The organism is Rhodococcus mengyinensis (assembly GCF_048381435.1).
In the GTDB taxonomy this organism is placed as follows: Bacteria; Actinomycetota; Actinomycetes; order Mycobacteriales; family Mycobacteriaceae; genus Rhodococcus_F; species Rhodococcus_F opacus_D.
This window is the reverse complement of sequence record NZ_JBLWIT010000127.1, coordinates 1-111,567: the sequence shown is the minus strand read 5'-3', so window position 1 is coordinate 111,567 and position 111,567 is coordinate 1. Positions and strand designations below refer to the sequence as shown.

The 111,567-nt window shown below is 67.5% G+C and carries 114 protein-coding genes and 4 tRNA genes (1 of these 118 only partly in view); 32 read left to right on the top strand and 86 right to left on the bottom strand.

Translation table 11 applies throughout. The features are described from left to right. Positions 1-442, bottom strand: partial view of a helix-turn-helix transcriptional regulator gene (locus tag ACNJ7E_RS29820; RefSeq protein ID WP_280779938.1) — the 5' portion only. 395 nt of this gene lie to the left of the window's left edge; 442 of the gene's 837 nt are visible here — the first part of the coding sequence; the start codon lies at positions 440-442; its stop codon lies beyond the left edge, outside the window. A gap of 134 nt (positions 443-576) precedes the next feature. Here ACNJ7E_RS29820 and ACNJ7E_RS29815 point away from each other — a divergent pair, with 134 nt between their 5' ends. After that, the gene (locus ACNJ7E_RS29815) at positions 577-1,590 is read left to right on the top strand and encodes an aldo/keto reductase (protein ID WP_280779937.1); all 1,014 of its coding nucleotides are present in this window, start codon (positions 577-579) and stop codon (positions 1,588-1,590) included. A gap of 9 nt (positions 1,591-1,599) precedes the next feature. Continuing rightward, positions 1,600-2,112, top strand: a complete 513-nt coding sequence (locus ACNJ7E_RS29810) for a SixA phosphatase family protein (protein ID WP_280779936.1) — start codon at positions 1,600-1,602, stop codon at positions 2,110-2,112. Between the two features lie 5 nt (positions 2,113-2,117). On the opposite strand, the gene ACNJ7E_RS29805 is transcribed toward ACNJ7E_RS29810, so the two are convergent. Beyond that, entirely contained in the window at positions 2,118-2,318 is a 201-nt protein-coding gene (locus tag ACNJ7E_RS29805) for a hypothetical protein (RefSeq protein ID WP_005258232.1), read from the bottom strand. A gap of 117 nt (positions 2,319-2,435) precedes the next feature. Here ACNJ7E_RS29805 and ACNJ7E_RS29800 point away from each other — a divergent pair, with 117 nt between their 5' ends. Continuing rightward, entirely contained in the window at positions 2,436-2,996 is a 561-nt protein-coding gene (locus tag ACNJ7E_RS29800; protein WP_418341640.1) for a TetR/AcrR family transcriptional regulator, read from the top strand. Here the strand turns inward: ACNJ7E_RS29800 and ACNJ7E_RS29795 are convergent. From ACNJ7E_RS29795 to rpoB, 3 genes are all read right to left on the bottom strand, one after another. Next, positions 2,993-4,225 carry a M23 family metallopeptidase gene (locus ACNJ7E_RS29795; RefSeq protein ID WP_418341639.1) on the bottom strand — a complete coding sequence of 411 codons (1,233 nt, stop codon included), beginning with the start codon at positions 4,223-4,225 and terminating at the stop codon, positions 2,993-2,995. The two genes, ACNJ7E_RS29800 and ACNJ7E_RS29795, sit on opposite strands and share 4 nt — an antisense overlap. Positions 4,226-4,371: 146 nt before the next feature. Then, positions 4,372-8,328, bottom strand: coding sequence for a DNA-directed RNA polymerase subunit beta' (locus ACNJ7E_RS29790; RefSeq protein WP_280779933.1), 3,957 nt, complete (start codon positions 8,326-8,328; stop codon positions 4,372-4,374). A 118-nt stretch (positions 8,329-8,446) separates the two neighbouring features. Beyond that, positions 8,447-11,953, bottom strand: a complete 3,507-nt coding sequence (gene rpoB / locus ACNJ7E_RS29785) for a DNA-directed RNA polymerase subunit beta (protein ID WP_011594854.1) — start codon at positions 11,951-11,953, stop codon at positions 8,447-8,449. Positions 11,954-12,362: 409 nt separating this feature from the next. Here rpoB and ACNJ7E_RS29780 point away from each other — a divergent pair, with 409 nt between their 5' ends. Further along, positions 12,363-14,525, top strand: a complete 2,163-nt coding sequence (locus ACNJ7E_RS29780) for an MMPL family transporter (RefSeq protein WP_418341638.1) — start codon at positions 12,363-12,365, stop codon at positions 14,523-14,525. Between the two features lie 108 nt (positions 14,526-14,633). Here the strand turns inward: ACNJ7E_RS29780 and ACNJ7E_RS29775 are convergent, their stop codons facing one another. The 13 genes from ACNJ7E_RS29775 to rplJ form a co-directional block, all read right to left on the bottom strand. Continuing rightward, complete coding sequence (locus ACNJ7E_RS29775) at positions 14,634-15,479, bottom strand: hypothetical protein (RefSeq protein ID WP_418341637.1); 846 nt, start codon at positions 15,477-15,479, stop codon at positions 14,634-14,636. Positions 15,480-15,558: 79 nt separating this feature from the next. After that, complete coding sequence (locus tag ACNJ7E_RS29770) at positions 15,559-16,155, bottom strand: hypothetical protein (RefSeq protein WP_007298072.1); 597 nt, start codon at positions 16,153-16,155, stop codon at positions 15,559-15,561. Between the two features lie 134 nt (positions 16,156-16,289). Further along, entirely contained in the window at positions 16,290-17,537 is a 1,248-nt protein-coding gene (locus ACNJ7E_RS29765; RefSeq protein WP_418341636.1) for an MCE family protein, read from the bottom strand. Next, the gene (locus tag ACNJ7E_RS29760) at positions 17,534-18,835 is read right to left on the bottom strand and encodes an MCE family protein (RefSeq protein WP_418341635.1); all 1,302 of its coding nucleotides are present in this window, start codon (positions 18,833-18,835) and stop codon (positions 17,534-17,536) included. Before ACNJ7E_RS29760 ends, ACNJ7E_RS29765 begins: the two co-directional genes overlap by 4 nt. Then, positions 18,832-20,088, bottom strand: coding sequence for an MCE family protein (locus ACNJ7E_RS29755; protein WP_280779927.1), 1,257 nt, complete (start codon positions 20,086-20,088; stop codon positions 18,832-18,834). Before ACNJ7E_RS29755 ends, ACNJ7E_RS29760 begins: the two co-directional genes overlap by 4 nt. Next, the gene (locus ACNJ7E_RS29750; RefSeq protein WP_005564073.1) at positions 20,088-21,083 is read right to left on the bottom strand and encodes an MCE family protein; all 996 of its coding nucleotides are present in this window, start codon (positions 21,081-21,083) and stop codon (positions 20,088-20,090) included. Before ACNJ7E_RS29750 ends, ACNJ7E_RS29755 begins: the two co-directional genes overlap by 1 nt. Next, positions 21,080-22,159, bottom strand: coding sequence for an MCE family protein (locus tag ACNJ7E_RS29745; protein ID WP_164060599.1), 1,080 nt, complete (start codon positions 22,157-22,159; stop codon positions 21,080-21,082). The genes ACNJ7E_RS29750 and ACNJ7E_RS29745 overlap by 4 nt, the downstream gene beginning before the upstream one ends. Further along, complete coding sequence (locus tag ACNJ7E_RS29740; RefSeq protein ID WP_418341634.1) at positions 22,156-23,514, bottom strand: MCE family protein; 1,359 nt, start codon at positions 23,512-23,514, stop codon at positions 22,156-22,158. Before ACNJ7E_RS29740 ends, ACNJ7E_RS29745 begins: the two co-directional genes overlap by 4 nt. Beyond that, positions 23,511-24,371: an MlaE family ABC transporter permease gene (locus tag ACNJ7E_RS29735; RefSeq protein WP_025433123.1), complete on the bottom strand. Its 861-nt coding sequence runs from the start codon at positions 24,369-24,371 to the stop codon at positions 23,511-23,513. The genes ACNJ7E_RS29740 and ACNJ7E_RS29735 overlap by 4 nt, the downstream gene beginning before the upstream one ends. A gap of 4 nt (positions 24,372-24,375) precedes the next feature. Continuing rightward, positions 24,376-25,170 (bottom strand): MlaE family ABC transporter permease, encoded by a 795-nt coding sequence (locus ACNJ7E_RS29730; RefSeq protein WP_005252107.1) that lies wholly within the window; start codon positions 25,168-25,170, stop codon positions 24,376-24,378. Positions 25,171-25,179: 9 nt separating this feature from the next. Beyond that, positions 25,180-26,274, bottom strand: coding sequence for an ABC transporter ATP-binding protein (locus tag ACNJ7E_RS29725; RefSeq protein ID WP_005258257.1), 1,095 nt, complete (start codon positions 26,272-26,274; stop codon positions 25,180-25,182). Positions 26,275-26,577: 303 nt separating this feature from the next. Further along, positions 26,578-26,964, bottom strand: coding sequence for a 50S ribosomal protein L7/L12 (rplL, locus tag ACNJ7E_RS29720; protein WP_005252104.1), 387 nt, complete (start codon positions 26,962-26,964; stop codon positions 26,578-26,580). 78 nt (positions 26,965-27,042) lie between these two features. Further along, positions 27,043-27,603 (bottom strand): 50S ribosomal protein L10, encoded by a 561-nt coding sequence (gene rplJ, locus ACNJ7E_RS29715; protein WP_005252102.1) that lies wholly within the window; start codon positions 27,601-27,603, stop codon positions 27,043-27,045. 460 nt (positions 27,604-28,063) lie between these two features. Here rplJ and ACNJ7E_RS29710 point away from each other — a divergent pair, with 460 nt between their 5' ends. Then, positions 28,064-29,683, top strand: a complete 1,620-nt coding sequence (locus ACNJ7E_RS29710; RefSeq protein ID WP_418341633.1) for an MFS transporter — start codon at positions 28,064-28,066, stop codon at positions 29,681-29,683. 64 nt (positions 29,684-29,747) lie between these two features. Here ACNJ7E_RS29710 and rplA read toward each other — a convergent pair whose 3' ends face one another. The 11 genes from rplA to ACNJ7E_RS29655 all read right to left on the bottom strand — a co-directional run bounded on the left by rplA (position 29,748) and on the right by ACNJ7E_RS29655 (position 34,568). After that, the gene (gene rplA / locus ACNJ7E_RS29705; RefSeq protein ID WP_005252097.1) at positions 29,748-30,464 is read right to left on the bottom strand and encodes a 50S ribosomal protein L1; all 717 of its coding nucleotides are present in this window, start codon (positions 30,462-30,464) and stop codon (positions 29,748-29,750) included. A 157-nt stretch (positions 30,465-30,621) separates the two neighbouring features. Next, complete coding sequence (rplK, locus tag ACNJ7E_RS29700) at positions 30,622-31,056, bottom strand: 50S ribosomal protein L11 (protein WP_005252095.1); 435 nt, start codon at positions 31,054-31,056, stop codon at positions 30,622-30,624. A gap of 59 nt (positions 31,057-31,115) precedes the next feature. After that, complete coding sequence (nusG, locus tag ACNJ7E_RS29695; protein ID WP_283352876.1) at positions 31,116-31,985, bottom strand: transcription termination/antitermination protein NusG; 870 nt, start codon at positions 31,983-31,985, stop codon at positions 31,116-31,118. A gap of 58 nt (positions 31,986-32,043) precedes the next feature. Further along, positions 32,044-32,496: a preprotein translocase subunit SecE gene (gene secE, locus ACNJ7E_RS29690; RefSeq protein ID WP_157951354.1), complete on the bottom strand. Its 453-nt coding sequence runs from the start codon at positions 32,494-32,496 to the stop codon at positions 32,044-32,046. 31 nt (positions 32,497-32,527) lie between these two features. Then, positions 32,528-32,600: transfer RNA gene (locus ACNJ7E_RS29685), tRNA-Trp, on the bottom strand. 184 nt (positions 32,601-32,784) lie between these two features. After that, positions 32,785-33,210 carry a (3R)-hydroxyacyl-ACP dehydratase subunit HadB gene (hadB, locus tag ACNJ7E_RS29680; RefSeq protein WP_317570101.1) on the bottom strand — a complete coding sequence of 142 codons (426 nt, stop codon included), beginning with the start codon at positions 33,208-33,210 and terminating at the stop codon, positions 32,785-32,787. Then, on the bottom strand, positions 33,197-33,760 hold the full coding sequence (hadA, locus tag ACNJ7E_RS29675; RefSeq protein ID WP_009474668.1) for a (3R)-hydroxyacyl-ACP dehydratase subunit HadA: 564 nt from the start codon (positions 33,758-33,760) through the stop codon (positions 33,197-33,199). The genes hadB and hadA overlap by 14 nt, the downstream gene beginning before the upstream one ends. 89 nt (positions 33,761-33,849) lie before the next feature. After that, positions 33,850-34,017, bottom strand: coding sequence for a 50S ribosomal protein L33 (gene rpmG / locus ACNJ7E_RS29670; protein ID WP_005252089.1), 168 nt, complete (start codon positions 34,015-34,017; stop codon positions 33,850-33,852). Positions 34,018-34,078: 61 nt separating this feature from the next. Then, positions 34,079-34,151: transfer RNA gene (locus ACNJ7E_RS29665), tRNA-Met, on the bottom strand. 45 nt (positions 34,152-34,196) lie between these two features. Beyond that, positions 34,197-34,269 (bottom strand) — tRNA-Thr (locus tag ACNJ7E_RS29660). 216 nt (positions 34,270-34,485) lie between these two features. Next, positions 34,486-34,568, bottom strand: a tRNA-Tyr gene (locus ACNJ7E_RS29655). 199 nt (positions 34,569-34,767) lie between these two features. Between ACNJ7E_RS29655 and ACNJ7E_RS29650 the strand changes: the two genes are divergently transcribed. After that, positions 34,768-35,259 carry a YajQ family cyclic di-GMP-binding protein gene (locus ACNJ7E_RS29650; RefSeq protein ID WP_007298080.1) on the top strand — a complete coding sequence of 164 codons (492 nt, stop codon included), beginning with the start codon at positions 34,768-34,770 and terminating at the stop codon, positions 35,257-35,259. Between the two features lie 70 nt (positions 35,260-35,329). Here the strand turns inward: ACNJ7E_RS29650 and htpX are convergent, their stop codons facing one another. Further along, positions 35,330-36,190: a zinc metalloprotease HtpX gene (gene htpX, locus ACNJ7E_RS29645; RefSeq protein ID WP_005252087.1), complete on the bottom strand. Its 861-nt coding sequence runs from the start codon at positions 36,188-36,190 to the stop codon at positions 35,330-35,332. A gap of 144 nt (positions 36,191-36,334) precedes the next feature. Then, complete coding sequence (locus tag ACNJ7E_RS29640; RefSeq protein ID WP_016882791.1) at positions 36,335-37,390, bottom strand: polyprenyl synthetase family protein; 1,056 nt, start codon at positions 37,388-37,390, stop codon at positions 36,335-36,337. Between the two features lie 129 nt (positions 37,391-37,519). Here ACNJ7E_RS29640 and ACNJ7E_RS29635 point away from each other — a divergent pair, with 129 nt between their 5' ends. Beyond that, positions 37,520-38,782, top strand: a complete 1,263-nt coding sequence (locus tag ACNJ7E_RS29635) for a geranylgeranyl reductase family protein (RefSeq protein ID WP_418341632.1) — start codon at positions 37,520-37,522, stop codon at positions 38,780-38,782. Positions 38,783-38,785: 3 nt separating this feature from the next. On the opposite strand, the gene ACNJ7E_RS29630 is transcribed toward ACNJ7E_RS29635, so the two are convergent. The 5 genes from ACNJ7E_RS29630 to menD form a co-directional block, all read right to left on the bottom strand. Beyond that, on the bottom strand, positions 38,786-39,484 hold the full coding sequence (locus ACNJ7E_RS29630; protein ID WP_005252082.1) for a demethylmenaquinone methyltransferase: 699 nt from the start codon (positions 39,482-39,484) through the stop codon (positions 38,786-38,788). A gap of 62 nt (positions 39,485-39,546) precedes the next feature. After that, positions 39,547-40,923 (bottom strand): NAD-dependent succinate-semialdehyde dehydrogenase, encoded by a 1,377-nt coding sequence (locus ACNJ7E_RS29625; protein ID WP_105415903.1) that lies wholly within the window; start codon positions 40,921-40,923, stop codon positions 39,547-39,549. A gap of 55 nt (positions 40,924-40,978) precedes the next feature. Next, a complete protein-coding gene (locus tag ACNJ7E_RS29620) occupies positions 40,979-42,124 on the bottom strand; it encodes a glycosyltransferase family 4 protein (RefSeq protein ID WP_418341631.1) in 1,146 nt (381 codons plus the stop codon). A gap of 72 nt (positions 42,125-42,196) precedes the next feature. Then, positions 42,197-42,637: a DUF3592 domain-containing protein gene (locus tag ACNJ7E_RS29615; RefSeq protein ID WP_317570105.1), complete on the bottom strand. Its 441-nt coding sequence runs from the start codon at positions 42,635-42,637 to the stop codon at positions 42,197-42,199. Next, positions 42,634-44,259: a 2-succinyl-5-enolpyruvyl-6-hydroxy-3-cyclohexene-1-carboxylic-acid synthase gene (gene menD, locus ACNJ7E_RS29610; RefSeq protein ID WP_280779919.1), complete on the bottom strand. Its 1,626-nt coding sequence runs from the start codon at positions 44,257-44,259 to the stop codon at positions 42,634-42,636. The genes ACNJ7E_RS29615 and menD overlap by 4 nt, the downstream gene beginning before the upstream one ends. A 93-nt stretch (positions 44,260-44,352) precedes the next feature. Here menD and ACNJ7E_RS29605 point away from each other — a divergent pair, with 93 nt between their 5' ends. Continuing rightward, complete coding sequence (locus ACNJ7E_RS29605; protein WP_280779918.1) at positions 44,353-44,949, top strand: flavin reductase family protein; 597 nt, start codon at positions 44,353-44,355, stop codon at positions 44,947-44,949. Positions 44,950-45,010: 61 nt separating this feature from the next. Beyond that, positions 45,011-45,838, top strand: a complete 828-nt coding sequence (locus tag ACNJ7E_RS29600; protein ID WP_283352872.1) for a siderophore-interacting protein — start codon at positions 45,011-45,013, stop codon at positions 45,836-45,838. A 54-nt stretch (positions 45,839-45,892) separates the two neighbouring features. Here the strand turns inward: ACNJ7E_RS29600 and ACNJ7E_RS29595 are convergent, their stop codons facing one another. The 3 genes from ACNJ7E_RS29595 to ACNJ7E_RS29585 are packed head-to-tail and all read right to left on the bottom strand — an operon-like array spanning position 45,893 to position 48,044. After that, positions 45,893-46,339: a DUF6918 family protein gene (locus tag ACNJ7E_RS29595; RefSeq protein ID WP_283331045.1), complete on the bottom strand. Its 447-nt coding sequence runs from the start codon at positions 46,337-46,339 to the stop codon at positions 45,893-45,895. Between the two features lie 45 nt (positions 46,340-46,384). Then, positions 46,385-47,386 (bottom strand): o-succinylbenzoate synthase, encoded by a 1,002-nt coding sequence (locus ACNJ7E_RS29590; RefSeq protein ID WP_418341630.1) that lies wholly within the window; start codon positions 47,384-47,386, stop codon positions 46,385-46,387. 4 nt (positions 47,387-47,390) lie between these two features. Beyond that, positions 47,391-48,044, bottom strand: a complete 654-nt coding sequence (locus ACNJ7E_RS29585) for a PaaI family thioesterase (protein ID WP_005258299.1) — start codon at positions 48,042-48,044, stop codon at positions 47,391-47,393. Positions 48,045-48,117: 73 nt separating this feature from the next. Between ACNJ7E_RS29585 and ACNJ7E_RS29580 the strand changes: the two genes are divergently transcribed. Continuing rightward, entirely contained in the window at positions 48,118-49,011 is an 894-nt protein-coding gene (locus ACNJ7E_RS29580; protein WP_005252069.1) for a 1,4-dihydroxy-2-naphthoyl-CoA synthase, read from the top strand. A 4-nt stretch (positions 49,012-49,015) separates the two neighbouring features. Here ACNJ7E_RS29580 and ACNJ7E_RS29575 read toward each other — a convergent pair whose 3' ends face one another. Continuing rightward, positions 49,016-51,343, bottom strand: a complete 2,328-nt coding sequence (locus tag ACNJ7E_RS29575) for an arylsulfatase (RefSeq protein WP_418341629.1) — start codon at positions 51,341-51,343, stop codon at positions 49,016-49,018. Between the two features lie 153 nt (positions 51,344-51,496). On the opposite strand from ACNJ7E_RS29575, the gene ACNJ7E_RS29570 reads away from it, so the two are divergent. The 7 genes from ACNJ7E_RS29570 to menE all read left to right on the top strand — a co-directional run bounded on the left by ACNJ7E_RS29570 (position 51,497) and on the right by menE (position 55,753). After that, positions 51,497-51,946: a hypothetical protein gene (locus ACNJ7E_RS29570; RefSeq protein ID WP_037233459.1), complete on the top strand. Its 450-nt coding sequence runs from the start codon at positions 51,497-51,499 to the stop codon at positions 51,944-51,946. Positions 51,947-51,949: 3 nt separating this feature from the next. Beyond that, positions 51,950-52,345, top strand: coding sequence for a VOC family protein (locus ACNJ7E_RS29565; protein ID WP_005258305.1), 396 nt, complete (start codon positions 51,950-51,952; stop codon positions 52,343-52,345). A gap of 79 nt (positions 52,346-52,424) precedes the next feature. Beyond that, positions 52,425-53,633, top strand: coding sequence for an inorganic phosphate transporter (locus tag ACNJ7E_RS29560; RefSeq protein WP_280779913.1), 1,209 nt, complete (start codon positions 52,425-52,427; stop codon positions 53,631-53,633). Positions 53,634-53,643: 10 nt separating this feature from the next. Beyond that, entirely contained in the window at positions 53,644-53,910 is a 267-nt protein-coding gene (locus ACNJ7E_RS29555) for a hypothetical protein (protein ID WP_280779912.1), read from the top strand. A gap of 45 nt (positions 53,911-53,955) precedes the next feature. Continuing rightward, complete coding sequence (locus tag ACNJ7E_RS29550; RefSeq protein ID WP_105415925.1) at positions 53,956-54,309, top strand: DUF3349 domain-containing protein; 354 nt, start codon at positions 53,956-53,958, stop codon at positions 54,307-54,309. Between the two features lie 2 nt (positions 54,310-54,311). Beyond that, positions 54,312-54,611 (top strand): DUF3349 domain-containing protein, encoded by a 300-nt coding sequence (locus ACNJ7E_RS29545; protein ID WP_009474690.1) that lies wholly within the window; start codon positions 54,312-54,314, stop codon positions 54,609-54,611. Next, positions 54,608-55,753, top strand: a complete 1,146-nt coding sequence (menE, locus tag ACNJ7E_RS29540; protein ID WP_418341628.1) for an o-succinylbenzoate--CoA ligase — start codon at positions 54,608-54,610, stop codon at positions 55,751-55,753. The genes ACNJ7E_RS29545 and menE overlap by 4 nt, the downstream gene beginning before the upstream one ends. A 90-nt stretch (positions 55,754-55,843) precedes the next feature. On the opposite strand, the gene ACNJ7E_RS29535 is transcribed toward menE, so the two are convergent. After that, the gene (locus ACNJ7E_RS29535; protein ID WP_418341627.1) at positions 55,844-56,758 is read right to left on the bottom strand and encodes a hypothetical protein; all 915 of its coding nucleotides are present in this window, start codon (positions 56,756-56,758) and stop codon (positions 55,844-55,846) included. A 235-nt stretch (positions 56,759-56,993) separates the two neighbouring features. On the opposite strand from ACNJ7E_RS29535, the gene ACNJ7E_RS29530 reads away from it, so the two are divergent. Further along, positions 56,994-57,980 (top strand): ATP-binding cassette domain-containing protein, encoded by a 987-nt coding sequence (locus ACNJ7E_RS29530; protein ID WP_418341626.1) that lies wholly within the window; start codon positions 56,994-56,996, stop codon positions 57,978-57,980. Then, a complete protein-coding gene (locus ACNJ7E_RS29525; protein WP_280779908.1) occupies positions 57,977-58,807 on the top strand; it encodes an ABC transporter permease in 831 nt (276 codons plus the stop codon). The genes ACNJ7E_RS29530 and ACNJ7E_RS29525 overlap by 4 nt, the downstream gene beginning before the upstream one ends. Positions 58,808-58,860: 53 nt before the next feature. Here the strand turns inward: ACNJ7E_RS29525 and tatA are convergent, their stop codons facing one another. The 3 genes from tatA to ACNJ7E_RS29510 are packed head-to-tail and all read right to left on the bottom strand — an operon-like array spanning position 58,861 to position 61,312. After that, positions 58,861-59,028: a Sec-independent protein translocase subunit TatA gene (gene tatA, locus ACNJ7E_RS29520; protein ID WP_418341625.1), complete on the bottom strand. Its 168-nt coding sequence runs from the start codon at positions 59,026-59,028 to the stop codon at positions 58,861-58,863. After that, positions 59,028-59,702, bottom strand: coding sequence for a Rid family hydrolase (locus ACNJ7E_RS29515; protein ID WP_164065572.1), 675 nt, complete (start codon positions 59,700-59,702; stop codon positions 59,028-59,030). The genes tatA and ACNJ7E_RS29515 overlap by 1 nt, the downstream gene beginning before the upstream one ends. Positions 59,703-59,731: 29 nt before the next feature. Next, positions 59,732-61,312 (bottom strand): flavin monoamine oxidase family protein, encoded by a 1,581-nt coding sequence (locus ACNJ7E_RS29510; protein ID WP_009474696.1) that lies wholly within the window; start codon positions 61,310-61,312, stop codon positions 59,732-59,734. A gap of 226 nt (positions 61,313-61,538) precedes the next feature. On the opposite strand from ACNJ7E_RS29510, the gene ACNJ7E_RS29505 reads away from it, so the two are divergent. Then, on the top strand, positions 61,539-63,053 hold the full coding sequence (locus ACNJ7E_RS29505) for an APC family permease (protein ID WP_280779906.1): 1,515 nt from the start codon (positions 61,539-61,541) through the stop codon (positions 63,051-63,053). Beyond that, positions 63,053-63,796 carry an IclR family transcriptional regulator gene (locus ACNJ7E_RS29500; protein WP_280779905.1) on the top strand — a complete coding sequence of 248 codons (744 nt, stop codon included), beginning with the start codon at positions 63,053-63,055 and terminating at the stop codon, positions 63,794-63,796. Before ACNJ7E_RS29505 ends, ACNJ7E_RS29500 begins: the two co-directional genes overlap by 1 nt. Before the next feature lie 9 nt (positions 63,797-63,805). On the opposite strand, the gene ACNJ7E_RS29495 is transcribed toward ACNJ7E_RS29500, so the two are convergent. Further along, on the bottom strand, positions 63,806-67,057 hold the full coding sequence (locus tag ACNJ7E_RS29495; RefSeq protein WP_418341624.1) for an AfsR/SARP family transcriptional regulator: 3,252 nt from the start codon (positions 67,055-67,057) through the stop codon (positions 63,806-63,808). 76 nt (positions 67,058-67,133) lie between these two features. Between ACNJ7E_RS29495 and ACNJ7E_RS29490 the strand changes: the two genes are divergently transcribed. Continuing rightward, on the top strand, positions 67,134-68,003 hold the full coding sequence (locus tag ACNJ7E_RS29490) for a 1,4-dihydroxy-2-naphthoate polyprenyltransferase (protein ID WP_280779903.1): 870 nt from the start codon (positions 67,134-67,136) through the stop codon (positions 68,001-68,003). Positions 68,004-68,015: 12 nt separating this feature from the next. On the opposite strand, the gene ACNJ7E_RS29485 is transcribed toward ACNJ7E_RS29490, so the two are convergent. The 4 genes from ACNJ7E_RS29485 to ACNJ7E_RS29470 all read right to left on the bottom strand — a co-directional run bounded on the left by ACNJ7E_RS29485 (position 68,016) and on the right by ACNJ7E_RS29470 (position 70,061). Continuing rightward, positions 68,016-68,396, bottom strand: coding sequence for a phage holin family protein (locus tag ACNJ7E_RS29485; protein WP_009474702.1), 381 nt, complete (start codon positions 68,394-68,396; stop codon positions 68,016-68,018). 60 nt (positions 68,397-68,456) lie between these two features. After that, positions 68,457-69,023: a Clp protease N-terminal domain-containing protein gene (locus ACNJ7E_RS29480; protein ID WP_005252029.1), complete on the bottom strand. Its 567-nt coding sequence runs from the start codon at positions 69,021-69,023 to the stop codon at positions 68,457-68,459. Positions 69,024-69,029: 6 nt separating this feature from the next. After that, positions 69,030-69,245, bottom strand: a complete 216-nt coding sequence (locus ACNJ7E_RS29475; RefSeq protein WP_005258323.1) for a hypothetical protein — start codon at positions 69,243-69,245, stop codon at positions 69,030-69,032. 63 nt (positions 69,246-69,308) lie between these two features. Further along, a complete protein-coding gene (locus tag ACNJ7E_RS29470; protein WP_280779902.1) occupies positions 69,309-70,061 on the bottom strand; it encodes a lysophospholipid acyltransferase family protein in 753 nt (250 codons plus the stop codon). A 127-nt stretch (positions 70,062-70,188) separates the two neighbouring features. Here ACNJ7E_RS29470 and ACNJ7E_RS29465 point away from each other — a divergent pair, with 127 nt between their 5' ends. Continuing rightward, positions 70,189-70,734 (top strand): GNAT family N-acetyltransferase, encoded by a 546-nt coding sequence (locus ACNJ7E_RS29465; RefSeq protein ID WP_105415944.1) that lies wholly within the window; start codon positions 70,189-70,191, stop codon positions 70,732-70,734. On the opposite strand, the gene cds1 is transcribed toward ACNJ7E_RS29465, so the two are convergent. Further along, positions 70,722-71,831, bottom strand: coding sequence for an L-cysteine desulfhydrase Cds1 (cds1, locus tag ACNJ7E_RS29460; RefSeq protein WP_280779901.1), 1,110 nt, complete (start codon positions 71,829-71,831; stop codon positions 70,722-70,724). The genes ACNJ7E_RS29465 and cds1 overlap by 13 nt on opposite strands. Beyond that, positions 71,828-72,205, bottom strand: coding sequence for a DUF4229 domain-containing protein (locus tag ACNJ7E_RS29455; RefSeq protein ID WP_009474707.1), 378 nt, complete (start codon positions 72,203-72,205; stop codon positions 71,828-71,830). The genes cds1 and ACNJ7E_RS29455 overlap by 4 nt, the downstream gene beginning before the upstream one ends. A 187-nt stretch (positions 72,206-72,392) precedes the next feature. On the opposite strand from ACNJ7E_RS29455, the gene ACNJ7E_RS29450 reads away from it, so the two are divergent. Together ACNJ7E_RS29450 and ACNJ7E_RS29445 are read left to right on the top strand one after the other, a co-directional pair. Beyond that, entirely contained in the window at positions 72,393-72,620 is a 228-nt protein-coding gene (locus ACNJ7E_RS29450; protein WP_005252019.1) for a BldC family transcriptional regulator, read from the top strand. A 178-nt stretch (positions 72,621-72,798) separates the two neighbouring features. Continuing rightward, a complete protein-coding gene (locus ACNJ7E_RS29445; RefSeq protein WP_009474708.1) occupies positions 72,799-73,002 on the top strand; it encodes a hypothetical protein in 204 nt (67 codons plus the stop codon). 47 nt (positions 73,003-73,049) lie between these two features. Here the strand turns inward: ACNJ7E_RS29445 and ACNJ7E_RS29440 are convergent, their stop codons facing one another. From ACNJ7E_RS29440 to hppD, 10 genes are all read right to left on the bottom strand, one after another. Then, positions 73,050-74,372, bottom strand: a complete 1,323-nt coding sequence (locus ACNJ7E_RS29440; protein WP_418341623.1) for a MinD/ParA family ATP-binding protein — start codon at positions 74,370-74,372, stop codon at positions 73,050-73,052. Between the two features lie 94 nt (positions 74,373-74,466). After that, on the bottom strand, positions 74,467-75,444 hold the full coding sequence (gene ccsB / locus ACNJ7E_RS29435; protein ID WP_418341622.1) for a c-type cytochrome biogenesis protein CcsB: 978 nt from the start codon (positions 75,442-75,444) through the stop codon (positions 74,467-74,469). After that, complete coding sequence (resB, locus tag ACNJ7E_RS29430; RefSeq protein WP_418341621.1) at positions 75,441-77,105, bottom strand: cytochrome c biogenesis protein ResB; 1,665 nt, start codon at positions 77,103-77,105, stop codon at positions 75,441-75,443. Before resB ends, ccsB begins: the two co-directional genes overlap by 4 nt. Further along, positions 77,102-77,932, bottom strand: a complete 831-nt coding sequence (locus tag ACNJ7E_RS29425) for a cytochrome c biogenesis CcdA family protein (protein WP_037233399.1) — start codon at positions 77,930-77,932, stop codon at positions 77,102-77,104. Before ACNJ7E_RS29425 ends, resB begins: the two co-directional genes overlap by 4 nt. Continuing rightward, a complete protein-coding gene (locus tag ACNJ7E_RS29420; protein ID WP_280779897.1) occupies positions 77,929-78,528 on the bottom strand; it encodes a TlpA disulfide reductase family protein in 600 nt (199 codons plus the stop codon). Before ACNJ7E_RS29420 ends, ACNJ7E_RS29425 begins: the two co-directional genes overlap by 4 nt. Then, entirely contained in the window at positions 78,525-79,184 is a 660-nt protein-coding gene (locus ACNJ7E_RS29415) for a histidine phosphatase family protein (RefSeq protein WP_005566498.1), read from the bottom strand. The genes ACNJ7E_RS29420 and ACNJ7E_RS29415 overlap by 4 nt, the downstream gene beginning before the upstream one ends. A gap of 79 nt (positions 79,185-79,263) precedes the next feature. Then, a complete protein-coding gene (gene hemL, locus ACNJ7E_RS29410) occupies positions 79,264-80,589 on the bottom strand; it encodes a glutamate-1-semialdehyde 2,1-aminomutase (RefSeq protein ID WP_280779896.1) in 1,326 nt (441 codons plus the stop codon). A gap of 61 nt (positions 80,590-80,650) precedes the next feature. Next, entirely contained in the window at positions 80,651-81,163 is a 513-nt protein-coding gene (locus ACNJ7E_RS29405; RefSeq protein WP_280779895.1) for a VOC family protein, read from the bottom strand. After that, positions 81,160-81,924 carry an SDR family NAD(P)-dependent oxidoreductase gene (locus tag ACNJ7E_RS29400; RefSeq protein WP_280779894.1) on the bottom strand — a complete coding sequence of 255 codons (765 nt, stop codon included), beginning with the start codon at positions 81,922-81,924 and terminating at the stop codon, positions 81,160-81,162. The genes ACNJ7E_RS29405 and ACNJ7E_RS29400 overlap by 4 nt, the downstream gene beginning before the upstream one ends. 33 nt (positions 81,925-81,957) lie before the next feature. Continuing rightward, entirely contained in the window at positions 81,958-83,166 is a 1,209-nt protein-coding gene (gene hppD, locus ACNJ7E_RS29395) for a 4-hydroxyphenylpyruvate dioxygenase (protein WP_280779893.1), read from the bottom strand. 115 nt (positions 83,167-83,281) lie between these two features. Here hppD and ACNJ7E_RS29390 point away from each other — a divergent pair, with 115 nt between their 5' ends. After that, positions 83,282-83,797 (top strand): Lrp/AsnC family transcriptional regulator, encoded by a 516-nt coding sequence (locus ACNJ7E_RS29390; RefSeq protein WP_283331021.1) that lies wholly within the window; start codon positions 83,282-83,284, stop codon positions 83,795-83,797. Here ACNJ7E_RS29390 and ACNJ7E_RS29385 read toward each other — a convergent pair. After that, positions 83,757-84,215 (bottom strand): MarR family winged helix-turn-helix transcriptional regulator, encoded by a 459-nt coding sequence (locus ACNJ7E_RS29385; RefSeq protein WP_280779891.1) that lies wholly within the window; start codon positions 84,213-84,215, stop codon positions 83,757-83,759. The two genes, ACNJ7E_RS29390 and ACNJ7E_RS29385, sit on opposite strands and share 41 nt — an antisense overlap. A gap of 74 nt (positions 84,216-84,289) precedes the next feature. On the opposite strand from ACNJ7E_RS29385, the gene ACNJ7E_RS29380 reads away from it, so the two are divergent. Both ACNJ7E_RS29380 and ACNJ7E_RS29375 read left to right on the top strand, forming a co-directional pair. Continuing rightward, positions 84,290-85,144: an alpha/beta fold hydrolase gene (locus ACNJ7E_RS29380; protein ID WP_418341620.1), complete on the top strand. Its 855-nt coding sequence runs from the start codon at positions 84,290-84,292 to the stop codon at positions 85,142-85,144. A 16-nt stretch (positions 85,145-85,160) separates the two neighbouring features. Next, on the top strand, positions 85,161-85,664 hold the full coding sequence (locus tag ACNJ7E_RS29375) for a DUF427 domain-containing protein (RefSeq protein ID WP_418341619.1): 504 nt from the start codon (positions 85,161-85,163) through the stop codon (positions 85,662-85,664). A 5-nt stretch (positions 85,665-85,669) separates the two neighbouring features. Here the strand turns inward: ACNJ7E_RS29375 and ACNJ7E_RS29370 are convergent, their stop codons facing one another. Next, complete coding sequence (locus tag ACNJ7E_RS29370) at positions 85,670-86,002, bottom strand: DUF3099 domain-containing protein (RefSeq protein WP_283331018.1); 333 nt, start codon at positions 86,000-86,002, stop codon at positions 85,670-85,672. 155 nt (positions 86,003-86,157) lie between these two features. Here ACNJ7E_RS29370 and ACNJ7E_RS29365 point away from each other — a divergent pair, with 155 nt between their 5' ends. Beyond that, positions 86,158-88,104, top strand: a complete 1,947-nt coding sequence (locus ACNJ7E_RS29365; RefSeq protein ID WP_280779887.1) for an acyl-CoA dehydrogenase family protein — start codon at positions 86,158-86,160, stop codon at positions 88,102-88,104. Here the strand turns inward: ACNJ7E_RS29365 and ACNJ7E_RS29360 are convergent. The 9 genes from ACNJ7E_RS29360 to ACNJ7E_RS29320 all read right to left on the bottom strand — a co-directional run bounded on the left by ACNJ7E_RS29360 (position 88,036) and on the right by ACNJ7E_RS29320 (position 96,087). Continuing rightward, positions 88,036-88,371: a hypothetical protein gene (locus tag ACNJ7E_RS29360; protein ID WP_105415976.1), complete on the bottom strand. Its 336-nt coding sequence runs from the start codon at positions 88,369-88,371 to the stop codon at positions 88,036-88,038. The two genes, ACNJ7E_RS29365 and ACNJ7E_RS29360, sit on opposite strands and share 69 nt — an antisense overlap. Then, positions 88,368-88,850, bottom strand: coding sequence for a hypothetical protein (locus ACNJ7E_RS29355; RefSeq protein WP_271213146.1), 483 nt, complete (start codon positions 88,848-88,850; stop codon positions 88,368-88,370). Before ACNJ7E_RS29355 ends, ACNJ7E_RS29360 begins: the two co-directional genes overlap by 4 nt. 255 nt (positions 88,851-89,105) lie before the next feature. Further along, positions 89,106-89,711: a hypothetical protein gene (locus ACNJ7E_RS29350; protein WP_418341618.1), complete on the bottom strand. Its 606-nt coding sequence runs from the start codon at positions 89,709-89,711 to the stop codon at positions 89,106-89,108. Between the two features lie 28 nt (positions 89,712-89,739). Continuing rightward, positions 89,740-90,714 (bottom strand): porphobilinogen synthase, encoded by a 975-nt coding sequence (gene hemB, locus ACNJ7E_RS29345; RefSeq protein ID WP_280780021.1) that lies wholly within the window; start codon positions 90,712-90,714, stop codon positions 89,740-89,742. Positions 90,715-90,792: 78 nt separating this feature from the next. Then, positions 90,793-92,358 carry a bifunctional uroporphyrinogen-III C-methyltransferase/uroporphyrinogen-III synthase gene (locus tag ACNJ7E_RS29340; RefSeq protein WP_005251986.1) on the bottom strand — a complete coding sequence of 522 codons (1,566 nt, stop codon included), beginning with the start codon at positions 92,356-92,358 and terminating at the stop codon, positions 90,793-90,795. 75 nt (positions 92,359-92,433) lie between these two features. Further along, positions 92,434-93,399: a hydroxymethylbilane synthase gene (hemC, locus tag ACNJ7E_RS29335; RefSeq protein WP_280779884.1), complete on the bottom strand. Its 966-nt coding sequence runs from the start codon at positions 93,397-93,399 to the stop codon at positions 92,434-92,436. Next, positions 93,396-94,835: a glutamyl-tRNA reductase gene (locus ACNJ7E_RS29330; protein ID WP_016882766.1), complete on the bottom strand. Its 1,440-nt coding sequence runs from the start codon at positions 94,833-94,835 to the stop codon at positions 93,396-93,398. Before ACNJ7E_RS29330 ends, hemC begins: the two co-directional genes overlap by 4 nt. Further along, positions 94,832-95,686, bottom strand: coding sequence for a redox-sensing transcriptional repressor Rex (locus ACNJ7E_RS29325; protein ID WP_029539322.1), 855 nt, complete (start codon positions 95,684-95,686; stop codon positions 94,832-94,834). The genes ACNJ7E_RS29330 and ACNJ7E_RS29325 overlap by 4 nt, the downstream gene beginning before the upstream one ends. A gap of 140 nt (positions 95,687-95,826) precedes the next feature. Further along, on the bottom strand, positions 95,827-96,087 hold the full coding sequence (locus ACNJ7E_RS29320; RefSeq protein WP_009474734.1) for a glutaredoxin family protein: 261 nt from the start codon (positions 96,085-96,087) through the stop codon (positions 95,827-95,829). 179 nt (positions 96,088-96,266) lie between these two features. On the opposite strand from ACNJ7E_RS29320, the gene ACNJ7E_RS29315 reads away from it, so the two are divergent. After that, positions 96,267-97,253 (top strand): HAD family hydrolase, encoded by a 987-nt coding sequence (locus ACNJ7E_RS29315; RefSeq protein WP_283352852.1) that lies wholly within the window; start codon positions 96,267-96,269, stop codon positions 97,251-97,253. A 15-nt stretch (positions 97,254-97,268) separates the two neighbouring features. On the opposite strand, the gene ACNJ7E_RS29310 is transcribed toward ACNJ7E_RS29315, so the two are convergent. From ACNJ7E_RS29310 to ACNJ7E_RS29265, 10 genes are all read right to left on the bottom strand, one after another. Further along, positions 97,269-98,288, bottom strand: a complete 1,020-nt coding sequence (locus ACNJ7E_RS29310) for a lysophospholipid acyltransferase family protein (RefSeq protein ID WP_016882763.1) — start codon at positions 98,286-98,288, stop codon at positions 97,269-97,271. After that, positions 98,285-99,328: an NAD-dependent epimerase/dehydratase family protein gene (locus ACNJ7E_RS29305; RefSeq protein WP_009474737.1), complete on the bottom strand. Its 1,044-nt coding sequence runs from the start codon at positions 99,326-99,328 to the stop codon at positions 98,285-98,287. Before ACNJ7E_RS29305 ends, ACNJ7E_RS29310 begins: the two co-directional genes overlap by 4 nt. Before the next feature lie 198 nt (positions 99,329-99,526). Next, positions 99,527-99,628 carry a 30S ribosomal protein bS22 gene (locus ACNJ7E_RS29300; RefSeq protein ID WP_003402602.1) on the bottom strand — a complete coding sequence of 34 codons (102 nt, stop codon included), beginning with the start codon at positions 99,626-99,628 and terminating at the stop codon, positions 99,527-99,529. A gap of 220 nt (positions 99,629-99,848) precedes the next feature. Continuing rightward, the gene (locus ACNJ7E_RS29295; protein WP_005258384.1) at positions 99,849-100,085 is read right to left on the bottom strand and encodes a helix-turn-helix domain-containing protein; all 237 of its coding nucleotides are present in this window, start codon (positions 100,083-100,085) and stop codon (positions 99,849-99,851) included. 125 nt (positions 100,086-100,210) lie between these two features. After that, the gene (gene proC / locus ACNJ7E_RS29290; protein ID WP_418341617.1) at positions 100,211-101,026 is read right to left on the bottom strand and encodes a pyrroline-5-carboxylate reductase; all 816 of its coding nucleotides are present in this window, start codon (positions 101,024-101,026) and stop codon (positions 100,211-100,213) included. Positions 101,027-101,062: 36 nt separating this feature from the next. Beyond that, on the bottom strand, positions 101,063-101,905 hold the full coding sequence (locus ACNJ7E_RS29285; protein WP_418341616.1) for a thioesterase family protein: 843 nt from the start codon (positions 101,903-101,905) through the stop codon (positions 101,063-101,065). Then, complete coding sequence (locus tag ACNJ7E_RS29280; protein ID WP_418341615.1) at positions 101,902-102,537, bottom strand: MerR family transcriptional regulator; 636 nt, start codon at positions 102,535-102,537, stop codon at positions 101,902-101,904. Before ACNJ7E_RS29280 ends, ACNJ7E_RS29285 begins: the two co-directional genes overlap by 4 nt. Positions 102,538-102,644: 107 nt before the next feature. Continuing rightward, entirely contained in the window at positions 102,645-103,586 is a 942-nt protein-coding gene (locus ACNJ7E_RS29275; protein ID WP_011594910.1) for a sugar phosphate isomerase/epimerase family protein, read from the bottom strand. Positions 103,587-103,593: 7 nt separating this feature from the next. Further along, positions 103,594-104,823, bottom strand: coding sequence for a hypothetical protein (locus tag ACNJ7E_RS29270; protein ID WP_418341614.1), 1,230 nt, complete (start codon positions 104,821-104,823; stop codon positions 103,594-103,596). Then, positions 104,820-105,773: a Ppx/GppA family phosphatase gene (locus ACNJ7E_RS29265; protein WP_105415996.1), complete on the bottom strand. Its 954-nt coding sequence runs from the start codon at positions 105,771-105,773 to the stop codon at positions 104,820-104,822. The genes ACNJ7E_RS29270 and ACNJ7E_RS29265 overlap by 4 nt, the downstream gene beginning before the upstream one ends. Positions 105,774-105,839: 66 nt before the next feature. On the opposite strand from ACNJ7E_RS29265, the gene ACNJ7E_RS29260 reads away from it, so the two are divergent. Together ACNJ7E_RS29260 and ACNJ7E_RS29255 are read left to right on the top strand one after the other, a co-directional pair. Next, the gene (locus tag ACNJ7E_RS29260; RefSeq protein ID WP_418341613.1) at positions 105,840-106,625 is read left to right on the top strand and encodes a DUF3109 family protein; all 786 of its coding nucleotides are present in this window, start codon (positions 105,840-105,842) and stop codon (positions 106,623-106,625) included. A 69-nt stretch (positions 106,626-106,694) separates the two neighbouring features. Further along, positions 106,695-107,030 (top strand): hypothetical protein, encoded by a 336-nt coding sequence (locus ACNJ7E_RS29255; protein WP_317570141.1) that lies wholly within the window; start codon positions 106,695-106,697, stop codon positions 107,028-107,030. A gap of 86 nt (positions 107,031-107,116) precedes the next feature. Here the strand turns inward: ACNJ7E_RS29255 and ACNJ7E_RS29250 are convergent, their stop codons facing one another. From ACNJ7E_RS29250 to ACNJ7E_RS29235, 4 genes are all read right to left on the bottom strand, one after another. Next, positions 107,117-107,806, bottom strand: a complete 690-nt coding sequence (locus ACNJ7E_RS29250) for a response regulator transcription factor (RefSeq protein WP_005251956.1) — start codon at positions 107,804-107,806, stop codon at positions 107,117-107,119. Further along, complete coding sequence (locus ACNJ7E_RS29245; protein WP_280779878.1) at positions 107,803-108,996, bottom strand: sensor histidine kinase; 1,194 nt, start codon at positions 108,994-108,996, stop codon at positions 107,803-107,805. Before ACNJ7E_RS29245 ends, ACNJ7E_RS29250 begins: the two co-directional genes overlap by 4 nt. A gap of 149 nt (positions 108,997-109,145) precedes the next feature. After that, positions 109,146-109,901, bottom strand: a complete 756-nt coding sequence (locus ACNJ7E_RS29240) for a phosphoglyceromutase (protein WP_280779877.1) — start codon at positions 109,899-109,901, stop codon at positions 109,146-109,148. Between the two features lie 43 nt (positions 109,902-109,944). After that, positions 109,945-111,537: an AMP-binding protein gene (locus tag ACNJ7E_RS29235; protein WP_418341676.1), complete on the bottom strand. Its 1,593-nt coding sequence runs from the start codon at positions 111,535-111,537 to the stop codon at positions 109,945-109,947. Positions 111,538-111,567 lie beyond the last annotated feature (30 nt).

The window sequence follows — 111,567 nt, the reverse complement described above, 5'->3', positions numbered from 1 at the left end:
CGAGACCCGAATACCGGGTCGCGTCGCCGAACAGGATCACGTGCATGCGATTCTGGACCAGCACCTCCCCGAGGTCCGAGATGACGCAGCCCGGGGTGTCGTCGAGCTTGTCGAGCAGGTGCAGCAGTCCCGGTCCGACGTGTTTGTTGCCCGCGGCCCGCATCGGCGGCACCTGACCCGACAACAGGTAGAGATGGTCTCGCTGATCGTCGGTCAGCCGCAACGCCCGCGCGATCGACGCCAGGACCTGCGTCGACGGATGCGGGCCGCGGGCCTGCTCGAGTCGGGTGTAGTAATCCGTCGACATTCCCGCGAGCATCGCCACCTCGTCGCGCCGGAGCCCCGGCGTCCGCCGGCGTACACCCGGTGGCAGTCCGACGTCGGCCGGAACCAGCTGTTCCCTGCGACGGCGGAGGAAGTCGGCCAACTCGGAGCGGTTCATGCATCAACTGTGCCGGACCCACCGGGACGCTGCCAGGGATCGCCGGTCCCCCGATGAACGGTCTCTGGTTGCCGCTCCCGGCGACGGCGACGCTGGTGTCAGTCCGGAACAGACACCGACAATCGGAGCAGAACATGATCAGCACCACCGCACTCGGAACCACCGGTCCCACCGTCAGCCGGCTCGGCCTCGGCGCCATGGGCATGTCCGGGATGTACGGCAGGACGGACGACGTGGAGTCCATCGCCACCATCCACGCGGCGCTCGAAGCCGGGATCGATCTCGTCGACACCGGGGACTTCTACGGATCGGGCCACAACGAGTCCCTGATCGGCAAGGCCCTCGCCGGCCGTCGACGGGAGGACGTGACCCTCAGCGTCAAGTTCGGCGGACTGCGCGGCCCCGGCGGCACGTGGGCCGGAGTGGACACGCGACCCGAGTCGATCCGGAACTTCCTCGCCTACTCGCTGCAGCGTCTCGGCGTCGACTACATCGACATCTACCGCCCCGCCCGTCTCGACCCCGACGTGCCGATCGAGGACACCGTCGGAACGATCGGCGAACTCGTCGAGGCAGGCTACGTGCGCCACATCGGCCTGTCCGAGGTGGGCCCCGAGACCCTGCGCCGCGCGGCGGCCGTGCACCCGATCGTGGACCTGCAGATCGAGTACTCGCTCATCTCGCGGGGTATCGAGGCCGAGATCCTTCCGCTCTGCCGGGAACTCGGGATCGGCGTGACGGCCTACGGCGTACTTTCCCGGGGTCTGCTCAGCGACTCGCTGCGCACCGATCAGACCCTCGCGGCCGACGACTTCCGCGCACACAGCCCCCGGTTCCAGGGCGACAACCTCCGGCAGAACCTCACCCTCGTCGACTCGCTCGCCGCCGTGGCCGCGCAGCACGGGGTGAGCGTCGCGCAGCTGGCGATCGCGTGGGTTCTCGCCCAGGGCGACGACATCGTGCCCGTCGTCGGAGCGCGCACCGTCGCCCGGCTCGAGGAGACGCTCGGCGCACTCGACGTCCACCTCGACGCCGGTGACCTCGCCGCCATCGCCGCAGCGGTTCCCGACACCGCAGTCGCCGGGGACCGCTACGCGCCCGCGCAGATGGCCCAACTCGACAGTGAACGCGCCGGCGTGGGGCGCTAGCGTCTAGCCATGGCCTCGCACAGCTCCTCGCGGAATCGCACCCTGATCCTGATGCGCCACGGCAAGTCGGCGTACCCGGAGGGGGTCGCGGATCACGAACGGCCGCTGGCGCCGCGCGGACGGAAGCAGGCGGGTCTGGCCGGTGAGTGGCTGCGGTCCACGCAGCCGCCGATCGACGCCGTGCTGTGTTCGACTGCTCGCCGCACCCGGGAAACGCTGGAGGCGACCCGGGTCGGCGCTCCCGCCCGGTTCGCCGACGAGTTGTACGGCGCGTACCCGTCCGAGGTGCTCATGGAGATCGTGCGGGTCGAGCCGTCGGTGCGCACGCTGCTCGTGGTCGGACATGTTCCCGGCATGCCGTCGACGGCACTGGATCTGGCGGGCAACCCCGACACCGGGGAAGCCGACCTGATGCGGGAGAAGTTCCCGACGTCCGCGCTCGCGGTCCTCACGGTGCCGTGCGACTGGGACGAACTCACGTCGAGTGCGGCGTCACTCGCCGCGTTCCACGTCCCGCGGTAGGGGCCTCAGAACAGCTTCCGGCCGACGACGGCGACGACACCCAGAATCAGGACCAGCACGAGGGCCGACCAGAATCCGAACAGCCACCAGACCACCCCGAAGACGACCAGTGCCGGTGCCACGGTGATGAGTGCGATCGTGGGGCTTTCCCGCAGCACTTCGAGTGCCGACTCCGTCTTGACGCGATCGATCTTCTTCTCGGACATCTCGTCTCCGTTCAGCGAACCACGCATATCGGACAGGTGTGGTCGAGGATAGTCTTCACGGGACGAGAACCAGCTCGAGCGAGGGCAGACCAGCGGCGAGGGAGATGGGAAACCGCAGTGACCACCCGACAGGAGAAGGCCGCCCAGACGCGCCGGGACTTACTCGACGCAGCCAGAGTGGTCTTCGAACGCAAGGGTTACCTGAACGCCACCATCACCGACATCACGACCGAGGCCGGCAAGGCGGCGGGTTCGTTCTACAACCATTTCGATGGCAAGGAAGCGCTGCTCCTCGCGCTCGCGGACGACATCGGCGACGACGCGGATGCACTCGTCACCACCTCCCCCGACGATCTGCGGAACCTCGGTCCGCATCTCGCCGTGTTCTGGCAACTGCAGTCGCGGCATCGCACCGTGATGTCCGCGCTCCGCGACGCAGCCCTCGTCGATCCCGAGTTCGCGCAGCGGATGCACGACTTCGGGATCGAGCAGATGAAGCCGTGGGCCGAACTCCTCACGACACTCTCCGCGGACGGCGCACACCTCCCTGCGAGCCCCGACGTCAGTGCCCAGTTGCTCGCCGCGGTGGCGACCGTCTTCGTCGGCCTGTGGGACGGCGACGACGATGCGGGCATCGCCGCACTCACCCGGTTCGTCGAGCGCGGGCTCCTCGGCTAACTGCCCGGGAACGTCACGACGTCGAGGTACAGCGGCATCTCGTCGGTGCGCGATCCGGTCTGCGTTCCCGCCTCGTCGACCACCGGGGCGCCGGCGGTCGCAGCGGCTTCGAGACTCTCCCCCGTCACCCGCCCGTCGAGGTCGAAGTTCTCGAACTCGAACGGAATGCCGTTCGACGCCAGGTAGTTCGGCCCGTCCATCAGATGGAAGTGCAGATGCGGTGCGTCGGTGTTACCGCTGTTGCCCAGCAACCCGAGCTGGTCGCCCGCCCGCAGGTCCTGGCCGACGCTGATGTCGTCCACGCTGCCGGGCTGCAGGTGCGCGTAGAACGCGTACCGCCCGTTCCCGATGTCCTGGACGACGTGGTTTCCGCCGTACTGGTCGAGGGGCAGTCCCTGCGGACTGGCACCCGGAACCTGTTCGGACAGGTCGCCCACGACGGCGATCACCTTGCCGTCCGACACCGCACGGACCGGTGCGCCGTAGTACTCGTAGCTCGACAGCTGAGTCTTGTCGCCGACGTAGATGCGTCCCTGCTCGTCGAGTTGGACGAAGTCGATCGCGAAGCGCTCGGCCGTGAGCATCCGCCCGTTGATCGGCAGCACGGCCGCGCGGTGGGACGTGACCGTGCAGCAGCCGGTGCCGTCGAGCCACCGCGGACCGTCGAGGGGAGCGCGGATCCGGACGGCGTCGCGGGTGTCGACTTCGGTGTCCGCCACGTTCTCGGCGAGCTGCGACGGCACGAGTGACGTCGCCTGCGGAAAGTTGACGTTCACGACGTGGCCGAGACTGGTGGGCACGTCGTCGGGACTGTTCAGTGTCGCGTCGATCCACACCAGCCCCTGCTGTCCGGGGGCGAGGACGGTGCCGGTCTTCGGGCCTCCGCCGAGTGCCTGGGACCAGGGCGTCAGCGCATCGCCGCTCAAATCCACCAGTGTGCGGCCGTCGCCCTTCACCTGCAGCGACGTGATCGTCGCCGGCTGCGAACCGGTGTTCGTCAGCCGCAGTTCGTAGACCAGGTGCACGCGACCGTCGCTGCCCGTCACCGGGATCGGCGCGGCCACCACATCCGCGACCACCGGCGTGAGCACCGCGGGACCGGCGGACGCGGCAGGCGCCGCCGACGACGTCGCCTCGCTCTGCTGGGTGTCCGAGGCCGTGCAGGAGGTCGCGGCCCCCACGACGACGGCGAGTAGGAGCGCGATGGCGAACCTCGACCGGGCCATCATCCGACGCTAGCAACGGCGAACACCCGGCGACAAGGCATGGAAACAGATGAAGGCCCCACCCCCGAAGAGAGAGGGGTGGGGCCTTCGTCCTTGGTGAGTGCCCGGCGAGTCCTGGGACTCGTCAACCGCTCACGGGCGCGGAGCGCCTACCGGTAATCGTTGCTGAAACCGTAATCGTCCAGCGGCACCGCGGCACCGGTGTTCTGGCCGAAGCCGTCCGGGCTGTAGTACTGGTCGTCGTAGGACGGAACCGCGTACGCAGCAGCGCGAGCTTCTTCGGTCGGCTGAACCTGGATGTTGCGGTAACGGTTGATACCGGTACCGGCGGGGATCAGCTTTCCGATGATCACGTTTTCCTTCAGACCGATCAGCTTGTCCGAGCGGCAGTTGATCGCCGCATCGGTCAGCACGCGAGTGGTCTCCTGGAACGACGCCGCGGACAGCCACGAGTCGGTCGCCAGCGATGCCTTGGTGATACCCATCAGCACCGGACGTCCGGCTGCCGGCTCGCCACCCTCGGCGACGACACGGCGGTTGGCCGCTTCGAAGTCCGCACGCTCGGTCAGCGAACCGGGCAGGAACTCCGTGGCGCCCGAGTCGATGATCGTCACGCGACGCAGCATCTGGCGCACGATGACCTCGATGTGCTTGTCGTGGATCGACACACCCTGGCTCCGGTACACCTCCTGGACCTCGTTGACGAGGTGGATCTGCACCTGACGGGGGCCCATGACACGCAGCACCTCGTGCGGATCGGCAGCACCTTCCATGAGCTGCTGACCGACCTCGACGTGGTCACCGTCGGCCAGAAGGCGTTCGGTGCCGTCGTCGTGCTTGAAGACACGCAGACGCTGACGCTTCGAGAGCTTGTCGTAGACAACCTCTTCGCCACCGTCGTCCGGGACGATGGTGATCTTGTAGAAGCGGTCGCCGTCCTCGAGCTGCACGCGGCCACTGACGTCGGCGATCGGGGCCTTGCCCTTGGGGACGCGGGCCTCGAACAGCTCCTGAACACGCGGCAGACCACCGGTGATGTCGTCTCCGGCGACACCACCCTGGTGGAACGTACGCATGGTCAGCTGGGTACCGGGCTCACCGATGGACTGTGCGGCGACGATACCGACGGCCTCACCGATGTCGACGAGCTTGCCGGTGGCCATGGAGCGGCCGTAGCAAGTGGCGCAGACGCCGGTGCCGGTAGTGCAGGTGAGCACCGACCGGACCTTGACCTGCGTGATGCCTGCTTCGAGCAGCGCGTCGATCGCCGGGTCGCCCAGGTCGTGTCCACGCTCGACGATGACGTTGCCGTTCTCGTCGACCGCGTCGGCGGCCAGGGTGCGGGCGTACGTGCTCGTCTCCACGTGAGCGTCGCGGATCAGCGTGCCGTCGGCCTGCTTCTCGGCGATCGTGGTGACGATGCCGCGCTCGGTTCCACAGTCGACCTCGCGGACGATGACGTCCTGCGAGACGTCCACCAGACGACGGGTCAGGTAACCCGAGTCGGCGGTGCGGAGCGCGGTATCGGCCAGACCCTTACGGGCACCGTGCGTGTTGATGAAGTACTCGAGAACGGTCAGGCCTTCCTTGAAGGAAGACTTGATCGGACGCGGGATGAACTCACCCTTCGGGTTGGTCACCAGACCCTTCATCCCGGCGAGCGACCGAACCTGAGTCATGTTGCCGGCGGCGCCGGACTTCACGATCATCGGGATCGGGTTGTCGTCGGGGAAGTGGGCCTCCATGGCCTTACCGACCTCGTCGGTGGCCTCGGACCAGATCTTGACCAGGGCGCTGTTGCGCTCGGTCTTGTTCAGAGCACCACGCTGGTACTTCTTCTCGATCTGGTCGGCCTGAGCCTCGAAGGACTCCATGATCTGAGCCTTCTCCGGCGGCACGAGGACGTCGGAGATCGAGACCGTGACACCCGAACGCGTGGCCCAGTAGAAACCGGCGTCCTTCAGCTTGTCGACGGTCTGCGCGACCACGATCATGGGGTAGCGCTCGGCGAGATCGTTGATGATTGTCGCCTGACGCTTCTTCGGCATCTGCTCGTTGACGAACGGGTAGTCCGCGGGCAGCAGCTCGTTGAAGAGCACGCGACCCAGCGTCGTCTCCGCGGTCCAGCCGTCACCGTAGTTCCAGCCTTCGGGGAACAGCTCCGACTCGATGTCGCGGGGCGGGCGCTGCTGCGTGAGCCGCACCTTGATCTTCGCCTGCACGACGAGCGCGCCACGATCGACGGCCATCTGAGCCTCGGCAGGCGAGGAGTACACGCCCTGCTCCGCCTCTTCGCTGGTCGACGCTTCGAGCTCGCCGATCGCACCCTCGTCCAACCGGGTCAGGTGGTACAGACCGGTGACCATGTCCAGACGGGGCATGGCGAGCGGTCGACCCGACGCGGGCGACAGGATGTTGTTCGACGACAGCATCAGGATGCGAGCCTCGGCCTGCGCCTCCGCGGACAGCGGAAGGTGCACGGCCATCTGGTCACCGTCGAAGTCGGCGTTGAAGGCCTCACACACCAGCGGGTGGAGCTGAATGGCCTTACCTTCGACCAGCTGCGGCTCGAAGGCCTGGATGCCCAGGCGGTGCAGCGTCGGTGCACGGTTCAGCAGCACCGGGTGCTCGGCGATGACCTCTTCGAGGACGTCCCACACCTGTGCGCGCTGACGTTCCACCATGCGCTTGGCGGACTTGATGTTCTGCGCGTGGTTCAGGTCGACCAGACGCTTCATCACGAACGGCTTGAACAGCTCGAGAGCCATCAGCTTCGGCAGACCGCACTGATGCAGCTTGAGCTGCGGGCCGACGACGATGACGGAACGACCCGAGTAGTCGACGCGCTTACCGAGCAGGTTCTGACGGAAACGACCCTGCTTGCCCTTGAGCAGGTCGCTCAGGGACTTCAGCGGACGGTTACCGGGACCCGTGACGGGACGGCCACGACGGCCGTTGTCGAACAGCGCGTCCACGGACTCCTGCAGCATCCGCTTCTCGTTGTTGACGATGATCTCGGGGGCACCGAGGTCGATCAGTCGCTTGAGGCGGTTGTTGCGGTTGATCACGCGGCGGTACAGGTCGTTCAGGTCGGAGGTGGCGAAGCGGCCACCGTCGAGCTGAACCATCGGGCGCAGCTCCGGCGGGATCACCGGGACGGCGTTCAGAACCATGCCCATGGGCGAGTTCTGGTTGACCTGGAAGGCTGCGACGACCTTGAGACGCTTCAGTGCGCGGAGCTTCTTCTGCCCCTTGCCGCTGCGGATGGTCTCGCGGAGGTTCTCGGCCTCGGCGTCGATGTCGAAGCTCTCCATGAGCTTCTGGATCGACTCGGCACCCATGGCGCCCGTGAAGTACTCGCCGTAGCGGTCGACGAGCTCGCGGTACAGCAGTTCGTCGACGATGAGCTGCTTGACACTCAACTTGGTGAACGTGGTCCAGATCTCGTCGAGACGATCCAGCTCGCGCTGCGCGCGGTCACGGAGCTGACGCATTTCGCGCTCGCCGCCGTCCTTGACCTTGCGGCGGACGTCGGACTTGGCGCCCTCCGCCTCCAGCTCGGCGATGTCGGCTTCGAGCTTCTGAGCGCGGGCCTCGAGGTCGGCGTCACGCTGATCCGCGACGGACTTCTTCTCGACCTGCATCTCGGCTTCGAGAGTGGACAGCTCGTTGTGACGCAGTTCCTCGTCGACACCGACGATGACGTACGCGGCGAAGTAGATGATCTTCTCGAGATCCTTCGGCGCCAGGTCGAGCAGGTAGCCGAGACGGCTGGGCACGCCCTTGAAGTACCAGATGTGCGTGACCGGGGCGGCCAGTTCGATGTGGCCCATACGCTCACGCCGAACCTTGGCGCGGGTCACCTCGACGCCGCAGCGCTCACAAATGATGCCCTTGAAGCGGACACGCTTGTACTTACCGCAGTAGCACTCCCAGTCCCGGGTGGGGCCGAAGATCTTCTCGCAGAAGAGGCCGTCCTTCTCGGGCTTGAGGGTGCGGTAGTTGATGGTCTCCGGCTTCTTGACCTCGCCGTAGGACCAATTGCGGATGTCCTCTGCACTGGCGAGGCCAATGCGGAGTTCATCGAAGAAGTTGACGTCGAGCACGTAACTTCCTTTCCCCAGAGGGATTGTGGATCAACGGTCACCCGCCGATACCTGACTGCCAATTCAAATGTGAACTACGCCCCCGGATCCTGATTTCTCAGGACCCGGGGACCGAAACCTAGTTCGCGAGGTCGTCGACCGTCGCCGCTTCGTTCCGGGACAAGTTGATGCCCAGGTTCGCTGCGGCCCGCTCCAGGTCCTCGTCGTCGCCGTCCGCCATCGCGATGGCCGCGCCGTCCGAGGACAGCACCTCCACGTTGAGGCAGAGCGACTGGAGCTCCTTCAGGAGCACCTTGAACGACTCGGGGATGCCCGGCTCGGGGATGTTCTCGCCCTTGACGATGGCCTCGTACACCTTGACTCGACCCACCACGTCGTCCGACTTGATGGTGAGCAGCTCCTGCAGCGTGTATGCCGCGCCGTAGGCCTGCATCGCCCAGCACTCCATCTCACCGAAGCGCTGGCCACCGAACTGGGCCTTACCGCCGAGCGGCTGCTGGGTGATCATCGAGTACGGACCGGTCGAACGAGCGTGGATCTTGTCGTCGACCAGGTGGTGCAGCTTGATGATGTACATGTAGCCGACCGAGACCGGGTACGGGAACGGCTCGCCGGAACGGCCGTCGAACAACGTGGCCTTTCCGTCGGACGCGACCATGACCTCGCCGTCGCGGTTCGGCAGCGTCGAACCGAGGAGACCGGTGAGCTCGTCTTCCTTGGCGCCGTCGAACACCGGGGTAGCGATGTTGGAGTCGGCAGGTGCAGACAGCATCTCCTCCGGCAGCTGCTCCGCCCAATCGGGACGGGAGCCGTCGCCGGCGATCTGAACGTTCCAGCCGGTCTTGCCGATCCACCCGAGGTGGGTCTCCAAGATCTGACCGATGTTCATACGACGCGGAACACCGTGGGTGTTCAGAATGATGTCGACCGGAGTGCCGTCGGGCAGGAACGGCATGTCCTCCTGCGGGAGAATCTTGCCGATGACGCCCTTGTTGCCGTGGCGGCCGGCGAGCTTGTCGCCGTCCTGGATCTTGCGCTTCTGTGCCACGTAGACGCGGACCAGCTCGTTGACACCGGGGGGCAGATCGTCGTCGTCGTCGCGCGAGAACACGCGAATGCCGATGACCTTGCCGGTCTCACCGTGGGGAACCTTCAGCGACGTGTCGCGAACCTCGCGGGCCTTCTCACCGAAGATGGCGCGCAGCAGGCGCTCCTCGGGGGTCAGCTCGGTCTCGCCCTTCGGCGTGACCTTTCCGACCAGCACGTCACCGTCACGAACCTCGGCACCGATACGGATGATGCCGCGCTCGTCGAGGTCGGCGAGGACCTCGTCGGAGACGTTCGGGATGTCGCGAGTGATCTCCTCGGCACCGAGCTTGGTGTCGCGGGCATCGATCTCGTGCTCCTCGATGTGGATCGAGGTCAGGACGTCCTCTTCCACGAGGCGCTGCGACAGAATGATCGCGTCCTCGTAGTTGTGGCCTTCCCACGGCATGATCGCGACGAGCAGGTTCTTGCCGAGCGCCATCTCACCGTTCTCGGTGCAGGGGCCGTCGGCGAGGACCTGTCCGAACTCGACACGCTGTCCCTCGTCCACGATCGGACGCTGGTTGGCGCAGGTGCCCTGGTTCGAACGCGCGAACTTGCGCATCCGGTAGGTCTTGCGGCTGCCATCGTCGGCCATGACCGTGACGTAGTCGGCGGAGACCTCTTCCACGACACCCGTCTTCTCGGTGACGATGACGTCGCCCGCGTCGACGGCGGCACGCAGTTCCATGCCGGTACCGACCAGCGGAGCCTCGCTGCGAACGAGGGGCACCGCCTGACGCTGCATGTTCGCACCCATCAGGGCACGGTTGGCGTCGTCGTGCTCGAGGAACGGAATCATCGCGGTCGCGACGGACACCATCTGTCGCGGCGAGACGTCCATGTAGTCGATCTCGGCGGACGAGACGAACTCGACCTCGCCACCCTTACGACGGACCAGAATGCGATCGTCCGTGAAGTGACCGTTGGCGTCGAGGGCCGAGTTGGCCTGGGCGACGACGTGGCGGTCCTCTTCGTCCGCGGTCAGGTAGTCGACCTGGTCGGTGACCTGACCGTTTTCGACCTTGCGGTACGGCGTCTCGATGAAGCCGAACGGGTTGACCCGTGCGTACACCGACAGCGAACCGATCAGACCGATGTTCGGACCCTCAGGGGTCTCGATCGGGCACATGCGGCCGTAGTGCGACGGGTGAACGTCTCGCACCTCGAGGCCGGCGCGTTCACGGGACAGACCACCGGGGCCGAGGGCGGACAGACGACGCTTGTGCGTCAGCCCCGACAGCGGGTTGTTCTGGTCCATGAACTGCGACAGCTGGGAGGTTCCGAAGAACTCCTTGATCGCAGCCACGACGGGCCGGATGTTGATCAGCGTCTGCGGCGTGATCGCCTCGACGTCCTGGGTGGTCATGCGCTCACGAACCACTCGCTCCATGCGGGACAGGCCCACGCGGATCTGGTTCTGGATGAGCTCACCGACCGTGCGCAGACGACGGTTACCGAAGTGGTCGATGTCGTCGACCTCGACGGGCACCGCACTGCCGCCGGGGGCGGTCATCTCGGTGTCACCGGCGTGCAGGCGCACCAGGTACTCGATGGTGGCGACGATGTCTTCCTCGGTGAGGGTCGACGCGACGATCGGCTGTCCGAGGTTCAGGCCCAGCTTCTTGTTGATCTTGTAGCGACCCACGCGAGCCAAGTCGTAGCGCTTGTCCTTGAAGAACAGGTTCTCCAGGAGCGTCTGCGCGCTCTCCTTGGTCGGCGGCTCGCCCGGACGCAGCTTGCGGTAGATGTCGAGCAGCGCCTCGTCGGTGCCGGCGGTGTTGTCCTTCTCGAGCGTCGCCATGAGGATCTCCGAGAAGCCGAAGCGCTCGGTGATCTGCTCGGTGGTCCAGCCGAGGGCCTTCAGCAGCACGGTGACGGGCTGGCGGCGCTTGCGGTCGATGCGGACGCCGACCGTGTCACGCTTGTCCACGTCGAACTCGAGCCATGCACCACGGCCCGGGATGACCTTGACGCTGTGCAGGTCCTTCTCGGTGCCCTTGTCGACGGAGTGGTCGAAGTAGACGCCGGGGGAACGCACCAGCTGCGAGACCACGACACGCTCGGTGCCGTTGATGATGAACGTGCCCTTGTCGGTCATCATCGGGAAGTCGCCCATGAAGACCGTCTGGCTCTTGATCTCACCGGTGTTGTTGTTGATGAACTCCGCGGTCACGAACAACGGCGCCGCGTAGGTCATGTCTTTGTCTTTGCACTCGTCCGTCGAGGCCTTCACCTCGTCGAAACGCGGGTCCGAGAAGGACAGAGACATCGAGCCCGAGAAATCCTCGATCGGAGAAAGCTCCGCGAGAATGTCCTCGAGACCTCCGGAGATTGCGCTGTCGCCACGAGCGGCGGCGCGTTCGCGCCAGCTCTGCGCACCGATCAACCACTCGAACGAATCGGTTTGTACATCAAGAAGCCCGGGAACTTCGAGGGGTTCGCGAATCTTTGCGAACGAAACCCTCTTCGGGGCTCCGGGGATTCCGGAAACTGCCTTGGTCTGGCTAGAGACTGCCAAGATGCGTCCTTCCAGCACCTCACGCGGGCCGCTCTTGCTGTTGCGACCGCCGCTGTATCTGCTTCGAATTTCGCTGGTCACAACCCGAACGAAACTCGTCACAGTTGCTGAAGAGTGAATCACTTCGCAGCGGTGCGGACGAGGGGTGGACAGGAGGCAGCCAGCGCAACGTCCAAAAGTACACCCAAACTCAGTAGATGTCGAGTCGGGCACCCGAAACAGCACCCAGCCGGGCGCTTGGCCACGCGTCACTGCGCATGTTCACGCATCAGAGTGACGCGTGATCATCGCGGCGTCAAGAGTTAGGGGGCGTGTCGCGTCGTTTCGCGAGGCCCGGGACAGTTCACGCCGCCCCTTCCCAGCCGCTGACGGGCGGTGAACAATATGCGCACGCGATCGCCGTCGATTTCTCGAGGGAAGCAGAGCCGTGACGCGCTGGAGTTCGTTCGTCGTCGCCCGTCCGAAGCTGGTCCTGGCCGCCACGGTGCTGCTGGTGCTGCTCGGTGGGGCGTGGGGATCGGGCGTGTTCGACCGGCTGAGCCTCGGCGGGTACACCGATCCGGGCAGCGAATCCGCGGCCGTGGAGCGCCTGATCGAGGGGACGTTCGGACGGCAGACCCCCGATCTGGCGGTCACCTACCACGCACGTCCGGGTGCGACGATCGAGGATCTCGGTCCCGAGGTGGCCGCCCACCTCGCGCAAATCGACCCCGGAGTGCTCGCCAACACTCCCCTGTCGTACTGGTCGGCGCCGCCACAGGCGAAGGAGTTCCTGCGGTCCACCGACGGCACCGAGGGACTGGTGGTGCTGTCGCTGAGCGGCGACGAGAACACTCGTATCGCGGCGTACCACGATCTCGAACCCCTGCTGGTCATCGACGGCACGGACGCGGAGTTCAGCGGCTTCAGTGCGGCAGCCAACGCCTTCAACGAGGTGTCCGAAAGTGATCTGCTGCGAGCCGAGGCGGTGTCGTTCCCGCTTCTGCTGCTCCTTCTGCTCGTCATCTTCGGCGGCCTCGTCGGCGCAGCCGTCCCGCTGTGCGTCGGCGGTCTCGCGATCCTCGGCGCCCTCGGCGCCCTGCGCGTGATCTCGTACTTCACCGAGGTCAGCGCATTCTCTGTGAACATCGCGAGCCTCGTCGGGCTCGGCATGTCCATCGATTACGGATTGTTCGTCGTGACCCGGTTCCGCGAGGAGCTGCGGTCCGGCTCCCGCACCGACGACGCCGTCCGCCGGACGCTCGCCACGGCCGGCCGGACCGTGGGGTTCTCCGCCCTCCTCCTCGTGTGCGGTTTCGTGGGCATGCTCGTGTTTCCCCAGGCCATCGTCCGGTCGTTCGCCTACGGCGGGATGGCAGCCATCGGGATCGCCGCCGTGCTGTCGCTGTCGGCGCTGCCCGCGGCACTCGCTCTGCTCGGGCCGCGCATCAACTCGCTGACGTGGCGACCGGGAGTGGTCGAACGCGGCGAAGACCGGGCGCACCGGTTCTGGGGCGGCGTCGCCGCCCGCGTCATGCGGCGGCCCGTCCCGATCGCGACGGCCATCGTCGCGGGGCTGCTCGTGCTCGCCGCGCCCCTCACAGGCGCATCACTGGGTGATCTCGACCACACCGGACTGCCCGCGGCTCACCCGCTCCGGCTCGCCGTCCAGGATCTCGCCACCGACTTTCCACTCGCCAACAACGGGGCGACGCTGGTCCTGCAGGGCAGCGACGGCAAGGCCCCGCCGCCGGCCGCCACGGCGGAGTTCTTCCGGGCGACGGCCGCGGTCGACGGCGTCCAGCGGGTGGTCCCGGTCGGCGCCACCGACACGTTCGTCGCCATCCGGGCCATCTTCGGCGACGCCGACCGCACGACGGGGGCCATGGCGACGGCCGCCGCACTGCGCGACCTCCCGCCCCCGGAAGGCACCGAGAAGATGCTGGGCGGGCTGAACGCCCTGACCGCCGACGGACTGGACGCGATGGCCGCGGGACTGCCGTGGATGATCGGGATCATGGTGGGCGTCACCTTCGTGCTGATGCTGCTGGCGTTCCGGTCCGTGGTGCTGCCCCTGAAGGCGATCGCGATGGCCACTCTGAGCCTCGCCGCCTCGTTCGGCGTGCTCACGTGGATCTTCGAGGACGGTCACGGGGCCGAATTTCTGGGCGTGACGCCGGGACCGCTGCCCGCGACGATGGTCGTCCTCATCATCGCGGTGGTGTTCGGGCTCTCCACCGACTACGAGATCTTCCTGATGTCGCGAATGGTCGAGGCCCACGACAAGGGGGCATCGACCGAAGAGGCCGTGCGGATCGGCACGGCACATACGGGGCGCATCGTGACGGCGGCCGCCGCGCTGCTGATCGTCGTCACCGGCGCGTTCACGCTCTCGGAACTGACGATGATGCGATTCATCGGGCTCGGCATGATCGTCGCGCTGCTCATCGACGCCACCGTCATCCGCATGATGCTGGTGCCCGCCCTGGTGAAGCTGATGGGTGAGGCCAACTGGTGGGCGCCGGGATTCCTGGCACGGAAAACACCTACCCCCGGTTCACCGGAGCATCCGAAACCGACACCGCAGCAACAGATTCCCATCCAATCGTGAAGACGATCGGATGCGAATCGGTTTACTCTGCCGGAGAGGGCAATTCAGCACTCACCCGTCCGGAGCGCACGGATCCCGTTCCAGCTCAAATCTTTCCGGGCGGCAGGATCAGCCCTCGCTGTCGGAGATGTCGGACAGCACCCACTTGCCGTCGATCTTCTCCATCTTGATCGACAGCGGGGTCGCAGCACTGCCCTGAGCCACGGCGTCACCGGTGGCGCTGACGTTCATGTGCGCGAGCAGTTCGGCCCGGTCGCCGTCGAGCATCGTGACCCCGATGTCGGTGACGGAGGCCTGGGTGGCCGTCTTGGTCTGAATGGCGGCCTCTTTGGTGGTGCCGGCGGTCGAGTCGAATTCGTCACGCTTGGCGTCGTTGAGGTAGCCGCGCGCCTTCTCGAAGTCCTGATCGATGCTCTCATAGCTGTACGTGTACAGCGTCTCGATCGCCTCCGTTCCCGCCTTGGTCACCTCGGCGGTACCGCCTTCGTCGACCCAGGCGGTGTTCGTGATGTCTGCGCCGGGCTTGAAAGCCGCGACCACCGCGAAGACCCCGAGCACCACCGCCACGGCTCCGAGGATCCCGACGAGCTTCCAGGTGATCCGACTGGACCCGCTGTCGGCCGCCGCGGTCTCGGCGGCGGGGGCCTGCTGCTTGCTGATGCGCGGTTGAAGGTTGGCAACCTTCGCCTTTCCCGCGGACGCGGCCTTCGCCGTCGACACCGGCTTGGCCAACGACACAGTCGTGTCCGTGCCGGAGGTCTTCGCCGTCTCGGTTTCGGCCTTCGCCACCGGTTCCGTCTTCTTCGCCGGTTCCGGCTTCGTCACCGGCTCCGTATCAGCGACCGGGGTTTCCGGTCGGGGCGGCTTCGGCGTCGACTGACGGGTCCCCGCCACGCGCGGACGCCTGCCCTTTGCAGCGCTGTCCGGCACGTTGTTTCGGCGCTTGGGGGGCATAGTTCACCACTTTCTCATTGCACGACGAGCTGTCGTCGACGTGGACACCGCAGCGACATGCCGCCGCGGCACATCAGGACTACTGACCGCCGCTGTCGCCTTCGGGGGCCTGTTCGGCCGGCGCCTGCTCGGCGGGAGCCGGTTCGGTGGGGGCCGGGGCGGGAGCCGCGCCGTCGGCGGGCACCGGTCCGCTCTCGAGCGGAATACGCCCGCCCACCGGTTCGACCGACGAGGCCTTCCAGACCCCGTCCACGTCCTGGACGTCCATCCGCATCGTCACCTTGGCCTTGTCGAAGCGGTCGGGCCACGTGGTGGTGACTGCCACGACGACCAGTGCCTTCGCGGTGCCGTCGTCGGTGTTCAGTTCCGTGAGTGTGCCCTGGATCAGCTCGGCCTTGCTCGCCGCACCGGATTGACGCATCTGGTCGGTGAACCCGTCCATCGTCGCCTGGAGGTCCTGGTTCATCTTGTCGCCCGTGATCGACGACTTCATGTTCTCGAAGGATCCGTCGAGGTCTTTCGAATCGACCGAGTTGAGGTTGATCGCGGCCTGCTGGGCGCCTGTCAACGCGGAATCGCGCGCGTCGGCGATCGGCTTGTCCACGAAGAGAGCGCGCGCCCACCCGAAGCCAAACCATCCGGCTGCGACAACCGCGATCACCACCAGTGCGGTCACCGCAGCAAACGAGGCCTTCAGAGTTCTGTCCTTCCCCGGAGCCGGTTGTCCCGACTCCGGGGGCGTGGTAATTCGCGTCACACCAATACCCTACTGATTGTTTTCTTCTACTCGCCCTCGGCCGGAACCGAATACTACTTGGGAGTAACCCCGAGGAGCGGTGCGAGCTGCGTTGCGATGGGATTCAAGTTGAGAGTGTCAGGCATGACCTTCGGCTTGAAATCCCACGGCTGGATCGTGTCCGGATCGGCGAACACGATGCGGTCTGCACTTCGCACACCCGTCACGCTTCCCTGGGGAGCGTCGCAGTTGGCCTTCGTGTTGTACGGGAAGTCCTGCTGGGTGTCGTCGAAGTTCGGGTCCTGCCGCTTCATCTCGGCCAGGATCTCCTGTGTCCCTTCGTAACCGAGTGTGCACGACGGCGGATTGTTGGTTTCCAGGACGATGCCCTGATGCACCGTGCCGTCGCCGGGGGCCACGGTCGACGCGGACGCCGCGATAGCAGGCAGGAACATCAGGATCGGCCGCAGCGCGATCGCCTGCGGAGCCAGCTTGTCGCCGACCGCGGCGAGGTTCGTCAGGTCGGTGGTGAGACTCGGACCGATCTGGTTCACCAGCAGACCGACCTCGTCGCTCGCCGGAATTCCCTTGTCGATGACCGCGCGGAGATCGGGGTCGCTGGTCCGCAGCTGCGCCGCAACCGCGTCGAGATCCGAACTGAACTGGACGATCGCGGAGGACTGATCGGACTGCGTCGCCAGCACCGTCTGGCTGTCCCGGATGAGGGCCAGCGTCTGCGGGAGAACGTCGAGTCCGTCCTTCGTCAGCGTCGACAGAGAGTCCGCGAGCGTCTGCAGATCTTCGCCCTTGCCGTTGAATGCCGTTCCCAGCTGGGTGACGACCGTGCGCAGCGAGTCGACCGGAACCGACCGGACCAGACCGTCGGTGGCCATCAGCACCTGCTCGACCGGAACAGGTGTCGACGTGTCGGCCTCGGTGATCACCGAGCCCTGTTCGAGGAACGGCCCCTGGTCGCTGTCGGGCTGAAGGTCGACGTACTGCTCACCGATCGCGGATCGGTTGGCGACGACGGCCTTGGCCGACGCCGGGATGTCGGGCCCACCCGAGGAGATCTTCAACTCGACGTTGATTCCGTCCGCGGTCAGGGACAGGTCGCCGACACGGCCGACGGGAACTCCGCGGTACGTGACCTCGGCGTTGGTGAAGATGCCGCCGGAGTCCTTGAACTGCGCGTTCACGTCGTACTCACCGAACCCGAGCAGATTGTCGAGGCGGACGTACTTGGCGCCGACGTAAACCAGCCCGAGCATCGCCACGATGGCGAACGCAACGAGCTGGATCCTGACCAGTCGTGACCTCACTGTCCACCCCCTATTCCGAACTGCTCCAGCAGTCCCCCGAGCGGGTTCTGCGGCGGCGGCGCTGCACCGTCCGTCGTGCCGTTCCCTGCGCCACCGTTGCCTGCCGCAGGCGCGGTGCCGGGGAGACCCGGGATCCGCAGGCCCGTCGGGGCGGGGATGATCGGCGGAATCGGCAGCAGCGACACCGTCGGCCATCCCGGCTTGGGCCCGTTGCCGTTGTAGTACGGGTTCGAGGGATCGACGATCGGCTTGGGCTCACCGAACTTCGGCGGCACGTACACCGGGTCGCCCTGACCGACGCCGAGTGCGCTGAGCGCATCGCCGATCTGCAGGTCGACCGTGAGGAACAGGTTGACCGATCCGCCGAGCGCGATCTTCTCGACACCGTCCGGGAACGGGACGGTCGGGATGAACGCGAGCGAGTTGGGCAGGTCGTCGCCGGACTCGGCGAGCGCCTTCAGCGTCGGCCGCAGCGCGAGGAGGTCCGCGATCAGATCGTTCTTCGACCGGTTGATCACGTCCGTGCCGACGGTGCCGAGCCGGTCCAGTTGCGTGAGCATCTGGGTGAGCTGCGGTCGCTGCTCGTTGAGCACTTCGGCGGCGATCGGGAGCTGGTCGAGGATCAGCCCGATCTTCTCGTTCTGTTCGTTCACCCGCGTGGTCAGGGTGTCGAGGCCGTCCAGGGCGCGGGTGATGTCGTCGCGCTGCTGGTTGAGACCGTCGATGAGCGTGTTCGCCTGCTCGAGAAGTCCCCGGACACGATCCTCACGCCCGTCGAGTGCGGTGGTCAGTTCGTGCACGATCGGCTGCAGCTGGCCGACGCCGCCGCCGTTGAGCAGCAGCGACAGCGCGCCGAGTACCTGCTCGATCTCCGTGGCGTGCCGGGTGCGATCGAGCGAGATCGTGTCGCCGTCCTCGAGCCGCGCGGGATCCTTGTCTTCCGGCGGTTCGGACAGCTGGACGAACTTCTCGCCGAGCAGGTTGGTCTGCTCGATGGCGGCGACCGCGTTGGCCGCGAGATCGACGGACGAGTCGAGGACGACCTCCACATCGGCTGTCCAGCCGTCCGGGGCCACCTTGATCGATTCGACCCGGCCCACCGGAACACCGTCGACCTTGACAGCGGACTGCGGGACGAGGTCGAGGACGTCGTCGAACTGGATCGTCAGGTGCATCGGGTGGTCACCGACATCCGGGCCGCCCGGCAGCGGAACTCCGTAGATTCCCTCCGACGAGCAGGACGTCACTGCGATGGCGACGGCGCACGCACCGGCGCCGAGGATTACCGACCGCTTCATTCGCCCTCACCACCCGTTGCGCCTTCGAATCGCGGCGACACGACACCCGGCACCGTGCCGGGCGTGACCGTCCGCTGAATGTTGTCCGCACTCATGATCCCGAACGGAAGCACGAGCGACGGCGTCTTCGCCGATTGCGTGATCTGCGACGTGATGTTGGCGCAGTTGTCGATCAGCGGCTGCATCTGACGCCCGAGTTGCTCGAAGCGCGGATCGCCGGGTACCAGCTTGCCGAGGTCGATCAACTTGCACGCGACGCCGGCCGGGTCCTGCAGATCCGGGAACGCCAGGCGCGAGGCCAGGTTGCCGGACTCCGCGTCGTAGGAGTTAGCCAGGTTGCTGATCGCCAGCGGAAGCAGGGTCAGCGAATTGACCAGCGACTCGCGGTTGTCCGCGAGGGTCTGCGTCACCGGAACCAGATCGTCCACGTTCTCGGCGAGGATCTCCCGGTTGTCGGCCACGAACTTCGAGACGTCACCCAGGGCGATCGCCAGCTGGTTCAGGGCGGCACCGAGGTTCTCCCGCTCCCCCGCAAGGAATCCGGACAGGTCGGACAGCTGGGAGTTGAAGTCGCGGACCTGCTGATCGTTGGCCGCCAGCGCACCCACGAACACCTGGAGGTTCTTGACAGTGTCGAACAGATCGCCGCGGCTCTCGTTGAGCGTGCGGGCGGCGTCGGACAGCTGATTGATGCTCTGCCCCAGCGCCTCTCCGTTGCCGTCGAGGTTGGCCGCGCCGGTCTCGACGAACTGTGACAGCGCGCCTTCCTTGTTCGCCCCGTCCGGGCCGAGAGCGGTGGACAGCTTCTCGATGCTCGCGTACAGCTCGTCCACCTCGACGGGGGTGGCAGTGCGGTCACGCGAGATGACGGCGCCGCTCTGCATCGTGTCGCCGCCCGTGTAGGCAGGCGCGAGCTGGATGTAGCGGTCGGACACCACGGACGGCGTGACCTGGGCTGCCTTGGCGTCGGCGGGGATGTCGACGCCACGGTCGACGCGCAGGTCGACCTTCACCTGGTCGCCCTGCGGTTCGACACCGTCGACGGATCCGACCTTCACACCGAGGATCCGCACGTCGGAACCCTCGTAGATGCCCACCGACTTGTCGAAGTACGCGGTGATCTGCGTGGTGCCTGCGCGGGTGAACAACCACCACAGGGCCCCGGCGATCACCAGCGCGACGATGACGATTCCTGCGATGAGGGCGACCCCGCCGCGTCCGCCGCGTTCGGCTCCGTTCTCGACGTCTGCCATCAGTTACCCCCCAACGTGCGGACGGGATCGCGCGGACCGGGAATGTCGGGCAGACCCGGCGGCAGGAGGTTCACCACGACCTGGTCGAACCAGCGACCGTTACCGACCACGTTCGTGTACAGGCGGACGAACGGCTCGTACAGTTTCATCGCCTTGTCCAGGTTCTCGTTATTGGCCTTGAGGATCTCGACGACACCGTCGAGCTGTTCGAGTGCGGGACCGATGGCGGCCTCGTTGTCGCGCACGAGTCCGGTCAGCTGCTGCGACAGCCGCTGAGTTCCGGTGAGCAGCTGAGAGATCGACTGCTGACGGCTGTTGAGCTCACCGAGCAGCAGACCGGCGTCGCTGATCAACCGGTTGAATTCGGCATTGCGGTCGGCGAGGACCTTGGTGGTCTTGCCCGTCGCGTCGAACAACTTCTGCAGTTCCTGATCGCGGCTGGCGATGGTCTGCGACAGCCTGCTCACACCGTCCAGGGAGGCTCGGATCTCCGTGGGAGTTCCCTCGAACGCCTGCGACAGCGTCACCATGCTCTGTGCGAGCTGATCGGAGTCGATGTCACCCACCGTCTGTGCGGCGGCCGAGAACGCCTCGATCACGTCGTACGGAGACGTGGTGCGGTCCAACGGGATCACGTCGCTCGGATTCAGCGTGTCCGAGCCACGGGGGTCGAGGGCCAGGTACTTCTGACCCAGGATCGTCTTGATCTGGATGGACGCCGACGTCTCGTTGCCGACCCACGCGTCCGACACCTTGAAGGCGACGTCCACATGGTCGCCGTCGAGTTCGACGGACGTGACCTTGCCGACCTTGACACCGGCGATCCGGACCTCGTTGGAGGGCTTGAGCCCTGCCGCCTCGGTGAATTCGGCGTGATAGGTCGATCCGGCGCCGATGAACGGCAGCGAATCGAGGAAAAAAGCCGACAGGGTGGCCAACAGCACCACGAGAATACCGAGGGCACCAGCCACTGCCGGGCTGCGACGTCTGCTCATCGTGTCTGCAACTCCTGTAGGCCGTCCTGCGTGCACCGTTTCGCCGAGTTCGTATAGAGCGGCTGGTTGACGGTGGGCAAGCCCGTGGGCAGGTTCAGTTGGGGCGCGGTACCTGGTCCTGCGACGATGTCGACTCCACAGAGGTAGAACTGGAACCAGGATCCGTAACTGGCTGCCCGGCCGAGCTTCTCGAGCTTCACCGGAAGCGTCTGGAGAACGCTGTTGACCGTGTCGGAGTTACGGTTCAACGTCGTCGCCAGCGTGTTCAGCGACGTGATGGATTCCTGGATGGACGGTCGGGTGGGTTCGAGCAGGTCGGCGGTCGCGTCGGTGAGTCCCGCGAGGGACGTCACCGCAGAACCGACGGTTCCCCGCTCGTTCGCCAGGCCCGTGACGAGTTGCTGGGTGTTGACGATCAGCGAATCGAGTTGATCGTCACGCTGATTCACCGTGGCCAGCACGTCGTTGAGGTTGTTGATCACCGCACCGATCACCCGATCCTTGTCGGCGACCGTGTTGGTGAGGCTTGCCGTGTTCTTGACCAGTTCCGTGATGGTTCCCGACTCACCCTGGAACACCTGGATGATCTGGTACGACAACTTGTTCACGTCGTCGGCGCTGAGGGTCTGGAACAGCGGACGGAACCCGTCGAACAGCGTGGTGAGGTTGACGGCAGGCTTAGTCCGCTCCATCGGAATGGTGTCGCCGCCGCTCATCTTCATTCCCTGCTGCCCCTCGCCCTGTTCGAGCGCGATGTAGCGCTGCCCCACGAGGTTCCGGAAGCGGATGGTCGCGGTCGTGCTGGCGGGCAGCCAGTCCCGTTCCGACACCGTGAACTGGACCTCTGCCTCGCGGTCGTCGTGGATCGCGATCTTCTCGACCTGGCCCACGCGCACACCGGCGATGCGGACCTCGTCGCCCTCGTTGAGCGAGGTGACGTCCGAGAAGATCGCGTTGAACTTGGTGCCACCGCCGCCACCGAGGTTGGCGATGGTGGCGGCCAGCAGACCGGTCGCGAGGATGGTGACCACGGCGAACACGATCAGCTTGACCAATGGTGCGGCCAGGCCCCTCACTTGAAGCTCACCTCAGTCCCCCTCATGGTCGGCGCGCCGACGAGTGTCGTCCAACTCGGCACGTCCTCCGGCGCCATGCCCCCGGCCTCGCCGTAGACGACGTCCAACGTGTCCTGCTCCATCTTCGAACCCGCGTAACTCGCGGGTGTGACCTCGGCTCCGTAGCCCGGGACCTGATCGGGGACGCCGGCGGGCGCCGGGAGGAAGTCGATGGTCGACGGGCCGGGATTCCGCGAGGGCACCTGGTAGGCACCGTCGTTGTAGGACGACCCGCCCGGGTACTGCGGGAACTTTCCACCCGGAGCGGTGACGTTGTCATAGCAAGCCGGTCCGCGGTTGTCGAGCAGTCGCGGCTCGTCCTGGTTGGGCACGTAGCGACCCTTCGGATTGACGAACTGCACGCTGGCACGCACGCCCGGGTACGGATCGTCCGGTGCCAGCAGTTCACGGGCGACGGGAGCGGACTTGGCGAAGCCCGCGAACGTGCAGCCGAAGCTCGGCGAGTAACGGCCGAGGATCTGCAGTGCCTCACGCGAATCGGCGGCGATACTGACGATCGATTCGGCGTTGGTCTGCAGGAGATCCGCGGTGCTGGACGCGGTTCCGGTCAGCGACGCAAGCAACGTGGAGATCTCGCCCTGCTTCTCCACCACGGTATTTCCGGTGGTACGCAGGTTGTCGAGGGCGTTGACCAGGTCGGGTGCCGCCTCGGAGTACGTCTGCGAGAAATCTGCCAGACCGCGCAGATCCTCCTGGATGGCAGGAAGTTCAGTGTTCAGCCCGCCGAAGATCTCCTCGAGACGGTCGAGCGTCAGGCCGAGTTCGGCGCCGCGGCCGCTCAGTCCCTGGGACAGCGCGCCGAGCGTATTCGCCAGGTCCTGCGGCGGAATCGCCTGCAGCAGCGGCAGCAGACCGTCGAGAACCTCGCCGACCTCGACGGCGTTGCCGCTCTTGTCCTGACGCAGCGTGTCGCCGGCCTGGATCGGCGGAGCCATGTCGCCCTCGGGAACGATCAGCGACACATAGCGCTCACCGAACAGCGTCTTGGGCAGCAACCGCGCCGTCGTGTTGGACGGAATCAGCTGCGCCTTGTCGGGCTGGATCGCGAGAGCCAGGGTGACCTCGCCCTCCTGGGAGGATGCCGAGCGCACCTCGCCGACGATGAGGCCACGGACCTTCACGTCAGCGTTGGGCGGCAGGGCATTTCCGGCGGTATCGGTGAGGAGGTCGATCTTGACGACCTTGGTGAACGTCTTGTTGAACATGCCGATGGTGAAGACCAGGAACAACGCGAGGACAAGGAAGAACACCAGCCCCAGCACCCGTCGACCCACAACAGATGTCGTGTTGCTCATCCGGCCACCCTCACTGTGGTCGTCGTGCCCCAGATGGCGAGGCTCAGGAAGAAGTCGAGAACGGCGATGGTGACGATCGCGGTGCGGACCGCCCGACCCACGGCCACACCGACACCGGCGGGACCACCGGAGGCGTGATAGCCGTAGTAGCAATGGATCAGGATCAGCACGAACGCGAAGATCAGCACTTTCGCGAACGAATAGAGGACGTCCTGCGGTGGCAGGAACAAATTGAAGTAGTGGTCGTACGAGCCGGTCGACTGGCCGTTGAACACGGTACTGATGATGCGGGACGCGAGGTAGGCCGCGAGCAGACCGACGATGTACAGCGGGATGACAGCGACGAATCCCGCGATCATGCGGGTGGTGACGAGGAACGGCACACTCGGCACCGCCATGACCTCCAGCGCGTCGATCTCCTCCGAGATCCGCATGGCGCCGAGCTGCGCGGTGAAACCGCAACCGACGGTGGCCGAGAGCGCGAGTGCCGCAACGATCGGCGCGATCTCACGGGTATTGACGTAGGCCGACAGGAAGCCGGTGAGCACCGAGCTGCCCAGCTGTTCGAGCGCGGCGAATCCCTGCAGTCCGACGACGACGCCGGTGAAGCCGGACATCATCGCGATGACGCCGATGGTGCCGCCGATGACGGCGAGCGCGCCGCTGCCGAACGTGACCTCGGCGAGCAGCCGGAGCACTTCCTTGCGGTAGTGCACGAGAGTGTGGGGCGACCAGGCGATTGCCCTGGCGTAGAACGACATCTGCTCGCCGGCCCGGTCGAGCACGTTGAGCGGCGCACGACCGACTCGGCGTGCCGCCATCAGAGTCCGGTCACCACGTCCCTTGGCGATTGTCATGGGGTCACGATCCCTTCGCCGGAACGATCTGGAGGTACACCATGGTCAGGATCAGGTTCGCGAAGAACAGCAGCAGGAACGTGATCACCACCGACTGGTTCACCGCGTCACCGACGCCCTTGGGTCCACCCTTCGGATGGAGCCCCTTGTACGCGGCGATGACACCGGCGATGACACCGAAGACGGCCGCCTTGAGCTCGCCGACCCAGATGTCGGGAAGCTGGGCGAAGGCCGAGAACGATGCCAGGTACGCACCGGGATTACCCCCTTGGAGGATGACGTTGAAGAAGTACCCGCCGGCGATACCGACCACGGACACGAGGCCGTTCAGCAGGATCGCGACGAGAACCATGGCAAGCACCCGAGGCACGACGAGTCGCTGAATCGGGTTGATACCGAGAACTTCCATGGCGTCGATCTCTTCGCGGATCGTCCGCGCACCGAGATCCGCCGTGACGGCCGAGCCCGCAGCCCCGGCCACCAGTAGTGCCGTCACCAGCGGGGAACCCTGCTGGATGACGGCGAGCACGCTGGCCGCTCCCGTGAACGACTCTGCACCGAGCTGCTTGATGAGCGATCCGGTCTGCAGTGACACCACTGCGCCGAACGGAATCGCGACCATTGCCGTCGGCAGGATCGTGACGCTGGCGATGAACCAGGCCTGTTCGATGAACTCGCGGAACTGGAACGGCCGCTTGAACGTGTTTCGTGCAACGTCGACAAAGAGCTCGACGATGTTTCCGGCCTGTGTCAGCGCACCGTTGACCGGCCGCAAGACCGAGCTGCGGGTAACCCCCATCCGATATGCCTACCCTTGCCCGTGAGTGGTGTTTTCGTATCCTTCGCCCCGGTATGCGGGGATGACCTGAGTGTCTTCCTGGCTGTATGCGTAGTCGTAGCCGCCGCCGCCGTTTCCGCCGGAAGTCTCGTCGAGGCTTTCCTGGATGGCGATCTGGGCATTCTCCGGCAGGGTGTGCATGATGTGCCGGACACGTTCCTGCCGGCGCGCGACAGCCTGCCGGAACGGCATCCCCGGCGTCGCCTTCATCTGCGGGACGATGCCCTCGACGTCGTCGACACCACCCGCGTGGTGACCGGCGTCGACCATCGCCTGCTCCTGCGCCATGGTGGCCTCGTCCTTCTCCTCGGACATGCCGATCGGACCGATCATGGTGCCGTTGAGGAACTGCTTGACCACCGGCTCCTCACTGGTGAGCAGCACCTCCCGCGGACCGAACATCACCAGATGTCGACGGAACAGCATGCCGATGTTGTCCGGCACCGTCCGCGCGAGATTGATGTTGTGCGAGACGATCAGGATCGTCGCGTCGATCTCGGCGTTGATGTCGATCAACGTCTGGGAGATGTAGGTGGTGCGCACCGGGTCCAGGCCGGAGTCCGGCTCGTCGACGAGGATGATCTGCGGGTCCAGCACCAGGGCGCGGGCCAAGCCCGCACGCTTGCGCATACCACCGGAGATCTCACCGGGCAGCTTGTCCTCGGCCCCGAGCAGGCCGACGAGCTCCATCTTCTCCATGACGATCTTGCGGATCTCGGACTCGGACTTCTTGGTGTGCTCGCGCAGCGGGAACGCCACGTTGTCGAACAGGTTCATCGAGCCGAACAGGGCGCCGTCCTGGAACAGCACACCGAACAGCTTGCGGATCTCGTAGAGCTCCTTGCTGGAGCACTCGAGAATGTTGGTGCCGTCGATCACGATCGAGCCCTGCTCCGGGCGGAGCAAACCGATCAGCGACTTCAAAAACACCGACTTACCCGTACCCGACGGCCCGAGCAACGCACTGACCTCACCGGCGGGAAGGGTCAACGTGACGTCCTGCCAGATCCTCTGCGAGCCGAACGACTTGGTCAGTCCCTCGACGGATACCTCGACTCCCACCATTACCTCCGCGACCGTTCGATGCACTCACCCCGTGTGGGTTGGGTCACTCTATCGCATCGACGTGTTACCTGTGACAAGGGATGCTACTCATGAGTAAGGAAGCATGCCAACAGCGGGTCCCACTATGCAAAACAACGCGTCTGAACTGGGATAACGGTAGCGAAATTTCTGGTCGCGCGTCCAGCTTTCGGCCAGGAATCTCGACACTCCGAAGACGTCCGCGGACACAAAAAGAGGGTCACTCCCCACGGATGGGGAGTGACCCTCTTCGTCTGCTCGGTGAGCAGCGCGGGAGAGACCGTCTTACTTGACGGTGATCTTCGCGCCGGCAGCCTCGAGCTTTTCCTTGGCGGCGTCGGCCGCGTCCTTGGCAACCTTCTCCAGGATCGCCTTCGGAGCACCCTCGACGAGGTCCTTGGCTTCCTTCAGGCCGAGGCCGGAAACGACCTCACGGACGACCTTGATGACCTGGATCTTCTTGTCGCCGGCCGACTCGAGGACGACGTCGAACTCGTCCTGCTCCTCAGCAGCCTCGGCAGCAGCCGGTGCTCCGCCTGCAGCGGCAACGGCGACCGGGGCAGCGGCGGTGACCTCGAAGGTCTCCTCGAATGCCTTCACGAACTCCGAGAGCTCGAGGAGGGTGAGCTCCTTGAACTGGTCCAACAACTCTTCGGTGCTGAGCTTCGCCATTGTGGCGGTCCTTCCTGTAAGTCCCATGTCGCTGATCCGCGACCGGGCGGGGTTATAGCAGTGATGCGCGGGTGCGGATCAGCTTTCGGCTGCAGCCTCGGCGGGAGCTTCGGCAGCTCCGCCTTCTGCGGCCTTCTTTTCCTGCAGCGCAGCAGCCAGTCGGGCCACCTGCGAAGCAGGAGCGTTGAACAGGCCTGCGGCCTTTGCCAAGTTGCCCTTCATCGCGCCGGCAAGCTTGGCCAACAGGATCTCGCGGGACTCGAGGTCCGCGATCTTGTTGACCTCGTCCACGGACAGCGCAGCGCCGTCCATGTAGCCGCCCTTGATGATGAGCGCCTTGTTGTCCTTAGCGAAGTTCTTCAGAGCCTTCGCAGCATCGACGGGCTCGCCCTTGATGAATGCAATGGCGGTCGGACCGACGAAAAGGTCATCAAGGCCCTCGACGCCCGCTTCAGCAGCGGCACGCTTGACCAGGGTGTTCTTGGCGACGGAGTAGGTGGCACCTTCTCCGAGAGCGCGTCGCAGTGTCGTGATGTTGCCCACCGTCAGACCACGGTATTCCGTGATCACAGCAGCGGTCGAACCCTTGAACTGCTCGGTGATCTCCGCAACCGCGGAAACCTTCTCAGGCTTTGCCATACTTCGCCTCCTCTCATGACAGTCGTTATCCCACTTCGGAACCGCTGCGCACCGCCGGAATCCCGGAGCACACAATCCACGACATGCAAAACGCCCCGGTGCAGGGCACACGGGGCGTGAAAGGAAACGACACGGTCAGGGCGCGAGCCCACAACCGATACGCATCCCCCTACCTCGTCCTCCTGCGTGGGCCGCCGGACATTCCCGGACTTTCAATCACACCCTTGCGGGAGTGATCACCAACGGTCTTGGGTAGAACATGATTTGGGGTGAAGTTCAAATACTGCATTGAACTCCGCAAGACAGATTACGGCATGGCCTGCACAACCGCCAAATCGCGGCGGGACTCCACCCATCGCAGTGACCGGCGTCACTCGGCATGCGGTGTGTGGTCCATCAGACTGAAGCAGCGTCCATTTACCTGTTACGCAACGTTACATATATGAGCTAGCTTTTCCTCATGACAATCCTCGAAGCCCGGGCCGTCGTGACCGGATCCCGGACACGACGCTTCCTCGCGCTCGCCGTGATCTGCCTGGCCGAACTGCTGGTCGTCCTCGACAACACCATCGTCAACGTCGCTCTCCCGTCGATCGGTGTCGAACTCCGCACCAGTGTCAGCGGCTTGCAGTGGGTCGTCGACGCCTACACGCTGACGTTCGCGGGCCTACTGCTGGCGTTCGGCAACCTCGGCGACCGCTACGGTCGTCGACGCGTCATGGTCATCGGTCTGATCGGCGTCGCCGTCATGTCGATCGCCGGCGCCAATGCCGAGAGTCTGGGGCAGGTCATCGCGGCCCGCGCGGCGATGGGTGTCTTCGCGGCCGCAGTCTTCCCCGCGACCCTCGCCCTCGTCATCAACATCTTCACCGACGTGCGGGAACGGGCGCTGGCCATCGCCGCCTGGACCGCGATGGCCGGATTCGCGATCGCCATCGGGCCGATGGCCGGCGGGTGGCTGCTCGAGCATTTCAGCTGGCACTCCGTCTTCTGGATCAACGTGCCGATCGCGGTGGTCGCGGCAGCAGCGACGCTGCTCCTGGTGCCGGAGTCACGCGCCTCCGTCATCGGACGCATGGACCTCGTCGGAATCGCCGCCTCGATCACCGGAATCACCGTCCTCGTGTGGGCCATCATCGAGGCCCCTCACCACGGGTGGACGTCGTTCGTCACCGTCGGCGCCGTCGCCGTCTCGATCGCTGTCCTGGTCGGATTCATCCGCTGGGAGCTGCGCACCGAGCACCCGGTCCTCGACCTGCGGCTGTTCCGCAACCGCAGGTTCTCCCTGCCCGCCCTCGCGATCGCCATCGGGTACTTCTCGATGTTCGGCTTCCTGTTCCTCATCACGCAGTACTTCCAGGGAGTCCGGGAGTACACGCCGTTCGAGTTCGGTGTCGCGTCGCTGCCGTTCGCGGTGTCGGTCGCGGTCGGCGCCCCCGTCGCCACACTTCTGGCGCAGCGGATCGGGACGACCCCGGTCATCGTGTTCGGCCTCCTCCTCACCGGTGTCGGGCTGTACCTCGGCGGTCAGGTGGCCGTCGACAGCAGCTACCTGACGGATGTCCTTCCGTCGATGGTGTCGATGGCGCTCGGCTTGGCCATCGTGCAGGGGCCCGCCACCGAGTCGATCATGGCATCGCTGCCCCTCGACGAGGCGGGAGCAGGCTCGGCTGTGAACGACACGACGAGGGAAATCGGCGGAACGCTCGGTGTCGCCGTGCTCGGATCGATTGTCGCGTCGTACTACGCGACGACGATGAGTCCGCTGCTCGACCGGATTCCGGCCGCATTGATGAACGACGACGAGAAGGGCTTCGCGCGCGCGACGGTCCTGAGTGTGCTCGAGATCCGGAAACGGGAGATCCCGCCGTTCCTCGAACAGCAGCGTGAGAATCTCATCCTCACCATGAAGACGACGGTGCTGCAGGGGTCGCACACTGCGTCGCTCGTCGCGGCGGGCGCCGTGGTGGTCTGCGCGGTCGTCGTCGCGATCTTCATGCCCTGGGCGCCGGCACGCACAGATTCCGTGATGCTGGCGTGGCGGAAGAAGTCCGAATCGGAAACCGGCGACGAAGACTGACCCCGGAAAGCAGTTCGGCCGGTACGGAAGATTTCCGTACCGGCCGAACTGTGTGAAGCGTGACTTACGCGTCGGCATCCTCGAGAAGGTTGCGGGTGCGGTTCGGGTCCACCGGGATGCCCGGGCCGGTGGTGGTCGAAACGGTGACCTTCTTGACGTAGCGGCCCTTCGCGGAGGACGGCTTCGCACGCAGGATCTCGTCCAGCGCGGCGCCGTAGTTCTCCACCAGCTTGGCGTCGTCGAACGATGCCTTGCCGATCACGAAGTGCAGGTTGGCCTGCTTGTCGACGCGGAAGTTGATCTTTCCGCCCTTGATGTCCGCAACAGCCTTCGTGACGTCAGCCGTCACGGTGCCGGTCTTCGGGTTCGGCATCAGGCCACGCGGTCCGAGGACGCGGGCGATGCGGCCGACCTTGGCCATCTGATCGGGAGTCGCGATGGCGGCGTCGAAATCGAGCCATCCACCCTGGATCCGCTCGATGAGGTCCTCGGCACCGACGGCGTCGGCTCCAGCTGCCTCGGCCTCGGCGGCCTTCTCTCCGACTGCGAACACGATGACGCGGGCGGTCTTACCGGTGCCGTGCGGCAGGTTGACCGTGCCGCGGACCATCTGGTCCGCCTTGCGGGGGTCGACGCCCAGACGGACGGCAACCTCGACGGTCGCGTCCATCTTGCTCGACGACGTCTCCTTCGCCAGCTTCGCAGCCTGCAGCGGGCTGTACAGCTTGTCGAAGTCGATCTTCTCAGCGGCGGCGAGATACGCCTTGCTGCGCTTTGCCATTTCTTCTGTCCTAACTTCTCACCGCAGTGTGTGTCTTGTCTGCGATGGTGAATGGTTCAGTAGTGGTCTGGGCCTGGCCGGCCCTCCCACGCTTTCTTCGACGGCGGTGCCGTCAGTCGATCTTCGACGGCGGTGCCGCCGATCGATCAGGGCTGACTCAGCCGTCGACCGTGATACCCATCGAGCGTGCGGTGCCGGCGATGATCTTCGCGGCCTGCTCGATGTCGTTCGCGTTGAGGTCTTCCTGCTTGGTCTTCGCGATCTCGCGCACCTGATCCATGGTCACGGAAGCGACCTTGGTCTTGTGCGGCTCGCCGGAGCCCTTCTGCACGCCTGCAGCCTTGAGCAGCAGCTTGGCAGCCGGAGGGGTCTTCAGCTTGAAATCGAAGGTCCGGTCTTCGTAGACCGAGATCTCGACCGGCACCACGTTGCCGCGCTGGGACTCAGTCGCCGCGTTGTAGGCCTTGCAGAATTCCATGATGTTCACGCCGTGCTGACCAAGCGCGGGACCCACGGGCGGTGCAGGGTTAGCCTGACCGGCCTGGATCTGAAGCTTGATGAGCCCTGCGAGCTTCTTCTTCTTGGGGGGCATCTCGATTTCCTAATTCTTGCTGGGTGTGTTTCTTGCTACTGCAGTGCAAGTATGTGGCGCTAGATCTTCGCGACCTGCGTGAAGGACAACTCGACCGGGGTCTCGCGACCGAAGATCGAGACCAGGACCTTGAGCTTCTGCTGCTCGGCGTTGACCTCGCTGATGCTGGCGGGCAGCGTGGCGAACGGGCCGTCCATGACGGTGACCGACTCGCCGACCTCGAAGTCGACCTCGATGAGCGGCTTTGCGAAGCTTTCTCCGCCGGTCTCGCCGGCCGAGACGGTTGCCGCGGCGGCCTGCTTCTTCTGCTCCTGCTGCGGGAGCAGGAACTTGATGACCTCGTTGAGGGTCAGCGGGGACGGGCGCGACGTCGCACCGACGAATCCGGTGACGCCGGGCGTGTTGCGCACAGCTCCCCAGGACTCGTCGTTGAGATCCATGCGGACCAGGATGTAGCCGGGCAGAACCTTGCGGTTGACCTGCTTGCGCTGACCGTTCTTGATCTCGGTGACCTCTTCGGTGGGAACTTCCACCTGGAAGATGTAATCGCCGACGTCGAGGTTCTGGACACGGGTCTCGAGGTTGGCCTTGACCTTGTTCTCGTAACCCGCGTAGGAGTGGATGACGTACCAGTCACCGGGTGCGCGACGCAGAGCGGCCTTGAGTTCCGCAACGGGATCCTCGGGCTCTTCGGCCGTCACAGCCTCGTCGGCGGGCGCAGCCTCGTCGGCGGTCACAGCCTCTTCTTCGGCGGTCACCTCGTCCTCGACGATCTCGTCGGCCGGGGCGTCCTCTGCACCGTCGTCACCGACGATTTCCGCGGCTTCGGTGCCCTCGTCGGCAGCCTCGACATCCACTTCGGCTGCCGCCTCGGCAGAAACACGCTCTTCGGCCAAAGCCTCATTCGTGTCGTTCTCGGGGGTGCTCACTGGGGCACTCGCTTCCTCTCGTCACTCACATACTTCGGATCCACCGGGGCGGATTCCGTCAACCGAACAACCAGGTGACGCCCTTGATGACCACCAGATCCAACACGCCGATGAACGTCACCATGAACACCACGAAGACCAGGACGACACTGGTGTAGGTGATCATCTGCTTGCGATTGGGCCAGATGACCTTGCGCAGCTCGGCGATGACCTCGCGGAGGAACCGGCGCAGGCGCTTGAAAATGTTTTCCTTGCGCGGCTTGTCGGCGCGATCCTTCTTCGCCGGCTTGACCTTGGTGGTCGTGTCCGACTTCGAGAGTTCCGGTGACTTCACGGAACTCGCGGCGACCTCGGTACCTGCCTGCGAACGACGGCCCTGGCGCTTACCGCTGGGCTTTCCCGAGGGAGTGGCGGAACGCGTGGTGGTGGCGTCGGCCGCGGTGTCGTCGGCACCGTCCGGGCGCGTCGACCCTGAAGTGTCGCCGTCGCGCTTGGCGCGCTCCTCGCTCACGTCGTTCCTCTCAGTCGCTGGCATCCGGGGGCAGGGGCGACAGGACTTGAACCTGCAACCTGCGGTTTTGGAGACCGCTGCTCTGCCAGTTGAGCTACGCCCCTTTGGTCGGGAGACCTGGTCCGAAACTAGCCTCGGACCAATTCTTGACCGACCTCTCTGTGATTACATGACACGCGCGCCACCCTTGCCGGCCATACAGCACCGTAGGGCAGCGCGCAGCGCTGAGTAATCCCAGAAATCTCAGTGTACTTCAAAGCCCCGGAACAAACCCAATCCACCCGGCTGTCAGGCCAGACGGACCGTTGCGGTGGCGCGACCGAAGATCTTCTTTCCCTCGGCACGCGCCACGATCGCGACTACTGCTGTCTTGCTTTCTTCGTCGAGCGATTTCACCTTACCGGTGTACTCGACCTGCGCGGCCTCGTCCTCACGGACGTAGACCGAGCTCGTGAAACGAACGTTGTATTCCTTGACCGCACCCGGATCGCCGAGCCACGACGTGACGAAGCCGCCGCCGAGACCCATGGTGAGCATTCCGTGCGCGATCACGTTGTCCAGACCGGCGAGCTTGACGACCTCGTCGCTCCAGTGGATCGGGTTGGGATCGCCGGACACGCCCGCGTAGTTGACCAGGTCGCCACGCGTGAGCTTCACGATGCGCTCGGGGAGTTCTTCACCCACCGAGACGTCCTCGAACTTACGAAGCGCCATGCATGATCACGTCCTTGACTGCGTGAGCGATGTTCTCGTCGACCTCGCCACCGGTGCGCGCGACGAGCGTCGTCCACGTGGTCTGGACCAGTTCGTCGTACTGATCGGTGACGATGTTCTTGGTGACGATGATGTCGCTGCCGCCCATCTGACGGAACGACTCCAGGTACACGTCACAGACCAGGCGGTCGCCGACCTTGATCGGCTTGTGGAACTCGAGCCGCTGATCGGTCTGGAGAATCTGGCTCGGGTCGTAGCCCGTGACGATCTCCTTGAAGAGACGTCCCTGGGCGATGATGCCGACGAGCGAGATGAACGTCAGAGGAGCGAGGAGACCGTCGTAGCCGAGGCCCTTCGCGGCTTCCTCGTCGTGGTGAGCGGGGTGCCAGTCCTGCACGGCACGCGCATACTCGCGCACCTTCTCGCGTCCGACCTCGTAGAAATCGTCGACGCGGTAGTGGTGCCCGACCATTGCCAGTGCGTGCGCGGCAGGATCAGCAGGAACAGCCTCGGGCACGTATGCCTCTGTCTCTGTCACAGTGTCAGTCACGCGAAAGAACCTCTTCTACCCTTGACGTCAGCGCGTGAGGGCAGCCTAGAGGACTCCCTTCGCGAACGCAGTCCTAGTTCCGGACCGTGTTACTTGGACTCGCGATGCGACTGGTGAGTTCCGCAGTTCGGGCAGAACTTCTTGATCTCCAGCCGATCGGGGTCGTTGCGCCGATTCTTCTTGGTGATGTAGTTGCGGTGCTTGCATACCTCGCAGGCCAAAGTGATCTTGGGCCGAACGTCAGTCGAGGAGGCCACGGGATGCCTTCTTTCGGGTGAATCTGATTACGAACAATCAGGGTGGATCATGCATATTGTGTAGCGGTGACCGGACTTGAACCGGCGACGCAACGATTATGAGTCGTTTGCTCTACCAACTGAGCTACACCGCCTCGGTGTCGAGTGTCGCGCACTAGGCGCTCCACTTCAATCCAGCGAGCCCCCTAACGGAATCGAACCGTTGACCTTTTCCTTACCATGGAAACGCTCTGCCGACTGAGCTAAGGGGGCGTGCTTCGCTCGCACATCGCTGCGCGCTGAAGCCTTGACGAGATTACACAGAGTTCGCGTCCAGAACCAAATTGCCTGGTCAGCGGCTTTCGTATGTCGCTACACCCGGCAGTTCGGGTCGGCAGCCCGCACAGAGCGGGGTGCCGGCCGGACAACCGGTCCCTGCCACGAACGACAGAACCCCGGTGAGCTGGTCGCTCACCGGGGTTCTCTGTGTGGCAGATGTAGGATTCGAACCTACGTAGGCATAAGCCGACGGATTTACAGTCCGCTCCCATTGGCCGCTCGGGCAATCTGCCGGGGTTGCACGAGGAGCGCGAAATCTGTGCGAAATCGCTCTCCGCTGCGGAAAGAAGAATACAACGAACGGCCCCCCGTTTTGCAAACCGGGTGGATACGGGCGGTTGCGAACCGATAGCGTCGAATCTGCTCGTCGGCATTCGGCGGGCCCCCGGCCGGGTCGCGGCGGGGAGAACTAGACGAAACCGGGAGTGTGAAGTGGCTGATTCGTCCTTCGATGTGGTGAGCAAGGTGGAGCGTCAAGAGGTGGACAACGCCCTGCATCAGGCCGGCAAGGAGCTGTCGACCCGGTTCGACTTCCGGAACACGGGAGCATCGATCGAATGGTCCGGCGAGGAAACCATCACCCTGACGGCCGACACCGAGGAGCGACTGCTCGCCGCCCTGGACGTCTTCAAGGAGAAACTGATCCGGCGTGACATCTCCCTGAAGGCGTTCGACGCGGGCGAGCCGGCGCAGTCCGGAAAGATCTACAAGCTGTCGGGCAGCCTCGTCCAGGGCATCACCACGGAGAACGCCAAGAAGATCACCAAGAAGATCCGCGACGAGGGCCCCAAGGGCGTCAAGGCGCAGATCCAGGGCGACGAACTGCGGGTGAGCAGCAAGAAGCGCGACGACCTGCAGGCCGTCATCTCCCTGCTGAAGGGCGAGGACTTCGGGATCGCGCTGCAGTTCGTGAACTACCGGTAGAGGCGCTCCGCGCCCGTGCGCCTTTCTGGTTGTAGGAACGACCAGAAAGGCGCACGGGCGGCGAAGCCGCCTACATCCCCGCCATGCGCTCGAGCCGCTCGATCCGGTCGGCCATCGGCGGGTGGGTGGAGAACATCCGGCTCATCTTCTCGCCGGTGCGGAACGGGTTGGCGATCATCAGGTGCGACTGCGCGGCGAGCTGAGGCTCCGGCGGCAGCGGCGCAGCCTGGGTGCCCTGCTCCAGCTTCCGCAGCGCGGACGCCAGCGCCAGGGGGTCGCCGGTGAGTTCTGCGCCCGACTGGTCGGCCTGGTACTCCCGCGACCGCGACACCGCGAGTTTGACGACCGTCGCGGCGATGGGCCCGAGCAGCGACACCAGGAGCAGCGCGATCGGGTTGGCGCCCTGTCCCCCGCCGCGTCCGCCGAACATGTTGGCAAACATGGCGAAGTTCGCGAGTCCCGACACAACGGCGGCCATGGCGCCGGCGACGGAGGAAATCAGGATGTCGCGGTTGTAGACGTGCGACAGCTCGTGTCCGAGCACGGCTCGCAACTCGCGTTCGTTGAGGATCTGCAGAATGCCGCTCGTGACGCACACCGCGGCGTGGCGCGGACTGCGCCCGGTGGCGAACGCGTTGGGCGCGGACGTGGGGCTGATGTAGAGCCGCGGCATCGGCTGGTGCGCGGTGGTGGCCAGTTCCCGGACGATGCGATAGATGACCGGCGCCTGCACCTCGGTGATCGGCTGGGCGTGCATGGCCTTGAGCGCCATCTTGTCGCTGTTGAAGTACACGTACGCGTTCATTCCCACCGCGAACACGATCGCCAGCAACAGGATGGTGGGGTTGCGGAACAACGCGCCGATGAACACGATCAGCGCCGACATGCCGACCAACAGAACTAGAGTCTTCGCCCCGTTTGCGTAGCGCACGTCACGCCTTCCTTGTCGTTGTCACCCGATCACGTCACCCGAGTTTCGGGATCTTGATCATTCAACGAAACACGGTGGCGGGACGGTTCCCGCTCGGACGACGAGAAATCGGGTGAAGACGAGTTCGGGTACTGACGATACGGCTCAGCCGACGCGCTCGATCGTGTAATCGACGAGCTTCACGAGGGCGTCGTTGGCGGGGCCCTGCGGCAGCTCGGCGAGCTGCGCGCGTGCCTGGACCGCGAACTCCTCCAGCTTCGCCTTGGCGGCGGCCATGCCGGGTGACCGTTCGAGGAGCGCGAGCGCCTCCGCGACGTCGTCGTCGTTGGTGACGGGGCCGTCGAGGAGCACCCGGAGGCGATCGGCGTCGGGTCCCTCGTCGCGCAGCGCGTACAGCACGGGCAGCGTGTGGACGCCCTCACGCAGGTCGGTTCCGGGTGTCTTGCCGGACTGGGCGGACACCGAGGAGATGTCGATGATGTCGTCGGAGATCTGGAAGGCGGTGCCCACGGCGTCGCCGAGGCGTTCGAGCCGCTTCACGTGGTCGGCGTCCGCGCCGGAGAAGGTGCCGCCGAAGCGTCCGCACGCCGCGATGAGCGAGCCCGTCTTCTCCCACACGACCTTGAGGTAGTGCTCGACCGGATCCTGCTCGCCGCGAAGCCCGATCGTCTCGCGCATCTGGCCGGTGACGAGTTCGGCGAACGTCTCGGCGATGATGCGCACCGCCTCGGGTCCCAGCGTCGAGACGAGACGGGACGCGTGCGCGAACAGATAGTCGCCGGCGAGGATCGCAACGCTGTTGCCCCACCGCGAGTTCGCGCTGGGTGCACCGCGGCGCATCGACGCCTCGTCCATCACGTCGTCGTGATACAGCGTGGCGAGGTGGACCAGCTCGACGACGGTGGCCGCCGTGACCACCGACGGGTCGGAGGCCTTCGGTCCGAGTTGGGCGGTGAGCACCGTGAACAGCGGACGGAAACGCTTGCCTCCCGCCTTCGCGAGATGCAACGCCGCCTCCGTGAGGAAGTCCTCCCCGTCGGAGAGCTCACTGACCAGCAGTTCCTCGACTTGCTTCAGTCCTTCACGGACCGTGGCAGCGAGCTGCGGGTCGCCGAGATCGATCCCGGCGACCGTAGTGCCCACTACAGCGTCGGCAGCGGTGTGTGCTGCGCCCTCGGTGCTCACGTTCTCAGTACCCATCCTGTCGTCAGTGACGGCTCGGTTCCCGCGCCGTCGGTGGCGGCTCGGCTACCACGGTAGTGAACCTAGCGGTTCCGCTGCCCGTCGGCCTCGCCGCGGTCGCATAGCGAAGCCTGACAGGATGTAGGTGTGGTCGCAGCAGAACAGTCGCCCGCGGGATCCCCGCTTCCCACCGCCACCGATGTCCTGGTCATCGGTGCTGGTCCGGCCGGTTCCTCGGCTGCCGCGTGGGCGGCCCGCGCGGGACGTGACGTGGTGCTCGCCGACGCGGCGGTGTTTCCCCGCGACAAGACGTGTGGCGACGGACTCACTCCGCGTGCCGTCGCCGAGCTCGACCATCTCGGTCTCGGCGACTGGGTGCGGTCGAAAGGGACCAACCGCGGGCTGAGGCTCAGCGGGTTCGGTCAGGAGCTCGAACTCGAGTGGCCGGGAAGGTCGTTCCCGGCCGTCGGCAGTGCGGTGGCCCGCACCGAGCTGGACGACAAGATCCGTGCGACCGCCGTCGACGCCGGGGCCGTCATGGTGCAGGGCGCCAAGGCGATCGGCGTCGAAGGGGACGGTGACCGGGTGACGGCGGTGACGCTGAAGACGTCCGACGGAACCCACACCATCGGCTGCCGGACGCTGATCGTCGCCGACGGCGTCCGGTCCACACTGGGCAAGCAGCTCGGCCGTGAATGGCACCGGGACACGGCTTACGGTGTTGCCGCCCGCGCCTACATCGCCACCGACCGCAGCGCCGACCCGTGGATCACCTCGCACCTCGAGCTGCGGGACGGAGCGGGGACGCTGCAGTCGGGCTACGGCTGGGTATTCCCCCTCGGCACCGGTGAGGTGAACATCGGCGTCGGCACACTGGCCACCGCCAAACGTCCGGCCCCGGGTGCGCTGCGACCGCTGCTCGACCTGTACACGGCGCAGCGGCGCGACGAGTGGAAGTGGGACGGCGAGCTCCGCGCGGTGGCGTCGGCGTTGCTGCCGATGGGCGGTGCGGTGTCGCACATCGCCGGCCGGAACTGGGCGATCGTCGGCGACGCGGCGGCATGCGTGAATCCGCTGAACGGCGAGGGCATCGACTACGGGCTCGAAGGGGGGCGCCTGGTCGCAGAGATCCTCGACTCCGACGACCTGACGGAGCTGTGGCCCGCGATACTCCGGGAGCGGTACGGCCGGGCGTTCTCCGTGGCGCGGCGACTCGCCGGGCTGCTGACCGTCCCCCGGGTTCTGCCCGCGTCCGGTCCGGTGGCGATGCGGTCCCGTGCGCTGATGACCATCGCGGTCCGGGTCATGGGCAACCTCGTCACCGAGGAGGACAGCGACCTCACCGCCCGCGCGTGGCGGGCGTCCGGTCTGCTGTCGACGAAGGTCGACTCTCGACCGCTGTTCGGCTGAGGTTCAGCGGGTGGCGCGGTGCAGGGCCACCACACCGCCGGTGAGGTTGCGCCACTGCACGTTCCGCCACCCGGCCGCCTCGATGCGCAGCGCGAGTTCCTGCTGGGTCGGCCAGGCGCGGATGGACTCGGCGAGGTACACGTAGGCGTCGGGATTGCTGCTGACGGCGCGCGCGACCCGCGGCAGGGCCCTCATCAGGTACTCCATGTAGACCGTGCGGAACGGCCCGAACACCGGGGTCGAGAACTCGCTCACGACGAGGCGCCCGCCGGGTTTGGTGACCCGGGCGATCTCGCGGAGACCGGCATCGAAGTCGGAGACATTGCGCAGCCCGAAGGAGATGGTCGCGGCGTCGAACACGGCGTCGGCGTAGGGCAGGTGCATCGCGTCGCCCGCGACCATCGGGACGTCGCGTCCACTGCCTGCCTGCAGCATTCCCTTGGAGAAGTCGGTGGCCACACACCACGCACCCGACCGTCCGAGCTCGACGGTCGACACCCCGGTCCCCGCCGCGAGGTCCAGAACGCGCTCCCCCGGCTTCAGCGCCAGGGCCGAGCGCGTCGCCTTGCGCCAGCTGCGGTCCTGACCGAACGACAGGATCGTGTTGGTGAGGTCGTAGCGCTTCGCGACGCCGTCGAACATCGACGCGACCTCGTGCGGATCCTTTTCGAGCGACGCCCGCGAACCGTGTGTAGTTGCCACGCCCGAAACGCTACCAACCGCGCCCGCCGCCGATGTCGGCGCCGGGCGTGGTGGCGAGGCGGTCACTTCTTGGAGACCCGCACCAGCTTCTTGTTGACGAATTCGTCCATTCCCCACGGACCGAGTTCGCGGCCGACGCCGGAGCGCTTGACGCCGCCGAACGGCAACCCGGGAAGCGTCGTGCCGTGTTCGTTGACGAAGGCCATGCCGACGTCGAGCCGGTCGGCGACTTCCCGCGCCCCGTCGAGGTCGGTGCTCCACACCGAACCGCTGAGCCCGTAGGAGGAGGAGTTGGCGAGTTCCACAGCCTCGTCGGCGGTGGCGACCTTGTAGACGACGCCGACCGGTCCGAACAATTCCTCGCTGTATGCCCGCATCTCGGGGGTCACGTCGACGAGCAGCGTCGGTTCGACGTACGAGCCGGGGCCGTCGATCTTCTTCCCGCCGGCGAGGAGCGTCGCACCCTTGGCGACCGCGTCCTCGATCTGCTCGATCAGCGAATCCGCGGCGCTCTGCGAAGACAGCGGCCCGAGGACGGTCTTCGCGTCGAGTGGATCGCCGGTCGGGGTGGCCTTGAACGACTCGGCGAGCTTCGAGACGAACTCGTCGTAGTTCGGCTCGGTCACGATGAATCGCTTGGGCGAATTGCAGGCCTGGCCCGCGTTGGACAGGCGGGCACGGGTCGCGGTCTTGACCGTCGCGTCCATATCGTCGGTGTCGAGGACGACGAACACGTCGGACCCGCCGAGTTCGAGCACGACCTTCTTGAGGTTGCGGCCCGCCGTCTCGGCGACGCTGGTCCCGGCCCGCTCACTGCCGGTGAGAGAGACGCCCTGGACACGCGGATCCGCGATCATGTCCGCGATCTGCTCGTTGGTGGCGAACACGTTGATGTACGCATCCTCCGGGAGACCGGCCTGCCGGAAGATCTCCTCCATCAGCAGTGCCGACTGCGGACAGTTCGGGGCGTGCTTGAGCAGCACGGTGTTGCCGAGCATGAGGTTCGGCGCCGCGAAGCGGGCGACCTGGTAGTACGGGTAGTTCCACGGCATCACGCCGACGAGCGCACCGATCGGCCTGCGGTAGACCACGGATTCGTCCGCGCCCGGCACGTCGAGCCGTTCCGCCTCGAGCAGTGCGGGGCCGTTGTCCGCGTAGTAGCGGTAGATCGCCGAGGAGAGCTTGACTTCGCCCTTGGCCTCGCGGACGGGTTTGCCCATCTCGAGGGCGATCATCCGCGCCAGTTCGTCTTCGCGCTCCGCGTAGAGATCGGCGGTTCGGCCCAGGATCCGGGCGCGTTCCTCGGCGGGGGTGGTCCGCCAGTGGAGATATCCGCGGTGGGCGCGGGACAGCGCCGACTCCACTCCTGCATCGTCCAAGGTCGTGAATTCCCGGACGGTTTCACCGGTCGCGGGATTGACAGTCTTGTACTTCGCCATACCTGGGCAACGACGAGACGACCCCTCGAAGTTCCCGCGGTGTCGATCCCGGTGGTCAGGCCGCCCGGGATTCGCGTAAGCCCTGCCCGCCGGTGACCGCCGCGTAGTGGCCCAGCAGCTCGTCGCAGATCGCAGGCCACGTGCGGTGCAGCACCGACTGCCGGGCGGCCTCCCCGAAGCGGGCCCGCATGCGGCGGTCGCGCAGCGCCTCGACGGCGCTCGGCAGCAGTTCGCCGAACCGGTCGACCGGAAGCAGGTAGCCGTTGCGGCAGTGCGCGACCAGATCGCGCGGACCACCTGCATCCGGTCCGATCACCGGCACCCCGCTGGACAACGCCTCCTGCACCGCCTGGCAGAACGTCTCGTGCTCGCCCGGGTGGACGAAGACGTCCAGGCTCGCATAGGCCTCGGCCAGCTCCACACCGCCGAGCTGGCCGGTGAACACCGCATCGGGCATCAACCTCTGCAGGCGTGCCCGTTCCGGACCGTCGCCGACGATCACCAGCCGCACCCGCTGGTCGCCGGCGACTGCGGCCAGCCGCTCGATGTGTTTCTCGGGTGCAAGCCTGCCCACGAATCCGACGACCAGCCGATCCGAGCCGCCCAGCCAGGAGTCCCGCAGACCGGTGCTGCGACGCGACGGCGCGAATCGAGCGGTCTCCACGCCGCGCGCCCAGCGGTGGACCCTCGGAATCCTCTGCTCGGCGAGCGCCTCGACCGCCGACGTGGACGGCGCGAGAGTGCGCGTGCAGCCCCGGTGGATGCGACGGGTCCAGGCCCACGCCGCACGGCTGGTGATGCCGAGGCCGTAGCTCTCGGCGAAACCCGCCACGTCCGTCTGGTACACCGCGACGGTGGGAACGTCGAGCCGGTGCGCCGCACCGAGCCCGCCCGCCCCGAGGAGGAACGGCGACGCCAGATGCACGACGTCGGGGTCGAACGCCCGCAGCGCGGCGGTGAGCCCGGGCTGCGGCAGGCCCACCGGGAGCGAACTGACCTTCGGCACCATCACCGCAGGCACCCGGTAGACGGGCACGCCGCCGTGTTCGGTCGGCGCGGACGTCTGCGATCCGACCGTGTCCGGGGCGACGACCATCGCCTGGTGTCCGGTGCGCTGCAAATGGTCGAGAACCCGCAGCACCGAGTTGGTCACACCGTTCATGTTGGGAAGAAACGATTCCGCGACGATGGCTACTCTCACGCGCTCAGCGTGGCAGTGCTCGTGGTCACAGCAGCGAGATCGACGTGACCGTCGCGCGAAGTTCCGGGAAACTCAGGATGACACTGCCGGCTGGGCCTCCGCCGAACTTTCCCGCCGCCGCAGGTACCAGATCACCGGTCCCGCGATCAGCCAGGTCACGACGATCAGCGAACCGGCGGGGACGACGGCCACGCTGGCGTCGCGTCCGGACACCCGCACCAGGTCAGGGTCGCTGCGCGCGTACTCGACGTCGATCCGCTGCCCCACCGTGAGCTTGGTCGGGTACAACACGCCCAGTTCGGGGTTGTGCGTCACCCCGTCGGGCGTGACGAAGCTGATGGCGGACCTCAGCGATCCCGCCGACAGCACCTCCGCCGTGGCCACGCCCCGGTCGGATTGGATGGTGTGGTCGTTGCGCCAGGCGGCCAGCACGAGAAGCACTGCGAGAACCGAGATGCCGATCGCCGTCACCAGCACCCCCCGCCGGACGCGCCGCGACACCCGCGCATTCACAGTTGTGCCCGCACCGCGGCGTGCAGTTCGCGCAGCCCGGAACGTTCGGTGGTCACCTCGAGCACCCGGATGCCGCGGTCGCCGGGCGCCTCCGGCGCACTCAGCCGTGTCGAGAGCTCACCCAACCCCACCAGGTGATGCTCCACCCGGTAGGCAGCGCAGAGTGCGGCGAGATCCATCCCGTGCGGAGTGCCGAAAACCCGCTCGAATACCCCGGCATACTGGGGATCGCCCTGTTCGAGCAGTTCGAAGATGCCGCCACCGTCGTCGTTCGCGACCACGATGGTCAGGTCCCGGGGACGCGGTTCGCCCGAACCGATGAGCAGCCCGGACGCGTCGTGCAGGAACGTGAGGTCGCCCAGCAGGGCCACCGTCCGCCCCTCCTCGTAGGCCAGGGCCGCCCCGACGGCCGCGGACACGGTGCCGTCGATGCCGGCGACACCCCGGTTGGACAGCACCCGGATCTTCGGCGCCGGATAGCTGACGAGCGCGGCGTCCCGCACGGGGTTCGACGCCCCGAGCAGCAACTGGTCACCGTCGGCCAGGGCGTCCATGACGGCGGCCGCCACGTGCAGTCCCGTCGCCTTCGGGTGCGCGGCGAGCTGCGCGCGCACCGCCTTGTCGGTGTGCTCGGACAGGGTGCGGCACCGATTGATCCAGGCCCGGTCGGGTTCACCGGACACGACCGCGCGGGTGCCGGTGGCCAGCACGTTGCCGGACACGTCGGGCCAGCGGGGGCCGGTGGTGAGCGCGTAGACGGCCACCGACGGATCGGCGAGGACCTTCGACACGGACCGGTGGAGGGTGGGGCGCCCGGTGATGACGGCCTGCCGCGGTTTGAGCTGCGGCAACGCCATCGGATGCACCGGGATGCCGTGCAGCGGCGCGGTCGGCTCGGCGACCGTCGGAAGTCCGGCGAGTTCCGGCCGCAGCGCGGACCCGTGCCCGGAGATCACGATGGTGTCGGGGGTGAGGTCGAGGTCCATCGGCACGTCGAGCGTCGCGTGCTGGGTGGTGGTCCACGCCGCCCCACCCGGTCGTCCCTGCGGGACCGGACCCTGCGCGTGGACGTCGGGAACGAGCGGTTCCCGGAGCGGGATGTCGAAGTGCACGGGACCGGCGTTGCCCGACCTCGTGCCGCGCGCTGCGGCGAGGACCCGGCACACCGCCGAACGCCACTGGCTGTTCTGCCCGGCATCGTCCTCGGCCAGGCCCAGGCTGATGGTCGCGCGCACCTGGCTGCCGAACAGTCCGAGTTGCTCGATGGTCTGGTTGGCACCCGTGCCGAGCATCTCGTACGGGCGGTTGGCGCTGAGCACCACGAGCGGCACCCGGGCGTAGTTCGCTTCGAGCACCGCGGGTCCTAGATTGGCGACCGCGGTGCCGGACGTCATGACGATCGGGACGGGGCGCTTGCCGGCCACAGCCAGGCCGAGCGCGAGGAATCCCGCGGTGCGTTCGTCGATGCGCATATGCAGACGCAACCGGCCCTCGAGGTCGGCGGCCTGCAGGGCGAACGCCAACGGCGCGTTGCGCGAACCCGGGCAGAGCACGACCTCGCGTACTCCCCCGCGGACCAGTTCGTCGACGACCGCGGTGGCTTGTGCAGTGGACGGGTTCACGACATCAAGAGTGTCAGATACTCCGGCAGGTCCGTCCGGCGACCTCGCCGGGTGAGTTCACGGCCACATCGCGGGCGCTGACACCATGAACGCATGCGCACTCTCTTCGATCCCGCCGAGCTTCCCCCACACCGCATGTATCAGGTGCTGACCGCCTCGATCGTGCCCCGGCCGATCGCGTGGGTGTCCACCGTCTCGGCGGACGGGGTGGCCAACCTGGCCCCGTACAGCTTCTTCTCGGTGTCCAGCACCCACCCGCCGGTCGTGCAGTTCACCTCGGTGACCCGCAAGGACAGCCTCCGCAACATCGAGGCGACGGGAGAGTTCGTGATCAACGTGGCGACCGAGCCGCTGATCTCGACGGTGAACGCCAGCTCCGCCACGTTCGACAGCGAGGTCGACGAGTTCGCCGCGCTGGGCATCGACACCGAACCCAGTGAGCGGGTCCGTCCCGCCCGGGTCGCGGGTTCGCCGGTCGCCATCGAGTGCACCCTGCACCAGGTGATACCTGTCGGTGATTCGTTCGTGGTGATGGGCGACGTCGTCACGGTCGCGGTGCGGTCCGAGGCGCTCGCCGACGACGGACTTCCGGACTTCGGGGAACTCGCCCCGCTCAGCCGCCTCGGCCGCAACGAGTGGGGTCTGCCGCCGAAGGTCGTGATGCTCGACCGCCCGCGTCGCCCCGCATAACCGATCGATTGGTTAGGCTTACCTGACAAATCGCACCGATACCGGGGGAGAAGCCGACGCCATGGCTCAACGCAGCAAGTTCGTGAAACCTCAGAGTCGCCGGATCGCGTCCGCACGCGTCGTCGCGGGCAAGCAGATCAGCCCGAACTTCGTCCGCGTCACCATCGCGGGCGAGGAACTCGACTCCGTCAGCCCGATGGGGTTCGACCAGTGGTTCCGGATGTTCATCCCCCAGCGGGGACAGAGCACGCTGCGGCTTCCGACCAGCGCGAGCAACCTCTGGTACGCGCAGTACAAGCTGATGTCCAAGGACACCCGGCCGGTCGTGCGCAACTACACGATCCGCGAGATCCGGGTGGCGGGATCGGGAACGTTCGGCGACAGCACCGAGATCGACATCGACTTCGCCTCGCACGGCGACCTCGGTCCCGCGTCGGCGTGGGCGAACTCGGCCGCGGCCGGTGACGAGGTGGCGATCCTCGACGAGGGGCTGATCTACAACCCGACGCCGGATGCTGAGTGGCAATTGCTCGTCGGTGACGAGAGCGCGCTTCCCGCCATCGTCGGGATCCTGCGGTCGGCGCCGCCGGACCTGCGGGCCGAAGTGTTCGTCGAGATTCCCGATGCCGAAGACGCTCAGGAAGTTTCGGTGGGTGACGGCGTGAACGTGCACTGGCTGGTGCGCGAGGACGCCGATGCCCGTCCGGGAGTGCTCGCGCTGAACACCGTGAAACAGGCGCAGTTGCCGACCGGACCGTCCTACACGTTCGTGGCCGGTGAGAGCGAGCTGACGACGGCGTTGCGGCGCCACCTCGTGAACGAGCGCCACATCCCGAAGGCGAACATCTCGTTCACCGGGTATTGGCGCCACGGCCACGCTGCCAACTGACCACAGGTGAGTGGCACGGCACGCCGGGGCGCGCCGGGCCACTCACCTGGGTTCTCAGTTGGCGTGCTTCTGAACGAGGGCGCCCAGACGCGGAAGTGCCTCGATCACATTCTTCTTCGCCGACGGACGCAGCGACGAGTACACCTTCTTGACAGCACCGCGGTCGCTGCCCTCGATGCGCTCGTCGGTCACGCCGAGGAGCGAGTCCGCGACCTCGTCGCTACGCGCGACCAGGTACTCGGAGAATCCGGCCTCACCACTGGCGATGAAGGCCTGCCAGTACGGCTCGAGCTTGGTGACGAATGCCGGCAGCAGGCCCTCGATGGCGTCCGGCACGATCGACGGTCCCACCTTCTTGACGGCGCCGTATCCACCCTTGAGTGCCAGTCCCGAGGCCCCCGACTTGTCCGAAACCTCCGCGTCGATGAGAGCCTGGACGTCTGCGATGACCGCAGGAACGCGCGACTCGTCGAGCAGGGTTTCGTTCAGAGCTGCAACCACTTTCAATGCCTCCGTATTGACTGAGCGATCAGGTCCGGCCAGACACTATACGAAAAACCGGACTCCGCGTTGTTCGAGCAGGCCATGGCACCGGCGTGCCCGCTCGATCCACCAGCGCGAACGCTCCGCGGACGCGGCGAGGGCCGTGACGCGTTCGACGTCGGGTGCCACCGCTTCGACGGTGAGTTCGCCGTCGACGGGTTCGCGGGAGCGGGCCACGTCCGCCTCGAAGAGGCCCCCGGTACCCAGACCGCACGCGAACTGCAATTCGGGGAGGGCGGCGGCAGCGGCGACACCGGCGGCGATGCCGACCGCGGTGTCCAACGCGCTCGACACGACCACCGGCACACCGTACGAAGACAACTCGTCCGCAAGCGACAGCAGTCGCCGCATACCCCCGAGCGGGGCGACCTTCACGACGGCCACATCGGCACCACCTGCCCGCACGACCTTCAGCGGATCCTCGGCGCGCCGGATGCTCTCGTCGGCGGCCACCCGCACGTCGGGCAACCGCCTGCGAACCTCCACCAGCTCGGGCACGCTCGCGCACGGCTGCTCGGCGTATTCGAGCGGACCGTCGACGGTCAGGGCCCGCAGCGCGGTCTCTGCCTCGTCGACCGACCATCCCCCGTTCGCGTCGACGCGCACGTTCGGAACGAGTGCGCGGACCGCCCGCACCCGCGCGACGTCGTCGTCGAGGGTCTGACCACGTTCGGCCACTTTCACTTTCGCGGTCCGCGCGCCGGGGTATCGCTCGAGCAGGGCGGGCACCCGGGCGGCGTCGACGGCGGGAACGGTGGCGTTGATCGGCACCCGCGTGCGCACCGCGGGCGGCGGCCCCAGCCAGGCGTCCTCGATCGCCGACTGCAACCAGTGCGCCGCCTCGTCGTCCGCGTACTCGGGGAACGGCGCGAACTCACCCCACCCCGCGGGACCGCGCAGCAGCAACGCTTCTCGCGTCGTGATGCCGCGGAACCGCACGCGCATGGGCAGACTCACCACGACGGCGTCGGCCAGGACCTCCTCCACCGAGGGCAGGGACGTCACGACGTCAGGGCTGCCCGGGCAGCAACTGGAGCATCAGGGCCTCGCAGTCGGCGAGCAACGTGTCGTCCTGCATCAACCGTGCGGTGATGAACGTCTTGCGCCCCTCCACGCGGTCGACGCTGCCCTCGACGGTCAGACGCGTGTCGAGCGGTGTGATCGCGCGGTAGTTCACATGCAGGTAGGCGGTGCGGCTGATGGGCCGCCCGTACGCGTGGACGATCATGCCCATCAGGTCGTCGAACAGCAGCGGCAGCGTGCCGCCGTGCGCGGCACCGTTGCCACCGAGGTGGTAGCGCCGGAACATGCCCGCACTACGCACGCCCTCGGGCCCGAACTTCTCGATGTTCCACGGCGGCATGAGGAGACTCCCCCGGCCCGGCAACTCGATCGTGCGGCCCGCCGGCGACCGCCCCTCGGGGACGACGTGCGGTCCGAGCAGTTCGGCCAGCTTCTCCACCTGGTCCGCGGCCTGCGCGAGCACGTCGTCCGGGGCGTCGACCGACACCGCGAGGTCCTGCAACGTGCGCATTCCCTCGACGAACCGCGGCCAGTCCGGGCCGGGTGTCACCGGCTCGTATTTGGGGAACCCGCCGTGGTGCTCGTACTCGTCGTCGCCCTTGCCGTCGAGACGGGTGACGTCGGCAGCCTGTTCGCTCATACCTGCACGGTAAACCCGGGCAAAGTCCTGCGCGCGCGGACACCCGTCAACCGCACCCGATAACCTCGGAGCCGTGACTTTCAACCCGCAGCACTGGCGACCGGTTCCCGGTTTCGAGAACCTGACCGACATCACCTACCACCGGCATGTCACCCAGGGAATCGTCCGGGTGGCGTTCGACCGTCCCGAAGTGCGCAACGCGTTCCGCCCGCACACCGTCGACGAGTTGTACCAGGCGCTCGACCACGCCCGGATGACGTCCGACGTGGGCGCCGTGCTGCTCACCGGCAACGGTCCGAGCCCCAAGGACGAGGGCTGGGCGTTCTGCTCCGGCGGCGACCAGCGCATCCGCGGACGCAGCGGATACCAGTATGCGGAAGGCGAAACCGCGGACACCGTCGACAAGGCCCGCGCCGGACGTCTCCACATCCTCGAGGTTCAGCGCCTGATCCGGTTCATGCCGAAGGTCGTCATCTGCCTCGTCAACGGCTGGGCCGCGGGCGGCGGTCACAGCCTCCACGTGGTCTGCGACCTGACCCTCGCCAGCCGCGAACACGCCCGTTTCAAGCAGACCGACGCCGACGTCGGCAGCTTCGACGGTGGATACGGCAGCGCCTACCTCGCCAAGATGGTCGGCCAGAAGTTCGCCCGCGAGATCTTCTTCCTCGGTGAGACGTACACCGCAGAGGAGATGCACCAGATGGGCGCCGTCAACAAGGTCGTCGACCACGCCGAACTCGAGGATGTGGCAATCGACTGGGCCACCAAGATCAACGGCAAGTCCCCGCAGGCCCAGCGCATGCTCAAGTACGCGTTCAACCTGCAGGACGACGGACTCGTCGGTCAGCAACTGTTCGCCGGCGAGGCAACCCGCATGGCGTACATGACGGACGAGGCCGTCGAGGGCCGCGATTCCTTCCTCGAAAAGCGCGAACCCGACTGGAAGCCGTATCCCTGGTATTTCTGAGCGCCTACGTGTACTCGACCGCCATGCGGTCGATGGTGCCGTTGAACGGGAACGGCGCCCGGTCGTAGTAGTCCAGCGACACCGGGGAACCGAGGCAGGTGCCGACGTCGAGACAGTCGTTGGCTGTGAACAGCAACGGCACACTCACCGGCACCTGCCCCTCCCCGACGACACTGCCGTCGACACAGAGCTTCACGTTCAGCGGGCCACCGGGCCGCGCCTCGATGAACTCCGTGACCACCTGCACCGTGCGGGCGCCCGGCGGGATCGGCACGGTCGAACGAATCTTGGTGCGCATCAGGATGAACAGGTTGTACTCGTAGCAGAGGTAGCCGTCGTCGACGAAGCACGTGAGTCCGCCGGCGTTGCTTCCCAGTGCGTAGAGCACTCCGCTCGGATTCTCCGGCGCGGAGAGGTCGAGGGTGACCCGGTTGTTCTTGTTGCCCAGCGCGGGAGCGCAGAACTCGGGCATCCGGATCGTGTCGCCGGAGAACTCCCAGCTCGTGTACGGCGTCGTGATCCGCTGCTCGGGATGCAGCGCGATGACCCACAGCCCGCCCCCGACGGGGAGCACGTTGTTCTTCGCGGCCTCGATCGCGAACAGTTCCCGCAGTTGCGCCAGCTTCTGCGGATGCTGCTCGGCGAGGTCCCGATTCTGAGTCCAGTCCTCGTCCAGGTTGTAGAGCTCCCACACGTCGTCGTCCGGGCTCCAGTCGCGGATGCCACCGGGCACACCCGCCGCCCAGGGTGCGCGTGGCCCGAACGCGGACGCCATCCATCCGTCGTGGTAGATCGCCCGGCTGCCCATGATCTCGAAATACTGGGTGAGCTTTCCCCCGGTGGCGCCGCGTTCGACGAGCGTCTGCGCGAAGCTGGCGCCGTCCACCGGGTCCTGCGGAACACCGTTCACCGTCCGCGGCGGGGTGATCCCGACGATGTCGTACAGCGTCGGCACCACGTCGTTGCAGTGCAGGAAATGCGTGCGGGGTGTCGGGTCCGGTGTCACCTTCGCCGGCCACCGCACGACCATCGGGTTGCGGGTGCCACCGAGATGGGACGCCAGCAGCTTCATCCCCTTGTAGGGTGCGCTGCCCGCCCACGCCCAGCCCGCGTGATACATGTTGTCGGTCTTCGGCGACCCCAGGACGTCGAGGCCACCGAGTTCCTCGAGGGCCGCGATGTGCTGCGCCGGTGTGGTCGGAATGCCGTTCTGCGCCAACAGTTCACTGATCGTGCCGTTCTGCCCCTCACCCGACGAGCCGTTGTCGCCCCAGATGTACAGGATCAGCGTGTCGTCCCGGTACCCCAGACGGTCCAGCTCGTCGAACAGCCTGCCCACCTGGACGTCACAGTGCTCGGCGTACCCGGCCGCGACCTCCATCAGCCGGCGCTGGAACGGTTTCTCGTCGTCGGGGATGTCGTCCCAGGCGGCCATCGTCGGGTCCCGGTCGGTCAGCTCCGCTTCGGGGGGAATCCATCCCTTCTCCTTCGCCCTCGTGAAGACCCGCTCCCGGTAGGCATCCCAGCCGTCGTCGAACTTCCCGGCGTACTTGTCGGCCCACGGCTTCATGATGTGGTGCGGTCCGTGCAGGCAGCCGCTGGCCCAGTACATGAAGAACGGTTTGTCGGCGTCGAACGCCTTGTGCCTGCGCAGCCAGCCGATGGCGTCGTCCGCGAGATCCTCACTGAGGTGGTAGCCCTGCTCCGGGGTCTTCGGCGGCAGCACCACCGTCGTGTTCCGCACCAGGTTCGGCTCGTACTGCGACGCCTCGCCTGCGAGGAAGCCGTAGAAGTACTCGAACCCGAGACCCGTCGGCCAGTTGTCGAACGGGCCGGCGGCCGTGGTCTCCTCGGCCGGCGTGTTGTGCCATTTCCCGAAAGCGGCAGTGCTGTACCCGTAGTGGCGCAGCACCTCGGGCCCCGTCGCACTCGACCTCGGGATGTGGCCGGAGTAGCCGTCCCAGTCGTTGGCCAGCTCGGCGATCTGCCCGTTGCCGACGCGATGGTGGTTGCGTCCGGTCAGCAGCGACGCCCGGGTCGGCGAACACATTGCGGTCGTATGGAATCGGTTGTACCCGACACCGTCCTGCAACATCGCGTCGAGCGTCGGGGTGTTCACCTCACCGCCGAGACCACTCGGCAGGCCCGGCCCGGCGTCGTCGATGAGGACGATCAGAATGTTCGGGGCGTCGCTGGGGAGCCGCCGCTCCTTCGGAAGTGGGCTGTACACCGACTCCTGCATGGTCCGGCCGGCGATGCTTCCCGACGGCGTCGGCGGGAACGGTAACGATTCGCCACCCGGTATCGGCTCACCTGTCACGCTCGATTTCATGGCCCGGTCCCCTCGTCGTCCGATGCTGTCGATCCAGTCCAGCACCGGGCGGCCGGGCGCGAGTACACCCTCGGAGGGTGAAATACGCGGACGGATTCGTCGCCTCGGCAGGAGAGGGCACGCGAGGTCTCCGATTCGGGCACACTGACCCACATGAGCATCGACCGCGAGCTCCCCGCACCGGAACATCGTCGTCCGCCCGGAGTGAGCGACGACACCGTCGCCGCGCTCGGGAAGTTGTCGGAGGCCCTCGAAACGGTCGAGCGTGCCCGCGGGCACCTCTACTCGTTCCATCAGCTGATCGGACACGCCGACCTTCAGCTCGGCGAAGCCGTCGACGCACTCCGCGACGCGGGACACGCGGCCGTCGCGGACCGGGTGCAGTCCGAACTCGTGGGACGCAACGTCGTCGAGGGCCGATGGACGTTCCAGCTCGTCGAGGAGTTCGACGACCACTACTGGTCGCCGCTGCGCGAGCACGAGCGTGGCGCACGTCACGAACTCGCCGACGGACGGCGACACCTGTTCGAGGCGGAGATGAAGGAAGATCGACGAACACACGGCCGGACGGGGCACGAAGCCCGGCCCGGCGAAGGAGGGTGACGGGTGGAGATCCTCAGCAGCAGGACGATTCTGCGGCCGCGCGACTACACGACGACACTGGGCTTCTACCGCGACATCCTCGGACTCGCGACCGCCCGCGAATACCCCGGTGGCACGGTGTTCTTCGCCGGTCAGGGCCTGATCGAAGTGGCCGCGCACGGCGGAACGGGCGAGTCGTCCTCCTTCGACGGCGCCCTGTGGCTGCAGGTTCGCGACCTCACCGCGGTGCAGACCGAGCTGGTTCTCGCCGGGGTGAAGATCGACCGCGAGGCCCGGCAGGAACCGTGGGGACTGTTCGAGATGTGGATCGCGGACCCCGACGGAATCCCGATCGTTCTGGTGCAGATCCCGGAGGATCACCCCATCCGCCGCGACTCCCGTCCGAAGGGTGAGAACTGACGGAAGGCCATACGCAGGAGTGATCCTGTACACCGGACGTCAGCTGTACATTTTCGGTTGAAATCCGCACAATCTGGGTGTGACCGCAGAGCTCGTAGTTCTCCTGGTGGTGGTCGTCACCGCCCTCGCTTTCGATTTCACGAACGGCTTTCACGACACCGGCAATGCAATGGCAACCTCGATCGCGACGGGAGCTCTGCGACCCAAGGCCGCTGTCGCGCTCTCCGCATCGTTGAATCTGGTCGGCGCGTTCCTGTCCGTGGAGGTGGCGGCGACAGTCGCCAAGGGCGTGGTGAACCTGGGAGAAGTCGGCGGCGAGGATCTGCTGCTCATCGTGTTCGCCGGCCTGGTCGGCGGCATCATCTGGAATCTGGCGACGTGGCTGCTGGGCCTGCCGTCGAGCTCGTCCCACGCACTGTTCGGCGGACTGATCGGTGCGGCCATCGCGTCCATCGGCATGAGCGGTGTCGAGTGGGGCGGCGTGCTCAGCAAGGTCGTCGTTCCCGCCGTCCTCGCCCCGGTGGTCGCAGCGCTGGTCGCCACTGCGGGCACCAAGCTGGTCTACCGGATCACCTCCGGCGTGCCCGAGGACACCAAGGAGCACGGGTTCCGCATCGGCCAGATCGGTTCCGCGTCCCTGGTGTCGCTGGCCCACGGAACCAACGACGCCCAGAAGACGATGGGCGTGATCTTCCTCGCACTCGTCGCGCACGGAAGCCTGTCCGCAGACGACGAGATGCCGTTCTGGGTGAAGCTCAGTTGCGCCATCGCCATCGCGCTCGGCACCTACCTCGGCGGCTGGCGCATCATTCGCACGCTCGGCAAGGGACTCGTCGAGATCGCCGCTCCCCAGGGCATGGCCGCGGAGTCTTCGTCCGCCGCCATCATCCTGACGTCCAGCCACCTCGGACTGCCGCTGTCCACCACGCACGTCGCAACCGGTTCCATCCTCGGCACCGGTCTCGGCCGCAAGGGCGCCGAGGTCCGCTGGGGCATCGCCGGGCGCATGGCCGTCGCGTGGCTGGTCACGCTGCCGTCCGCGGCGATCGTGGGAGCCGTGTGCTGGGTCATCGCCCACATGATCGGCGGTCTGCCCGGTGTTCTCATCGTGTTCGCCGCCCTGATCCTGCTCGCCGGGTTCATGTACCTGCGCTCCCGCCTGCAGCCGGTGACGTCCGGCAACGTGAACGCCGAGTGGGAGTCGGGCGACGCCGACGTTCCCGCCGAACCCACCGAACCGGGTGTGGCCGAGACCGCGGACTCCGCCGGTCCCGCCGCGAACCGCTGAGGGGCTCGCCATGACACTGCTCACCACCACCGTCAACTCGCTCTGGCAGGTCATCCTCGTCGGTCTGCTGTTCGGTGCCGGCCTACCCGCGATCTTCGCGCTCGGACTGCGCTCGCTCGGCGGCACGGACACCGGTGAGGGAGTCTCGCAGCCGACCGTCGCAGGCCGGATCGGCGCCTGGACCTGTTTCGCCGTGGTGCTGATCGCGATCATCACTGGGATACTTCTCTTGATGCAGGGCTTTTTGGCCAGCAGCTTCGGTATCCACATCTTCTGAGCGGCGACCACGAGTCCCGTTCCCTCGACGAAAGAAGCCGAACGCGTGCCCAAGAATTCACTTCGCTCCGTGCTCGACTGGCTACGCGCCGGGTACCCCGAGGGAATCCCGGCGAAAGACCATTTCGCGTTGCTGGCCGTGCTGCGTCGCCGTCTCACCGACGAGGAAATCGAACAGGTCGTCGCGCTGTCCATCGAGACGGCCCACGAGACACCCGAACGCCACGTCGACTACGACAACATCCGCCGCCTCATCAGCGAGATCACCCACGAGGAACCCTCCGAAGAGGACGTCGCCCGGGTGACGGAGAACCTCGAGGCCGGAGGGTGGCCGGTCGGACCCGACGCCGAATGCGGCGACGGTTCCGGCGACGGGGAAGAAACCCGCGACGCAGGCTAGCCATGAGCCTTCCACCGTTTCTCTCCTCCATCATCGGCTGGCTGCGAGCCGGCTACCCCAACGGCGTACCCGAGCAGGACTACATTCCGTTGTTCGCGCTGCTCACCCGCCGTCTGTCGGAAGACGAGGTGGACGCCGTCGCCGACGCCCTCGTCGAGGAGGGCGACATTCCCATCGAGAAGACCGACATCCAGGTGCTCATCACCAAGGTCACCGACGAGTTGCCGCTGGAGTCGGACGTCGACCGGGTGCGCAGCAACCTCGCCGCCGGCGGCTGGCCGCTGGCCGGGCCCGCCCAGTGAGCGAACTGCAGGTCCTGCCCGTCCCGTCCGGTGTCGGGATTCTCGGCCTCCTGCCGCAGCTGTCGGCGATCCTCGACGGAACCGCCCCCGCCGCGCTGCCCGTCCCCGCCGCGGACGAGCGGGAGACCCGGCGACTGACGGACGCACTGCACCCCGGGGAGCCGATCGGCGACGGTGTCGCCCTCGTGGTCGCGACGTCCGGGACGACGGGAGTGCCGAAGGGAGCCATGCTCTCCGCGGCCGCGCTCCGCGCGAGCGGTGACGCGACGCACGCGCGGCTCGGGGGTGCGGGCTCCTGGCTGCTGACCCTTCCCGCCCACCACATCGCGGGCATTCAGGTGTTGCTGCGCAGTGTCCTCGCCGGCACCGAGCCGGTGGTGATCGACGTGGCCGACGGCTTCGACCCCGGTGCACTGCCTGCCGCAGTCGCGTCGATGAGCGGCCCCCGCCGCTACACATCGCTCGTTCCGACCCAGCTGGTCAAGGCCCTCGACCACCCTGACGCCGTGGCGTCGCTGGCCGCACTCGACGCCGTCCTCCTCGGCGGAGCCGCCACCCCCGCCCCCGTCCTACGTCGCGCAACCGACGCCGGCATCACCGTCGTCCGTACGTATGGAATGAGCGAGACGTGCGGTGGATGCGTATACGACGGGGTGCCCCTCGACGGGACCCACGTACGGAACGACGGTGACGGCCGTGTCCTCCTCGGCGGACCCATGCTCGCGTCCGGTTACCGCGGACTCCCCGACCATCCGGCGTTCGCCGAACCCGGCTGGTTCCGCACCGACGACGCCGGCGCAGTCACCGACGGCGTCCTCAGCATCTCCGGCAGGCTCGACGAAGCCATCTCCACCGGCGGTCTCACCGTCGTCCCGCAGGTGGTCGAAGCGGCTCTCGTCGCGCACCCCGGCGTCCGGGAATGCGCGGTGATCGGCCTCCCCGACGAGCGACTGGGGCGCCGCGTCACCGCCGTCGTCGTCGCCGAGCCCGGCACCGAACCGACACTCGCCGAACTCCGCTCCTTCGTCGAACGCACCCTCGACCCCACCGCCGCCCCCCGCGAACTGCACCTCGTCGACACCCTCCCCCTCCGAGGTCCGGGGAAGATCGACCGGCGCGCGCTGGAATCGCAGTTCGGCTAGCGGGTCCGCCCGTCTGCGGAGTTGCACACCGATTCGCCAGATTCCCGGGCAACTGCGTGTGATTCCAGCCATTCGGTGGGCGGGAATGGGTCACCGGCGCCGCGAGCGGGCACACGCGCGCTCGAATCGCGCCTTCACGACGTCGAACCGCCCTAGGTCCGCCCACACCCACCGGATCACCTCGAGGCCCGTGTCGCGTATCGCATCCTCCCGCAACTTCTCCTTCGCCACGATGTCACCCGATTGCCCGGACCCAAATCTGTACTTGCCCATGCCGTCGAACTCGCCGACGACTCCCCAGCGTTCCCAGAAGAAGTCGACGCGGCCGACGAACGCACCTCCGTCGGTGCGCACTTCGTATTGCAGGTCGGGCGCCGGCATCCCACACTCGCGCATCCTGATTCGACTGAGCGACTCACCGGGGCTCTCACTGCGTCCGTCCAGCAGACCCACCGCGCGACGCGCAGCCCCGATGCCTTTCCGGCGCCCGTGACACTCCACCACAGCCTGGACGTCGCCGATCGACACACCGCCTCGATTCAGCGCGGAATCGCCGATCACGACGGCCTGGTCCAGCGATTCCGATCGCGCCACGTCCGCCACGGTCCGGGCGAGCGAGGTCACTGCCACGCCGTCGATCTCGGTGACATCGTCCGGGCCTAGTGGAGCGATGTGAAAGTGCAGTGTCGCGGTCCGTCGGCCGCCCGATCGACGCTCCCGGCTCAGGTGCACCCGATCGAGGTTCACCGCACCGACATCGAGTCCGTGGAGGACGGGAGCGTACGCATGGCTGACCACGACCTCACCCCCGTGCGCCACGACGGCCGCCGCGACCCGGGCTCGGTGCATCCCGAGCGCGTCCAAGGATTCCGAGCTGCCGCTGTGGAGGTAGGCACCCGCTGCCACGGCGACCAGTTGTCCGGTCGTCCTTGCGCGCCGCAGTTCCGGGTCGGTGATTCCGTCGGCCAATGCATGGCGGCGAAAGATCAAGTCCTCTGCTCTCATAGCGAGCATCGTGCACCCTTCTCGACGCCGGCCGTCTTCGCCGACCAGGGAAAACAGCCCACCTGTGGATAACCGACTGGCTGTGGAAATCCAGATCCGCACACCGATTCGCCGGATTCCGCCGCAATAGCCCCTGATTCCCACCAGTGTCTGAATCCGCAGGACAACGGCGTCCGCAAGCCCGTGCAAGAGGCGTGCAAGCCCGCTGCAAGGGGTGGGCTGCATCGTCTACGGCATGAACCTCACTGCAACTCCCCCAGCCATCGAGGCCGACGGGCTCGTGAAGCTCTTCGGCCGTCAGCGCGCCGTCGACGGCGTGAGCCTGTCCGTCCCGACCGGGTCGGTGTACGGAGTGCTCGGCCCGAACGGCGCCGGCAAGACCACGACGGTGCGGATGCTTGCGACGCTGTTGCGTCCGGACGGCGGCGAGGCCCGCATCTTCGGCCACGACGTGGTGCGCGAACCCAACGCGGTGCGCTCGCTGGTCGGTGTCACGGGCCAGTACGCGTCCGTCGACGAGGACCTGTCGGCGGTCGAAAATCTGGTGATCTTCGCCCGACTGCTCGGTCTGAGCCGGGGCGATGCCCGCCGCAAGTGCACGGAACTGCTCGAGGAGTTCGACCTCACCGAGGCGGCGACTAAGCCGCTCAAGAATTTCTCGGGCGGCATGCGTCGACGTCTGGACCTGGCGGCCAGCCTGATCGCCCATCCCCCGCTGCTGTTCCTCGACGAGCCGACGACGGGTCTGGACCCTCGGACGCGCGCCCAGATGTGGGACACCATCCGCAGGCTGGTCGCGGACGGGTCGACGGTGCTGCTCACCACGCAGTACCTCGACGAGGCGGATCAGCTGGCCGATCGGATCGCCGTCATCGACCGCGGAAAGGTGATCGCGGACGGCACGGCCGACGAGTTGAAGGCGTCCGTCGGCGTCTCCTCACTGCAGTTGACCCTGGTCGATCGCGGGCAGACCGACGACGCGCGGTCGGTGATCGCCCACACCCTCGGTGTGGAGGTCGCGATCACCCCGGAGATCGGCCGTCTCACCGCGCCGATGACCGATCCGTCGCTCACTGCGGAACTCCTGATCCGATTGCGCGACCACGGGATCGCCGTCGACGAGATCACCGTCCAGAAGCCGAGTCTCGACGAGGTCTTCCTCACCATCACCGGCCACGGCGCAGACGCCATCGAGGCCGACACCGAACGGAGCGTCGCATGACCACCACCCTCGAATCCCGCACTCACGCGGGCCCCCGACCGATTCCGGAGGCCCGGAACCGGATCAGCCTCGAGCAGTCCGTCGCGAACACGCTGACCATGGCGTACCGGGGACTGCTCAAGATCAAGCACAACCCGGAGCAACTGTTCGACGTCGTCGTCCAGCCGATCATCTTCACGTTGATGTTCACGTACATCTTCGGTGGCGCCATCTCCGGCGACGTGGCGTCGTATCTGCCGATCATCATCCCGGGCATCCTGGTCCAGACGGTGATCACCACGTCGATCGTGACGGGCACCCAGTTGCGGGAAGACATGGACAAGGGCGTCTTCGACCGCTTCAAGTCCCTGCCGATCGCCCGCATCGCGCCGCTGTCCGGTGCGCTCCTCGCCGACGTCGTGCGGTACGGCATCGCCACGACCATCACGTTCGCCGTCGGTATCGCGATGGGGTACCGGCCCGGCGGCGGTGTCGTCGGGGTGGTGTCGGCCGGCGCGCTCGTCATCGTCTGCGCCTTCTCGATCAGCTGGATCTTCGCCCTGATGGGTGTCCTGATGAGCAAAGCGTCGTCGGTGCAGGGCATTTCGATGCTCATCCTGTTCCCGCTGACGTTCATGTCGAACGCGTTCGTGCCCGCCGACACGATGCCGGGCTGGATGCAGGCGTTCGTGAACGTCAACCCCGTGTCGCACGTCGTGACCGCGGTGCGTGAACTCGTCAACGACGGACACTTCGGTGTCCACGTCGTGTGGTCGCTGCTCGGCGCCGCCGTGATCGTCGCGATCATGGCACCGCTGACGGTCCGGACGTACATGCGTAAGGCCTGACACCCGAAGAACGAAGCGAGCCGGTGGACGCGGGGTCCACCGGCTCGCTTCGTCTATTTCTCCAGTTCGGGGGCGTCCGCCTGCAACTCCCCCACCTCGGTCTTGAGGATCCGCATCGACCGGCCCAGGCCGCGGGCGGCGTCCGGAAGTTTCTTCGACCCGAACAACACCACGAGCACGAGCGCGATGATCGCCCAGTGGCTCGGGCTCAGCGCCCCCACTACTGGGGCTCCTCACCGTCGGGGTACACGGCGTCCACCTCGACTTCGACGAGCCAGCCCGCGGCGGGCAGGCTCGCGACCTCGAGCGCGAACCGGCTGGGACGCGCGGAGTTCCGTTCCATCGGCGCGGCCGGTTCCGCGGTGCCGAGCGGGACCAGTTCGGTGTCACCGGTGTCGAGGTTGGTGTTCGCAAAGAACTGCCGGTAGGCGCGGTTCCAGCCGGCGTAGTCGGCGCGGTCGGTGCCGGGGGCGTTGTCGAGGAACACCCGCATGGTCACGACGTCCTCGAGCGTCAGCCCCTGTGCCTCGAGATTGTCGCGAATCCGCTTCAGCGCGTTGATGCCCTGCGCTTCGGTGATCGTGACTCCGGCCGGGAGTGCGCCGCCCGCAAACACGTCGGTGTCGATGTACGACTCGGGGGTGCCCTCGGGTGCGGCCTTGTTGGACGCGCCCGGGCCGATGCCGCTCGACTTGTAGACGGCGGTGCCTCCACCGATGGCCACACCCTGCGCGATCATCGGATTCGCCTCGCCGGCTTCGAGAACGGACTTCGACACGAACGTGCTTCCGGGCGCTTCCGCCGCCGCCTCCTCGGAGGAGCACGACGTCGCCCCGGCGATCAGAGCGGACGCTGCGAGCGCGGCGGTCACGGCCTTGGTACGAAAAGACTTCACAGTTCACAACTCCTTGTTCGAGGGGAAGGTCAGGCTTCCTGGGCCACGCGCTCGTGGATGTGGGTGACGACGTCGCGGGCGGACGTCAGGGCGCCGTGCTGCCACGCGATCGCGTTGGACAGGTGGTCGCCGGCGAAGTAGATCTTGTCGACGGGTTCGAGCAGCTTCTCGTACTCGGGAGTGGCCGCCCCGCCGTGCGAGCCGCCGCTGCCCGCCCAGTTGGCCCAGGCACTCTCGGAGTACTTGGTGCGCCGCCAGCTGCCTGAGAACGACGAGGAGATGTCGCGGGTGTACTTCTCGCCGTGGATCTCCGAGCCCTCCGCGATCGCCTTGGCGAGCCGCTGGCGGTGGGTGAGGGACTCGAACGCTTCCTGACGCTTGCCGCTGCTGTAGTAGGCGACGACCACACCCCGGTCGGAGTTGTAGTGGTCGTACGGGAACATGATCTGCGAGATGTCCTTGTCGGTGTTGGATGCGCCGCCGTAGATGCGGTCCTCCGTCTCCCACCACCGGCGCGAGTACTCGATGCCGAGCTTTCCGGACGACGACGGCTTGGCCGCCTTCAGCGCGGTGAGCACGTCGGCGGGCAGATTGTTCTGCAGTCGTCCGACGAGGTGCGGCGGGATGGTGCAGATCGCGTAGTCGGCGGTGATCGACTTCTTCGCGCCGCCGGCGGTGTATTCGACGGTGACGCCCTCGGACACGTTCTTCATCGACGTCACCTCGGCGCCGAAGACGATGTTGTCGGTGCCGATCCGGTCCTGGAACGCGTAGTAGATCCGGTCCATGCCGCCGACCGGGGTGAACATCATCATCGCCTGGTCGTAGCCGAAGTCGAAGCTGAAGTTGCGGCCGATGCCGCTGCGGATCACTTCCTGCATCGCGAACGGCTTCTTCTCGGTGCCGAAGTTCAGGCCGGCCCCGGGTTCGGAATCGTATCCGCGACGGGAGGATCCGAGGTAGCGTCCGTCGTCGGACAGGTCACCGAAGTCGCTGAGGAACTCCGACAGCGCGTCCTTGTCCTCCCGGCTCAGCACCTGGTCCAGGGCGCCCTGATCGGTGGCCTTCTTCAGCAGCTCCGACATGTAGCCGAACGTGTCGGCCTTCGCGGCCCGGTAGGTGACGGACTGGCCCGACAGCGACGTGTCGCTCTGATAGTTCACGAACGTGTTGGCGTTCTGGTTTCCGAAACCCTGGATCTCGACGCCGAGTTCGCGGCAGTAGTCGAGCGTGATGTGGCTCTGCGGGATGCGGGTGGCGCCGACGTTGTAGAAGTGCCCCTCCGAGAACGTGCATTTCTGCGTCTCGCCGTTCAGGTCGGTCTCCTCGGTGCCGCCCCGGGCGGTCCAGACGCGGCCACCGGGCCGGGTGCGGGCCTCGAGGACCGTCACCGTGTACCCGGCCTTCTGCAGTTCGAACGCCGAACACAGGCCGGCGGGGCCGCCGCCGAGCACGACCACGGAGTGGCTGCCCTTCACCTTCCCGATCAGGTCGCCGGCCGCGAGCGGCTGGAACGCGCGGGCGGGAGCGGCGGTCGACGGTGCGAGCCCGAGCGTCGACATCGCGCCGTACGCGAGTCCCGCGCCCCCGGTGGCCCCGAGGCCCTTCATGAAAGATCTACGTGTGAATGCCAATTCGCGCTCCCATTCTTGCGCCCGGCGACCCGGGTAACTTGTCCGGATTCATCCTGGGAGGAACGCGAGTCGGGAAGTTGTCGGCGGCGAAACAGTCTGAGGCCGGCGAGCGAGAACGGACGCGGGCCGTTCTCACTCCCGAAGCGGAGTTCGACCCGAAACCGAAACTTTTCGGCAACACGACCCGGCTAGTTTCACGCGCATGTCAGCCCTTTCCGACGCCATCGCGCGTTCGTTCGCCACCGGCGAGCCCGAACGTCAGGCCGTGTCGCCGCTGCGTGCGCTGGGCCGGCGGCAGTTGTCGGGCTTCGAGGTTCTCGCCCAGTCGGTGGCCACGACGGCTCCGGCGGTGTCGATGGTGGTCCTGCCCGTCACCATGTTCACCCACCAGATGCTGCTGAGCGGTCTGATCACGATCGTCGTCGCCACGGTGGTGGTGTCCCTGATCGCGGTGTGTGTCTCGCAGTTCACGCGACGCATGGCGGCCGCGGGCGGCCTCTACAGTTTCGTGTTCCAAGGCCTCGGCACGCGTGCCGCGCTGACCGCCGGGGTCGCCATGCTGACCAAGTACGTGGGCAGTGCGGTGATGACGCTGTACCACGGTGGCCAGGCCGTGATCGCGACGCTCGGCTTCTTCGGGCTGGAATTGCGCGAACCCGCCGAACGTCTCGTCGTGTACGCCGGGATCGCGATCGTGATCCTCGGCTGCCTGGTCCGCGGGGTGCGGTTCGCGGCCCTCGCCATCCTCGCCGTCGAATCGTGCTCGTTGCTGTTCATCGTCGGTCTGATGATCGTGACCGGTGCGGGCGGCCAGCACGCCGCGGTGCCGCCGTCCGATTCCGCGTACGGGCCACTGCTCATGACGCTGGCCGCGGTGTTCGCCCTGGCCGGCTTCGAGAGCGCCACGTTTTTCGGTCCGGAGGCCAAGCGCCCGCTCGCCACCGTCACCCGCACCGTGATGCTCACGCCGATGATCTGCGGCGGCCTGTTCATCTTCTCGGCGTGGGCCGCGTGGTCCGGTCGCACGGATACCCTGGTCAATGCGTATCTGCACGGCACCGGCACCGGGGTCGCCCCGGCCGTGGTGATCGCCCTGAACCTCGGGTTGGGCACGTCGTGGCTGGCGTCGGCGATGGCGTCGTCGAATGCCGCGTCGCGCCTGCTGTATTCGATGGGGATCGAACGAGTCGTGCCGCGTCTGTTCGCCCGGGTGCACCGGAGCTACCGCACCCCGTACGCGGCGCTGGCGGTCATCGTGTGCGCCGTGTGTGTCGGTGCCGCGACATTCGCCGTCGTCGGCAAGTCGACCGGATTTTCTCACGTGCAGTTGATCGCCAGGACCGCGGTGGTCGCGGCGTACGTGCTGGTCGCCGTGGCGTCGGTGCGGTTCCTCAGCCGCATCGGGGAACACACCCCTCTCGTCCTGTCGGCGGGAGTCGCGGGCAGCGCCGCCGGCGGAATCGTCCTGGCCTACATGCTGTTCGTGAACGTGGCCCACGGCTTCGCGATGGTCCCCACCGTGGTGCTGACCCTGTTGCTGTCGGGTTCGGCGTGGCAGCTGTACCTGCGATGGCGCCACCCGGCGAGTCTGCGGTCGATGGGTGTGTTCGACACGGCGGAAACGGATGATGTGCTGCCGGGAGCCGGGGTGTTCGCCACGGACGCCGCCGGAAACCTCGCGTTGACGGCGGCTGGACGTACCCCCGGGTCCCGGTGATGGGCGCCCGAGCCGGGGAGATCGCGGGCCACGAACCACGCGCCGTGCAGAAGGCACTCGCCCTGCTCGAGGCCGTGGCTCAGCTCGGGTCCGGGGCGACCGCGCGAGACATCGCCGCACACGCGGGGATCCCCCAGGCCACGGCGTACCGGCTGCTCAATCTCCTGACCGCCGACGGCTATCTGGTGCGGATCGCCGACCTGTCCGGGTTCGCACTGGGCCGCAGGACCAGACAGCTCGCGGGGGCGGAGGCGGCACCGGACCCGGTCGACCACCACGCCGTGCTCGAGGAACTGCGGGGGCAGGTGCGTTTCGGGATCCATCTGGCGTCGTTCACCGGCGGCCGGGTGCGACTGATCGACCGGGACCCCGACCACGAACTCAGCGGCGAGAACACGATCGCCGCGCACCTACACGCGTCCGCCATCGGCAAGATCCTCCTCGCGTCCCGTCCGGACCTGGTGCCGCCGAGTCTGCGCCGGGTCACGTCGCGGACCGTCACCGACATCGCCGCGCTGCGGGGCGAACTCGACGCCGTCCGTCACACCGGCTCGGCCCGAGAGGTCGACGAGGTGCGGGTGGGCCGCAGCGCCGTCGCCGTCCCGGTGCACGATGCGCAGAACGCGGTGGTTGGATGCCTTGCGGCGATCGGCAAGACCGGACGCCTGGCCGTCGACGATCCCGAACTCACCGACCTCCTACGATCGTGTGCGGCCCGGGTGAGCGGCCGGGTCCCTGCCTGAGGCCGGCACTCACCTCGAACCGGCGAGCATGTCCAGGATTTCGGCGCGCACCGCGCGACGCGACCAGCCGCCGAACCGCTTCTGCGCCGCCTCCCAGCGGTCCTCCCCCACGCGCTCGACTGCGAACGCGACGTGCCGGGGGTGTCGCAGCGACGCGATGTCCTGCCGGGCCCGGGCCCGGACCGACAACGCCAGCAGGGCGAGGCCCCGATCCTGGTCACCGGCAGCGAGTTCGAAGCACCCCACACCGGCCGCAACGGTTCCGGTGACCGGCAGATCCTGGTAGGCATCCTGTCCCAGCCTCGACAGCGCCGCCTCCGCGAGCTTCGGCACGAACTCCATCATCATCTCCGACCGGCCGTGCAGTACATGTGCGCACACCACCGACGCCGCCAGCATCATTCCGAACGGGTCGGCGTACGGCTCGGACAGCATCCGGGGATACACCATGTCCAGCGCCTCACGGTAACGGGCGAGTCCGCGTTCGACGTCGCCGTCCGCGAGATCGATTTCCGCGAGACTGCCGGTGGCGGCGGCCCGCCATTCGTCCGGCTGGTGGTCGTCGGTCCCGGTGCCCGCACCGCGATGCTCGAGTACCGTCTCGGCCAGCACCTTCCGGCCGGCCTCCACGTCACCGGCGGCGATCAGCGCGGAGGCCTGGAAGCCCCACAGCTGATCCGCCTCCTCCTGCGCACCCAGCTTCCGCATGCCCTCGACAGCATCCTGATAGTGCCGCACCGCGTCCCGGTACTCACCGGACTGGCTCTGCAGTGAACCGAGGAACTGCGACGCCATCGCCGTGCCCCACACGTCACCGATCGCCCCGCACAGTCCGGACACGGTCGTGGCATCCTTCATCGCGCCGCGGAAGTCGCCGAGGTTCTCCCGCATGCTGGCCCGCGCGGAGAGGGCGGCCGCGCGGGTCTCCGGATCCTCGGACCGCACGCCTTCCGCGACGATCCTCGCCAGCCGCCGACCCGAACCCAGCGACAGGATGAGCCGCACCGCGAACCCGGTGACCGACGGTAGGTCGGGGCGCTCCCGGAGCACGTGACGCAGCCGGATCCGGGCACGGGCGAGCGTGCGTGTCTGGCCACCGAACACCAGGTGCATCGCCGCGAGCAGGAAGGTGTACGCCACCAATTCCGAACCGACGTCCGTCAGGTCGGCGTCCGCCGTCGACCCGAGAATCCGCGGGGTCCAGTTCATCACTTCCGAGTGCGCACCCCGGATGGCCCACAGGCCGCCCAGCACCGGGAACACGGTCGCCACCGTCTCGGCGTCGTCGCGCTCGACCGCCCACCGCAGGACCGCGAGCAAGTTGTCGTGGTCGGCGTCGATGTCGTCCGCGAGCGCAACCTGGTCGGCGCGGCACCGGCGGAGCGCCTCGGACGCGAACTGACTTGCCCAGACTCCTTGGCGAGCAAACACTTCCGTCCCCTCGCCGGCCGCCGCGAGCTGTTCCTCGCCATACTCGCGCACCGTCTCGAGCATGTAGTAGCGCAGCGTGTCCGACGTCTCCGATACGGACAGCAGGGATTGGTTGACGAGGCCCTCGACGGCGTCCACGACATCGTCGACGCCGTCCCACTCCGCGATCGTCCGGGCGGCGTCGAGGGTGAACCCGGCCGGGAACCGGCAGAGTCTGCGCAGCGCGATCTGCTGCTGCTCACCCAGAAGCTGCCAGCTCCAGTCGATGACGGCGTGCAGGGTGCGGTGCCGCTCGGGCGACGTCGGGTCGTGGGATCGCAGTAGCGCGAACCGGTGCTCGAGCCGTCGGCCGATGTCCTCGACGCTCGTGCTGCGCACCCGGGCGGCGGCCAGTTCGATCGCGAGCGGGAGACCGTCGAGGGTGCGGCAGACGCTGCGCACCGTCTCCGGGTCGAGGCGCGCGGTGGGCCGCACGGCGCGAGCCCGCGCCGTGAACAGTTGCACGGCGGGCGCATCGTCGTCGTCGATCGCGAGCGGCGGCAGCGGGTACACGGCCTCGGACGCGAGCATGAGGGGTGACCGGCTGGTGGCGAGGACGGTCAGCTGGTCGCCGGCCGCCACCAGGTCGGCCACGACCTCGGAGCACGCGCCGATGACGTGCTCACAGTTGTCGAGGATCAGGAGCATCGGCCCCGCCGACAGCGCTTCCCGGAGCCGTTCCCGCGCCGAGTGGACGCGGCTGACGGTGAGCCGGCCCGGCGCGATGTCGACCTCGCTGAGCCCGAGCGTGCTGCTGATCGCCGCGACGACGTCCTCGCTGCTGCGCAGCGACGCGAGTTCCACCAGGGCCACCGACGTCCCCGTGGCTGCCCGCGCACCCAGTTCGTGCGCGAGTCGCGTCTTGCCGGCACCGCCGGGCCCCAGGATGGTCACCACGCGCGAGGACGTGAGCGACCGCTCGATCTCGGCGATGTCCGAGTCGCGTCCCAGGAGGGCGTTGGGTGCCGCGCGGAGCCCGATCGCCGTCCGATCCGGCGACACGAGGGGCGGAGCCGCCACGGCACCGGGACGTCCGCCGCGCAGGATCTCGGTGTGCAGAGCGACGAGCGCGGGCGACGGATCGGCCCCCAACCGGGACACCATCCGCTTGCGGAAGGTCGCGAACACGTCCAGCGCCTCGTTGTCCCGCCCGAGCCCGGCGAGCGCCCGCATCAGGTGCGCGTGCCCCTGCTCGTCCAGAGGTTCGGCGGCGACGTGGGCCAGCGCCTTCGGGAGGGCGGCGTCCCAGTCTTCGACCGCCACCAGCGCCGCCAGTTCCGCGGCCTCGAGTTGCCCCCGGATCCCTGCGGCATCGGCGGCGAGTTCCGTTGCGGCGGCACCGCCGGGAAGGTCCGCGCCCGGGTCGCCCCGCCACAACGCGAGGGCATCGCGGATCTCGTCCGGCCCGGCGCTGCGACCGTTCCCCCGGCCCTGCAGCCGGCGTACCACGTCCTCCGCGCGCGCCAGATCGACGGCATCCCTGGGCACCGCCAGCCGGTACCCGGCCGGGCCGATCTCCAGCGCTCCGTCCGGCAACGCCGCGCGCAGACGGGAGACCTGCGTGTGCAACGCATTCATCGGGGACCGCGGCGGATCCTCGCCCCACACCTCGTCGATGAGGGCCTGCGCCGACCGGCTCCGGCCGGGATCGCGGGCGAGAGCGACCAGCAGGCTGCGCGCGCGGGTGCCGGGCAGCGGCGCGAGCACGCCCGATCGCCACGTCGATATTTCACCCAACAACGCGACCTGGATCGGTGTGCTTGCCGGTGCGACTCTCTCGTCCACGCTCATGTGCTGGTCCACCGCGTTCGATGGTATTGCACGGCGTGGGTGCGGGCGTCTTCTCGCACGGTGCAAAGATCGGTGCATGGCAACGGCTGCTCAATGGATCGAAGGCGCTCGTCCGCGCACCCTCCCGAACGCGATCGCCCCGGTGCTCGTGGGCACCGGCGCCGCGGCGTCGCTCGGCGGCGCGGTGTGGTGGAAGGCAGTACTGGCACTGGTGGTCTCTCTCGCGTTGATCGTGGGCGTCAACTTCGCCAACGACTACTCGGACGGGATCCGCGGCACCGACGACGAGCGGGTGGGCCCGCTGCGGCTCGTCGGGTCCAAGCTGGTGAAACCGTCGGCGGTGAAGGCTGCGGCCATCGCCTGCTTCGCCGTCGCCGCGGTGGCCGGTCTGGCCCTCGCCGCCACCACCGCGTGGTGGCTCGTGCTGATCGGCGCCCTCTGCATCGTGGGCGCCTGGTTCTACACCGGCGGCAAGAAGCCGTACGGGTACAGCGGGTTCGGCGAGGTCGCCGTCTTCGTGTTCTTCGGTCTCGTCGCCGTGCTGGGCACCCAGTACGTGCAGGCCGAGACGGTGGACTGGGCCGGTCTCGTGTCCGCGATCGCCGTCGGTTCGTTCTCGAGCGCGGTTCTCGTCGCCAACAATCTGCGGGACATTCCCACCGACACCGAGTCCGGCAAGCGCACGCTCGCCGTCCGGCTCGGCGACTCGCGTACCCGAATCCTGCATCTCGTCACGCTGACGGTCCCGTTCGTCGTGACGCTGGTCCTGGTGCTGCGCACCCCCTGGTCGCTCGTCGGACTGCTCGCGCTGCCTCTCGCGGTCCGGGCGAACGCGCCGGTCCGCTCCGGCGGCCTGGGCCTCGCACTGATTCCGGCGCTTCGGGATTCGGGGCTGGCGATGCTGATCTGGGGCGCCGCCACCGCCGTGGCCCTCTCGGTCGCCTGAGCGGCCGCCCGGTCAGTCGCCGTCCGGGAGGACGATGCCGAGGATGAAGTTGACGATCGAGATGATCAGGCCTCCCCACACGGCGGTCCAGAAGCCGTCGACGGTCAGGCCGTAATCGGTCTGGGAGCTCAGCCATGCGGTGAGCAGCAGCATCAGGGCATTGATCACCAGGGTGAACAGGCCGAGCGTCAGGATCAGCAACGGCAGCGACAGCAGCTTCACCAGTGGTTTGACGAAGATGTTGACGACGGTGAACACCGCCGCGATGCCGAGCAGCACCACGATGTCCCATCCGGTTCCGTTGCCCGAACTGGAGATGTCGATGCCCGACACCCAGGCTGCCGCCAGCCAGATCGCGAACGCGTTGATGACGAGGCGTACCAAGAAGGTCATGGGTGCATGCTGGCACACCGTTCGGACAAACGGGAACCGGATAACCCGGGACCGGGAGGGTCAGGCGGCGCGGTCGTCGAGTGCCGCGTGCACGCGACGGCGGAGTTCGCCGACACCGACCTGGACCTCGAGGATCTCCCGCGTCGTGCCGTCGGCCACTCGCAGCACTCCGAGGAAGATGTGCTCGGCGCCGATGTGATCGTCCTTGCGCGCCAGCGCCTCCCGCAGTGACAGTTCGATCGCCTTCTTGGCGTCGCGGGTGAACCCGATGTGCCCCGACTTCCGGCCGAACCACCCGCGCTTCTCCGACGGCTCCTCGGGATCGAGGACGCCCTTGCCGAAGTTCTGCTCGAGGCTCTGCCGCACCGCGTCGAGGTCGATGCCGATCGATTCGAGCGCTTCCGCGTCGGCGTCGCTCAACGCCGTGCCGCGCGTCGCGACGGTCGATCGCGACTTCTCCTCCTCGATGCCGGCGTCGGCGAGGATGCCGTGGACGGGTTCGGTTTTCACGGACAGCAGCGCGAGTACGAGGTGTTCGGGCCCGATCTGGGGCGACTTCAGTGCGCGCGCTTCCTGTTGCGCGCCGATCACCACGGCCCGGGCGTCCGTCGAGAATCGTTCGAACATGCGCCGTTACCTCCCTCTCCGGTTGTGCTTCTGATGGACGGCCTGCCTGCTCACCTCGAGGGAGTCGGCGATCGCCTGCCAGGACCAGCCCTGGGCGCGGGCGTTGGCGACCTGGATGGCCTCGAGCCGTTCGAGGAGACGCCGCAGCGCACGCACGGCCCGCAGCCCCTCGGCGGGGTCGGGGCTGCCCGCGGCTGCGGCGAGCGTGGTTGCTTCGGTCATGCATGTCAATTTAGGTTGACACCGACCGGGTGTCAACCCTCCTTGACAGATCCCGGGGGGCCGTCAGTACGCGGCGACCGCCCCGTCGACAGCGATCTGCAGTTCCTTCTGCACGACGTGGGCGATGTCCATCGGCTTCGCCGGGAGGTCGAACAGCGGTTCCCCGACGAAGACGCTGGCCGACTTCACGTTCTCGGGGTCGGGCCCATGAGCGTCCGGCCCGTAACTGAGGCCGATGGACAGCAGGACGGGTGAGACTCCGCGATCCGCCGCACGTTTCGCGATGTGACCGATGCCGCTGTTGATGTGCTGCAGGCGGGTCGGGTCGCCCTCGTTGCACGTGCCCTCGGGGAAGATTGCCAGGTTGTCACCGCGACACAGTCGTTCGGCGGAGACGTCCATCATGAGCCGGCCCGCGTCGGCGACCGCCCGGAGTCCGTAGTTCTTGCTGCGGAACACCGGGATGCCGCCCATCATGTCGACCTTCTTGTGCAGGTCGGGGTCGACGAACAATTCATCCTTGGCGAGCACCCGGGTGCGTCCGATCGCGCGGCGCAACGGCGTGTTCCATGCCGTGGCCGCAAGCGTGTACTGATCGCTGTGGGTGATGTGATTGGCGGCGACGATCAGCACCCTGCCGGACTTCACCAGCCCCGCCAGCTGCGCCTTCGCGTCGTCCGCGTACACGACCCGCGGCCGGTACTTCGCATACAGCGACGCGTACGCCAGCTTGGCGAGCATTCGATTCTGCTGATGGTCACGGTAGTACGCGTACACCGCTTCGTAGTTCTCGAGAGTTACCTCGGGCTTGTCCATCCTCGTCCCCGCTCCGTCGTCCTATCGCCAGGCTACCAACCTACGGTTGCGTAGCCTACGGTGGAGTAAGTTTTAGGAAAGTGCAGGGAAACTGTGCGAACAGCACGATTTCGGGTACAAAAGACCTGTGATCCGCCCGGCCATTTCCACCGACCTGCCCGTTCTGCAAGACATCGAAATCGCGGCGGGTGCGCCGTTTCGTGACATCGGAATGGACGCCGTCGCCGACGATCCCCCGTTCACACTCGACGAGTTGACCGAATACCTCCAGCTGGAATGCATTTGGGTTGCGGTCGACGCAGACGATGCCCCGGTCGCATACGCACTCGTCGCCGTGGTCGACGGGGCCGCCCACATCGAGCAGGTGTCGGTCCACCCCGGCCACGCCCGCCAAGGGCTCGGCGCCCTGCTCCTCGACGAGATCTCGTCGTGGGCGGCCGTCCGCGGACTGCCCGCCCTCACCCTCACCACGTTCGTCGACGTCCCGTGGAACGCCCCCTACTACGAGCGGCTGGGTTTCCGCCCCTTGCCGGAAGACACCCTGACCCCGGGCCTGTCGCGCATCCGCGCCGACGAGGCCCGGCACGGCCTCGCCGCATGGCCGCGGGTCACGATGTCCCGCCCGGTGACGGCGCCGGTGCGGACCGCCGCGACCGCGCCTCAGCCGGGCTGACCCGGCCACTCCCCCGTCGAAGCGAAGCGGTCGAGCACCGCGGCCGGACCCATGAGGTCGATACCCTCCCCGGCCACCCAGTCGTCGTCGAAGTAGGTGTCCGCGTAGCGTTCGCCGCCGTCGCACAGGATCGTGACCACACTGCCGGACCGTCCGGCCGCGAGCATCTCCGCGACGACGGTGAACGCACCCCACAGGTTCGTGCCCGTGGAGCCGCCGACCCGGCGGCCCAGCACCGAACTGGCGTGCCGAGCGGTCGCGATGGACGCGGCGTCGGGCACCCGCATCATCCGGTCGATGACCTGCCCGACGAACGACGGCTCCACCCGCGGCCTGCCGATGCCCTCGATGCGCGAGGGCATCCCCGTCGCGTAGTCGCAGGAGTTGGTGTCGTAGCCGCCGAAGAACGCCGAGTTCTCCGGATCCACCACGAGCAGACGGGTCGCGTGCCTGCGGTAGCGGATGTACCGGCCCAGCGTCGCGCTGGTGCCGCCGGTGCCGGCGCTCATGACGAGCCACTCCGGCACCGGGTGCTCTTCACGAATCATCTGGTGGTAGATCGACTCGGCGATGTTGTTGTTGCCCCGCCAGTCGGTGGCCCGCTCCGCATGCGTGAACTGGTCCATGAAGTGACCGCCCGTTTCCGCGGCGAGCCGTCGGGCCTCGCTGTAGATCTCCGGCGGCCGGTCGATGAAGTGGCAGCGACCGCCCTGCGCCTCGATGAGGGCGATCTTCGCGCTGCTCGTGCTGCGCGGCATGACGGCCACGAAGTCGAGTCCGAGCATCTTCGCGAAGTACGCCTCGCTGACGGCCGTGGACCCCGAGGACGCCTCGATGACCGTCGTCCCCTCGGTGATCCATCCGTTGCAGATCGCGTAGAGGAACAGCGACCGGGCCAGGCGATGCTTGAGGCTGCCCGTGATGTGGGTCGACTCGTCCTTCAGATAGAGCTGCACACCCCATTCGACGGGCAGCGGGTACCGCAGCAGGTGTGTGTCGGCGCTGCGCTGCGCGTCGGCGTCGATGAGGCGGACGGCGTTGTCCACCCAGTCACGCGGAAAGCTCCGGTCGATGACGACGCAGTCGCCGTCCGTCACCGGGACGTGCCCTCACCGCGGAGCCTGGCACGCAGGTCGGCCTGGTCGGCGCGACGCTGCGCGTCGAACGCGGCGATCCCCTCGTTGACCCGCCGGCGGAGTTTCGCGAACAGCAGCAGCGACAGCGGGAGGGCGATGAGGACCGCGAAGATGGCCGCGACGAGCAGCGGCACGGCGACTCCGACGAGTGCGGCCACCCCGAGGATGATGGCACCGATGACGACGACCAGCAGTAGCCGGGCGATCGAATAGATCGCGACGTCGCGCGCCAGCTGCCCCTTGGTCACCCGCCCGTCCGGCTTCGCCGGTGCGCTCGAATCGGCTGCGACGGGGCGCTCGACCTGGTCTTCTGGCTTCTCGGATGACTCACTCACGCCCCCAGGTTACCCATCGCCGAGGCCACCCCCCACACGTCCGACTTATCCGATTTGTCTATTACCTCCCCTTTACCAACATTAGATCGTTCGAGTACCCGGGGTGCCAGATGTCACGATGACCGAGTTCAGTCGCAACAGCGGCCGGCTTCAGCACAGACCAGTCGAAAGCAGTGGAGGACCGTCGATGAGCGCACCCACCTACAACGGACCCGGATTCAGCGGATCCAACGAAGCCCTCATGACCCCGGGCCAGGTGGCTGCCCTGTTCCATGTCGACCCGAAGACCGTGACGCGATGGGCGCACGCGGGCCGGCTCGGATCGCTGCGCACCCCCGGCGGGCACCGCCGCTTCCGCGAGGCCGAGGTCATGCAGCTGCTCCGCTCCCTCACCACGGAGGCGGGCCGACCCTGACGCTGGGCGGGCCGACCCTGACGCTGGGCGGGCCGACCCTGACGCTGGGCGGGCGGCCGTAGGGCTGACCGCGACCGCACTACCCGGGACGCACTGCGACCGGGTAGATGCCCTCTGCCGCCGACGCGGCTACGCTCAGGGATACCGGCTACCCTCGAGCGGTGTAAGGAGGTGCGCGGTGATCTATCTGTTGGCACTCATCGGGCTCGTGACAGTGGCGGTCCTGCTCTGGAAGGCGTTCGGCCCGAACACCAGGCCGGTGCTCAGCAATCGGGTGCAGGGACCCGACGACGATCCGGATTTCCTCTGGAAGGTGGATCGGGAGACCCGTCGGAAGAAGTCCGACGAACCCGAGGCTGGTCCGGCGGACCCCGCCGGGTGAGCCGAAGCCGGGGTGCCGGTCGATCCGGCACCCTCGGCGTCATTGCCTCAGCGACGATCCTGTAGCGCGAAACTGGACGCCGGGAAGTCCGACGCCACCGCGGCCGCCAGTTCGAGAAGAGCGGTGCGCGTCTTGGGACGCAGCCGCTCGAGTTCGATCTCGGCGCCCTCTTCGAGGTGCGGATCGAACGGAATAAGCCGGACCAGGCGGCACCGCTGCTCGAAGTGCTCGACGACCTTCGGCAGATCCACCTTGCCCGACCGCGGTCGGACCGCGTTCACGACGGCCACCGACCGGGACACCAGTTCGCGGTATCCGTGGGCGTCGAGCCAGTCGAGGGTCGCGGAGGCGCTGCGGGCGCCGTCGACGGAGCCCGAGCTGACCACCACGAGCGCGTCGGCCTCTTCGAGGATGGTCTGCATGGCGGAATGCATCAGTCCGGTGCCGCAGTCGGTGAGGACGATGCTGTAGAACTTCTCGAGCATCGTGACGGTCCGCGAGTAGTCGTCCGCGCTGAACGCCTCCGACACCGCCGGGTCGCTGTCGGACGCGAGCACCTCGAGCCGGTGCCGGCTCTGCGACGTGTAACTGCGGACGTCGCTGTACTTTTCGATGCTCTGCTCGTCGCGCAGCAGGTTGCGCACTGTGGCCGGGGTCTCGAGGGGAATCTTCTGACTGAGCGTGCCCCGGTCGGGGTTGGCGTCGACGGCGATGACGCGGTCGCCGCGCAGTGACGCGAACGTGGAGCCGAGGGTCGCGGTGGTGGTGGTCTTGCCCACTCCGCCCTTGAGGCTCAGCAGCGCGATCTTGTAGCACCCCTGCAGCGGCTGGTTGACCTGCTTGGTCAGCTCGATCCGACGCTGTTCCTTCGCGCTGTTGCCGACGTTGATGTAGCGGCCGGACAGTTGGTACAGCGCGTTGCGCCACCCCGTGGTGGGGGCCGGCTTGACCTGCTTGAGGAGCAGCGACGTCGACAGGTCACGCGCCGACACCGCGTATTGCTGATCGGCATTCGTGTTGTGCGGGCGGGGATGCTGGGGCGCGTGCTGGACCGGCGCCTGCTGCGGCGGCGTGAACGTTCCCTGAGCGGGCGCCTGCTGGGGAGCCGGAGTCTGCTGCGGGGCCGGGGCCTGCTGAGGGGCCGGGGCCTGCTGCGGGACGGGAGCGGTAGCCGGGGCCTGGGTCTGCGGCCGCGCGGGTGCGGCGGAGGGGGCCTGGGCACCGGGCTGCGCGAACGGGTTGGGACCCTGCGGCTGAACGTACGGGGCCTGCCGCGCGGCGTTCCACGCGGCGGCCGATGCGTGGTCGTCCCCGGGCGGATTCGATGCAGGCCGTACCGGCTCCCACATGCCGGCGTTGTTTTCGGACATGGCTGAACATCCCCCTCGTGAAGTCTCCATCGTCTCCACCGAATCACACCGGTCGGAGACGTCGCGGCGGAAGGATATCAGTCGGTGACTACCGTCAGTTGAGGCCCGCGTATGAGTGCAATCCCGACACCACCATGTTGATGATGAACAGGTTGAACAGCATCGCGACGAAGCCCGCCACGTTGATCCATGCGGCCTTGGTGTCGCGCCAGCCCGACGTCGCGCGGGCGTGGAGGTAGGCGGCGTAGATCACCCAGGCGATGAACGACACCGTCTCCTTGGGGTCCCAGCCCCAGAATCGGCCCCAGGCGGCCTCGGCCCAGATGGCGCCGAGGATGACGCCCGCGCCGAACAGCGGGAACCCGATGATGGTGGTCTTGTACGCCAGCCGGTCCAGGGTCTGCGCGTCGGGCAGCCGCTCCGCGATCCGCGCGAACACGCCCGTTCCCTCCTCGCCGCGCGGGTACCGCATGCGCAGCAGGAACAGCAGGCTCGCGATGCCCGACACCAGGAACACACCGGAACCGACGCTCACGATGGTGACGTGGATGGGCAGCCAGTACGACCGCAGTGCGGGCACCACGGGCGCCGCGTCCGCGTACAGCACGGTGGCGGCGAGGAACATCAGGATCAGGACGGGGACGAGCAGGAACACCCACATCGACCGGTACGCCGGCTTCGACAGGAGTGCGAGACCGACGACGAGTGCGGCCGCGCAGGCCATCGTCACGAACTCGTACATGTTGCCGAGCGGGAACCGTGCGGTGGCGAATCCGCGCAGCACGATCGACGCGAAGATCAGCACCGTGCCAACGACCAGCACGGCCGCGCCCATGCCGCCGAAGCGCTCGGCCGTGGGCTTCTTCGGCTGCTCGACCACTCGGCCGGGAACCGACGCCGCATCGGCCGGACGGGCGCCGGAGCCTGCCGACACGAGTTCCCGGTCCTGCACGGCCTGCGCCCGGGTGGACGCGTACTGCACGATGAGCAGCACGAGTGCCAGCACCAGAACGGTGAAGGCTGATCGGAAGGCCCAGTCGCTGTACTGCGCCAGTGTCTCGTTGGTCGTCATCGTTGGCTCTCCTGCGCGTCAGGCTTCGTGTCGTCCGTGAGCAGACGGGTGCAGAGTCGGCCGAACTCGTCGCCCCAGCCGGCCTGATCGGTCCGGGCGAGTCCACCAAGCTCTACTACAGTACGTCGTGGGTCAAGATCGGAAGCGTCCGCGGGGTAGATGCGGGCCCAGACGCGGCGACGCTTGACCAGCAGCGAGACGAGCAATCCGGCCATCATCGTCAGCGCCGACACCAGCACCCACTGCTGCGCCGGGTCGTGCGAGACCTGCAGGTTCACGAAGTCCACGGCACCGTCGAACCGCACCTGGGTGCCGTCGGCCAGCGTCGAACTCTCCCCCGGTTTCAGATTCACCCGGTCCTGCTTCACGAGCCGGCCCTGATTGATCAGTTCGGTGTTCAGCGAGAACAACGACTGCGGATTGCCCGTGTCGAGGCCGGTGTCGCCCTTGTAGATGTCGATGGCCACGGCCGGGTCGTTCATGGCCGGGTAGCTCGACGCCAGCAGATTGCCGTGGAACAGCGCGGTCGGGGCGAACAGTCCCTCGATCGCGATCTGATTCTTCCGGCGCTCGTCGGTCTCGGTGTACATGCCGCCGGGCGGGTCGAACCGCATCGCGCCGCTGCTGAGGAACGTCGTCGCGTCGTCGGGCCGCCACTGCAGCGTCTCCGTACGGGTTTCCCCGTTCGGGAACGTCACGGTGAACGTCGGCGCGTACCCGTGCCCCTGCAGGTAGACGCGGTCACCCTCGACGCGCAGCGGGTGGTTGACCTGCAACTGTCCGTCCCGCCACGTGTTCGTCTCGAGGTCGTCGCCGGCCTGGTAGGCGATGTTGGATGTGAACATCTCGGCCTGACCGCTGTCGAGGTAGTCGGCCGCGAAGTCCTTGACCTTGACGCACAGCGGCGTCATGCCGGTGCCGTCCTGCGTGTTGCCCGCCTTGAACGAGTCGAAGACCGCGGGCGACGTGGTGCAGAAGCCGGGGCCGTTGTTGGCGACCACGATGACGTTGCCCTCGTAGCCGAACAGCTTGCCGACGGCGATCGCGACGAGCAGCGCCACGAGCGACAGGTGGAAGACCAGGTTGCCGAGCTCGCGGAAGTAGCCCTTCTCCGCGGAGATGGTGATCTCGCCGTCGTGCGCGGCGCGCTCCCCTCCCGCGCGGGTCTCGATCCGCCACCCTTTCAGGTGGGTGCGGATGCGGGCGGCGAGTTCCTCCGGCGTCTCGTCGACCCGGTCCTCGTGGTGGTGCGGAAGTCGCGCGAGGTTCCGCGGGGCAGGCACCGGACGGGTGCGCAGCGCCTTGGCGTGGTCGACGCAGCGCGGCAGGATGCAGCCGACGAGCGAGATGAAGAGCAGGACGTAGATCGCGGTGAACCAGAAGCTGCCGAACACGTCGAACAGCTCGAGCTTGTCCATCCACGGACCGAGGGTCGGCCGGTTCGAGATGTACTCGTCGACCTTGCCCGCGTTGAGGCTGCGCTGCGGGAGCAGCGCGCCGGGAATGGCCGCGAGGGCCAGCAGGAACAGCAGCACCAGCGCCGTGCGCATGGACGTGAGGCCACGCCAGGTGTTGCGGACGACCGCGAACGCGCGGCCGGGCAGCGATTGACGGGGCACCGGTGTGGCTTCCGGGGCCTCGGGGGTCTGGGTGTCGCTCATATCGGCAGAGTCACTTCCGAGATAAAGGCGTCGCGAACCCAGCCGACGAACTGGTCCCACGCGCCGGTGACGAGGGCAATGCCCACGGCCACCAGCATGATTCCGCCGAAGATTTGAATGGTCCGCGCGTTCCGGCGCAGCCAGCCGACACCGCGCAGCGCGCGGGACGAGCCGAGCGCCAGGATCACGAACGGCAGCCCGAGGCCGAGGCAGTACGCGACGATCAGGGCCACTCCGCGGGCGGCGGTGGCACCGTCGGTGCCTGCGGCCAGGGAGATGACACCCGCCAGGGTGGGGCCGAGGCACGGGGTCCAGCCCAGCGCGAACACGGCACCGAGCAGCGGGGCCCCGGCCAGACTGGAGATACGGCGCGGCTCGAGCCTCGTGTCGCGCTGCAGGGCCGGGATCAGGCCGATGAACACCAGGCCCATGGCGATGGTGACCACCCCGCCGACCCGCATCAGGATGTCGCGGTTGATCGCGAGCGCCGAGATGGCGCCGAACACGGACGCGGTGGCCAGCACGAACACCACGGTGAAACCGGCGACGAACAGGGCCGCGGCGCCCGCGACCCGCAGCCGACCGTCGGCGACCGTCTTCGTGCGGGTGGCCGCCTCCTCCGCGGTCACGGCCGGGGCGTCCGCGCCGACCACACCCGCGAGGTAGGACAGGTATCCGGGCACGAGGGGCACGACGCACGGCGACGCGAACGACACCAGACCTGCGAGGACGCACGCACCGAGCGCGAGCAGCAGCGGTCCGGATGCCGCGGTGGACTGGAAGGCGTCGCCGACGCCGCCGGCGAGAAGGGTAGTGCTGGTGCTCACGATTCCTGCGCCACCCGTTCGACCACCGGCTTGAGGTCCTCGGCGAGCAGTTCCTTCAGGAACACCGCGGCCACGCGGTGGTCCCGGTCGAGCACGATCGTGGTGGGGATGACGCTCGTGGGGTAGTTCTGCCCCAGCGCGATCATCGTCCGCATGGCGGGGTCGTAGATCGACGAATACGACACCTTGTTGTCGATCACGAAGTCCTGCGCCTTGTCCTGCTGGTTGTCCCGCACGTTGATCCCGAGGAACGACACTCCCTGATCCTTGGTCTCCTCGTACACCTGCTCGAGGTCGTTGGCCTCACCCCGGCACGGGCCGCACCACTGCCCCCACACGTTGAGTACCACGACCTGCCCCTCGAAATCGTCGAGCGAGGTGGTCTTGCCCTCGGTCATCAGGTCGGGTCCGGACACCGTGCCGATGGTGCCGCGGTCGGCGGGCGGGTCGTAGAAGATCTCGGTCTGCCCGCCCGGCGACACGAAGTCGAATGTGCCGCCCTGGGCCACGGCGTCGTCGCCGGACGCACACGCCGACAGCCACACCGCGGCCGTACAGATCACCGCGAGAAGCCCGGCGAAGCGCCCCCGACTCATGCCCCGGTCACCCTCGGATCCGACGCGCCCGCGGGCTCCGAGTACACGATGTCGATGAGGGTATCGCCCTCGTAGACGAGGGAGGTCAGCGACGCGAGACCGCACTGACGGTGCCGCGGGTCGTGCCACAGCCGCTCCCCCTGCAGGAATCGGCGGAGGGTCCAGACGGGGAGTTGGTGGCTGACGACGACGGCCTCGTGGCCCACCGCCGACACGCGGGCGCTGTTGACGGCGGCCAGCATGCGGTGCGCGATCTGCAGGTACGGCTCGCCCCACGACGGTGTGAACGGGTCGCGCAGTTTCCACCAGTGCCGGGGACGGGACAGCGCGCCGTCGCCGACGGACACCTTGAGGCCCTCGAATTCGTTGCCTGCCTCGATGAGGTTCTCGTCGGTCGCGATCTCGACGCCGTGCGCGTCGGCGATCGGAACCGCCGTCTCCTGCGCCCGCTGCAGCGGCGAGGACACCACGTGGGTGATGTCGTGCTTGGCCAGCACCGACGCCACCGCGCGGGCCTGCGCCTCACCCGTCACCGACAGCCGGAACCCGGGGAGCCTGCCGTAGAGGATTCCTCGCGGGTTGTGCACCTCGCCGTGCCGGAGCACGTGCACGATGGTGCGGGTCTGTGTGTGGTCGGGATGATCGGCTTCGGTCACGTTGCGATTCCTCGGGTCGGGACGGGAGGGCGGGTGGGTGCCGGCGGCAAGGCTGCCGGCCGCGAGGGGGGAGGACACGTCAGGGCTGGACGGCCGCGGCGGCGGCCTTCGCGGCGTGCGGCAGGGCGTCGGCGATGATCGAGAAGGCTCTGTCGTCCATGGCGGCGGAGACGAACCACGCCTCGAACGCGCTCGGCGGCGGGTACACACCGCGTGCGAGAAGCCCGTGGAAGAACGCCGGGAAGCGCCAGGTCTGGGCGGCCTTGGCCTCGGCGTAGTTGGTCACCGGGTCCTCGCTGAAGAACACGCTGAGCATCGTGCCTGCGGTCTGCACCCGGTGCGGCACGCTCTCGGCGGTCAGCGCGTCGGACAGCAGGGTCCGCAGGGTGGCGCTGTTGCGCTCGAGTGCGTCGTACACGCCCTGGTCCGCGGCGCGCAGGCTGGCGAGCCCGGCGGCGACGGCGACAGGGTTCCCGGACAGGGTGCCCGCCTGGTAAACGGGTCCGGCCGGGGCGAGATGGGCCATGACGTCGGCGCGGCCACCGAATGCGGCGGCGGGCAGACCGCCGCTCATCACCTTGCCGAACGTGTAGAGGTCACCGGCGACGCCGTCGAGCCCGAACCAGCCGGCGGAGCTGACGCGGAATCCGGTCATCACCTCGTCCATGATGAGCAGGGCGCCGTTGTCGCTGGTCAGCTTCCGCAGGCCCTCGTTGAATCCGGGCTGCGGCGCCACTGCGCCCATGTTGCCGGCGGCGGCCTCGGTGATGACGCACGCGATCTGGCCCTCGTTCGCGGCGAAGGCCTCGGCGACGGCGTCGAGGTCGTTGTAGGGAACGACGATGGTGTCCTCGGCCTGCGCGCCCGTCACGCCGGGCGATGTCGGAAGGCCGAAGGTGGCGAGCCCCGAGCCGGCGTCGGCCAGCAGCGCGTCGACGTGTCCGTGGTAGCAGCCGGAGAACTTGAGGACCTTGGTTCGGCCGGTGAATCCGCGGGCCAGGCGGACGGCGCTCATGGTGGCTTCGGTGCCGGAGTTGACCAGGCGCACCTTCTCCACCGGCGCAACCCGGCCGACGATCTCCTCGGCCAGTTCGATCTCACCCTCGGTGGGCGCGCCGAACGACAGGCCGGTGGCGGCCGCCTTCTGCACTGCCTCGACGACGGCGGGGTGCGCGTGCCCGAGGATCATCGGTCCCCAGGAGCAGATGAGGTCGACGTAGTCGTTGCCGTCGACGTCGGTGAGCGTGTAACCGGACGCTTCCTTGATGAACCGCGGGGTGCCGCCGACCGAGTGGAAGGCTCGCACCGGGGAGTTGACGCCGCCGGGAATGACCAGATCAGCCCTCTCGAAGAGCTGGGCGGAGCGGGATGCGTGCACGTCGGGGTCACCGGAGGAAACAGTCACGGCCTCCAGTGTCCCAGTTCTGTCGAATTTGCCAACGACAGGGTGTAGTGGGTGGCCAGGATCACTCTGCCCGATCCGTCGCGCCGGGTGGTTCCGGGACGAGCGAGGCGAACATCGCCCGCATCTCCTCGGACAGTTTCAGCAGTTCCACGTATCCGCCGAGCGGGCCGCCCTCGAGGTACGCGAACTCCATCCCGGCGCCCTCGAACCGGCCCCGCTGCACCACCGGCAGTCCCCGACGTCCGGCTTCGGCGAGGGTGGCCTCGAAGTCGTCGGGGACCCAGGCCACGTGATGGACGCCGGGACCGGTGGTCTCCAGCTGTTCCGTGTAGAGGTTGCGTCCCGACACCGGCTGGATCAGTTCGAGCTGCTGTCCGCCGGCGTATCCGAGGGACACGTGGACCACGTAGTCGGCGGGCTGCCCGCGGTACGTGCAGTGCTCGGGTCCGAAGTGCACGTCCGGGAGCCGCAACCATCGCGCGACGCCGAGCTGCTCGGTGAAGTGCCGCTCGGCAGCCTCGATGTCGTCGACGACCCAGCAGATCTGGAAGATCGGGCCGGCGACGAGGCTCATGCCATCTTCCCGTTGTCCACCGAGTACACGGCTCCGTGGATGGCGGACGCGTCGTCGGATGCGAGGAAGGCCACCGTCTTCGCCACGTCCTCGGGTTCCATCAGCCCTCTCGGGGAGGCCGACTTCAGGACGAGCTCGAAATCGACGCCGTCGGGGAACGCGAAATTCGTGACCTGCGGTGTCATCATCCCGCCCGGGCAGACGGCGTTGATCCGCAGCGGTGTGCCGGTGAACTCGAGTGCCATCGCGCGGGTGAGACCCACCAGTCCGTGCTTGGCGGCGCAGTAGCCGGCCGAGTACGCCTGCCCCTGCAGTCCGGCGACGGATGCGACGTTGACGATGTTGCCTCCGCGGTCGAGCAGATGCGGCAGCGCTGCCCGCGACAGGTAGAACGGCCCGTTCAGGTTCACGGCGAGATCGTGTGCCCAGTCCTCGTCCGTGACGTCCGCGGTGTGCCGGAGGGTGTGCGAACCGGCAACGTTGATCAGGACGTCGAGACCGCCCAGCCCGGCGACGCAGGCTGCCACGGCCGCGCTGCACGCTTCCGGCGACGCCACGTCCGCCGGTGCACAGCGCCCCGCGGCCTCCGGCCCGGCGATCTCGATCATGGCCTGCCGCAGCGCATCCCCGTCCCGTGCGACCCCGAAGACGAGGGCTCCCCGGTCGGTGAGGAGCCGGGCCACGGCGTGCCCGAGCCCCGAGGAGGCCCCGGTGACGAGAGCGACTTTCCCTGCGAACGTTCCCCGATCCGTGTCATTCATCTGTCGATGATGCACTGCGTGCCGATCGGAGGTTCACAGATTGCCGCGCGCCGCCTGCTCACGCTCGATGGATTCGAACAGGGCCTGAAAGTTGCCCGCCCCGAATCCGAGCGAACCGTGCCGTTCGATCAGCTCGAAGAACACGGTCGGCCGGTCGCCGAGCGGCTTGGTGAAGATCTGCAGGAGGTATCCGTCCTCGTCGCGGTCGACGAGGATTCCGCGCTTCTGCAGTTCCTCCACCGGCACCCGGACCCTCCCGATCCGGGCACGCAACCGCGGGTCCTCGTAGTACGCGTCGGGTGTGTTCAGGAATTCGACGCCCTCGGCCCGCAGCGCGTCCACCGTCGCGAGGATGTCCCCGGTCGCGAGGGCCAGATGCTGGCAGCCCGGCTCACCGTAGAACTCGAGATATTCGTCGATCTGCGACTTCTTCTTTCCCACCGCGGGTTCGTTGAGCGGGAACTTCACCCGGTGGTTGCCGTTCGCCACGACCTTCGACATCAGCGCCGAGTACTCCGTGGCGATGTCGTCGCCGACGAATTCGGCCATGTTCGTGAATCCCATGACGCGGTTGTAGAACCGGACCCAGTGATCCATCCGGCCCATCTCGACGTTGCCGACGGCATGGTCGAGCGCCTGGAACAACCGCGGGGGTTTACCCGGTCGCGCCGCGAAACCGCTGGAGCGCGCGACGAATCCGGGGAGGTAGGGGCCGTCGTACCGGCTGCGGTCGACGATGGTGTGCCGGGTGCTGCCGTACGTGGCGATCGCCGCGAGCCGCACGGTGCCGAACTGATCCGTGACGTCGCGCGGCTCCTCGAGAATGGTGGCCCCCTGCGAGCGGGCGTGCGCGATGCAGCGGTCGACGTCGAGCACTTCCATCGCCAGGTCCACGACGCCGTCGCCGTGCGCCCGGTGATGGTCCGCGAGCGGGCTCTTCGGATCGACGGCGCCGTGCAGCACGAACCGTGCCGACCCCGACTCGAGGACGAAGGACTTGTGCGAGCGCTGACCGGTCTCCGGCCCGGCGTAGGCGACGAGGGTCATGCCCCAGGTGGAGACGAAGTACTGCATGCTCTGCGTCGCGTTGCCGCACGCGAATACCACGGCATCCATCGCGACCACGGGAAACGGATCCGACGCGTCGTCGTGTTCGACGAGCCCGACCAATTGCCGGAGCTCGTCGGTCTCCAGATGTGCGGCCACCTCGCGGGGCGTCAGGCGAATGTCGGCGGTAGTCATATCTCACTGTGATCCAGCACACATCACTGCGCAACGGTGCCTCTTGACGCTGTTCAATCTGTACAGAATGCTGGACGAAAAGACGGTTGGACCCTACATATTGACCAGGGACGCCATGAGTATCGATCAACTCGACGCCACACTGCTCGACCTGCTCCACGCCGAGCCGAAGGTCGGGGTGCTCGAGGCGTCGAGACGCCTGGGAGTGGCGCGTGGCACCGTTCAGGCGCGTCTCGACCGGCTCGAACGCACCGGCGTGATCACCAGTTCGGCACCGACCCTCGACCCGGAGGCACTGGGGTTTCCGGTGGTCGCGTTCGCCACCCTGGAGATCGCCCAGGGCAACGGGCACGCCGCGGTCGTCGAGCATCTGACCGCCATCCCCGAAGTTCTCGAAGCGCACACGATTACCGGAGCCGGCGACGTCCTGGTCCGCGTGGTGGCGCGCACCCACGCCGACCTGCAGCGGGTGATCAACTCGATCGTGGACGGGCACAACGTTCTTCGCTCGTCGACCGTCATCGCGACGCAGACCCAGATCGCCCTGCGTCACGAGCAACTCGTCCGCGCGGCGGTCCCTCCGCCCACGGTCAGCGGTCCTCGGGACTCAGCTCGTCCAACAGTGAATTGAGCACGGAGCAGGCGTCGTCGAACCGGTCGTGGCCGACGATGCCGCCCCAGTGGTGCTCGATCTCGGCGACCCGTACGGCGGCGTCCTGCAGCGCCTGCCGTCCCCGCGCGGTCGGGACGACCAGTTTCGCCCGCCTGTCCCGCGTGTCCGGAACCCGCTCGACGTACCCGAGGTCCTCGAGATCGTTGATCAGTTCGGACGCGGCGGACAGACTCAGTTCGGCCCGGGAGGCGATCTCCGTCAACCGCCGGCCCTCCCAACCGATGTTGCCGAAGATCTGCAGATGCGGCGGGCGGATGTCGCCGTAACCGCGTTCTGCCATGGGCTCGCTCAACTCCCGGCGGAACTCGTGCAGCAAACGAACCAGCAACTGCCCCACCGCAGGGCGATCGGACGGCAGACCTCTTGACCGTTCCATGACACAGGAGAATACTACGGTTACCGAAGTTTCGGTTTCCGAAGCATTACTCGACACAGCACCTGGGGCATCCCATGGACACACAATCGATCACCCGGACCGTCCCGACGAGCGTCGGGAACCTCGCCGTCCACGTCACCGGCAGCGGACCGCCGACCGTGCTCTGGCACAGCCTTTTCGTCGACTCGACGACGTGGGCACCCCTGCGCAGCCATCTGGTCGGATACCGGCAAGTGATCTCGATCGACGGACCCGGCCACGGAGCGAGCACCGCCGTACCGCGCCGGTTCACGATGGAGGAGTGCGCGGAGGCGGCGATCACCGTCCACGACGTACTCGGCGTCGCCGAGCCCGCCGACTGGGTGGGAAACGCCTGGGGTGGACACGTCGGACTCGTCGCGGCCGCCGACACTCCCGACCTGTGCCGCACCGTGGTCACCATCGGGACACCGACCCAAGCCCTCACCCGCAGGGAACGCGCCAGGATCGTGCCGATGGTGTGGGCCTACCGCATCGCCGGGCCGATTCCACCGCTCACGAATGCGGTGATGAACGTCCTTCTCGGCACCGAGCTTTCACGAACGCACCCGCAACAGTTCCAGGCCGTCTCCCGGACCTTCCGGCAGGCACCACGCCGCGGCATGCACCAGGCGATGCAGTCGATCATGCTGCACCGCAAGGGCCTCGGCCCTCTCCTCCCCCGGATCGGAGCGCCGACGCTGATGGTCGTCCCCCGCGCAGACACGATGATCTCCCTCGAGCAGGCACGGGCCGCCGCGGCGACGATGCCGCACGCCGCAGCCACCACGGTGGACGGCGCCGGCCACATCACACCATTGATCGCCGACCCGGCCGCACTCGCCGACCTGATCACCGCCTTCTGGCGCGACCCCGTGGGATATCTCGCGATGATCAGCACCTCGGCCTGACTCGGCTGGTCCACGCATGACGAGCGGCCACCCGAACCCGGACCCCGTCGGTCCGGGACAGGAATCGGTGTGGGATTACCCGCGGCCACCCGTGGTCGAGCAGAGCGGCGAGTTGGTGGAGGTGCGGTTCGGCGGCCAACTCGTCGCACGCACACGCACCCCGCTGCGTCTGCTCGAGACGAGCCACCCGCCGACGTACTACCTGCCGCGCACGTGCTTCGCCGAGGGGGTCCTGCGTCCGGTTGCCGGGAGCACAGTGTGCGAGTGGAAGGGGCGCGCGGATTATTTCGACGTCATCGCGGGCGGACACGTCGCCGAGCGTGCGGCGTGGCACTATCCGCGGCCGGTCGCGGGGTACGAATCTCTCGTCGGGCACGTGGCGGTCATGCCGGGATCGATGGACGGCTGTTTCGTCGACGGCGAGCGGGTTCGGCCCCAGACTGGGGGTTTCTACGGCGGGTGGATCACCGATCAGGTGGTCGGCCCGTTCAAGGGCGGGCCCGGGAGTCGCTTCTGGTGAACGCCTCACCCACTGCCGTGGGACTCGTCCGTCTCCCACGGCGGCAGGTCGTCGACGATCAGGGCGACGAGCCACGGCAGGGGCAGCGACACACCGATGATCGCCACGGCCACCCACGGGTTACCGGACAGACCGTAGACCACCGCGGACAGCACGAACGCGAGAATCCTGAACGACGCCACGATCACGTACTTGCGCACCCGCACCCGATGCTGTTGTTCGAGTGACACCGATGCCGTGGTGATACTGATCGGGTGGCGGGCGGTGCCACTCGGTGCGGACGTCCACCGGAAGGTCGGGCCCGTGACGAGGGACCGTAGTGCGTGGGAAATGCTCACCACACCGGAATACCCAGAGCATTGCCGCATGCAACGCCCATCACCGGTGTTACGGCCGGCCGGAGGAAGGCTTCGGCACCTTCGGTGTCCCCTGATCGCCGGACCTGTTCCTCGACCGACATCACGCGCCTCGGAGCGACCGCTACTGTCGAGTCATGGCCACCACAGCTGACCACCTGAGAAGCACCCTCGACGGACGCTGGCGGGAGGTACGCGAGCGCGTCAGGGCGGAATTGTCCGGATCCCCCGACTTCGCACCGCACTACACCCCCGACCTCGACGAGGCCCGCGCCAAGACGCTGGCGCAGTTGCGTCTGCTCGCGAGCAACGGCTACGCCGCCGACGGATTCGCGAAAGACCACGGCGGCACCGGTGACGCCGGCGCCGCAGTCACAAGCATCGAGATGCTCGCGATGTCGGACCTGTCCCTGATGGTCAAGGCGGGCGTGCAGTGGGGACTGTTCGGCGGCGCGATCGAGAACCTCGGTACCGCGCGCCATCACGAGGCGTACGTGAAGCGTCTCGTCGACCTGGATCTGCTGGGGTGTTTCGCTATGACCGAGACGGGTCACGGCAGCGACGTGCAGGCCCTCGAGACCACCGCGACGTACGACGCGGACGCGGGCGAATTCGTCATCCACTCCCCCACACCGTCCTCGCGCAAGGACTACATCGGCGGGGCGGCGCAGCACGCGACGATGGCGGCCGTGTTCGCGCAGTTGATCACGGGCGGCGAGTCGCAGGGCGTGCATTGCTTCGTGGTGCCGATCCGGGACGAGGACGGCAACGATCTCCCCGGCGTCCACACGTCGGACTGTGGGTACAAGGGTGGACTTCCCGGCGTCGACAACGGCCGAATCACGTTCGACCAGGTCCGAATTCCGCGGGAGAACCTGCTCAACAAATACGCAGACGTGGAACCCGACGGCACGTACACCTCGCCGATCGACAACGCGAACCGCCGATTCTTCACGATGGTGGGCACTCTCGTGCGGGGACGCGTCACGGTGGGCGGGTCCGCCGGCGCCGCCGGCCGCGTCGCATTGTCGATCGCCACCCGATATGCGTTGCAGCGCAGGCAGTTCAATGCCCCGCAGGCCGAGGACGAGGTGCTGCTCATGGACTACCTCGTCCACCAGCGCAGGCTGTTCCCGTTGATCGCACGCTCCTACGCTCTGCAGTTCGCGCAGAACGAGCTCGTCGCCAAGATGCACGAGATCCAGAGCAGTACCGACGCCGACCCCCAGGAACAGCGTGAACTCGAGGGCCGCGCCGCCGGGCTCAAGGTTGCGAACACCTGGCACGCCACCCGTGCGATCCAGGAGGCCCGTGAAGCGTGCGGCGGCGCCGGGTACATGGCCGAGAACCGTCTCACGGCGCTCAAGGCCGACACCGATGTGTTCACCACGTTCGAGGGCGACAACCACGTCCTGACGCAGCTCGTGGCCAAGGAACTGCTCACGTCCTACGCGGACGAGGTGCGCGGCATGAGCCCCGTCGAATGGATGCGCTTCGCGGCCACCACGGTTTCCGACGTCGTCAAGAAGCGCACCGCCGCGCAGCAGATCATCCAGACGATCCTCGACACGCGGCAGGACAACGAAGAGGACGGCAGCCTCTTCAACCGCGGCACGCAGCTGACGATGTTCGAGGACCGCGAGCAGTACCTGCTCGCGACCGCCGCCCGTCGCCTCCAGGCTGCGCAGAAGCGCGAGGAGAACCCGTTCGACGCCTTCAATTTCGTGCAGGATCACGTGCTGCACGCCGCGCAGGCGCACATCGACCGGGTGGTGCTCGAGGCGTTCGTCGCCGGCATCGACGAATGCGAGGACGACGACGCCCGCGACCTGCTGAGCGATGTCTGCGACCTCTACGCGCTGAGCGTCATCGAGGAAGACAAGGCGTGGTTCATGGAGCACCGGCAGCTGTCGGTGGAGCGGTCGAAGGCGGTGCAGCGGGGAATCAACGAGCGCTGCCGGTCGCTGCGGCCGCACGCCCAGACGTTGATCGAGGGTCTCGGGGTTCCCGAGGCGCTACTCGGCTCCGCGATGCTCGACGGTCCCGGGACCGACACCGTCCGCAAGACCCAGATCTTCCGATGACGAGGACGGCTCGGCGGGTTCGCCCGCCGGGCCGGACCGGAGCCGGCGCACCGAATCGATCACCAGCAACCCCGCGACCGTCAGCAGTCCGGCGGCGACGGCGATCCACGACCCCGAGTACGCGGTTCCCTCGAAGGAGGGTGCACCCGGCGCCACGGGACCGAACTCCGATGTGACCTGGGCATGGTTCCAGCACCACACTGCGGCGACGACACCGGCCACGGCACCGATCCACTCCGCTGTCACCACCGCGGTCCGGCGGTTCATTCCGCCGACCCGCCCGCCGACTTCGCGAGCAGCGATTCGAGCTGCGCGCGCAATGCCTCGTCGTCCTTCGCCCACGCCTGCACCAGGGCGCCGCCCCGCAGTCGCAGTCCGATGCCCGTCCGCCGGCGGGGAACCGCGGACAGCTCCCCCAGACTCCGGGCGGTTTCCCACGGCTGCTGCTCGTACGACTCCGGGTCGGCGGGGGGCATGATCTTCACGATCTCGGTGATCGGCACGTCTTCGGTGCCCTGCCGCAACGACGACGTCGTGAGTTCGACGCTGGCATGCCTACGGGCGGCCACCACCTGCACGTAGACGAAACCGCTGAGCAACACTGCGAACAACGACAGCGCGAACCAGTGCACCACCGGGCCGGTCAGTAGTTCGATGATCAGCGCGATCAGGCAGAAGACCGGGCCGAACGCCACCATCCGCCAGCGGGCGCCGGGCTCACTGAACAGGACGGCTGGTTCGCTCACACGCTCATCCTGCGACATCGTGGCGCGCGAGGAAAACGTGGGGCACGTCAGGAGAGGGCGCCCGGGATCACGACGAGCAACAGAGTCAGCAGCACGAAGGCCACGATGATGGCGAACATCAGTGCTTCTTTGCGAGACCCGTGTGCTCGATCGTCAGCGCGCATGGAGAAAAGTCCTTCGGTCGAAATGAAGTCTGCGGTCTGCCCTTGTGACGTACTTCACGGTACATCTTTATATTTCACGAGCAAATCGAAGCTACTCGTCGGAGGGGGGCAACCTCAAAAAGTAGCTGTTGGAATCCTTGCGGTGCATCAGCACGACGGCTCCGACGGCCACCACGGCCTGGAGGATCTGCACGCCGCCGAGAGCGAGCGCGGTGCCGCTTCCGTCGGATCCGATGCCGAAGAGCACCGGGACGGTCCACACCACCATCATCACGCACGCGATGGTGAGCAGCATCCTGGCCCAGTTCCGGCCCCTGCGCATGAAGTGCACGAACAGGAGGAACAGCCCGGTGAGGATCAGGATGAGGACGACCGTGAACCCGATACCCACGTAGAACAGTTTCTCCACGCTGTCGCGGCTCATGTCGACCTCGCCGGATGTGACGCTGGGGTTGTTCATCAGTTCGTCGACGAACGTCGACTTCTCCCCCACCACCAGAACCATCGCGGCCAGCGCCTGGATCAGCCCGAGCCCGGCCACCGCCCACAGCAACTGGGCTGCCGTGCCCACGTCGACCGGTGCCGGACGTTCGGGCTTCGGCTGCGGCACCGGCGGGGGGTACGGGAAATCGTGCGGAGACGGGCTCTGCTGATGCGGAGCCTGGTGCGGCGGTGTCGGTGGCCACTGCTGGGTCATGGCACTACCGTATCCGCCGACGAGACGATCACAACCAGCCGGCCGCTTCGGTCGCCCAGTACGTCAGCACGACGTCCGCGCCTGCGCGGCGGATACTGGTCAGCGATTCGAGGATCGCGGCGTCCCGGTCGATCCAGCCGTTCTGCGCGGCGGCCGTGATCATCGAGTACTCGCCCGAGATCTGATACGCCGCAACGGGGACGGGAGAGCGGTCCGCCGTCTCGCGCAGGACGTCCAGGTAGGACATCGCCGGCTTCACCATCACCATGTCGGCGCCCTCGTCGATGTCGAGGTCCACCTCCCGCAGCGATTCCCGGCGATTGGCCGAATCCTGTTGGTACGTGCGGCGATCACCCTGCAACGAGGACCCGACGGCCTCCCGGAACGGGCCGTAGAACGCCGACGCGTACTTAGCCGAGTACGCGAGCTGACCGACGTCGGTGTAGCCCGCGTCGTCGAGGGCCTTGCGGATGGCGGCGACCTGGCCGTCCATCATTCCGCTCGGACCGAGCAGGTGCGCGCCGGCCTCGGCCTGCGCGACCGCCATGTCGACGTACCGCTGCAGCGTGAGGTCGTTGTCGACCGCACCGCTCTCGTCGAGAACTCCGCAATGACCGTGGTCGGTGAACTCGTCCAGGCAGGTGTCCGCCATGATCACCGTCGCATCGCCGACTTCGCCTGCGAGCCAGCGCAATCCGCGGTTCAGGATGCCGTCCGGGTCGGACGCGCCGGACCCCTCGGCATCCTTGTCGTCGGGACGGGGCACCCCGAAGAGCATGAGTCCACCGAGTCCCGCCTCGACCGCTTCCGTCGCCGCCCGACGCAGCGAGTCGGGTGTGTGCTGGAAGACGCCGGGCATCGACGAGATCTCACGAGGCTCGTCGATACCGTCCGCGACGAACATCGGCAACACGAGATGCCGTGGCTCGAGCGAAGTCTCGGCGACGAGACGACGCAGCGCCGGTGTCCGGCGGAGGCGTCGCGGTCGGTGGGTCGGGAACAAGGACATGCCCTCCTTCGTCGGGCCCGTGCGCCTTTTTGGTAGTGGGAACAACCAAAAAGGCGCACGGGCGCGTAGCGCCTATCGCCGAGCGCGGGACTTCTTGCGCGGCGGGGGCAGTGCGCCCTCGGCACGCAGACGCGCGGCGTGCTCGGCGAGAGCTTCCACCAGCGGGCCGACCTGAGCGGTCTCCGGCTGCACGTCCACGCGCAGGCCGAATTCGATGGCCGTCTCGGCGGTCTTCGGACCGATGCAGGCGACGAGGGTGCGCGCGTGCGGCTTTCCGGCGATGCCGACGAGGTTGCGGACGGTCGAGGACGAGGTGAAGCAGACGGCGTCGAACCCACCGGTCTTGATCATCTCGCGGGTCTCGGCCGGCGGCGGCGCGGCCCGGACGGTGCGGTAGGCGGTGACGTCGTCGATTTCCCAGCCACGTTCGCGCAGGCCCTCGGCCAGCGTCTCGGTGGCGATGTCGGCGCGGGGCAGCAGAACCCGATTGACCGGGTCGAACACGTCGTCGTACGGGGCGAATTCGGCCAGCAGGCCTTCGCTCGACTGCTCACCGGAGGGCACGAGTTCGGGGTTGATTCCGAACGAGCGCACCTTGGCGGCCGTGGCCTCACCGATGCAGGCGATCTTGACGCCGGAGAACGCGCGGGCGTCGAGCCCGAACTCCTCGAACTTCTCCCACACCGCACGCACCGCGTTGGTGGACGTGAAGACCACCCACTGGTACCGGCCGTCGACGAGGCCCTTCACGGAGCGCTCCATCTGCGCCGGGCTGCGGGGCGGCTCGACGGCGATGGTGGGCACCTCGATCGGGATGGCGCCGTGCGTGACGAGGCGGTCGCTCATTTCGCCTGCCTGATCCTTGGTGCGCGGCACCAGGACCTTCCAGCCGTACAGTGCGCGCGACTCCCACCAGGACATCTTGTTGCGCTGGGCGACGACCTTGCCGACCGTCACGACCAGCGAACCGACCAGTTCGGAACCGGCCTCGTTCAGCGTCGCGAGGGTGGCCTCCACGGTGCGCTGCTGCCGGGTGGTGCCGCGAACCGTGATGGCGGCCGGGGTCTGCGGAGCCAGGCCGTGCTCGACGAGGGCGCTCGCCGTCTCGGCGAGGTGACCCGACGTGGCATGCAGGACCAGCGGTCCGGGTGCGGCGGCCAGGGCAGCCCAGTCGACCTCGCCGCGGACGTCGGCCTCGGTGTGTCCCGACCCCAGTGCCATACCGGCGTAGGACGGGACGGCGGACGCGGACGGCAGGCCCGGCAGGACCTCGAACTGCACCTGGGTACGGGCGACGGCGGTGACCTCGGCGATCACGGAGTCGGTGGTCAGCGGGTCGCCGGACACCAGACGCACGACGTCGTGGCCGTTCCTCGCCTCGTGGACGAGGGTCTTCGCGACCTCCGCCGGCTCACCCAGAGCGGGACGGACCTCGGCGAGCGGCTCACCGGTCTCGGCGTCGACGCCCAGGTCGGTGCCCACCAGGACCGTGACGCCCTTGTCGACGTCGGGGTCGGTGAAGGCGAGGGTCGCTGCGGCAAGGACGTCCCGTGCGTGCACGGTGAGCAGTGCCGGATCGCCCGGTCCGGATCCCACGAACAGGATTCGTCCGGGGGTGTTCTTACGGACTCGGCTCATCGGTAATTCTCCAGTGCGATCATGTGTCGAGATGGGTACAGGAAGCGGATCGGCCGATCAGTCGGCCTTCGCACATCAAACATCGGCATCACCGGCCTCGGTGACATTCATCAGCTCCCGCGCACCGAGCTCGAGAAGCTCCCGCGCGACGGAGCGGCCGAGTTCTGCGGCGTTCTCCGGGGAGCCCACGGCCCCCGTGCGTATGACGTCGGAACCGTCGATGGCTGCGGCGCAGCCCCGGACGGACAGTTCGTCGAAGATGCGGCCGTCGTCGTCGAGTGATTCGACGACCTCGGCGATGGCGCCGACGGGCGCGGTGCAGCCGGCCTCGAGCTCGGCGAGCAGTGCGCGTTCCGCGGTGACGGCGGCGCGGCTGTTCGGGTCGTCGAGCTCCGACAGGATCGCGACGAGTGCTGTGTTCGCGGACAGGCATTCGACGGCGAGCGCGCCCTGCGCGGGTGCGGGCAGCATCTGGACCGGTTCGATGGACTCGGTGATCAGGTCCAGACGTCCGATCCGCGCCAGGCCCGCGCGGGCCAGGACGACGGCGTCGAGTTCGCCGGACTCGACCTTGCCGAGGCGCCGCTGCAGGTTGCCGCGCAGCGGACGGATGTCGAGGCCGAGGCCCAGCGCCCGGAGCTGCGACGTGCGCCGCGGTGCGGACGTGCCGACCTTCGAACCGGCGGGCAGTTCACCGAGGACCAGTCCGTCGCGGGCCACGAGCGCGTCGCGGGGATCCTCGCGCGGCGGAATGGCGGCGATGGTGAACCGTTCGTCGGGGGCGGTCGGCAGGTCCTTGTAGGAGTGGACGGCCACGTCGACGCGGCCGTCGGCGAGCGCTTCCCGGAGTTCGGCGGTGAAGACGCCGACTCCGATCTTCTCCACCGATTCCATGGACTGGTCGCCCTTGGTCTTGATGATGACGAGCTCGGCGTCGTGCCCGGCCGAGATCAGTGCGTCGCGCACGGTCCCGGCCTGGGTGGTCGCGAGCTCACTCCCACGGGTTCCGATCCGCAGCGTACGGGTGCCGACGGCGCTCATGCCTGCGATTCCTTCCCATGGTTGTCGTCTGTGACGAAGCGGCGCAGGCGCGGGTCCTGGCCGGCGATGAAGCCGTCGGTGATGTCGATGGCGCTCAGGTCGGTGGCGCCGCCGAGGTCGGTGGGCTTGGCGACGGCCTCGACGGATCCGGGGCTGAGTTCGAACAGCTCGCGCAGGGCGGCGGCGTAGGAGTCGCCACCGGGTGCGGAGGCGAGCTGCTTCACCCGGACGGTGGGCGCGTGGAGAAGCTTGTCGACCACTCGCCGCACGGTGCGGGCGACCTCGTCGCGCTCGGGGTCGTCGAGTCCGGGCAGACGCGAATCCAGTCGCATCAGCTCCGCCTCGACCACGTCCGCGGCGCGCTGGCGCAGGGCGGTGACGGTCGGCGTGACCTCCGCCAGCCGCTGGCCGGCGAGGTAGTTGGCGAGCTCGGCGGCGACGATCGTCCGGGCGGCATCGGCGTCGGATGCGGCGGCGCCTGCGGCGGGATCGCGCTGCAGCGATTCCATGTCGAGGACGGTGACCCCGGGCAGACCCGACACGGCGGGCTCCACGTCGCGGGGCAGTCCGAGGTCGCAGATGACGAGGGGGCGTTCGGCGTCGCGGCCGGGCTGTGCCAGCGCGCGGTGGGTGTCCGCGAGCGTGACGACGGCGCCGACCGCGCCGGTACAGGTCACGAGGACATCCGCCTGGGCCATCGCGGCGGGGAGTTCGCTCAGTTCGAGGGCTTCCGCCTCGACGCCGTTGGACCGGGCCGTGTCGGCGAGGTGCTCCGCACGCTCCTTGGTCCGGTTCACGACGACGATGCGGCCGATCCCGGCCCGCGTGAGGTGGGCGACCGACAGGCCGCCCATGGATCCGGCACCGACCACGACGGCGGTGCGTCCGGTCAGTCCGCCGTCGCCGACGATGCCGGCGGCCCGGTCGAGGGCCACGGACACGACGGACGCGCCCGCCGAATCGATACCGGTCTCCGAATGCACCCGCTTGCCGACGCGCAGCGCCTGCTGGGCGAGTTCGTGCAGGGTGCGGCCTGCGGCCTGCTGCGCGTCGGACGACGCGTAGGCGGTCCGGATCTGCCCCAGGATCTGCTGCTCGCCGATCACCATCGAGTCGAGGCCGCTGGCCACGGCGAACAGGTGCTCCGCCGCAGCCTCGCTGTAGCGGACGTACGCGTGCCGGTGCAGATCGGTGAGATCGAGCCCGGAGTGGTCGGCGAGCAATTCGCCGACCTCGGCCAGAGCACCGTGGAACGCATCGACGACGGCGTAGATCTCCACCCGGTTGCAGGTGGAGACGATCATCGCCTCCGAGATGTGCGACGACGCCAGAAGCTTGTCCGTCAACTTCGGGCGATCGGTGTCGGTGACAGCTACCCGCTCGAGAACCGGCACCGGGGCCGTTCTGTGCGAGACCCCGACAAGCAGAACACTCACGGCGCGATCACTGATCCGTTTCTTGGTGCGGTGGACGGGACAGCCGAATGTCCGATGCGGACGCGGGGAGCGGTGGGGACCGACTCCGTGTTGCGTGCGCTGTTGAACGAGAGAACCTGCATTTCGACGGCGAGGTCGACGCGGCGCATCTCGACGTGATCGGGGACGTCGAGCGAGGTCGGCGAGAAGCTGAGGATGCAGCGCAGTCCGGCGCGCACCAGACGGTCGGCGACTTCCTGCGCCGCCTCGTCGGGCGTCGAGATGACGCCGATGGTGGCCTCGAGTTCGGCGCAGGCCTGCTCGAGTTCGTCGACGTGCCGCACGGTGAGGTCGCCTACCGGCGCACCGACCCGCGCCGGGTCGCTGTCGAACAGTCCGACCATGGAGAACCCGCGACGGCCGAAGCCGCCGTAGCCGGCGAGCGCCTGGCCGAGGTTTCCGACGCCGACGAGCACCACTTTGTGTCCGCGGTCCAGGCCGAGCGCGCGTTCGATGCGGGCCCGCAGGCGCGTCACGTCGTAGCCGACGCCGCGCACACCGTTCGGCCCCAGGAAGGAAAGGTCCTTGCGGAGCTTCGCGGAGCCGACACCGGAGGCTGCGGCGAGTTCCTCGCTCGAGACGATGATCGTGCCGCGTTCCGTCAGCACTCCGAGGACCCGCAGGTACGTCGCGAGGCGCGTCACCGTAGCCTGGGGGATGTCCCGCGATTCGGGGAGCGGAGCGGCGCCGGCGACCGAGGGGGCCGGTGACCCGACCATCGACTGCCCGACCGCCCCCGTGACGCCAGGGGCCACAGACCCATGCGTCTGGTGCGTTTCGGTCACGTCGTTGGCTCCTCGTCCGACCGGCATTCGATGCCGTTCTTCACGATGCTCCGGGGAATTGTTCACACCACGGTAACTGCTTGTGAACCCATGCACAAAGTCGCTGCGACTGCGCGACATGCGGTCCTACCTGCACGGCATCGGAAGATCCCACTTTTAGGGTTCCCTTACTTGCGTAAATCCGAGCGAAGGCGCTCTTCGTCGACCTCCCAGTAACTGTGCTCACGTCCGTCGAGCAATACCACCGGCAATCGGTCGCCGAATTCGGCCCGCAATTCGGGGTCCGTGGCCGCCGCCTCGTCGACGTCTATGCACGTCAGTTCCAGCCCGAACTCCTCGCACAGAACCAGCAGCAGCTCGCGGGCCGGCGCGCACGCACCGCACCCCGCCCTCGTGAGAAGCGTCACCTCGTGTCCGCCCGTGCTCATGCCTCGTCACTTCCTTTCGACGCCTCCGGTGGAGTCACTGTGCCGTTTCGGGGTCCGCAGACGCCAATCGGCTCGGAGATGAACGTCACACAGTTCCCTCAGCGCGGCCATCCACCCGCCCCGTCCCCGATTCGGGGGATAGGCTGCTCCCAGAGGCTTCTGCGATACGGGAGGTGCGAGTGCCTGCGCGATCACTACCGAACGGCACGGGTTTCGGTTCAGGTCTGGCGGGGATCATCCTCCCGGGCCGACGCCAGTTCAGGAATCCGCTGGGACCCAGCGAAGCCGAGGTACGTGCCAATGTCGCAGGTGAGGCGAGTGCCGATGCGGCCCTCGCGCTCCACGTCGCGTCCGGCGAGGAAACCGAGCTGGTGGAACACGACGTTCCCCTCGACCTCACTGCGGCCGCGTTCTTCGACGTCGACAACACGATGGTCCAGGGCGCCTCGATCATCCACTTCGCCCGCGGCCTCGCCGCCCGCAAGTACCTGAAGACGTCCGACCTCGTCGACTTCGCGTGGAAGCAGATCAAGTTCCGCATCACCGGCAAGGAGAGCAGCGACGACGTCGCCTCCGGCCGGGAGAAGGCCCTCTCGTTCGTCTCCGGACGGTCGACGGCCGAGCTCGCCCGGCTCGGCGAGGAGATCTACGACGAGGTGATCGCCGACAAGATCTGGCCCGGCACCCGCGCGCTGGCGCAGATGCATCTCGACGCCGGGCAGCAGGTGTGGCTGGTCACCGCGACCCCGGTGGAGCTGGCCCAGGTCATCGCGAAGCGCCTCGGCCTCACCGGTGCCCTCGGCACGGTGGCCGAGAGCGAGGACGGGATGTTCACGGGACGTCTGGTCGGCGACATCCTGCACGGCCTCGGCAAGGCGCACGCCGTGCGCGCCCTGGCCGTCCGCGAGGGGCTCAACCTCAAGCGCTGCACCGCGTACTCGGACAGCCACAACGACGTACCGATGCTGTCGCTGGTCGGCACGGCCGTCGCGATCAACCCCGACACCGACCTGCGCGAACTCGCCAAGAACCGGGGCTGGGAGATCCGCGACTTCCGGACCGGACGCAAGGCCGCCAAGATCGGCGTCCCCACGGCGCTGCTCCTCGGCGCTGCCGGCGGCGCACTCGCCGCGATCGTCGCGCGCCGCCGCGAACAGGCGGCCTGAGCCGCCAGCGGCGGTTCAGCCGAGGAACACGTTCCGGCGCTTCGCGAGGAGCCGGTACAGCGTCTGCTGGATGGTCTCCCGGACGTGGTCGGTGACCTCGAACAGTTCCATCGGGTCGTCGGCCGCCGCCGCGTCGTAGGTGTCGGTGACGATCGGCTTGCCGAACTCGATGTACCACTTCGACGGCAGCGGGACGAGTCCGAGCGGTCCGAAGTGCGGGAACAGCGGGGTCACCGGGAAGTACGGCATCCCCAACAACCGGGCGAGCGTCCCGAGTTCGCCGATCTTCGGGTAGATCTCCTCGGATCCGACGATCGAGCACGGAATGATGGGCGCACCGGTCCGCATGGCGGCGGACACGAAGCCGCCGCGGCCGAACCGCTGCAGCTTGTAGCGTTCGCTGAACGGTTTGCCGATGCCCTTGAAGCCTTCGGGGAACACGGCGGCGACCTCCCCGTCCTGCAGGAGGCGCACGGCGTCCGGGTGGCATGCGAGGGTGTGCCCGGCCTTGCGGGCGACACCGCCGACCAGCGGCATCTCGAAGGCCAGATCGGCGGCCAGCATCCGCAGCGGGCGGTGCGCGGGGTGATGGTCGTGGACGGCGACGGACGTCATCAGACCGTCGATGGGCAGGACACCGGCATGGTTGGCGACCACGAGCGCGCCACCGGTAGACGGGATGTTCTCCAGACCGCTGACCTCGACGCGGAACCACTTGTCGAACAGTGGCCGCAGGATGGGGAGCCACACGTTCTCGGCGAAGTGCGGGTCGTATCCGAAGTCGTCGACGTGATAGTCGCCCGACAGCCGGCGGCGCACGAACTCGGCGGTGTTGACGATCTGCTCGGCCAGGGCGTTGCGGACGGCGTCGACGGCCGAAGTCTCGGTGACGGGCTCGGGTGGGGTGATCACGGCGGGTGGAGGCATCGCGGACGGATGTCGGCTCTCGCTCTGCTCACGCCTCGAACGTCCGATAGCGGCCCCGCGCGCGGCTGTCGCACCGTGCAGCGGAATGACCTTCGCCACTTCGTTCACCTCTCTCCTTTCGCCGTGCCGGTAAGAGCGAGTAGTGCGTTTTCTGCTGCGTCGACCCATTCGTTCTTGATGATCGCCTTGACGCCTGCCGCGCGAGCGAAGTCGTCGAGCGCCTGCATCGAGGTCCACCGTGGCTCGAAGGATAGTTCGCTTCGCATGCGGGTGGTGTCGAGTCCGCAACCGAAGTGGAAGTACTCGAGTTGCTCGGTGGTGTACGACCGCATTACCGGACCCATCAGCGCACGTCCGACGTTGCGGAACAACCCGAACGGCATCGGGACCTCGATCCGCCCGGCGCGGCGGATGGCCTGGGACATCATGACCACGCCGTCGCCGGCGACATTGAACGTGCCCGCCGGGCCCGATACCGTGGCCCGTTCCAGGGCGGCGAGCGCGTCCTCCTCGTGCAGCACCTGCAGGCGTGCGTCGCGTCCGAGAATGGTCGGCACCACCGGTGAGGTGAGGTACTGCGCGACGGTTGCGTTGAGGCGGGGCCCGACCAGTGGTGCGAGGCGGAGAATCGACACCGCGATGTCGGGGCGCCTGCGCCCCATTCCCCGCAGATATCCCTCGATCTCGATGCAGTCCCGTGCGTAGGCGCCCGCGGGACGCCGCCGGGCGCTCATCTCCTCGGTGAACTTGGCGGGGTCCTTGGCGCTGCAGCCGTACACCACGGAGGCCGACCGCAGCACGACTTTCCGGACGGTCGGCGCCTTCTGGCAGACGGCGAACAACTGCATCGCGCCGATGACGTTCATGTCCTTCATGGCCGCGCGACTGCCCGACTTCGGCGGGCGCGCCAGCGTCGAGGCGTGCACGACGGTATCGACCTCGGCGTTGCGAATGACCTTGCCTATCAGGGGATTCCGAATATCGGCGCGCACGAACTCGGCGCGGCCCATGCGGCGCAACATGTCCTTGCTCGGCGACACCGCGTCCACCGCGATGACTCGCTCGATGTCCGGATTCTGAGCGAGCCGGGTGACCAGGTACCCACCCAGAAACCTGCTTGCCCCAGTGACCAGCACGACGCGCGGCACCGCCGTCCGCGTAGTACTGTCTCCGTCACTCACAACCACTAGGACCCCCGATCACGTAGCGAGTGACGTCAACGATACGTGCAGGAGGGGGATGGCGCTCCGCACAACGACAATTGGTCGGTCGCCCACTACGCGGAGGGTGCCGGGTAAACGACGGATGCCCGCCACCGGAGGTGACGGGCATCCAGACGCAACTCTTTACTTACCGAGTTTCCTGCGCTGCACTCGGGTGCGGCGAAGCAGCTTGCGGTGCTTCTTCTTCGACATGCGCTTGCGTCGCTTCTTGATCACTGAACCCATAGCGGGTGTCCCTCACGTTCTTCTCTAGCGTTCCTGCGCACGCCGGTCACGTACGCCTGCGCCGCTCTGGCGCCTGGGCCTCGTTTTAACTAGCTCAGCGCCTTACGACACCAGCTGGCTGGTACGACAGTCGCTAATCGTACCGGTGCGGGTCCGCTCTCTGAAAACTAGGTCGCACCGTTGCCGGCGAAACCGAGGTGACCCTCTTCGTGCCGATCGGTCAACCGGCGTCGAAGTACGAGGTTTCGAGGTAGTCGTGCACTGCTTTCGCATGCACTCTGAACGAGCGGCCCACACGGACGGCGGGCAGTTCGCCGCTGTGCACCAACCGATACACAGTCATCTTGGACACTCTCATCAGCGTCGCTACCTCGGCGACGGTGAGAAATTGCGTTCCGGCCAGGGCCGGTTGTCCGTCCGGGGCCGAGCCCTTGGACGGCTTTTTTGCAGACGTCATCAACCACTTACCTCCGGCACGTCTCGCGCCGCCGGCTTCCCCTCCGGCGGAACAGACACGCACGTGCTACTTCGAGCTTAGCGGGACGGATGGGGTTACTGCGACGGGTGTGGGCAATCGAATATTCATTCGGTCGACGTGCCGAGTTCGGCGGAACGAATCCTCGCGGCTTCGAGAGCGTCGAAAAAGGCTGTTCGGAGCCCGTTTCCCTCCAGTCGGCGGATCGCGGCCGCGGTGGTTCCGCCGGGCGAGGTCACGGCGGCACGGAGTTCGGTCGCGCTCTCCCCCGACCTGTCGAGCATCGCCGCGGAGCCGACCATGGTCTGCACGACCAGCTCGGAAGCGGTCGCCCGGGTCAGTCCGAGCCCGACGCCCGCGTCGATCATGGCCTCGGCGACCAGAAAGAAATAGGCAGGACCGGAGCCGGAGACGGCGGTGACGGCGTCGATCTGCGATTCGGGGACGACGACGACCTTGCCGACCGACGACAGGACGCCGCGCACCAGTTCGAGGTGCTCCTTCTTCACGTGCCTGCCGGGGGCGAGCACGCTGACGCCCTCACCGACCAGCATGGGCGTGTTGGGCATGACCCGGACCACCGGGAACCCGGCGGGCAGTCTCGTCTCGTAGAAGGCGGTGGGGATACCCGCAGCGAGTGACACGAGCAGCTGCTCGCGCTCGCCGTCGAGCTCCACCTTGGACACCTCGGTGAGCGCGGCCTCGACGTCGCCCGGCTTGACGGCCATCACGATGACGTCGGCGCCTTCCGCGGCGTCGGAGGGGGTGGTGACCCGCACCGCGTACGCCGCGGCCAGCTCGTCGGCGCGCGCCGGATGCTGCTCGGCCACCACCAGATCCTTGACGGCGTGACCTGCCTGCAGAAGCCCCGAGATGAGGGCCTCGCCGATCTTGCCGCCTCCGATTACCGCAATTCTCGTCATGCCGAACAGCCTGCCACGACGCTCCGCGGCGCCTTCCTAGCGGGGGATCATCGCCAACTGCCGGCTCTGCACGACGATCGCCCCGGTCGAGTCGAGCACGGTGTGATCCTCCTCGAACCACGCACCGCCGAGCACCGTGCTGCTGGCCATCACGCGCAGCCACCCCGGCGCCGGCTGCCTGCGCAGGTACGTGGTCAGCTGCACCGTGGGCGCCCAGCCGAACATGCCGCGGTTCATCGTCACGGGGGCGCTGATGTCTCCGGTCATGATCGCGAACAGGGCAGCCGTGTCGGGGTCGTCCTCGTCGCCCGCGCGCGGTCGCACCCACATGCGCACCTCGGGTTCGCCCTGGTTGCCGGTCAGGAAGTGCGCCGACGTCCCGTCCACCCGCATGTCGCAGCCCTGCGACACGTGGACGATCTTTCCCATCGGATGGTCGGCCGTGAGCACGACGGCGTCGGTGGGCGGTTCCACCGGGAGCTGGGACAGGGCGTGGACTCCGCTGTACTGCGGCTCCCCCGCGTCGGGGACGCCGAGCGTGACCGACGCGTGCACGGCCACTCGGTCGCCCTGCTTCAGCTCCACGTCGACGAACGACACCTGCTTGCCCTGCTTGCGGACCGTCGTCGACAGCGTCACCTCACCGGGGTCGGGGGCGGACAGGTAGTTGGCACCGACCGCGAGGGGCTGCACCCGGGACAGCTCGGCGTCGCCGCTCTCGTCGAGCAGTCGTCTGCGGGCCGCGGCCGCGCACAGCGACATCATCGAGCCGCCGTGCACCTTGGGGCCGATCGTCCAGATCGGGTCGATCGACGCCTGATAGGTCCCGTCACCGGCAGCGGTGAGGACGTTGAGGTCGCGGAAGGGAGTTGAGCTCACTGCTGATCCTGTTCTTCGGGGTTCCGGAGGCGCTTCTGCGCGAGGTCCTGGTGTGCGAGGCGGCGCATCGCGGCGATCACCGGCTCGTAGATGGCGGTGCCGAGCACCGCGTAGCGGATCGCGTCCTCGGTCGATTCGGTGGGCATGAGTCCGATGTCGATCTCGGCGATCCCGCGCACGTGCCGCCCGTAGGCGTCGAGTCGCTCGTCGGTCATCGGGATGCCGGCCTCTTCGAGCCCCTCGAGCGCACGTTCGAGCTGTCCGACCGCGACGTACCGCGGGTCGTACACCTGCCCGAGCCTGTCGAGGACGGCGCGTGCCCGCGGGAACTCGTCCCCGTCGTCGACGGCGGCGTCGAGGTAGGGCGGGAGTTGCGCGATGGCCTCGCCGAGCACCTCGAACAGCGAGCCGTCGGGATGGTCGACGAGCCGGAGGATCTCCCGGATGCGCGGAATCGGGAGTCCGGCCCCGGCGAGCGCCTTGACGAGGCCGAGTCGCTCGACGTGCTTCTCGCCGTACCGGGCCTGGGTGGCGCTCGTCGCCTCGCCGGGCATCAGCAGACCTTCGCGCAGGTAGTACTTCACCGTCGCGAGTGGAATGCCGGTACGGGCGACCAACTCGGAAACGCGCACGGCCCCTCCTCCGGCTCATCGACTGTCGACCTCGGATACCCAGCACTAGATACTGAGACTATCCAATATGGCGACGAGCTTACCGCAGCAGGAAGGCGGCAGATAGGTCAGGTGTCGTCGTGATCGCCACCGGAGTGGCTGCGGGGCGACCCCGAGGCGGCGCGGCCCGGCTCGAGGTGCTCACGGGCGAAGGCCAGCGCCTGCGCGAGCATCGACGACCGTTCCCGCTGCGTCCGGGCGTTCTGTGTGTTGATCTCGATCACCGCCTGCCCGTCGAATCCGGTGTCGACGAGATGCCGGCACAACTGCGCGCAGGGCTGGGCTCCGTGGCCGGGGATGAGGTGCTCGTCCATCGACGCGCCGCGGCCGTCGGCGAGGTGGAGATGAGCGAGGCCCTCCCCCATACGCTCCGCCAGCTTCATCGCATCCATGCCTGCCGTCGCCGTGTGCGACAGGTCCAGGGTGTAGTGGGCGTGTCCCGAATCGGTGGGGTCGTAGGACGGGCTGAACGCCGACAGCGCCGCCCCCGGTCCGCCCCGCCTCCGGAGCCGCTGCGCGGATCGCTCCTTGCTGCCGAAGAAGCCGTCCGCCCGCATGGGGAACATGTTCTCCACCGCGACGATCACGTCGCTGCGCTGTTCCAGGTCGGCCACCTGATCGGCGAAACCCTCGGCGTACCGGCGCTGCCAGCGGAACGGGGGGTGCACCACGACACTCGTCGCCCCGAGCGACTCGGCGGTGCGCACGGAACGCTCCAGCTTCGCGACCGGGTCGGCGCCCCACACCCGCTGCGAGATGAGCAGGCACGGCGCGTGGATCGCCTGAACCGGAATCGCGTACCTGCGCACCAGCCCGGCCACGGCCCCGACGTCCTGGCTGACCGATTCGGCCCACACCATCAGTTCGACGCCGTCGTACCCCAGATCGGCTGCGTACCGGAACGCCGCCTCCGTGTTCTCCGGGTACACCGAGGCCGTCGACAGGCCCACCAGCACCTTCCGCCCGCGCGGTGACCGTCGAACCTGCCCGTGCCCACTGTCCCCGACCATGAGCAACTCAGCCCGACGCAAGCATGAAGGCTAACGGCCCCAGAGTGACGATCATCCCGACCACGACGGCGATCACAAAGCTGGTGATGTCGTCGGTGCGACGCAGGATGCGGACCATCGCGACCAGGCCCACGATGACGAGCAGCGCCAGGATCAGCGCGACCCACGGAAAGACGTCCCACAGCTTCTCGAAGCCCTTGAAGAGCAGGGCGCCGGCGATCACGGCTACGACACCCTGACCGATGAGGACGGCCCACTCACGAGTGGAGTTCTCGCCTGCCTCGTCCTTCTTGCCTGCCTTCTCCGCTTTCGCGGCCTCGGCCTTCTCGGCCTTCGCCTCCTTGCGGGAACGGCGAGGGCTCTCGGGCTTCTGAGTGTCGCCCTCGTGCTTCTCCGTGTCCGCGTCGTCGGTGGCGGCCTCGATGAGTTCCGTCTCCTCGCCCGCGTTCGCCGCCTCCGAGTCCCGGGACTGCCGCATCAGGTCGCCGGCCAGCGTCGAGCCGGACAGCAGTGCGGGTTCCGGCTTCGCCTTGGCGGAAGCCTCGGGCTTCGGCGTCTTCACGAACTTCGACGCGCCGTTCGACGGTGCCGCGGCACCCGCCGTCGCGGGGGTTCCGGGCTTCGCCGGCGCCTCGGGCTTCGCCGGGACCGCGGGCTTCGCGGGCGCGTCGGACTTCGCCGCCGGTGCGGTCTCGGCCGCCGGGGTGTCGGTCTTCGGCGCCGGCTTCACGCGGGGAGCGGCGACGGTCGGGGCGGGCTCCGCCTTCTTCACGGCCGGGGCGGCCACGGTGGGCGCCGGTGCGGGCGCGGCTGCCTCGGGCGCCGGCCGTTCCTTCTGGACGGATCGGCTGACCCAGGTTCCCTGGTGATCACGCGACGTCCCACCCGCCACCACTCCGCGGCCGCGGCCGGCGGGGCGACTGGCGATGGGCTCGTCGTCATCGTCGTCGTCGTCGACGGGAGCCTTGAACGCTGCGGTGCGCTCGTCGGCGCGCGCGGACGGCGCCGACGGTGCGGACGCGCGGGGCGGCTCGGGCGCGGCGGGTTCCGGTTCGGGTTCGGGTTCGAGTGCCCGCGAATCGGACGGATCCCGGACCACCGGAATTTCACCGGTCAGCTCGGCGACGGAGATTCCCCCCTTGACGCCGCGACGACGCCGCCCGCCCCGGGACTCCACCTGCTGCCCGTTGCGTTTGAGCAGCTCTGACACAGAGATCTGCTGACTGTCCTCGGTCATCGAGCACCCACCATCAATTCACCGCCCATTTCCGTATCGAGCTTGCGGAGGATCAAACCCTCACGCAGAGCCCAGGGGCAGATTTCCAGTTCCTCCACGCCCAGTGCTCTCATGCTGGCCTCCGCAACGAGTGCTCCGGCCACGATCTGCTGCGACCTGTCGGAGCTCACCCCTTCCAATTCTGCACGGTCCGAGGCCGTCATCCGCGAAATGAAAGCTATGAGTTGCCTGAGACCGCTGGCGGTGAGGGTGCGCTTGACCCGCGGGCCGGCGCCGGACGGCGCTGCGCCCGTCAGCCGGGCCAGCGAGCGGAACGTCTTGGACGTGCCGACCGCCCGATCCCACTGTCCCGCCGCGCGCAGTTCCTTCGACGGGACGGTCAGTTCGGCGTCCAGCCAATCCCTCAGCACCGCCACGCGACGCTTGCCCGGCGGGTCGGCCTCGAGCCAATCCCGGGTGAGCCGTCCCGCGCCGAGTTGCAGCGACAGCGCGACGTCCGGGTCCTCGTCGCCGCCCGCCGTCAGCTCGAGGGATCCGCCGCCGATGTCGAGGTTCAGGATGCGGCCCGCGCTCCACCCGAACCAGCGGCGCACGGCGAGGAACGTCAGCCGAGCCTCGTCGACACCCGACAGAACCTCGAGCGTCACTCCGGTCTCGGCGTGTACCCGCTCGAGCACGGCGTCCGAATTGTTGGCGTCGCGCACGGCCGACGTGGCGAACGCCATCAGCTCACCGCACCCCGACGTCTTCGCGATGCTGGCGAAGTCTGCCACCGTCGAGACCAGGCGATCTGCACCCTGGGAGGTGATGTCACCCCGGTCGTCGGTGTTCTCCGCCAACCGCAGAGTCGACTTGGTCGAACTCATCGGTGTGGGGTGGCCGCCCCTGTGGGCGTCCACTACGAGAAGATGGACGGTGTTGCTTCCGACGTCGAGTACCCCTAGTCGCACATTGACACGGTACTGGGTCTACCGTCGGGCTTTGTGACAGCACGTAAAGCAGGGCGTTCACACAAGATGACACCCAGCCCGGAAGTACCCCTCGACTTCGCTCGCGAATGGGTCGAATTTCCCGATCCCGACAACAGCGAGCACATCATCGCCGCGGACATGACGTGGCTGCTCTCCCACTGGACCTGCGTGTTCGGCACCCCCGCCTGCCAGGGCATCATCGGCGACCGGCCGGACGACGGCTGCTGCTCCCACGGCGCGTTCCTCTCCGACGAGGAGGACCTGGAGAAGCTGAACAAGTCAGTGAAGATGCTCACACCCGAGGACTGGCAGTTCATGGAGAAGGGTCTCGGCAAGAAGGGTTACGTCGAGGAGGACGACCTCGAGGACGAGCCCGCGCTGCGCACCCGCCGCTACCACGGCGCCTGCATCTTCCTGAACCGTCCCGGCTTCGAGGGCGGCGTAGGTTGCGCGCTCCACTCGATGGCCCTCAAGCGCGGGATCGAGCCTCTCGAGGTCAAGCCCGACGTGTGCTGGCAGCTCCCGATCCGCCGCACCCAGGAGTGGGTGGAACGCCCGGACGGCGAGCAGATCCTCAAGACCACCATCAGCGAGTACGACCGGCGCGGCTGGGGTGAGGGCGGCTCGGACCTGGACTGGTACTGCTCCGGCTCCCCCGACGCCCACGTCGGCGTCAAGGCCGTCTGGCAGTCGTACGCACCCGAGTTGACGGAACTGCTCGGCAAGGCGGCGTACTCGGAGTTGGCGAGGATGTGCAAGCGCAGGGCAGGCCTCGGCCTCGTCGCCGTGCACCCCGCCACCGCCGCCGCCCAGCGGAAGGCCGCCGAGTAACGCATCAGACCCATCGGTCGATTTACCCGTCACGGCCCCATTCCGGGCACAGCCATGACGGGAGAGATCATGTTCGCTCGAATTCTGACAGGTGCCCTGTTGACCGCCGCCGCGACGCTTGCCCTCGCGCCGACCGCGTCCGCCCAGCCGACCCCGGACTGGAACACCTTCTACGACAAGACGGCGAACTTCGTCGCACCGTTCGATCCGGGTGCGTTCGGCGACAAGGGTGACCGGGCGCTCGTGCTGAGCCCGTACGGAACCGGCCGGGTCATCGAGTGCAAGGGCGACGGGCACTACGTCGCGGTCTACTGCAGGCAGTTCGACGACCAGGGTCGCGAACACGCCCTCACGCAGGTCATCTCGGCGCCGTTCCGCGGTGTCTACGTGTACAACCCGTTCTGACGCACGCCCACGAATTCGTCAGCCTCACACGCAATTGCGTGTGCGGCTGACGAATTCTTCTGTAACCGTGGCGGATCGGCGTCCGCTCACGCCTCCAGTTTGTAGCCCAGGCCTCGGACGGTGACGAGATGCTCCGGCTTGGCCGGGTCGGTCTCGATCTTCGAACGCAGACGCTTGACGTGCACGTCGAGGGTCTTGGTGTCGCCGACGTAGTCCGCGCCCCACACCCGGTCGATCAGCTGCCCGCGGGTGAGCACCCGGCCCGAGTTCCGCAGCAGGTACTCGAGGAGGTCGAACTCCTTGAGCGGCAGCGTGACAGCCTCGCCGTTCACCTGGACCACGTGACGTTCGACGTCCATCCGGACCGGCCCCGCCTCGAGGACGGCCGAGTCCTGCGCGACGTCGAGTTCGCTGTCGACGCCGCGGCGCAGCACCGCGCGGATGCGGGCGATCAGTTCCCGCGCCGAGTACGGCTTGGTCACGTAGTCGTCGGCGCCGAGTTCGAGGCCCACCACCTTGTCGATCTCACTGTCCCGTGCCGTCACCATGATGACGGGGACACCGGACCGGCTGCGGAGTTGCTTGCAGACGTCCGTGCCGCTCATGCCGGGCAGCATGAGGTCGAGGAGGACGATGTCGGCACCGGCCCGGTCGAACTCGGCGAGCGCGGACGGTCCGTCGCCGACGATCGTCGTCTCGAACCCTTCCTTGCGTAACAGGAATGCCAATGGGTCGGCCAGTGACTCCTCGTCTTCCACGATCAGCACACTTGTCATCGCTTGGCCTCCATACCGGTTTCTCTCTTCCCGACGTTTCCGCTCTCGGCGTCCACTGTCTCGATGTGTGCAGGAATCTGCAGGGTAAACGTCGAACCTGTTCCGGGCTTGCTCCACAGGTCGATGGATCCGTTGTGGTTGGCGGCCACGTGTTTGACGATCGCGAGACCGAGTCCCGTTCCGCCGGTCGCGCGGGCGCGCGCCTTGTCGACGCGGAAGAAGCGTTCGAACACGCGCTCCTGGTCGGCCTTGGCGATGCCTTCGCCGCGGTCGGTCACCGAGATCGCCACGTTGTCGCCGCGGATCGACCGGCTCACCGACACCGGGGCGCCCTTCGGCGAATAGGCGATCGCGTTCTGGACCAGATTGGACAGGGCGGTGACGAGCAGGGCGCGGTCGCCGAGCACCTCGTAGCCGCTGTTGTGGTCCGTGGTGACGGCGATCCCGGCGGCTTCCGCGGAGATCTTGCAACGCTGCAGCGCCTCGTCCACCACCTCGTCGACGGAGACGGCTTCGAGGTCGGGCAGTTTCTCGGCGCCCTGCAGCCGCGACAGCGCGATCAGTTCGGTGACCATCTTGCCGAGCCGGACGGATTCACTGAGCACGCGTTCGCCGAAGTGCCGGACCGACTCGGGGTCGTCCGCCGATTCGAGGAGTGCCTCCGCCAGCAGACCCATCGCGCCGACCGGGGTCTTGAGTTCGTGGCTGACGTTGGCGACGAAGTCGCGGCGGGTCGCTTCCATCCGGACTTGCTCGGAGTCGTCGTCGGCGAACAGGACCACGAAGTTGTGGTCTTCCTTGCTGAGCAGACGTGCGGTGCCGCGCACCGCGATCCGATCCCGTCCCCGCTGCGGGTTCTTGGTACTCAGGTCGACCTCGACGGGTTCGCCGGTTTCGAGGACCCGGAGCGCCGCCACCCACGCACGGTCGTCGACGAGCCGGTTCCGCACCAGGCCCAGCTCCTCCGCCCGGGGGTTGAACAGGACGACGTCGTGGAACTGGTCGACCACGGCGATGCCGCTCTCGGAGGCCAGCACGATCAGGTCGAGGACCTGCGACATCGTGAGCCCGGACTTCTCTTCCATCCGCTGCGCCTGCCGGGTGGACAGCATGGGGATCAGCACGCCACCGACGAGGTAACCGACGAAGCCGCCCACGATGGCAAGCAAGACGGCTTGAACAACACTCACGCCTGAATCGTACGTTCGCGGGGCGGGCCGGTTACGCAGGGTCCAGGCATTTCCGCGCACGTCACACGCGGGAACCGGAGTCTTCGTCCGCAGTTAACCTGCCGTTGGCCGGACGTCCCGCGAACGGGACGTCCGGCCGGGCGCACGGCTTACTTCCCGCCCTGGTTCGCGACCGCGGCGGCGCCCGCGGCGGCGGCTTCGGGGTCGAGGTACGTGCCGCCGGGGTTGAGCGGCTTCAGGTTCTCGTCCAGGTCGTAGCGCAGCGGGATGCCCGTCGGGATGTTCAGGCCCGCGATGTCCTCGTCGGAGATTCCGTCGAGGTGCTTGACGAGGGCGCGCAGCGAGTTGCCGTGCGCGGTGATCAGCACGGTCTTGCCGGCCTTCAGGTCGGCGGAGATGGTGTCTTCCCAGTACGGGATCAGGCGGTCGACGACGTCCTTCAGGCACTCCGTCAGCGGGACCTCGTCGAGGTTCGCGTAGCGGGGGTCGGTGTCCTGGCTGTATTCGCTGCCTGCCTCGATCGGCGGCGGCGGGGTGTCGTAGCTGCGGCGCCACAGCATGAACTGCTCGTCGCCGTACTTGTCCTTGACCTGCGCCTTGTTGCGTCCTTGCAGGGCACCGTAGTGGCGCTCGTTGAGACGCCAGTCGCGGGTGACGGGAATCCAGTGCCGGTCGGCGGTGTCGAGCGCGATGTTGGCGGTGCTGATCGCGCGGCGCAGCAGCGACGTGTACAGCACGTCGGGGAGCAGGTTGTGCTCGAGCAGCAATTCGCCGGCGCGCTTGCCCTCGGCGATGCCCTTATCGGTCAGGTGGACGTCCACCCAGCCGGTGAACAAGTTGAGCGCATTCCATTCGCTCTCGCCGTGGCGGAGCAGCACAAGGGTTCCGGTACTCATGCCGTTCATCCTGGCATGCCTCCCGGAACCCTCGCGCCGTGAACCCCTGCCGTCAGCTCCGGCCGGCCTCGCTGGCCCGCAGATCCTTGCGGAGGATCTTGCCCGCGGCGGACTTCGGCACCAGGTCGATGAACTCGACCTTGCGGACCTTCTTGTGCGGCGACACCCGCTCGGCGACGAACGCGATGACCGCGGCCTCGTCCAATTCGGCACCGGGCTGGCGGACGACGAACGCCTTCGGCACCTCCTCACCCTCGTCGTCGAGAACCCCGATGACGGCGGCGTCGGCGATCTGCGGGTGCGTCAACAACAATGCCTCCAGTTCGGCGGGCGGCACCTGGTAGCCCTTGTACTTGATCAGCTCCTTCATCCGGTCCACGATCGTCACGACGCCCTCGGCGTCGACGGTCGCGATGTCGCCGGTGTGCAGGTACCCGTCCGCATCCAGGGTCTCCGCGGTCGCCGCCTCGTTGCCGAGGTACCCGGCCATGATGTTCGGGCCCTTGCACCACAGCTCACCCGGTTCGCTGACCCCGTCGGCCGGGTAGGCGACCTCCTCGCCGGTGGCCGGGTCGACCAGCTTGCATTCCATGTTCGCGATCGACGGCCCCACCGAGTCCAGGGCGATGTCGTCGCGGTCGAATGGAATCGCATGCGAGACCGGGCTCATCTCCGACATCCCGTAGCCCTGCCGCACCCGGCAGCCGAGCCGGTTGGCGACGGCCTTGCCCAGTTCCTGATCGAGCGGGGCGGCGCCGGAGAAGATCGAATGCACGCTCGACAGGTCGTACTCGTCGACCAGCGGGTGCTTGGCCAACGCCACCGCGACCGGTGGGGCGATGAACACATACGTGCACTTCTGCCCGGACACGATCGACAGGAATTCGACCAGGTCGAACTTCGGCATCGTCACCAAGCTCGCCCGGTTGTACAGGGCGGCGTTCAGCAGCACCGTCATCCCGTAGATGTGGAAGAACGGCAACACCGCCAGCAGTTTGTCGTCGGCGCCGATGCCCATCCGCGGGTTGATCTGGCAGACATTCGCCACCAGGTTGCGGTGCGTGAGCATCACCCCCTTGGGCCGGCCGGTGGTCCCGGACGAATACGGCAGCACCGCCAGCTGGGTGGCCGGGTCGAACGACACGTCGGGGGCGGGGGCGCCCTCGGCCAGCAGATCTTTCAGCGACGGGTGCCCGTCGGCGCCGTCGAGGACGATCACGTTCTCTACCGGAATCCCGACCTTCGCGGCCGCGGCCTTGGCCTGCGGCAGCAGCGGGGAGACGGTGAACAGGAACTTCGCCTTCGAGTCGGTGAGCTGCTTGGCGATGTCCTCGGCGGTGTAGAGGGCGTTGATGGTGGTCGCGACACCACCGGCCCGGAGGATCCCGTGGAACACCGACGCGAACGCGGGAACGTTCGGCGAGTGCAGACCCACCACCTCGCCGACGGCGAGACCGCGCGCGGCCAGCGCCCCGGCCACCCCGTTGATCTGGGCGACCAGCGACTGGTAGGTGGTGACCGCGCCGGAGGCACCGTCGATCAGCGCAGGCCGGTCCCCATCGGCCGGATCGACCTGGCCGAAGAGGAAATCGTAGACACTGAGGTTCGGAATCTCGACGTCCGGAAACGGGCTCTTGAAGCTCACTGGGGCCTCTCCCTCGAAGTGTTGCAGCAG

Excerpts from the sequence above, each read along its gene's own strand:
- ACNJ7E_RS29400 (WP_280779894.1), bottom strand. The coding sequence starts at position 81,924 with ATGAATGACACGGATCGGGGAACGTTCGCAGGGAAAGTCGCTCTCGTC.
- ACNJ7E_RS29750 (WP_005564073.1), bottom strand. The coding sequence starts at position 21,083 with ATGAGCAGACGTCGCAGCCCGGCAGTGGCTGGTGCCCTCGGTATTCTC.
- ccsB (WP_418341622.1), bottom strand. The coding sequence starts at position 75,444 with ATGACGACCAACGAGACACTGGCGCAGTACAGCGACTGGGCCTTCCGA.
- ACNJ7E_RS29270 (WP_418341614.1), bottom strand. The coding sequence starts at position 104,823 with ATGACCGAGGACAGTCAGCAGATCTCTGTGTCAGAGCTGCTCAAACGC.
- ACNJ7E_RS29360 (WP_105415976.1), bottom strand. The coding sequence starts at position 88,371 with ATGAACCGCCGGACCGCGGTGGTGACAGCGGAGTGGATCGGTGCCGTG.
- ACNJ7E_RS29495 (WP_418341624.1), bottom strand. The coding sequence starts at position 67,057 with ATGAGCGTGGACGAGAGAGTCGCACCGGCAAGCACACCGATCCAGGTC.
- ACNJ7E_RS29600 (WP_283352872.1), top strand. The coding sequence starts at position 45,011 with ATGGCTCAACGCAGCAAGTTCGTGAAACCTCAGAGTCGCCGGATCGCG.
- ACNJ7E_RS29640 (WP_016882791.1), bottom strand. The coding sequence starts at position 37,390 with ATGGGTACTGAGAACGTGAGCACCGAGGGCGCAGCACACACCGCTGCC.
- ACNJ7E_RS29805 (WP_005258232.1), bottom strand. The coding sequence starts at position 2,318 with ATGTCCGAGAAGAAGATCGATCGCGTCAAGACGGAGTCGGCACTCGAA.
- ACNJ7E_RS29490 (WP_280779903.1), top strand. The coding sequence starts at position 67,134 with ATGGCAACGGCTGCTCAATGGATCGAAGGCGCTCGTCCGCGCACCCTC.
- ACNJ7E_RS29585 (WP_005258299.1), bottom strand. The coding sequence starts at position 48,044 with ATGAGCGAACAGGCTGCCGACGTCACCCGTCTCGACGGCAAGGGCGAC.
- ACNJ7E_RS29365 (WP_280779887.1), top strand. The coding sequence starts at position 86,158 with ATGGCCACCACAGCTGACCACCTGAGAAGCACCCTCGACGGACGCTGG.
- ACNJ7E_RS29350 (WP_418341618.1), bottom strand. The coding sequence starts at position 89,711 with ATGACCCAGCAGTGGCCACCGACACCGCCGCACCAGGCTCCGCATCAG.
- ACNJ7E_RS29375 (WP_418341619.1), top strand. The coding sequence starts at position 85,161 with ATGACGAGCGGCCACCCGAACCCGGACCCCGTCGGTCCGGGACAGGAA.
- hemC (WP_280779884.1), bottom strand. The coding sequence starts at position 93,399 with ATGAGCGCCGTCGGCACCCGTACGCTGCGGATCGGAACCCGTGGGAGT.
- proC (WP_418341617.1), bottom strand. The coding sequence starts at position 101,026 with ATGACGAGAATTGCGGTAATCGGAGGCGGCAAGATCGGCGAGGCCCTC.
- ACNJ7E_RS29295 (WP_005258384.1), bottom strand. The coding sequence starts at position 100,085 with ATGACGTCTGCAAAAAAGCCGTCCAAGGGCTCGGCCCCGGACGGACAA.
- ACNJ7E_RS29480 (WP_005252029.1), bottom strand. The coding sequence starts at position 69,023 with ATGTTCGAACGATTCTCGACGGACGCCCGGGCCGTGGTGATCGGCGCG.
- ACNJ7E_RS29775 (WP_418341637.1), bottom strand. The coding sequence starts at position 15,479 with ATGCCCCCCAAGCGCCGAAACAACGTGCCGGACAGCGCTGCAAAGGGC.
- ACNJ7E_RS29390 (WP_283331021.1), top strand. The coding sequence starts at position 83,282 with ATGAGTATCGATCAACTCGACGCCACACTGCTCGACCTGCTCCACGCC.
- ACNJ7E_RS29710 (WP_418341633.1), top strand. The coding sequence starts at position 28,064 with ATGACAATCCTCGAAGCCCGGGCCGTCGTGACCGGATCCCGGACACGA.
- ACNJ7E_RS29340 (WP_005251986.1), bottom strand. The coding sequence starts at position 92,358 with ATGAGCCGAGTCCGTAAGAACACCCCCGGACGAATCCTGTTCGTGGGA.
- ACNJ7E_RS29250 (WP_005251956.1), bottom strand. The coding sequence starts at position 107,806 with ATGACAAGTGTGCTGATCGTGGAAGACGAGGAGTCACTGGCCGACCCA.
- rplK (WP_005252095.1), bottom strand. The coding sequence starts at position 31,056 with ATGCCCCCCAAGAAGAAGAAGCTCGCAGGGCTCATCAAGCTTCAGATC.
- ACNJ7E_RS29275 (WP_011594910.1), bottom strand. The coding sequence starts at position 103,586 with ATGGTCGGGGACAGTGGGCACGGGCAGGTTCGACGGTCACCGCGCGGG.
- resB (WP_418341621.1), bottom strand. The coding sequence starts at position 77,105 with ATGAGCGACACCCAGACCCCCGAGGCCCCGGAAGCCACACCGGTGCCC.
- ACNJ7E_RS29420 (WP_280779897.1), bottom strand. The coding sequence starts at position 78,528 with ATGAGTCGGGGGCGCTTCGCCGGGCTTCTCGCGGTGATCTGTACGGCC.
- ACNJ7E_RS29500 (WP_280779905.1), top strand. The coding sequence starts at position 63,053 with ATGGGCGCCCGAGCCGGGGAGATCGCGGGCCACGAACCACGCGCCGTG.
- rplJ (WP_005252102.1), bottom strand. The coding sequence starts at position 27,603 with ATGGCAAAGCCTGAGAAGGTTTCCGCGGTTGCGGAGATCACCGAGCAG.
- hadB (WP_317570101.1), bottom strand. The coding sequence starts at position 33,210 with ATGGCGCTTCGTAAGTTCGAGGACGTCTCGGTGGGTGAAGAACTCCCC.
- ACNJ7E_RS29260 (WP_418341613.1), top strand. The coding sequence starts at position 105,840 with ATGACACCCAGCCCGGAAGTACCCCTCGACTTCGCTCGCGAATGGGTC.
- ACNJ7E_RS29755 (WP_280779927.1), bottom strand. The coding sequence starts at position 20,088 with ATGGCAGACGTCGAGAACGGAGCCGAACGCGGCGGACGCGGCGGGGTC.
- ACNJ7E_RS29510 (WP_009474696.1), bottom strand. The coding sequence starts at position 61,312 with ATGAAGGGCCTCGGGGCCACCGGGGGCGCGGGACTCGCGTACGGCGCG.
- ACNJ7E_RS29555 (WP_280779912.1), top strand. The coding sequence starts at position 53,644 with ATGACACTGCTCACCACCACCGTCAACTCGCTCTGGCAGGTCATCCTC.
- ACNJ7E_RS29450 (WP_005252019.1), top strand. The coding sequence starts at position 72,393 with ATGAGCGCACCCACCTACAACGGACCCGGATTCAGCGGATCCAACGAA.
- ACNJ7E_RS29575 (WP_418341629.1), bottom strand. The coding sequence starts at position 51,343 with ATGAAATCGAGCGTGACAGGTGAGCCGATACCGGGTGGCGAATCGTTA.
- ACNJ7E_RS29320 (WP_009474734.1), bottom strand. The coding sequence starts at position 96,087 with ATGAGCACGGGCGGACACGAGGTGACGCTTCTCACGAGGGCGGGGTGC.
- ACNJ7E_RS29760 (WP_418341635.1), bottom strand. The coding sequence starts at position 18,835 with ATGAAGCGGTCGGTAATCCTCGGCGCCGGTGCGTGCGCCGTCGCCATC.
- ACNJ7E_RS29405 (WP_280779895.1), bottom strand. The coding sequence starts at position 81,163 with ATGAGCCTCGTCGCCGGCCCGATCTTCCAGATCTGCTGGGTCGTCGAC.
- ACNJ7E_RS29815 (WP_280779937.1), top strand. The coding sequence starts at position 577 with ATGATCAGCACCACCGCACTCGGAACCACCGGTCCCACCGTCAGCCGG.
- ACNJ7E_RS29725 (WP_005258257.1), bottom strand. The coding sequence starts at position 26,274 with ATGGTGGGAGTCGAGGTATCCGTCGAGGGACTGACCAAGTCGTTCGGC.
- ACNJ7E_RS29730 (WP_005252107.1), bottom strand. The coding sequence starts at position 25,170 with ATGGGGGTTACCCGCAGCTCGGTCTTGCGGCCGGTCAACGGTGCGCTG.
- ACNJ7E_RS29300 (WP_003402602.1), bottom strand. The coding sequence starts at position 99,628 with ATGGGTTCAGTGATCAAGAAGCGACGCAAGCGCATGTCGAAGAAGAAG.
- rplA (WP_005252097.1), bottom strand. The coding sequence starts at position 30,464 with ATGGCAAAGCGCAGCAAGGCGTATCTCGCCGCCGCTGAGAAGATCGAC.
- ACNJ7E_RS29735 (WP_025433123.1), bottom strand. The coding sequence starts at position 24,371 with ATGACAATCGCCAAGGGACGTGGTGACCGGACTCTGATGGCGGCACGC.
- ACNJ7E_RS29795 (WP_418341639.1), bottom strand. The coding sequence starts at position 4,225 with ATGATGGCCCGGTCGAGGTTCGCCATCGCGCTCCTACTCGCCGTCGTC.
- ACNJ7E_RS29475 (WP_005258323.1), bottom strand. The coding sequence starts at position 69,245 with ATGACCGAAGCAACCACGCTCGCCGCAGCCGCGGGCAGCCCCGACCCC.
- ACNJ7E_RS29325 (WP_029539322.1), bottom strand. The coding sequence starts at position 95,686 with ATGCCGGTCGGACGAGGAGCCAACGACGTGACCGAAACGCACCAGACG.
- ACNJ7E_RS29570 (WP_037233459.1), top strand. The coding sequence starts at position 51,497 with ATGAGCATCGACCGCGAGCTCCCCGCACCGGAACATCGTCGTCCGCCC.
- ACNJ7E_RS29505 (WP_280779906.1), top strand. The coding sequence starts at position 61,539 with ATGTCAGCCCTTTCCGACGCCATCGCGCGTTCGTTCGCCACCGGCGAG.
- ACNJ7E_RS29485 (WP_009474702.1), bottom strand. The coding sequence starts at position 68,396 with ATGACCTTCTTGGTACGCCTCGTCATCAACGCGTTCGCGATCTGGCTG.
- ACNJ7E_RS29525 (WP_280779908.1), top strand. The coding sequence starts at position 57,977 with ATGACCACCACCCTCGAATCCCGCACTCACGCGGGCCCCCGACCGATT.
- ACNJ7E_RS29740 (WP_418341634.1), bottom strand. The coding sequence starts at position 23,514 with ATGAGCAACACGACATCTGTTGTGGGTCGACGGGTGCTGGGGCTGGTG.
- ACNJ7E_RS29255 (WP_317570141.1), top strand. The coding sequence starts at position 106,695 with ATGTTCGCTCGAATTCTGACAGGTGCCCTGTTGACCGCCGCCGCGACG.
- ACNJ7E_RS29385 (WP_280779891.1), bottom strand. The coding sequence starts at position 84,215 with ATGGAACGGTCAAGAGGTCTGCCGTCCGATCGCCCTGCGGTGGGGCAG.
- ACNJ7E_RS29530 (WP_418341626.1), top strand. The coding sequence starts at position 56,994 with ATGAACCTCACTGCAACTCCCCCAGCCATCGAGGCCGACGGGCTCGTG.
- ACNJ7E_RS29470 (WP_280779902.1), bottom strand. The coding sequence starts at position 70,061 with ATGGACAAGCCCGAGGTAACTCTCGAGAACTACGAAGCGGTGTACGCG.
- ACNJ7E_RS29810 (WP_280779936.1), top strand. The coding sequence starts at position 1,600 with ATGGCCTCGCACAGCTCCTCGCGGAATCGCACCCTGATCCTGATGCGC.
- ACNJ7E_RS29535 (WP_418341627.1), bottom strand. The coding sequence starts at position 56,758 with ATGAGAGCAGAGGACTTGATCTTTCGCCGCCATGCATTGGCCGACGGA.
- ACNJ7E_RS29545 (WP_009474690.1), top strand. The coding sequence starts at position 54,312 with ATGAGCCTTCCACCGTTTCTCTCCTCCATCATCGGCTGGCTGCGAGCC.
- ACNJ7E_RS29440 (WP_418341623.1), bottom strand. The coding sequence starts at position 74,372 with ATGTCCGAAAACAACGCCGGCATGTGGGAGCCGGTACGGCCTGCATCG.
- ACNJ7E_RS29240 (WP_280779877.1), bottom strand. The coding sequence starts at position 109,901 with ATGAACGGCATGAGTACCGGAACCCTTGTGCTGCTCCGCCACGGCGAG.
- hppD (WP_280779893.1), bottom strand. The coding sequence starts at position 83,166 with ATGACTACCGCCGACATTCGCCTGACGCCCCGCGAGGTGGCCGCACAT.
- ACNJ7E_RS29380 (WP_418341620.1), top strand. The coding sequence starts at position 84,290 with ATGGACACACAATCGATCACCCGGACCGTCCCGACGAGCGTCGGGAAC.
- ACNJ7E_RS29605 (WP_280779918.1), top strand. The coding sequence starts at position 44,353 with ATGCGCACTCTCTTCGATCCCGCCGAGCTTCCCCCACACCGCATGTAT.
- ACNJ7E_RS29625 (WP_105415903.1), bottom strand. The coding sequence starts at position 40,923 with ATGGCGAAGTACAAGACTGTCAATCCCGCGACCGGTGAAACCGTCCGG.
- rplL (WP_005252104.1), bottom strand. The coding sequence starts at position 26,964 with ATGGCGAAGCTCAGCACCGAAGAGTTGTTGGACCAGTTCAAGGAGCTC.